This window comes from Bacillus sp. G1(2015b), from assembly GCF_001482475.1.
GTDB lineage: Bacteria > Bacillota > Bacilli > Bacillales > Bacillaceae > Bacillus > Bacillus safensis.
The window spans coordinates 1-115,343 of record NZ_LKIC01000005.1; the positions used below are offsets into that span (position 1 = coordinate 1).

Annotated in this window: 105 protein-coding genes, 3 pseudogenes, 2 riboswitches and 1 other annotated feature (1 of these 111 running past the window's edge); of the genes and pseudogenes, 34 read left to right on the plus strand and 74 right to left on the minus strand. The window is 42.0% G+C overall.

Annotated features, from left to right (window positions below):
• From AMR95_RS05685 to AMR95_RS05715, 7 genes and pseudogenes are all read right to left on the minus strand, one after another.
• Positions 1-2,348: pseudogene (locus AMR95_RS05685) on the minus strand (hypothetical protein); the annotation flags it as partial.
• Positions 2,349-2,459: 111 nt separating this feature from the next.
• Entirely contained in the window at positions 2,460-3,545 is a 1,086-nt protein-coding gene (gene ribD, locus AMR95_RS05690) for a bifunctional diaminohydroxyphosphoribosylaminopyrimidine deaminase/5-amino-6-(5-phosphoribosylamino)uracil reductase RibD (protein WP_058837804.1), read from the minus strand.
• Between the two features lie 283 nt (positions 3,546-3,828).
• Positions 3,829-5,586 (minus strand): WD40 repeat domain-containing protein, encoded by a 1,758-nt coding sequence (locus tag AMR95_RS05695; RefSeq protein ID WP_058837805.1) that lies wholly within the window; start codon positions 5,584-5,586, stop codon positions 3,829-3,831.
• A 4-nt stretch (positions 5,587-5,590) separates the two neighbouring features.
• Positions 5,591-6,394, minus strand: coding sequence for a formylglycine-generating enzyme family protein (locus AMR95_RS05700; protein WP_039177089.1), 804 nt, complete (start codon positions 6,392-6,394; stop codon positions 5,591-5,593).
• Positions 6,395-6,426: 32 nt separating this feature from the next.
• Complete coding sequence (locus tag AMR95_RS05705) at positions 6,427-7,152, minus strand: GTP cyclohydrolase II (protein ID WP_034282729.1); 726 nt, start codon at positions 7,150-7,152, stop codon at positions 6,427-6,429.
• Positions 7,153-7,418: 266 nt separating this feature from the next.
• Positions 7,419-8,075: a class I SAM-dependent methyltransferase gene (locus AMR95_RS05710; protein WP_058837806.1), complete on the minus strand. Its 657-nt coding sequence runs from the start codon at positions 8,073-8,075 to the stop codon at positions 7,419-7,421.
• Positions 8,076-9,037: 962 nt separating this feature from the next.
• Positions 9,038-9,385, minus strand: a complete 348-nt coding sequence (locus AMR95_RS05715; protein ID WP_039177084.1) for a general stress protein — start codon at positions 9,383-9,385, stop codon at positions 9,038-9,040.
• Positions 9,386-9,606: 221 nt separating this feature from the next.
• On the opposite strand from AMR95_RS05715, the gene AMR95_RS05720 reads away from it, so the two are divergent.
• Positions 9,607-9,984: a YfmB family protein gene (locus tag AMR95_RS05720; protein ID WP_041087183.1), complete on the plus strand. Its 378-nt coding sequence runs from the start codon at positions 9,607-9,609 to the stop codon at positions 9,982-9,984.
• 121 nt (positions 9,985-10,105) lie between these two features.
• A complete protein-coding gene (locus tag AMR95_RS05725; RefSeq protein ID WP_058837807.1) occupies positions 10,106-11,110 on the plus strand; it encodes an NADP-dependent oxidoreductase in 1,005 nt (334 codons plus the stop codon).
• 35 nt (positions 11,111-11,145) lie between these two features.
• Here the strand turns inward: AMR95_RS05725 and AMR95_RS05730 are convergent, their stop codons facing one another.
• On the minus strand, positions 11,146-12,288 hold the full coding sequence (locus AMR95_RS05730) for a DEAD/DEAH box helicase (protein WP_058837808.1): 1,143 nt from the start codon (positions 12,286-12,288) through the stop codon (positions 11,146-11,148).
• Positions 12,289-12,440: 152 nt separating this feature from the next.
• Here AMR95_RS05730 and AMR95_RS05735 point away from each other — a divergent pair, with 152 nt between their 5' ends.
• Positions 12,441-13,994, plus strand: a complete 1,554-nt coding sequence (locus tag AMR95_RS05735) for an ABC-F family ATP-binding cassette domain-containing protein (protein ID WP_024426645.1) — start codon at positions 12,441-12,443, stop codon at positions 13,992-13,994.
• Positions 13,995-14,040: 46 nt separating this feature from the next.
• Here AMR95_RS05735 and AMR95_RS05740 read toward each other — a convergent pair whose 3' ends face one another.
• Positions 14,041-15,231 carry an MFS transporter gene (locus AMR95_RS05740; RefSeq protein ID WP_039177075.1) on the minus strand — a complete coding sequence of 397 codons (1,191 nt, stop codon included), beginning with the start codon at positions 15,229-15,231 and terminating at the stop codon, positions 14,041-14,043.
• Between the two features lie 56 nt (positions 15,232-15,287).
• The gene (locus AMR95_RS05745; RefSeq protein WP_058837809.1) at positions 15,288-15,713 is read right to left on the minus strand and encodes a MerR family transcriptional regulator; all 426 of its coding nucleotides are present in this window, start codon (positions 15,711-15,713) and stop codon (positions 15,288-15,290) included.
• Positions 15,714-15,856: 143 nt separating this feature from the next.
• Between AMR95_RS05745 and folE2 the strand changes: the two genes are divergently transcribed.
• Positions 15,857-16,753 (plus strand): GTP cyclohydrolase FolE2, encoded by an 897-nt coding sequence (gene folE2 / locus AMR95_RS05750; RefSeq protein WP_058837810.1) that lies wholly within the window; start codon positions 15,857-15,859, stop codon positions 16,751-16,753.
• 30 nt (positions 16,754-16,783) lie between these two features.
• Here the strand turns inward: folE2 and AMR95_RS05755 are convergent, their stop codons facing one another.
• A complete protein-coding gene (locus AMR95_RS05755; RefSeq protein WP_058837811.1) occupies positions 16,784-18,667 on the minus strand; it encodes an ABC-F family ATP-binding cassette domain-containing protein in 1,884 nt (627 codons plus the stop codon).
• Positions 18,668-18,799: 132 nt separating this feature from the next.
• Here AMR95_RS05755 and AMR95_RS05760 point away from each other — a divergent pair, with 132 nt between their 5' ends.
• Both AMR95_RS05760 and AMR95_RS05765 read left to right on the plus strand, forming a co-directional pair.
• Entirely contained in the window at positions 18,800-19,873 is a 1,074-nt protein-coding gene (locus tag AMR95_RS05760; protein ID WP_058837812.1) for a tetratricopeptide repeat-containing glycosyltransferase family 2 protein, read from the plus strand.
• 180 nt (positions 19,874-20,053) lie between these two features.
• Positions 20,054-21,445: an amino acid permease gene (locus AMR95_RS05765; protein ID WP_039177068.1), complete on the plus strand. Its 1,392-nt coding sequence runs from the start codon at positions 20,054-20,056 to the stop codon at positions 21,443-21,445.
• Between the two features lie 36 nt (positions 21,446-21,481).
• On the opposite strand, the gene AMR95_RS05770 is transcribed toward AMR95_RS05765, so the two are convergent.
• Both AMR95_RS05770 and AMR95_RS05775 read right to left on the minus strand, forming a co-directional pair.
• Positions 21,482-21,715: a hypothetical protein gene (locus tag AMR95_RS05770; protein WP_024424583.1), complete on the minus strand. Its 234-nt coding sequence runs from the start codon at positions 21,713-21,715 to the stop codon at positions 21,482-21,484.
• Between the two features lie 6 nt (positions 21,716-21,721).
• Complete coding sequence (locus tag AMR95_RS05775) at positions 21,722-21,979, minus strand: hypothetical protein (protein ID WP_003213975.1); 258 nt, start codon at positions 21,977-21,979, stop codon at positions 21,722-21,724.
• A gap of 65 nt (positions 21,980-22,044) precedes the next feature.
• Between AMR95_RS05775 and AMR95_RS05780 the strand changes: the two genes are divergently transcribed.
• A complete protein-coding gene (locus AMR95_RS05780) occupies positions 22,045-22,524 on the plus strand; it encodes an Hsp20/alpha crystallin family protein (RefSeq protein ID WP_024424582.1) in 480 nt (159 codons plus the stop codon).
• On the opposite strand, the gene AMR95_RS05785 is transcribed toward AMR95_RS05780, so the two are convergent.
• Complete coding sequence (locus AMR95_RS05785) at positions 22,505-22,732, minus strand: hypothetical protein (RefSeq protein WP_058837813.1); 228 nt, start codon at positions 22,730-22,732, stop codon at positions 22,505-22,507. The genes AMR95_RS05780 and AMR95_RS05785 overlap by 20 nt on opposite strands.
• A gap of 83 nt (positions 22,733-22,815) precedes the next feature.
• Between AMR95_RS05785 and AMR95_RS05790 the strand changes: the two genes are divergently transcribed.
• Complete coding sequence (locus AMR95_RS05790) at positions 22,816-23,172, plus strand: hypothetical protein (protein ID WP_144490792.1); 357 nt, start codon at positions 22,816-22,818, stop codon at positions 23,170-23,172.
• A 5-nt stretch (positions 23,173-23,177) separates the two neighbouring features.
• Here the strand turns inward: AMR95_RS05790 and AMR95_RS05795 are convergent, their stop codons facing one another.
• Entirely contained in the window at positions 23,178-24,593 is a 1,416-nt protein-coding gene (locus AMR95_RS05795; RefSeq protein WP_058837814.1) for an SLC13 family permease, read from the minus strand.
• Between the two features lie 261 nt (positions 24,594-24,854).
• Between AMR95_RS05795 and pbp4 the strand changes: the two genes are divergently transcribed.
• On the plus strand, positions 24,855-26,894 hold the full coding sequence (gene pbp4 / locus AMR95_RS05800; protein WP_058837815.1) for a penicillin-binding protein PBP4(5): 2,040 nt from the start codon (positions 24,855-24,857) through the stop codon (positions 26,892-26,894).
• A gap of 147 nt (positions 26,895-27,041) precedes the next feature.
• Entirely contained in the window at positions 27,042-28,280 is a 1,239-nt protein-coding gene (locus AMR95_RS05805; protein WP_058837816.1) for an MFS transporter, read from the plus strand.
• A gap of 37 nt (positions 28,281-28,317) precedes the next feature.
• On the opposite strand, the gene AMR95_RS05810 is transcribed toward AMR95_RS05805, so the two are convergent.
• From AMR95_RS05810 to rfbF, 5 genes are read right to left on the minus strand one after another with little or no spacing between them, the layout of a single operon-like run.
• Entirely contained in the window at positions 28,318-29,247 is a 930-nt protein-coding gene (locus AMR95_RS05810; RefSeq protein WP_058837817.1) for a putative nucleotide-diphospho-sugar transferase, read from the minus strand.
• Complete coding sequence (locus AMR95_RS05815) at positions 29,248-30,438, minus strand: glycosyltransferase family 2 protein (RefSeq protein WP_039177049.1); 1,191 nt, start codon at positions 30,436-30,438, stop codon at positions 29,248-29,250. It lies immediately after the preceding gene.
• Entirely contained in the window at positions 30,435-31,346 is a 912-nt protein-coding gene (locus AMR95_RS05820; RefSeq protein WP_058837818.1) for a putative nucleotide-diphospho-sugar transferase, read from the minus strand. The genes AMR95_RS05815 and AMR95_RS05820 overlap by 4 nt, the downstream gene beginning before the upstream one ends.
• Before the next feature lie 12 nt (positions 31,347-31,358).
• Positions 31,359-32,330, minus strand: a complete 972-nt coding sequence (locus AMR95_RS05825) for a GDP-mannose 4,6-dehydratase (protein WP_039177044.1) — start codon at positions 32,328-32,330, stop codon at positions 31,359-31,361.
• Between the two features lie 4 nt (positions 32,331-32,334).
• The gene (gene rfbF, locus AMR95_RS05830) at positions 32,335-33,099 is read right to left on the minus strand and encodes a glucose-1-phosphate cytidylyltransferase (RefSeq protein ID WP_058837819.1); all 765 of its coding nucleotides are present in this window, start codon (positions 33,097-33,099) and stop codon (positions 32,335-32,337) included.
• Positions 33,100-33,454: 355 nt separating this feature from the next.
• On the opposite strand from rfbF, the gene AMR95_RS18750 reads away from it, so the two are divergent.
• Both AMR95_RS18750 and AMR95_RS05840 read left to right on the plus strand, forming a co-directional pair.
• The gene (locus AMR95_RS18750; protein ID WP_072367870.1) at positions 33,455-33,604 is read left to right on the plus strand and encodes a DUF1540 domain-containing protein; all 150 of its coding nucleotides are present in this window, start codon (positions 33,455-33,457) and stop codon (positions 33,602-33,604) included.
• A 200-nt stretch (positions 33,605-33,804) separates the two neighbouring features.
• Positions 33,805-34,884, plus strand: a complete 1,080-nt coding sequence (locus AMR95_RS05840) for a DUF3900 domain-containing protein (RefSeq protein ID WP_058837821.1) — start codon at positions 33,805-33,807, stop codon at positions 34,882-34,884.
• Positions 34,885-34,948: 64 nt separating this feature from the next.
• On the opposite strand, the gene AMR95_RS05845 is transcribed toward AMR95_RS05840, so the two are convergent.
• The gene (locus AMR95_RS05845) at positions 34,949-36,151 is read right to left on the minus strand and encodes an MFS transporter (RefSeq protein ID WP_058837822.1); all 1,203 of its coding nucleotides are present in this window, start codon (positions 36,149-36,151) and stop codon (positions 34,949-34,951) included.
• Between the two features lie 103 nt (positions 36,152-36,254).
• On the opposite strand from AMR95_RS05845, the gene AMR95_RS05850 reads away from it, so the two are divergent.
• The gene (locus tag AMR95_RS05850) at positions 36,255-37,163 is read left to right on the plus strand and encodes a LysR family transcriptional regulator (RefSeq protein ID WP_041087143.1); all 909 of its coding nucleotides are present in this window, start codon (positions 36,255-36,257) and stop codon (positions 37,161-37,163) included.
• A 32-nt stretch (positions 37,164-37,195) separates the two neighbouring features.
• Here the strand turns inward: AMR95_RS05850 and AMR95_RS05855 are convergent, their stop codons facing one another.
• Positions 37,196-37,675: an aminoacyl-tRNA deacylase gene (locus AMR95_RS05855; protein ID WP_039177033.1), complete on the minus strand. Its 480-nt coding sequence runs from the start codon at positions 37,673-37,675 to the stop codon at positions 37,196-37,198.
• A gap of 145 nt (positions 37,676-37,820) precedes the next feature.
• Here AMR95_RS05855 and AMR95_RS05860 point away from each other — a divergent pair, with 145 nt between their 5' ends.
• On the plus strand, positions 37,821-39,020 hold the full coding sequence (locus AMR95_RS05860) for an MFS transporter (RefSeq protein WP_058837823.1): 1,200 nt from the start codon (positions 37,821-37,823) through the stop codon (positions 39,018-39,020).
• Between the two features lie 17 nt (positions 39,021-39,037).
• On the opposite strand, the gene AMR95_RS05865 is transcribed toward AMR95_RS05860, so the two are convergent.
• Positions 39,038-39,769: a MurR/RpiR family transcriptional regulator gene (locus AMR95_RS05865; RefSeq protein WP_039177027.1), complete on the minus strand. Its 732-nt coding sequence runs from the start codon at positions 39,767-39,769 to the stop codon at positions 39,038-39,040.
• A gap of 197 nt (positions 39,770-39,966) precedes the next feature.
• Between AMR95_RS05865 and AMR95_RS05870 the strand changes: the two genes are divergently transcribed.
• The gene (locus tag AMR95_RS05870; RefSeq protein ID WP_039177025.1) at positions 39,967-41,295 is read left to right on the plus strand and encodes a 6-phospho-beta-glucosidase; all 1,329 of its coding nucleotides are present in this window, start codon (positions 39,967-39,969) and stop codon (positions 41,293-41,295) included.
• 33 nt (positions 41,296-41,328) lie between these two features.
• Here the strand turns inward: AMR95_RS05870 and AMR95_RS05875 are convergent, their stop codons facing one another.
• Positions 41,329-41,976 (minus strand): DUF3885 domain-containing protein, encoded by a 648-nt coding sequence (locus tag AMR95_RS05875; RefSeq protein ID WP_058837878.1) that lies wholly within the window; start codon positions 41,974-41,976, stop codon positions 41,329-41,331.
• A gap of 113 nt (positions 41,977-42,089) precedes the next feature.
• On the opposite strand from AMR95_RS05875, the gene AMR95_RS05880 reads away from it, so the two are divergent.
• Positions 42,090-42,290, plus strand: a complete 201-nt coding sequence (locus tag AMR95_RS05880) for a hypothetical protein (RefSeq protein ID WP_058837824.1) — start codon at positions 42,090-42,092, stop codon at positions 42,288-42,290.
• 10 nt (positions 42,291-42,300) lie between these two features.
• Here AMR95_RS05880 and AMR95_RS05885 read toward each other — a convergent pair whose 3' ends face one another.
• Together AMR95_RS05885 and AMR95_RS05890 are read right to left on the minus strand one after the other, a co-directional pair.
• The gene (locus AMR95_RS05885; RefSeq protein WP_058837825.1) at positions 42,301-43,212 is read right to left on the minus strand and encodes an NAD(P)/FAD-dependent oxidoreductase; all 912 of its coding nucleotides are present in this window, start codon (positions 43,210-43,212) and stop codon (positions 42,301-42,303) included.
• A gap of 64 nt (positions 43,213-43,276) precedes the next feature.
• Complete coding sequence (locus tag AMR95_RS05890) at positions 43,277-43,714, minus strand: Rrf2 family transcriptional regulator (protein WP_047204221.1); 438 nt, start codon at positions 43,712-43,714, stop codon at positions 43,277-43,279.
• A 184-nt stretch (positions 43,715-43,898) separates the two neighbouring features.
• Here AMR95_RS05890 and AMR95_RS05895 point away from each other — a divergent pair, with 184 nt between their 5' ends.
• Positions 43,899-44,270 (plus strand): hypothetical protein, encoded by a 372-nt coding sequence (locus AMR95_RS05895; protein WP_039177014.1) that lies wholly within the window; start codon positions 43,899-43,901, stop codon positions 44,268-44,270.
• A gap of 96 nt (positions 44,271-44,366) precedes the next feature.
• On the opposite strand, the gene AMR95_RS05900 is transcribed toward AMR95_RS05895, so the two are convergent.
• A complete protein-coding gene (locus AMR95_RS05900; RefSeq protein ID WP_058837826.1) occupies positions 44,367-45,692 on the minus strand; it encodes a 6-phospho-alpha-glucosidase in 1,326 nt (441 codons plus the stop codon).
• 17 nt (positions 45,693-45,709) lie between these two features.
• Positions 45,710-47,296: an alpha-glucoside-specific PTS transporter subunit IIBC gene (locus AMR95_RS05905; protein ID WP_058837827.1), complete on the minus strand. Its 1,587-nt coding sequence runs from the start codon at positions 47,294-47,296 to the stop codon at positions 45,710-45,712.
• A gap of 148 nt (positions 47,297-47,444) precedes the next feature.
• On the opposite strand from AMR95_RS05905, the gene AMR95_RS05910 reads away from it, so the two are divergent.
• Positions 47,445-48,209 carry a MurR/RpiR family transcriptional regulator gene (locus AMR95_RS05910; protein ID WP_058837828.1) on the plus strand — a complete coding sequence of 255 codons (765 nt, stop codon included), beginning with the start codon at positions 47,445-47,447 and terminating at the stop codon, positions 48,207-48,209.
• 139 nt (positions 48,210-48,348) lie between these two features.
• Here the strand turns inward: AMR95_RS05910 and AMR95_RS05915 are convergent.
• Together AMR95_RS05915 and AMR95_RS05920 are read right to left on the minus strand one after the other, a co-directional pair.
• Positions 48,349-48,798 (minus strand): annotated as a pseudogene (locus tag AMR95_RS05915) (SMI1/KNR4 family protein); the annotation flags it as partial.
• A 107-nt stretch (positions 48,799-48,905) separates the two neighbouring features.
• A complete protein-coding gene (locus AMR95_RS05920) occupies positions 48,906-49,880 on the minus strand; it encodes a tRNA dihydrouridine synthase (RefSeq protein WP_017366774.1) in 975 nt (324 codons plus the stop codon).
• A gap of 489 nt (positions 49,881-50,369) precedes the next feature.
• Between AMR95_RS05920 and AMR95_RS05925 the strand changes: the two genes are divergently transcribed.
• Positions 50,370-50,942, plus strand: a complete 573-nt coding sequence (locus AMR95_RS05925; RefSeq protein ID WP_058837829.1) for a hypothetical protein — start codon at positions 50,370-50,372, stop codon at positions 50,940-50,942.
• A 98-nt stretch (positions 50,943-51,040) separates the two neighbouring features.
• Here the strand turns inward: AMR95_RS05925 and AMR95_RS05930 are convergent, their stop codons facing one another.
• The 3 genes from AMR95_RS05930 to AMR95_RS05940 form a co-directional block, all read right to left on the minus strand.
• A complete protein-coding gene (locus AMR95_RS05930; protein WP_231746869.1) occupies positions 51,041-51,949 on the minus strand; it encodes a putative RNA methyltransferase in 909 nt (302 codons plus the stop codon).
• A 463-nt stretch (positions 51,950-52,412) separates the two neighbouring features.
• Complete coding sequence (rlmD, locus tag AMR95_RS05935) at positions 52,413-53,795, minus strand: 23S rRNA (uracil(1939)-C(5))-methyltransferase RlmD (RefSeq protein ID WP_058837880.1); 1,383 nt, start codon at positions 53,793-53,795, stop codon at positions 52,413-52,415.
• A 61-nt stretch (positions 53,796-53,856) separates the two neighbouring features.
• Entirely contained in the window at positions 53,857-54,765 is a 909-nt protein-coding gene (locus tag AMR95_RS05940) for a diacylglycerol kinase (protein ID WP_024424554.1), read from the minus strand.
• A gap of 181 nt (positions 54,766-54,946) precedes the next feature.
• Here AMR95_RS05940 and AMR95_RS05945 point away from each other — a divergent pair, with 181 nt between their 5' ends.
• Complete coding sequence (locus AMR95_RS05945) at positions 54,947-55,900, plus strand: nucleoside hydrolase (protein WP_058837830.1); 954 nt, start codon at positions 54,947-54,949, stop codon at positions 55,898-55,900.
• A 31-nt stretch (positions 55,901-55,931) separates the two neighbouring features.
• Here AMR95_RS05945 and AMR95_RS05950 read toward each other — a convergent pair whose 3' ends face one another.
• Positions 55,932-59,141, minus strand: a complete 3,210-nt coding sequence (locus tag AMR95_RS05950) for an efflux RND transporter permease subunit (protein WP_058837831.1) — start codon at positions 59,139-59,141, stop codon at positions 55,932-55,934.
• 131 nt (positions 59,142-59,272) lie between these two features.
• On the opposite strand from AMR95_RS05950, the gene AMR95_RS05955 reads away from it, so the two are divergent.
• Entirely contained in the window at positions 59,273-60,118 is an 846-nt protein-coding gene (locus AMR95_RS05955) for a TetR/AcrR family transcriptional regulator (RefSeq protein WP_039176996.1), read from the plus strand.
• Between the two features lie 180 nt (positions 60,119-60,298).
• Here AMR95_RS05955 and gatB read toward each other — a convergent pair whose 3' ends face one another.
• Genes gatB through gatC form a run of 3 tightly spaced genes read right to left on the minus strand, consistent with a single transcriptional unit; the run spans position 60,299 to position 63,505 of the window.
• Positions 60,299-61,729 carry an Asp-tRNA(Asn)/Glu-tRNA(Gln) amidotransferase subunit GatB gene (gene gatB / locus AMR95_RS05960; RefSeq protein ID WP_024424551.1) on the minus strand — a complete coding sequence of 477 codons (1,431 nt, stop codon included), beginning with the start codon at positions 61,727-61,729 and terminating at the stop codon, positions 60,299-60,301.
• 13 nt (positions 61,730-61,742) lie between these two features.
• Positions 61,743-63,200, minus strand: a complete 1,458-nt coding sequence (gatA, locus tag AMR95_RS05965; RefSeq protein ID WP_041116096.1) for an Asp-tRNA(Asn)/Glu-tRNA(Gln) amidotransferase subunit GatA — start codon at positions 63,198-63,200, stop codon at positions 61,743-61,745.
• A gap of 14 nt (positions 63,201-63,214) precedes the next feature.
• Complete coding sequence (gatC, locus tag AMR95_RS05970; RefSeq protein WP_024424549.1) at positions 63,215-63,505, minus strand: Asp-tRNA(Asn)/Glu-tRNA(Gln) amidotransferase subunit GatC; 291 nt, start codon at positions 63,503-63,505, stop codon at positions 63,215-63,217.
• 423 nt (positions 63,506-63,928) lie between these two features.
• Here gatC and putP point away from each other — a divergent pair, with 423 nt between their 5' ends.
• Both putP and AMR95_RS05980 read left to right on the plus strand, forming a co-directional pair.
• Positions 63,929-65,410: a sodium/proline symporter PutP gene (putP, locus tag AMR95_RS05975; protein WP_058837832.1), complete on the plus strand. Its 1,482-nt coding sequence runs from the start codon at positions 63,929-63,931 to the stop codon at positions 65,408-65,410.
• A gap of 167 nt (positions 65,411-65,577) precedes the next feature.
• On the plus strand, positions 65,578-66,270 hold the full coding sequence (locus tag AMR95_RS05980; RefSeq protein WP_024424547.1) for an MgtC/SapB family protein: 693 nt from the start codon (positions 65,578-65,580) through the stop codon (positions 66,268-66,270).
• A 43-nt stretch (positions 66,271-66,313) separates the two neighbouring features.
• Here the strand turns inward: AMR95_RS05980 and AMR95_RS05985 are convergent, their stop codons facing one another.
• The 6 genes from AMR95_RS05985 to AMR95_RS06010 form a co-directional block, all read right to left on the minus strand.
• On the minus strand, positions 66,314-67,321 hold the full coding sequence (locus AMR95_RS05985; RefSeq protein ID WP_058837833.1) for a phosphotransferase enzyme family protein: 1,008 nt from the start codon (positions 67,319-67,321) through the stop codon (positions 66,314-66,316).
• Positions 67,322-67,449: 128 nt separating this feature from the next.
• The gene (locus tag AMR95_RS05990; RefSeq protein ID WP_039176984.1) at positions 67,450-68,646 is read right to left on the minus strand and encodes a CamS family sex pheromone protein; all 1,197 of its coding nucleotides are present in this window, start codon (positions 68,644-68,646) and stop codon (positions 67,450-67,452) included.
• Between the two features lie 15 nt (positions 68,647-68,661).
• Positions 68,662-70,668, minus strand: coding sequence for an NAD-dependent DNA ligase LigA (gene ligA, locus AMR95_RS05995; RefSeq protein WP_058837834.1), 2,007 nt, complete (start codon positions 70,666-70,668; stop codon positions 68,662-68,664).
• A gap of 44 nt (positions 70,669-70,712) precedes the next feature.
• Positions 70,713-72,935 carry a DNA helicase PcrA gene (pcrA, locus tag AMR95_RS06000; RefSeq protein ID WP_058837835.1) on the minus strand — a complete coding sequence of 741 codons (2,223 nt, stop codon included), beginning with the start codon at positions 72,933-72,935 and terminating at the stop codon, positions 70,713-70,715.
• Positions 72,936-72,992: 57 nt separating this feature from the next.
• Positions 72,993-73,685 carry a heptaprenylglyceryl phosphate synthase gene (locus AMR95_RS06005; protein WP_039176977.1) on the minus strand — a complete coding sequence of 231 codons (693 nt, stop codon included), beginning with the start codon at positions 73,683-73,685 and terminating at the stop codon, positions 72,993-72,995.
• A gap of 187 nt (positions 73,686-73,872) precedes the next feature.
• Positions 73,873-74,391, minus strand: a complete 519-nt coding sequence (locus AMR95_RS06010) for a hypothetical protein (protein WP_058837836.1) — start codon at positions 74,389-74,391, stop codon at positions 73,873-73,875.
• Between the two features lie 556 nt (positions 74,392-74,947).
• On the opposite strand from AMR95_RS06010, the gene AMR95_RS06020 reads away from it, so the two are divergent.
• Positions 74,948-75,361 (plus strand): DUF2283 domain-containing protein, encoded by a 414-nt coding sequence (locus tag AMR95_RS06020; RefSeq protein WP_058837838.1) that lies wholly within the window; start codon positions 74,948-74,950, stop codon positions 75,359-75,361.
• Here the strand turns inward: AMR95_RS06020 and AMR95_RS06025 are convergent.
• Positions 75,337-75,567, minus strand: coding sequence for a hypothetical protein (locus AMR95_RS06025; RefSeq protein WP_058837839.1), 231 nt, complete (start codon positions 75,565-75,567; stop codon positions 75,337-75,339). The two genes, AMR95_RS06020 and AMR95_RS06025, sit on opposite strands and share 25 nt — an antisense overlap.
• Before the next feature lie 139 nt (positions 75,568-75,706).
• Here AMR95_RS06025 and AMR95_RS06030 point away from each other — a divergent pair, with 139 nt between their 5' ends.
• Positions 75,707-77,287, plus strand: coding sequence for an FMN-binding glutamate synthase family protein (locus AMR95_RS06030; protein ID WP_058837840.1), 1,581 nt, complete (start codon positions 75,707-75,709; stop codon positions 77,285-77,287).
• Positions 77,288-77,528: 241 nt separating this feature from the next.
• On the opposite strand, the gene AMR95_RS06035 is transcribed toward AMR95_RS06030, so the two are convergent.
• Both AMR95_RS06035 and AMR95_RS06040 read right to left on the minus strand, forming a co-directional pair.
• Entirely contained in the window at positions 77,529-77,843 is a 315-nt protein-coding gene (locus AMR95_RS06035) for a YerC/YecD family TrpR-related protein (protein ID WP_024424524.1), read from the minus strand.
• A gap of 561 nt (positions 77,844-78,404) precedes the next feature.
• Complete coding sequence (locus tag AMR95_RS06040) at positions 78,405-80,147, minus strand: adenine deaminase C-terminal domain-containing protein (protein WP_041087099.1); 1,743 nt, start codon at positions 80,145-80,147, stop codon at positions 78,405-78,407.
• A 125-nt stretch (positions 80,148-80,272) separates the two neighbouring features.
• On the opposite strand from AMR95_RS06040, the gene AMR95_RS06045 reads away from it, so the two are divergent.
• Positions 80,273-80,494 (plus strand): YgaP family membrane protein, encoded by a 222-nt coding sequence (locus AMR95_RS06045; protein WP_024426689.1) that lies wholly within the window; start codon positions 80,273-80,275, stop codon positions 80,492-80,494.
• Between the two features lie 30 nt (positions 80,495-80,524).
• Here AMR95_RS06045 and AMR95_RS06050 read toward each other — a convergent pair whose 3' ends face one another.
• From AMR95_RS06050 to AMR95_RS06065, 4 genes are read right to left on the minus strand one after another with little or no spacing between them, the layout of a single operon-like run.
• Positions 80,525-81,790 carry a peptidase gene (locus AMR95_RS06050; RefSeq protein WP_058837841.1) on the minus strand — a complete coding sequence of 422 codons (1,266 nt, stop codon included), beginning with the start codon at positions 81,788-81,790 and terminating at the stop codon, positions 80,525-80,527.
• A 14-nt stretch (positions 81,791-81,804) separates the two neighbouring features.
• Positions 81,805-82,470, minus strand: coding sequence for a 3-oxoacid CoA-transferase subunit B (locus AMR95_RS06055; RefSeq protein ID WP_058837842.1), 666 nt, complete (start codon positions 82,468-82,470; stop codon positions 81,805-81,807).
• Positions 82,446-83,132, minus strand: coding sequence for a CoA transferase subunit A (locus AMR95_RS06060; protein ID WP_058837843.1), 687 nt, complete (start codon positions 83,130-83,132; stop codon positions 82,446-82,448). Before AMR95_RS06060 ends, AMR95_RS06055 begins: the two co-directional genes overlap by 25 nt.
• 12 nt (positions 83,133-83,144) lie before the next feature.
• Positions 83,145-84,509: an aspartate aminotransferase family protein gene (locus AMR95_RS06065; protein ID WP_058837844.1), complete on the minus strand. Its 1,365-nt coding sequence runs from the start codon at positions 84,507-84,509 to the stop codon at positions 83,145-83,147.
• A gap of 191 nt (positions 84,510-84,700) precedes the next feature.
• On the opposite strand from AMR95_RS06065, the gene AMR95_RS06070 reads away from it, so the two are divergent.
• Positions 84,701-86,359: a PucR family transcriptional regulator gene (locus AMR95_RS06070; RefSeq protein ID WP_058837845.1), complete on the plus strand. Its 1,659-nt coding sequence runs from the start codon at positions 84,701-84,703 to the stop codon at positions 86,357-86,359.
• Here AMR95_RS06070 and ablB read toward each other — a convergent pair.
• The 21 genes from ablB to AMR95_RS06170 all read right to left on the minus strand — a co-directional run bounded on the left by ablB (position 86,354) and on the right by AMR95_RS06170 (position 105,792).
• Positions 86,354-87,199 carry a putative beta-lysine N-acetyltransferase gene (gene ablB, locus AMR95_RS06075; RefSeq protein WP_058837846.1) on the minus strand — a complete coding sequence of 282 codons (846 nt, stop codon included), beginning with the start codon at positions 87,197-87,199 and terminating at the stop codon, positions 86,354-86,356. The genes AMR95_RS06070 and ablB overlap by 6 nt on opposite strands.
• A gap of 21 nt (positions 87,200-87,220) precedes the next feature.
• A complete protein-coding gene (locus AMR95_RS06080) occupies positions 87,221-87,415 on the minus strand; it encodes a hypothetical protein (RefSeq protein WP_058837847.1) in 195 nt (64 codons plus the stop codon).
• A 111-nt stretch (positions 87,416-87,526) separates the two neighbouring features.
• Positions 87,527-88,801: a phosphoribosylamine--glycine ligase gene (gene purD / locus AMR95_RS06085; RefSeq protein WP_058837848.1), complete on the minus strand. Its 1,275-nt coding sequence runs from the start codon at positions 88,799-88,801 to the stop codon at positions 87,527-87,529.
• 12 nt (positions 88,802-88,813) lie between these two features.
• The gene (gene purH, locus AMR95_RS06090; protein WP_024426697.1) at positions 88,814-90,352 is read right to left on the minus strand and encodes a bifunctional phosphoribosylaminoimidazolecarboxamide formyltransferase/IMP cyclohydrolase; all 1,539 of its coding nucleotides are present in this window, start codon (positions 90,350-90,352) and stop codon (positions 88,814-88,816) included.
• Between the two features lie 15 nt (positions 90,353-90,367).
• Positions 90,368-90,937: a phosphoribosylglycinamide formyltransferase gene (gene purN, locus AMR95_RS06095; RefSeq protein WP_058837849.1), complete on the minus strand. Its 570-nt coding sequence runs from the start codon at positions 90,935-90,937 to the stop codon at positions 90,368-90,370.
• Positions 90,934-91,974: a phosphoribosylformylglycinamidine cyclo-ligase gene (gene purM, locus AMR95_RS06100; protein ID WP_039176942.1), complete on the minus strand. Its 1,041-nt coding sequence runs from the start codon at positions 91,972-91,974 to the stop codon at positions 90,934-90,936. Before purM ends, purN begins: the two co-directional genes overlap by 4 nt.
• A 96-nt stretch (positions 91,975-92,070) precedes the next feature.
• Positions 92,071-93,501 carry an amidophosphoribosyltransferase gene (gene purF / locus AMR95_RS06105; protein WP_039183010.1) on the minus strand — a complete coding sequence of 477 codons (1,431 nt, stop codon included), beginning with the start codon at positions 93,499-93,501 and terminating at the stop codon, positions 92,071-92,073.
• The gene (purL, locus tag AMR95_RS06110) at positions 93,477-95,708 is read right to left on the minus strand and encodes a phosphoribosylformylglycinamidine synthase subunit PurL (RefSeq protein ID WP_058837850.1); all 2,232 of its coding nucleotides are present in this window, start codon (positions 95,706-95,708) and stop codon (positions 93,477-93,479) included. Before purL ends, purF begins: the two co-directional genes overlap by 25 nt.
• Positions 95,692-96,375, minus strand: a complete 684-nt coding sequence (purQ, locus tag AMR95_RS06115) for a phosphoribosylformylglycinamidine synthase subunit PurQ (protein WP_024424510.1) — start codon at positions 96,373-96,375, stop codon at positions 95,692-95,694. Before purQ ends, purL begins: the two co-directional genes overlap by 17 nt.
• Positions 96,372-96,626, minus strand: a complete 255-nt coding sequence (purS, locus tag AMR95_RS06120; RefSeq protein ID WP_003214349.1) for a phosphoribosylformylglycinamidine synthase subunit PurS — start codon at positions 96,624-96,626, stop codon at positions 96,372-96,374. Before purS ends, purQ begins: the two co-directional genes overlap by 4 nt.
• Complete coding sequence (gene purC / locus AMR95_RS06125; RefSeq protein WP_039176936.1) at positions 96,619-97,341, minus strand: phosphoribosylaminoimidazolesuccinocarboxamide synthase; 723 nt, start codon at positions 97,339-97,341, stop codon at positions 96,619-96,621. The genes purS and purC overlap by 8 nt, the downstream gene beginning before the upstream one ends.
• A 72-nt stretch (positions 97,342-97,413) precedes the next feature.
• Positions 97,414-98,709, minus strand: a complete 1,296-nt coding sequence (purB, locus tag AMR95_RS06130; RefSeq protein WP_024426701.1) for an adenylosuccinate lyase — start codon at positions 98,707-98,709, stop codon at positions 97,414-97,416.
• Positions 98,706-99,848, minus strand: a complete 1,143-nt coding sequence (purK, locus tag AMR95_RS06135) for a 5-(carboxyamino)imidazole ribonucleotide synthase (RefSeq protein WP_058837851.1) — start codon at positions 99,846-99,848, stop codon at positions 98,706-98,708. The genes purB and purK overlap by 4 nt, the downstream gene beginning before the upstream one ends.
• Positions 99,841-100,329: a 5-(carboxyamino)imidazole ribonucleotide mutase gene (purE, locus tag AMR95_RS06140; RefSeq protein WP_039183007.1), complete on the minus strand. Its 489-nt coding sequence runs from the start codon at positions 100,327-100,329 to the stop codon at positions 99,841-99,843. Before purE ends, purK begins: the two co-directional genes overlap by 8 nt.
• A 169-nt stretch (positions 100,330-100,498) precedes the next feature.
• Positions 100,499-100,600: riboswitch (purine riboswitch) on the minus strand.
• A 79-nt stretch (positions 100,601-100,679) separates the two neighbouring features.
• Positions 100,680-100,880 (minus strand): NETI motif-containing protein, encoded by a 201-nt coding sequence (locus tag AMR95_RS06145; RefSeq protein ID WP_012009137.1) that lies wholly within the window; start codon positions 100,878-100,880, stop codon positions 100,680-100,682.
• Positions 100,877-101,431: a DUF2179 domain-containing protein gene (locus AMR95_RS06150; RefSeq protein ID WP_024424505.1), complete on the minus strand. Its 555-nt coding sequence runs from the start codon at positions 101,429-101,431 to the stop codon at positions 100,877-100,879. Before AMR95_RS06150 ends, AMR95_RS06145 begins: the two co-directional genes overlap by 4 nt.
• Positions 101,432-101,635: 204 nt before the next feature.
• Positions 101,636-102,427: a hypothetical protein gene (locus tag AMR95_RS06155; protein ID WP_058837852.1), complete on the minus strand. Its 792-nt coding sequence runs from the start codon at positions 102,425-102,427 to the stop codon at positions 101,636-101,638.
• Between the two features lie 220 nt (positions 102,428-102,647).
• Positions 102,648-102,827 carry a YezD family protein gene (locus AMR95_RS06160; RefSeq protein WP_047202807.1) on the minus strand — a complete coding sequence of 60 codons (180 nt, stop codon included), beginning with the start codon at positions 102,825-102,827 and terminating at the stop codon, positions 102,648-102,650.
• 11 nt (positions 102,828-102,838) lie between these two features.
• Complete coding sequence (locus tag AMR95_RS19215) at positions 102,839-103,000, minus strand: hypothetical protein (RefSeq protein WP_166644707.1); 162 nt, start codon at positions 102,998-103,000, stop codon at positions 102,839-102,841.
• A 207-nt stretch (positions 103,001-103,207) separates the two neighbouring features.
• On the minus strand, positions 103,208-104,533 hold the full coding sequence (locus tag AMR95_RS06165) for an NCS2 family permease (protein WP_034282847.1): 1,326 nt from the start codon (positions 104,531-104,533) through the stop codon (positions 103,208-103,210).
• Between the two features lie 144 nt (positions 104,534-104,677).
• Positions 104,678-104,779: riboswitch (purine riboswitch) on the minus strand.
• Positions 104,780-104,886: 107 nt separating this feature from the next.
• The gene (locus AMR95_RS06170) at positions 104,887-105,792 is read right to left on the minus strand and encodes a LysR family transcriptional regulator (RefSeq protein WP_058837853.1); all 906 of its coding nucleotides are present in this window, start codon (positions 105,790-105,792) and stop codon (positions 104,887-104,889) included.
• A gap of 100 nt (positions 105,793-105,892) precedes the next feature.
• Here AMR95_RS06170 and AMR95_RS06175 point away from each other — a divergent pair, with 100 nt between their 5' ends.
• Together AMR95_RS06175 and AMR95_RS19360 are read left to right on the plus strand one after the other, a co-directional pair.
• A complete protein-coding gene (locus tag AMR95_RS06175; protein WP_058837854.1) occupies positions 105,893-107,077 on the plus strand; it encodes an MFS transporter in 1,185 nt (394 codons plus the stop codon).
• A 57-nt stretch (positions 107,078-107,134) separates the two neighbouring features.
• Positions 107,135-107,308: a hypothetical protein gene (locus AMR95_RS19360; protein WP_058837855.1), complete on the plus strand. Its 174-nt coding sequence runs from the start codon at positions 107,135-107,137 to the stop codon at positions 107,306-107,308.
• 45 nt (positions 107,309-107,353) lie between these two features.
• Here the strand turns inward: AMR95_RS19360 and AMR95_RS06185 are convergent, their stop codons facing one another.
• A complete protein-coding gene (locus AMR95_RS06185; protein ID WP_058837856.1) occupies positions 107,354-107,923 on the minus strand; it encodes a hypothetical protein in 570 nt (189 codons plus the stop codon).
• A 131-nt stretch (positions 107,924-108,054) separates the two neighbouring features.
• Here AMR95_RS06185 and AMR95_RS06190 point away from each other — a divergent pair, with 131 nt between their 5' ends.
• Entirely contained in the window at positions 108,055-108,636 is a 582-nt protein-coding gene (locus AMR95_RS06190) for a GNAT family N-acetyltransferase (RefSeq protein ID WP_058837857.1), read from the plus strand.
• Positions 108,637-108,747: 111 nt separating this feature from the next.
• Here the strand turns inward: AMR95_RS06190 and AMR95_RS06195 are convergent, their stop codons facing one another.
• On the minus strand, positions 108,748-109,671 hold the full coding sequence (locus AMR95_RS06195; RefSeq protein ID WP_058837858.1) for a hypothetical protein: 924 nt from the start codon (positions 109,669-109,671) through the stop codon (positions 108,748-108,750).
• Between the two features lie 62 nt (positions 109,672-109,733).
• On the opposite strand from AMR95_RS06195, the gene AMR95_RS06200 reads away from it, so the two are divergent.
• Positions 109,734-110,207, plus strand: coding sequence for a hypothetical protein (locus AMR95_RS06200; RefSeq protein ID WP_058837859.1), 474 nt, complete (start codon positions 109,734-109,736; stop codon positions 110,205-110,207).
• Between the two features lie 673 nt (positions 110,208-110,880).
• On the opposite strand, the pseudogene AMR95_RS18755 reads toward AMR95_RS06200, so the two are convergent.
• Positions 110,881-111,109, minus strand: a pseudogene (locus tag AMR95_RS18755) (GMP synthase (glutamine-hydrolyzing)); the annotation flags it as partial.
• Between the two features lie 130 nt (positions 111,110-111,239).
• Between AMR95_RS18755 and AMR95_RS06210 the strand changes: the two are divergent.
• From AMR95_RS06210 to AMR95_RS06220, 3 genes are all read left to right on the plus strand, one after another.
• The gene (locus AMR95_RS06210; protein ID WP_058837861.1) at positions 111,240-112,127 is read left to right on the plus strand and encodes a helix-turn-helix domain-containing protein; all 888 of its coding nucleotides are present in this window, start codon (positions 111,240-111,242) and stop codon (positions 112,125-112,127) included.
• 225 nt (positions 112,128-112,352) lie between these two features.
• Positions 112,353-112,617, plus strand: a binding site (T-box leader).
• Positions 112,618-112,673: 56 nt separating this feature from the next.
• Complete coding sequence (locus tag AMR95_RS06215) at positions 112,674-114,335, plus strand: 2-isopropylmalate synthase (protein ID WP_058837862.1); 1,662 nt, start codon at positions 112,674-112,676, stop codon at positions 114,333-114,335.
• On the plus strand, positions 114,336-115,343 hold the 5' portion of the coding sequence (locus AMR95_RS06220) for an AraC family transcriptional regulator (RefSeq protein WP_058837863.1). 48 nt of this gene lie beyond the right edge of the window; the window shows 1,008 of its 1,056 coding nt (coding positions 1-1,008); it begins with the start codon at positions 114,336-114,338; its stop codon lies off the right edge, out of view.

Below are 115,343 nucleotides of genomic sequence, written 5' to 3' on the forward strand. Positions count from 1 at the left end.
GTTGCTCCTGTATCACCCGTTACCCCAGTTGCTCCGGTTACTCCTGTTGCTCCCGTTGCTCCTGTTGCTCCCGTTGCTCCTGTATCACCTGTTACCCCAGTTGCCCCGGTTACTCCTGTTGCTCCGGTAATACCTGCGGCGGCCAATAACGTATAGTCTGGGGACGTATCTGGTGTACCTGTTGGTGGTGTTGTATTCACAACATAGGTTCCACCTTCATATGTCACCACTTGACCTACTGGATAGGTTGGGGCTGTAGCTGGGTCAAACGCCAGGATGCCAGTTAATCCTACACCGGTTACTCCGGTCGCACCAGTATCGCCCGTTACCCCGGTGGCTCCTGTTGCTCCTGTATCACCCGTTACCCCAGTTGCTCCGGTGGCTCCTGTTGCTCCGGTGGCTCCCGTATCTCCTGTTGCTCCGGTTACTCCTGTGACTCCAGTCGCTCCTGTTGCTCCGGTCGCTCCTGTACCTGTGACTCCAGTTGCTCCTGTATCACCCGTCACCCCAGTTGCTCCGGTTGCTCCAGTTACTCCTGTGACTCCAGTATCACCGGTTACACCAGTTGCACCTGTTACTCCGGTGGCTCCGGTAACACCTGCGGCTGCTAATAACGTATAGTCTGGAGAAGTATCCGGTGTACCTGTTGGAGGCGCTGTATTGACCAGATATGTTCCGCCTTCATATGTCACCACTTGACCTACTGGATAGGTTGGCGCTACTGCTGGATCAAACGCTGCGACTCCGGATAAACCGACTCCAGTCGCTCCAGTCACTCCTGTTGCCCCGGTTTCACCAGTTACCCCTGTTGCACCTGTTGGTCCTGTGACGCCGGTGGCACCAGTTTCTCCTGTCGCTCCTGTGACCCCTGTTGCACCTGTTTCACCGGTGGCTCCCGTACCAGTAGCTCCCGTTGGACCAATTTCCCCCGTCGCTCCCGTAACACCAGTGGCACCGGTTGGACCAATTTCTCCTGTTGCTCCTGTGACGCCAGTGACTCCGGTTGGACCAACCTCTCCCGTTGGTCCTGTCACTCCTGTTGCGCCGGTGGAACCCGTGACTCCTGTACCGGTTGCTCCTGTAACGCCAGTCGCTCCTGCAGCGGCCAATAACGTATAATCTGGTGACGTATCTGGTGTGCCTGTTGGTGGCGCCGTGTTAACAAGGTAGGTTCCTCCTTCATATGTCACCACTTGACCTACTGGATAAGTTGGCGCTACTGCTGGATCAAACGCTGCGACTCCGGATAAACCGACTCCAGTCGCTCCGGTCACTCCTGTTGCCCCTGTTTCACCAGTTACCCCAGTTAAACCTGTTGGTCCTGTGACGCCGGTTGCTCCTGTTTCACCTGTTGCACCGGTTGCTCCTGTACCAGTGGCGCCGGTTGGACCAATTTCCCCCGTTGCTCCTGTGACGCCAGTCGCTCCCGTTTCACCTGTTGCACCGGTTGCTCCTGTGCCGGTGGCGCCGGTTGGACCAATTTCCCCCGTTGCTCCTGTGACGCCAGTCGCTCCCGTTTCACCTGTGGCTCCGGTTGCTCCTGTTCCAGTGGCGCCGGTTGGACCAATTTCCCCCGTTGCTCCTGTGACGCCGGTCGCTCCCGTTTCACCTGTTGCACCGGTTGCTCCTGTGCCGGTGGCGCCCGTAACTCCTGTCGCTCCTGCAGCAGCTAAAAGCGTATAATCTGGGGAAGTATCGGGTGTACCTGTTGGCGATGCTGTGTTTACAAGATACGTCTCGCCTTCATATGTCACCACTTGACCTACTGGATACCCTGGTGCCGCTGCCGCATCAAACGGAACAACTCCAGTTAGACCTACACCGGTAGCGCCGGTTGCCCCAGTCGGACCGGGATCTCCCGTAACACCTGTTGGTCCTGTACCTGTTGCTCCTGCAGCAGCTAAAAGCGTATAGTCCGGTGATGTATCAGGCGTCCCTAATGGCGGTGCTGAATTGACCACATACGTACTGCCATCGTATGTCACCACTTGCCCTACTGGGTAGGCTGGTGCTACTGCTGGATCAAATGCCAGAATGCCTGTTAAACCTACACCTGTTGGACCGATTGGACCTGCTGGACCTGCTGGGCCCGCTGGACCTGCTGCACCCGCCGGACCTGCTGGGCCTCTTCTTCCTCTCCCGCCTGGCGGACCTTGAATCACACAAACACAAGGATCTTTTCCGCAGCAAGGATTTTTCACTGATTTTCCTGGCTTCCCTGATCTTCCTTTCTTACAACTATCACATTCCCAGCCATCATCCTTATACGCATCATACCAGCTTCCTTTTTGGTAGTGGTCTGTCGAATGAGTTGGATATGTCTTTCCGCATTGTCTACATCTTCTCATAGAATCACCCCCATCCATCGTATTCATCACGACCAAGAAAGGTGTATGTACATTTTTATTTTTATTTAGAAAGATAAAAAGACCTTGCACGCTATGCACAAGGTCTTTCTTTCATTGAAGTCTCATCGTCATTTTTAAATCTTTTCCTACCATACGATAATCAATATCTACCGGACGGATAGCTTCTTTTAATGTTTTCATCCCTTCTCCTTCAAAGAAAGTAGGCGCATCTTTTCCTCCAATGAATAACGGCGCCATATAAATAATGGCTTCGTTCACAAGTGACGCTTCTAAAAAGGACGCGCTCACACTGCCCCCCGCCTCCACAAGTACCGACATGACAGAACGCTTCTTCAGCATGCGTAACACATCATGGATGTCTGTCCGATTTTCTCCGCTTGTGATAAAGACCTGATGTCCTTTTTGCACCAGTTGATGATATTTTTTTTGATCGTACTTGTTTGAGGTACAAATAATGGTTTCTGCCATATGATCGTTTAAACATTTCGCATGAAGCGGAATCCTTAATGTGGAATCTAAAATGACGCGAATGGGCTGTGTCACGATTGAATCTTTCACAATAAGACCTGCATCATCTTGAATAATGGTTTCGACGCCTGTTACCACAGCATCTGCTTCTTGACGTAATTGCTGCACTTCTTTTCTTGCTTCTGTTCCCGTAATCCATTTGCTTTCTTGATGAGCTGTTGCAATTTTCCCGTCTAACGAAATGGCTGTTTTTAATATGACATATGGAAGATCTGATTGTATGGAATGAAAAAAAGGAAGATTTAAGCTGTCCGCTTCCCGTTTACATATCCCTTCTTCTACTTCTATCCCTGCTTGTTTCAACATCGTGACCCCTTTACCTGCTACAAGCGGATTTGGGTCCCCAGTGGCAATGACCACACGTTTCACCCCGCTCTTTATTATCGCTTCTGAGCAAGGCCCTGTTTTTCCATGATGCGAACAAGGTTCGAGCGTCACATACATATGAGCTCCCTTCGCCTTATCTCCTGCCATTTGCAGCGCATGAATTTCAGCATGCGGTTCGCCCGCCTTCATGTGAGCACCAATTCCAACAATCTCACCTTTTTTGACTACCACTGCCCCGACAAGCGGATTTGGTGAGGTTTGTCCTTTCATGGCCTTTGCGTTGGCAATCGCTAGCTTCATATAAAAAACATCGTCTTTCATGTAAGTCTCCTTTCCTCTCTTTCAAGGGAAAGAACTCCTTCAGGGAATGAAGGAGTTCTATTCTCATGTGCTATATTTTTTCCATCCGTTTCTTTTCAGATCGATCATAGTAAGGCAAGGAATAAAAAAGTTTATAAGATGCTCGTTGTTTACAAAAACAGCATTTGCGACATTCATATTTATTAATGAGGAGCACATGCGGACAATTGAGTACAGACAGACCTTTTTTCATATGTTCCTTGCAAACACTTATCATGAGAATCCCCCGCTTACATTCTTTTTCTTAATGAGAGATTACTTCTTTCGGAAATTGTTCAAATAAGCGTAATACTTCGGTATGCGTCCCATCTTCTCGAACGTGATAAATCCCGCCGTCGTATGAGCTTGCGTATACATCATTGCCTAATTGTCTGATGGCACTAATCCCATTTTTGGCAATTCTAATTGGGCCGGTGTTGACATCCAGCTCTGGATTCCACACTACGATATAGCCCCAATAATCGCCGCTTACAATATAGCCAGAGTCTGTGACTGTGACCGATTTAATCGAATACTGGTGTTCGTTATGCTGGTCTAAAATTCTTCCAGTATGCAAATCAAACAATCTCACATTCTTGTCACGGCTGACAATGGCGATACGATCTCGTTTACTATCAATAAAGACATCATTTAACAGCTCTGTCGCACCGATGTATTCCGCTTTTAAGGATAAACTCTTTTTATCTAAAAGACAGATGGTTCCTTCAACCGCTGCTGTGATGATATGATCTCCTTCTACCTTTAATGCTTTGACCGCACAATCGTGTGCTTTGGAACGGCCGATTTCCTTTAAGTGTTCTGTTGAAATGACATGTACATAACCGCCGTAAGTTCCAATATAAAATTGACGATCCTCCTCGTGGAAATACACGCTGTTGACCGGACCTGTGTTGAGATCAAACGAAACCATTTGCTGTAATGATTCATGAACAATATGCACCTGACTTGCATGGTCTCCCCACGCATAATAGCTTCCATCCCGTGCAACAGCTACTCCATTCGTTAAAACGCCCGTTGATTTAGCAATTTCCATTCCATTTTTTCTGAATTTTCCATCATCTGATGCGGTAATAATATCACCTGCATCAGTCAGCGCAATGTCATTGATAGATGGTGTCGCCATTTCGATCTCATCTGATATGACTTTGCCCTTTTCAATCGACCATTCACAATATGTTTTTCCAAAGCTGGCTCCTAGTATTGACTTCTCATCCTCTGTCCAGACAAGCGAGCGCTCCCACTGATATTTATGAGGCAGCAGTGTATCGACTAAATCACCTGTTTCATAATTCCACAGCTTAATTAAATGGTCGTAGCCTGCTGTCAGCAAGTAATTACCGCTTGGAGAAAAATTCACGCGCTTGACGCCCTGTAAATGGGCTTTGATGATTTTCTTCTCCTGTAAAGTCGCCGCATCGTAAATAATAACGGTGCCATCATCTCTGCCAAGTGCGAATACTTCTTTTTGATTGCTGCCGCTGATCGTATCCAGTTCATAATCAAACGGGCCAATTTCCCCTACAATTTCTCCGGTCTCATACAGCCATACAAGGACGTATCCATCATCACCTGTTGTGTAAGCTTTATCACCATGTATCCATACAGCTAATACATCTTTGCTATGACCATGGAATTCTCTTAAAATAGCACCCGTTTCGATATCCCAGACTAAGCATCTTCTATCTCTGGATACGGATACAAGCAAAGTATCCTGCTTCGCAAAAGCGACGGCTTCTACATCATCCGCATGACCAAACAACGTGCGGATTCGTGTATTTGTGCCTGTATCATATAATTGAATGGTATAGTCTGACGATGCACTCGCTAAATACTTTCCGTTTTCAGAAAGAGATATTGAGTTAATGATATGCTCGTGACTGCCAATGAACGTTCCTTCTCCTGTCTCCCGGTTCCACTGATAAATACAGCGGTCATAGCCGCCAGTGTAAACGATTTGGTCGTGCTGAGTTGATAAAACAGATGTAATTGGTCCTCTATGCATAGTTTTACACTCCCACCTTTATATGTTGTTTTTGACGAGTCACTAAACGAAAACCAGTAAATCGAAAAACGGGATCTGGGTGCTTCCCGTGTCTTCTTGCGACTCTGCATAAATCTCCACCTCTTGCGAAGGAGCCGCCTTTTAAAATGTAGTAGTCACTTCCGAGTGTTTCCGTTAAATCATCGACGACCTCGATGCCGCCTTCATATACGTGATATTTGGTGTTGACCCATTCCTCGACGTTGCCCCCCATATCATAAAGACCAAATAAGGATCTGCCCTTTTCGTAATGACGGACAGGCGTCGTTTTTTCAATATTTGATTCGTGTGTATTGCAGTAAGAAGGATCAAACTCATCTCCCCACGGGTATTGATTTCTCGTGTTTCCCCGGGCAGCATACTCCCATTCTTCTTCCGTAGGAATCGACACATCCATCCCCAGTTTCCCGCTCAGCCACTGACAGAACGAGAAGGCTTCCTCAATGTCCATGCCCCAAGCTGGATGATCTTTTCCCCCGCCAAGCTCTTCGTTCGTTAAGCTCTCTGGGTATGTCTGTCCTGTTTCATCACAATAGCTTTGATACAGTTCATTGCTGACGACCGTATCTGAGATAAAAAATTCGTTGATATACGGCTGATAGGATGGAAATTCTTTGTACAGCCATTTTTGAAATTTTTTCTCACGGCCGTAGGTTGGATTGAGCAGCTTGTCCTTCCAGTATTCTGATGCCTTTTTCATATCTTCTTCATTACTTCCAATCGTTGCATAGCCGCTTGGAATTTGAATCCAATTGATATCAGGTTTCACGCTTTTCTCCCGCCTTCTTTCAATAAACTCGTCTATTGATTAATTAATTTCTTCTCATCGACCATATGCCCTGAGGCTGCTTTTGCCTTTAAATAGGCTTCATTGTAGAGAGAGGCTTCGACCGTATGATCAAACCGCAAAACAGGAAGACCGTAAGCTGCAATAGAATCGACTTTATCTGGATTGTTCGTTAGTAAATGCAATGGTTTCCCTTTGTTTAAATAGTGCAAAACTGCTGCTGCTTCCTCGTAATGCCGATCATCATCCCCGCAGCCGATCAGGCGGTTGGCTTCAAAAGTATCCAGCTGCATTTCCTGTAATTTATACGTCAATGCTTTTGCCATCAGCCCAATAGACCGCCCTTCTTGATTGGCCATATACACCAGCATACCTTTTCCGTAATCGGTGATTTTCTTCAGTGATAATGCAAGCTGTGGACCACAGTCACATTTCAGTGACCCAAACACATCACCTGTTTGGCAGACACTATGGATTCGCACAAGCGGCGGCCGTTCATTTTCAAAGTCGCCAAATAAGAGACAAGAGGAAAAGGTTTGCTGCGCGGTACTCATTTGGACAATCGATTCGATCGTTGGTTTTGTATCCCGTTCAACAGGTGCGAAGGCATACCACTTAAATGGCACTTCTTCATGTTGAATGGAAATTGGCAAATTCACAGGCCCCACGAGCAAATAGTGTTTTTCTTGAAAGGTAAAATGATGAATCATTGATTGTAATTCATCTACAAACTTGTTCATTTGTCTCCCCCCTATTCATCACTGCACCCATAGCGCAGTGATGGAGTGATGAATATGTGTACGCACTCCCTCTGCCTGTGTGCTCCCGCAGAAGGAAATGAATGTGCAGTGTCTCTCATCGCTTTAGACCTTGTCCATTTCCAGTACAAAGGAGCAGAAATCTTGGTTCATATGCTTTTTTTGTCAGAGCAGCAAACGCCCTTGATTGGCAGACGCTCTTTCTTAACTTGAACACCTCTGCTAGCTTTGAATCACTCACCTTTGTACTAGATTTTGACGGCAATGACATGATGCTGGCTTATTCCGGCCTTCGCTTGTAATGGTGATATGGATACAAGCTCAAGACCTGATGTACAAATTTTTTCGCCAAGCTGAGAATCTGAAAACGAAAAATGAAAACGGCCATCTTCTCCGATTAATCCTGTTTTCCACTCTTCTCCCCAGACAACAAGTGAAAAGACACCGCCTTCATGAAGTAAAGAAGAGACCTGTTTTAAATAACGTTCATGATCATCAGGATGTTGATGATGAAAGCAGCCATGATCTAAAATCAAATCAAACTGCATCCCGCGTCCCTGATCCATGGACCATGACATAAAATCTTGATGAACAAAATGGACAGGAACTGTTTCTCTTTTCTGTAACCCTTCCCACTCCTCATGCTCATACAGGTCGATACCGACATATGCGGAAAGCCCGCTTAAATGTTCAAGTGCACGGCCGTTGCCGCACCCGATATCCAGTACAGAAGCAAGTGCATTCTTTTCCCTTGAACGCCATGCCTTTAATGACATCACTGCTGCGTCTGTTAAGGATGGATCAGTGGACCACATATCTGTTCTTTGCTCATAATGCTCTTGGAATGCCATGCGCATCTTTTCTAAATACAATCCACTGTCTTCATGGTACAAAGCCTTTTTCATCATGAAACCTCCTTCAATTCACAATCGTCTTTTCGGGCAAAGGTGGTTTTCAAGCCAAAAACCTTATGTTAGAATGAGAGATGGATTTTTTAGGAAAATCTGTTTGTCTGAAAAAGGAGAGCAGCATCCCACATGTTCACTCTTCTTTTTCAGCATTCATCCTCCTCATATGCAGCCGTTTGAAGGCCGCCTCGCCTCAGCTTGTTCTCTCTTTTTTTCATATGAGTTCACCTCCTTCACCGTTCGATCAACTCACATCCTTTATTGAAACCGCTTTCTCTTTTGTATAAGGACTTAACGCCTTTTGACTATCTCTTGCAAAGTGTTCATAGTAGAAAAACCAATCTACTGTTTAGAATGACTATCATTTTTTTTCAAGTAAATGATTCTTTTTTTTTGTTTTAGTAGACACTTTTGTAACTTAAAGGCGCTTAGGCCTTGGTTTCTGCCACCCCCTTTCACTAAGTGATGCTCCGAATAAACTCATCAGAAATTTAACAACTAATTCCATAATGACTGGAATAAGCCAAATATATTGTTTTTAGTTTATTTTGTCAACAAATTATTTCCTAAACATTAAAATGAATTTCCTAATTGAAAATACAGGTATTTTTCGTGGTTTTTTGACCTTAAAACAATTATTTCTACATAAAAATACAATTTAAACCAATAGAACTAAGAAATTTATCTACTAAATTACACAAGTTTTTTATTTAATTTTAAATCAAAATAGAAAGATACAATAATTATTTCCCGAATGGTTTTTTGTGATATTTCGACTATTTTTTTCTGATTCCCCATGTTTTTCTTTGGTATAGCGGCATTTTCAATTAGAGCGTTTACTATTTATTCCATACTTATGTATTTATTTATTATCATAAAAAAGATATATGTCTCTCCTTCAGACATGGAAGCATGAAAAAAAGCCCCTTACAAAAGTAAGAGGCTTTTTCAGTTGGCGTTTACGCCCAGTTTTTCACTTTTTCATGATCTGTGACAAAGAGAAGCACTTTCCCTTCATCTAAATGTTCTTCAAATGTCTCAGCTTCTTCTTTGGTGAAACCAATTTCATGAATTTTATTGCGGAGTTCATCTCCCTTTTTACTAAAGATGTTCCCAACCGCATGTTTAAGTCCAACTTCTCTTGAGCCTATCGTATTGGCATCTGCATTATTTGCAATACGCTCTGTTCGATCATCGTCATGGGATAGAACATAAATGTCCTCTCTTGCAACACCGATCGATTTTAATTGCTCTACATCTCTTTGAAGTGTTTCATCATTTGAATACTCTCTTACAACAGGTTTCATTTTATATTCCTCCTTTAACGTCTTACGAATCTTTTACCCGTCACTTTTGACATTAAACCTTACAAGAGCACATCCAATTTGCTTAATGAACATACCATGCCTATCGACTTATTTTTGACAAAAAGCCTGTTGAAATGACTAAATTTTCTGAAATATCGTGTTCATTCCTGTTGATTTGTTGTACAATTCTTATACTGGAGGCTAGAAATGAGGGAGAGCTGATGTATTACTTTTCAGCGGAGCAGCAGTTTAATGCTTGGGTTGTCAGTGATTTGGTGAAACAGCTTTTTCAAAAGTGGAATCCTGAAGAAGCGAATACAAAGCCGCTTACATTGTTTGCCGAACAGCACTTTCGCATCTCCATTGATTATCTCTTTTCCATCATTATTAACATTGGAGATATCGAGTCAATTGATCAAGATCCACAAGACCTGTTGTCCTCATATTTGAATATCCTTTTTCCTTTTGTGACGCGCGATATGATGAAAGCCTCCATGCAAAATGCAAACGAATATTTGTTAAAAGAACGTGATGCGGATGTGTATCAGCTGTTTGGCTGTCTCCCGCCGCTCCTCTCTGTATCTTTTCAGAAAAAGTAGTCCCCTTCGATGAGATGGCGGCTGCTTTTTTGTGTGTGTTTTGAAAAGACCGTATGTTTTGAACGAAAAGAAGCATCATGTTAATGTAAATCTAGGCTGTAAGTGAAAGGGAGGATTTGACATGAGTCAACAAAAGCAAATTCAATTAGCTAAACGTCCAAAAGGATTACCTACAAAAGATGTTTTTCATTTTGAAACAGTAGATATACCTGTACCGCAAGATGGAGAGGTCTTGGTTCAAACGAAATATGTTTCTGTAGATCCTTATATGAGAGGACGAATGCAGGATACAAAATCCTATACACCTCCGTTCAAGCTAAATGAAGTGATTCAGGGCGGTGTCGTCGGAGAAGTCGTTGAGTCGAAATCGCCTCAATTTGAAAAGGGTGATTTTGTCCTTGGATTCCTTGGCTGGCAAGAATATTCCACTGCCAAAGCTGAATCTCTGACTAAAATTGATCCGTCCATTGCGCCATTGTCCTATTATTTAGGCATCTTGGGGATGCCAGGGCAAACCGCTTACTTTGGCCTGCTTGCGATTGGTCAGCCAAAAGAAGGCGAGACGGTTGTCATTTCTGGAGCCGCAGGTGCCGTTGGTTCCGTTGTGGGACAAATCGCTAAGATCAAAGGCGCACACGTCGTGGGAATTGCCGGATCTGATGATAAACTCGCTTATTTAAAAGAATTAGGCTTTGATGAAACGATTAATTATAAAACAACGAATGATTTAGATGATGCGATTGCAAAAGCCTGTCCTAACGGCGTTGATGTGTACTTTGACAACGTAGGCGGCGAAATTTCAGATGCGGTGATGAATCATTTGAACCGTTTTGCACGCATTCCAGTATGCGGTGCCATTTCTTCTTATAATATTAGCGCAAGCGAAGATATCGGTCCGCGTGTGCAAACAAAACTCATCAAAACAAGCGCATTGATGCAGGGATTCATCGTTGCCAACTATTCAGATCGTTTTGGAGAGGCAGCGAAGGATCTCGCACAATGGGTAAAAGAAGACAAACTCACATATAAAGAAACAATCATTGAAGGCTTTGATAACATTCCTGATGCATTCCTTGGATTATTCAAAGGGGAAAATGTCGGAAAACAGCTTGTCAAAATTTCATAACAAAAAAGGACCCTCCATGTGGAAGGGTCCTTTTCTTATGCCTGCTTGGGCGCAAGCTGCAGCTGGCCTTGCTTATACACAATTTCTTCAAGCGAAAGATTTAGCTTTTTCGCCATTTTTTTCAGCATTGATTGCTCTTGAGGTGTGACAAGACTGATGACTGCGCCTTCTTTTCCAGCACGTCCGGTTCTGCCTGAACGGTGGATGTAGCCCTCTTCATTTGGCATATCTGCATGAATGACATATGGCAGGTCATCAATATCGATTCCTCTTGCTGCAATATCTGTTGCAAGGAGGAGCGGGAATTCACGCTGTTCAAATGATTTTAATATTACAGCACGCTCAGCTTTTTTTGCTTCACTATGAAGGACACCAAGGTCGACATGGTGATACGCTAATTTCTCTGCATAAATGCTTAAGTTCGTAATGTCACGCACAAAAACGAGCGCCTGCATGTCCTCAAGCCGTGATAGCTTTTGCAGTAGTTTCACTTTGTCACGCTGATCACATAACAGATAATAGTGACCCACTTTCTGCGCTTCTTCCTCACTTCTAGCAATTTTCAATACTTCTGGTTCAGATGTCATTTCTTTGATCAGCTGAACGGTTTCTTCTTTCAACGTGGCAGAAAAACAAAGGATTTGTCTTTCTTTTAATGTGGACTTAATGATCGCTTGGATCGTTTTCATATGCTCTGGCACAAGAAGTTGATCTGCTTCGTCTAATACGATCGTTTTGACTTCATGCATTTTCAGTTTCTTGATTTTGATTAATTCTTGTACTCGGCCAGGTGTCGCCACAACGATGTTCGGGTGTTTCTTTAGCTTTTCTTGCTGCTTCTTGATGTTCGCTCCACCAATCAAGGAAACCGCTTTGATGTCTGATCCTTGTTTGAACTCTTGCACGACATCAAAGATTTGCATCACAAGCTCTCTTGAAGGTGCCAAGATTAAGACTTGCGGATGCTTGATATTGACATCAATTTTATTTAAAAGCGGCAGAACATACGCAAGTGTCTTCCCCGTTCCAGTTGGCGATTCTGCGATCACATCACGCTTCTCCGTAATCCACTCTGCTGTTTTTTCTTGTATAGCTGTTGGTTTTTCGAAGCCAGCCGCTTGAAAGTTCTCTTGAATAAATGGCTTTGCTTCTTTCAAAAATGCCCAATTTTCCGTCATGTCGATCTCCTTTATCCTCATTCAATCTATCCTTTAGTATCTCAAAATCAGCTTTGAAACGCAATTTTTCTTTTGATGCTTTTATCGAGCCGGACAGTTCGATATAATCATGAGAGGCACTAGCCGTTTTGAATCTATTTGAGGTGTAAAAAATGATATTATCTGTTAAAGATTTAAGTCATGGCTTTGGCGACAGAGCCATTTTCCACGAAGTGTCCTTCCGTTTATTAAAAGGCGAGCATGTCGGCTTAATCGGCGCCAACGGTGAAGGAAAGTCAACGTTTATGAATATTATTACTGGCAAGCTGGAGCCAGATGCAGGAAAAGTCGAATGGGCGAAAAATGTCCGTGTCGGCTATCTTGATCAGCATACCGTGCTAGAAAAGGGAAGAACGATCCGTGAAGTCCTTCAGGATGCATTCCATTATTTATTTTCAATGGAAGCCGCGATGAATGACATTTATGGCAAAATGGGTGAAGCCGATCCTGATGAGCTGGAAAAGCTGTTAGAGGAAGTGGGCGTCATTCAGGATGCACTGACAAACAATGATTTCTATATCATTGATTCTAAGGTCGAGGAGATTGCAAGAGGTCTTGGCTTAACGGATCTCGGGCTGGACCGTGATGTGACGGAGCTCAGCGGCGGTCAGCGTACGAAGGTGCTGCTAGCGAAATTGCTGTTAGAGAAGCCAGAAATTCTCCTTCTCGATGAGCCGACCAACTATTTGGATGAGCAGCATATTGAGTGGCTGAAGCGTTATTTACAAGAATATGAAAATGCGTTTATCCTCATTTCACATGATATTCCGTTTTTAAACAGTGTCATCAACTTGATTTATCATGTTGAAAATCAAGAACTCACGCGCTATGTTGGCGACTACGACCAATTTAAACAAGTGTACGAAGTCAAAAAGCAGCAGCTCGAAGCAGCCTATAAAAGACAGCAGCAGGAAGTGGCTGAACTAAAGGATTTTGTCGCAAGAAACAAAGCACGTGTCAGCACAAGAAATATGGCGATGTCCCGCCAAAAGAAACTGGATAAGATGGATATGATTGAACTCGCAGCAGAAAAGCCAAAACCTGAATTCCATTTTAAACCGGCACGTACTTCTGGGAAACTGATTTTTGAAACGAAAGATTTGGTCATCGGTTATGATGAACCGCTCTCCCGCCCATTGAATTTGAAAATGGAACGCGGGCAAAAAATTGCGTTGTACGGTGCTAACGGTATCGGTAAAACGACGCTGCTCCGAAGTCTTCTTGGGGAAATCACACCTATTTCTGGTGAGGTGGAACGTGGAGAATTCTTGCATATTGGCTACTTTGAGCAAGAAGTAAAAGAGCAGAACAGCAATACTTGTATTGAAGAAGTATGGAGCACCTTCCCTTCTTACACGCAATATGAAGTCAGAGCCGCTCTTGCAAAATGCGGATTAACGACAAAACATATTGAAAGCCGTGTATCTGTTTTAAGTGGAGGAGAAAAAGCAAAGGTCCGTCTTTGCAAGCTGATCAACGAAGAAACCAACTTACTTGTTCTCGATGAGCCGACAAACCACTTAGATGTCGATGCAAAAGAAGAACTAAAACGCGCGTTAAAAGAATATAAAGGCAGCGTCTTATTGATTTCTCACGAACCTGAATTTTATCAAGATGTGGCAACCGAAACTTGGAATTGCGAATCTTGGACAACAAAAGTATTATAACGACAAAAAAGCCTTATATCTTCTAAAGATATAAGGCTTTTTCTCATTAATGACCTGCTTGGATATTCACCAAATGCTTACGTCCAAGGAGGAGGATGATCATGCCTAAGAGAACCACAGCAGCCCCGACATAATAAGGTGTACTTGCTGTATAGGATTCAGCGAGAACTCCGGCAATCCAAGGAGCAATCGCGCCCCCAATAAATCGTACAGCACTGTAAGAGGATGAAGCAATTGAACGTTCAACCGGTGCTGACCCCATCACAGCTGTCGTGAGCACTGTATTGATCATACCGAGAATTCCCCCAGCAATGACAATTCCGCAGATCACGACCACAGCATGAGACGTCCATACCCCAATACCGAATAAAATCACAGCAAACGAAGCAAACAGAACGACAAGCGAGGTCAATGTCCCCAGTTTGCGATGAATGACTGGCGCTGAGAAGACAGAGGTCACAGCCAAGAATAGCCCCCATCCAAAAAAGACATATCCAAGTCCATGCTCATCAAGATGGAGCACAAATGGCGAATACGCTAAAAGCACAAAGAAACCGAAATTGTATAAGAAAGCGGCAGATGCCATCGTTAAAAGTCCTTTATATTTTAACGCCCCGACCGCCTCAAATAATTTCACTTTTTTCTGCGGCTTTTGCATAGGTGGAAGCATAAAGGTAATCGCTAAAAGAGCAATAAGCATTAACACGGCAACGCCAAAGAAAGGCCCGCGCCAAGAAATTGTGCCAAGCTCACCGCCAAGTAGCGGTCCAACCGATATCCCAAGACCTAGTGCTGCCTCGTATAAAATAATGGCCTTCGCACTTCCTCCAACCGATACACCAACAATGACAGAGAGTGCAGTTGAAATAAATAAAGCATTCCCAATGCCCCATCCGCCTCTAAAGCCAATTAATTCATTAATCGTAGAAGAAGTACCACCTAAAGCAGAAAAAACAATAATAAAAATGAGTCCAACTAATAACGTCCATTTCGCACCAATCCGACTAGAAATAAAGCCGGTAAAGAACATCACAAAGCCGGTCACAAGTAAGTAGCTTGTAAATAAAAGAGAGACCTGGCTTGGAGATGCGTGTAATTGCGATGCAATGGCTGGCAGGATCGGGTCGACGAGTCCTATTCCCATAAACGAAATCACACACGCAAAGGCAACAGCCCAAACGGCTTTTGGCTGCCTAAGCAGACTTGTACGCTGTTTCAACACTTCTTCTTCCTTCATTCCATCAGAACCTTTCCTTCAAATGTTGACAAAATAAAATAAACACGCAGAGGTGTTTATTTTTGTAATTGCTCAATTGCATGAGCCGCTCTTTCTTTCATCGCTTCAAGATCCTTTTTAAAGGCTTGAATCGTTTCAAGCTTTTTTGTAATCAATTGATGCTGCACAGTCAGCTGCGCATCAATATCTAAAAGCTTCTCTAATCGTTCCTTCGGATCAAGCGACAGCAAGTAGCCTTCTTTATTCAACTCTAGCTGCTTTCCGATTTCCATAAACGATTGAAGCTCCTGTAAAGAAAAACCGAGTACCTCTTTTGCCTGCATCACTTTCTCTAGCTCTTCCATATCGTCCTCTGAGTAAAGTCTGACACCGCCCTCAGTCCGCTTTGGTGCTGATAATAAACCAATCTCTTCATAGAAACGAATCGTCCGTTTTGTCAGTCCGCTTCTTTTCGCCACTTGATCAATTTTCATCCATTCCATCGCCAGTGCCTCCTGCTCATCAATTCATGTTTTATTATACACCTTTATAACCTTAACGTAAACGTCAAAGTTTTAACACTTGATTTATTCCATATGTTATCGCAAAATAAATAGTAATAATTACGATTTATAGGAGGTACCATATGCGCTCATTTCCACCTAAAGTAGAACGGCACCAGCTATTTGGATCAGTACCGCCAAGTCTTGGCACAAAGCCTTGGCAAAAAGAGGACATGTCTGACATTCAAAAAACAGAGCAGGACTTTTATTTTCATCTTGAACAAGTCGGGATCTGCCGCATGTCCTATCCCATACATATCGTATCTAAAACAGCACCACAGCGCCAAACAACCACTGCTGAATTCTCACTGAGTACATCCCTGCCAGCCCATCAAAAAGGCATTCATATGAGCCGTCTCACTGAACAGCTGCACTCGTTTTATGAAAGCAGCAAGCCGCTTGATGTGAATATCCTAAAAGAATTGACGGCAGCGCTCGCCCGGAAAATGAATCAATCCTCTGCTTCCGTTCAAGTTTCCTTTCCATGGTACATGGAAAAACAAAGTCCAGTCACCGGGCAGTCAGGCTTGATGCATGCAACTGTCAAATATGACGTCCATTTTCATGAAAAGGACGGATGGACCTGTCATGTGGGCTGCGGTGCACAGGTCACGACATTATGTCCCTGTTCCAAGGAAATCAGTGAATATGGTGCCCATAATCAGCGCGGGTCTGTTTCCATCCAAGTAGAGTTGTTTGAACAAGCAGCGCTCCCTGACGACATCAAGACCGTTCTTTTACATATCATTGAGTCCAATGCGAGCGCACCGCTTTATCCCGTGCTCAAAAGACCTGATGAAAAGAAAGTGACAGAAGAGGCTTATGAAAATCCGCGCTTTGTAGAAGATATCACAAGGTTAATTGCCATTGAATTATATGAGCAGCCATGGATCAAAGGCTTTCAAGTCGAGTGTCGTAATGAGGAATCCATCCACCAGCATGATGCGTATGCCAAATGCTCCTATCAAAAAAACCTGTAGATCGCTCTACAGGTTTTTGTTTCCACATCTTTATTCATTCATTTCCTCAATCATAAGAGATAGTTCTGTCCAGCGGTCCATTGCTTGTTCTAGTTCTTCCGCAACGGCTTTTTGTTCGTCCATCAGCTCTTGAATTTTCCCAAAATCACTGCCTGCCTCTGCAATGCTGGCTTCGAGCTGCTGATGTTTTTCTTCTAATGCTTGTATCCGGTCTTCAATCCCGTCCCATTCAAGCTGGTCTTTATAAGAAAGTTTTTTTCTCTTTTTAGGCGCAGCTTCTACTTGTTTTTCAGCAGGCTTTGTCTCTGTCCGCTTCTGCTCTTTTTCCTGTTCCATATAATCGCTGTAAGCACCTTGGAAGTGTGAGATTCGCCCATTTCCTTCAAAGACAAGCAGGCGGTGAACCACTCGGTCTAAGAAATAACGATCATGGGACACTGTGATGACGACGCCAGGGAACTGCTCTAAATAATCCTCTAAAATACTGAGGGTTTCTGTATCAAGGTCGTTCGTCGGCTCATCTAAAAAGAGAACATTCGGCTCTTCCATTAAGACCTTCAATAAATACAATCTGCGGCGTTCTCCCCCTGACAGCTTACGAATATACGTCCGCTGCATCGATCTTGGGAAAAGGAAGCGCTCCAGCATCTGCTCTGCTGTTACAATGGCGCCATCAGACGTCTTGACGATCTCAGCTGTTTCCTTGATGTACTCAATGATGGTCAGCTCATCATTCATTTCCTTGTGATCCTGCGTGTAGTAACCAATACGAACGGTTTGTCCAATGGTCAATTGTCCTGAAGTCGGTTCAATCTTACCTGCTAGACAGTTCAGTAAAGTGGTTTTGCCGACTCCATTCGGTCCGATAAATCCAATACGATCGCCTGGCACGACTAAATCTGTAAACCGCTCCACAAGGGTCTGGCCAGCAAATGAAATCGATAAGTCTTCTGCCTCTATCACTTGTTTTCCCAGACGGTGCGAACCGATGGCAAAATCAAGCTCTCCCTTCGCATCAGGTCCTTTTTGATCCTTCAGCTCTTCGACTCTGCCGATACGTGCTTTCTGCTTTGTCGTTCTTGCTTTTGCTCCTCGTCTGAGCCATGCAAGCTCTCGTCTAAGCAAGTTTTGACGCTTCGTTTCTTTCACCTGAGCTTCTGCTTCCCGCTCCGCTCTTTTTTCTAAAAAGACTTCATAATTTCCTTTATACGTATAAAGCTGTCCTTGATTTAACTCATAAATCCGATTGGCCACCCGATTTAAGAAATAACGATCGTGCGTCACGAGGATGACAGCACCGCTATATTGGCTTAAGTATCCTTCAAGCCATTCAATCGTTGCATTATCAAGATGGTTGGTTGGCTCATCTAAAATCAACAAACCAGCAGGCTGAATTAAATTTTTAGCAATGGCGACACGTTTTTTCTGTCCGCCTGATAATGCATGGACAGAGCGGCTTACATCCTTCACGCCAAGCTTTGTCAAAATCGTTTTGGCTGAAAGGTTCGCATCCCAAGCATCCTCCTGATCCATTCGATTTTGCATGCGCATCAGTGCCTCTTGTTTTGCCTCATTTTGCGGATCATGCTCTAAATCGGCGAGTGCCTTTTCATACGCCTTCATCGTTTGAATCATTGGTGCCGTTCCTGAAAAAATATAGTCAAGAATCGTTTCATTCCCGCTCATTTCAGGATCTTGCTCGAGAAATTCGATATCAAGTGTCCCTGCTTTCGTGATGTCACCCTCTTCAAACGATTCAAGTCCTGCAATGACCTTTAGAAGCGTTGACTTCCCTGTTCCATTTGGTCCAATCAATCCGATGCGTTCCTTTGGTTCTATATGAAAAGAAATATGATCAAACAGCGTTTTCTCGCCATAGGTTTTATATAATCCTTCAACATTCAATAAACTCATTTTATCAGCCCTTACATAGATTCTTTCTTTATTTTAAATCAGCCAGTAGCAGAAAACTAGTTTTAAAAAACCCGCTGCAGAAAAGAATGTTTCCTTTTGATGCTCGATACACTATGAAGAGGTGATCTAAAGATGATAACCATTAGCTTATGTATGATTGTGAAAAATGAAGAGGAGGTGCTGGCGGACTGCCTTTCGTCTGTTCAAGACATTGTCGATGAGATGATCATCGTTGATACGGGATCAACAGATCAAACGAAGGAAATTGCTCATTCCTTTTCAGCAAAAGTGCTGGATTTTGAATGGGTTCAGCATTTTGCAAAAGCACGCAACTTTGCTTTCTCACATGCAGGGAAAGAGTATATTTTATGGCTCGATGCTGACGATGTTCTCCTTGAAGAAGACCGCCAAAAACTGCTTCAGCTCAAGCAGACACTTGATCCCTCGGTGAATGCTGTTTCGATGTTTTATCATGTGGGATTCGATGAAAACGGTCAAGTCAATTTCAAATATAGAAGAAATCGCCTTGTGAAGCGTTCCTTGAACTTTCAGTGGTACGGGGCCGTTCATGAGTTTCTTCAAGTGTATGGAAACATCCTTCCTGCAGATATCGCCGTCACACATCAAAAACGCAAGAAAACAACTGCTGGTGAGCCTGGGCGCAACTTGCGAATTTATGAAGACATGCTGGCAAAAGGAGAGGATATGACGCCCCGTGATCTCTTTTACTTTGCCAATGAATTAAGAGACAACGGTCAGCGTGTCAAAGCGATTCGTTTTTATCATGAATTTTTAAACACAAAACAGTGCTGGATTGAGGATGAAATCCGCACATGCCAATATTTAGCGGACTGCTATTATGCGGAAGGCTATGAGGAAGCAGCCTTATCCTCATTATTACGTTCCTTCTTATATGATCAGCCCCGGCCAGAATTTTGCTGCCGGATCGGGGATCATTTAAAAATACAAAATAAACATCAAGCAGCCATCTTTTGGTATGAGCAGGCGCTGAAGGCTCCTGAAAACGAAACAGCTTTCACACTGACACAATATAAAACGTGGTATCCTCACCTCCAGCTTTGCTACTGTTATTATCAGCTCGGCAACCTGGAACAAGCCAAAATACATCACCGTGCCTCCTCGGCCCATCATCCAACTCATCCAAGTGTGCTGTACAATGAAAAAATATTTGCTGAACAGACATAGATTGTCTGACACCACATCCGCCTTCGATCTCTCGGCGGATGTTTCTTTTTATACACTTCTTCGGTTGTGACGTTTAATACTTTAGTGATTTAAAGCGTTTTTCAACCAATTGACTAAATTATCATTTGCGCATATACTAACATTCGTCTTACGAAAAGATTTATCCATTAGGAGGTCAACATGAGTTCTTTATTTCGAAAAAAATCTCTCGACCAGCTCATGCTTGAAAGTCAAACGAAGCGGCTCAGTCGTTCATTAAATACGTTTGATTTAATCTTGCTTGGCATTGGCTGTGTGGTCGGGACTGGGATCTTTGTCATTACGGGGGTTGCTGCGGCAAATGATGCAGGACCTGCGATTATTATATCTTTTATTTTGGCTGCGATCGCATGCGCCCTTGCTGCTTTTTGCTATGCTGAATTCTCCTCATCCATTCCTGTGTCAGGAAGCGTCTATACGTATTCCTACGCAACACTTGGAGAATTTCTCGCCTTCTTAATGGGCTGGGATCTCATGCTTGAATATGTCATTGCGCTCTCTGCTGTGGCAAGTGGATGGTCGTCCTATTTCCAATCACTGCTCAGCGGATTCGGTCTTCACATACCGAAGGCTTTATCAGCTGCACCTGGAGCCGCTGATGGGGCCGTCTTTAACCTTCCAGGCGCACTCATTATTTTGCTCATCACCTTTATCGTCTCAAGAGGCGTCAAAGAAAGTACAAAGCTGAATAACATCATTGTGCTGATCAAAATTGCCATCGTCCTACTCTTTATCATTTCAGGCTTTGCTTACGTCAAACCTGAAAACTGGACACCGTTTATGCCAATGGGCTTTAACGGCGTGATCGCAGGCGCGGCAACCGTCTTTTTTGCTTACCTCGGATTTGATGCGATCGCCAATGCATCTGAAGAGGTCAAAAATCCGCAAAAGGCGATGCCGGTTGGGATTATCGGAGCGCTCGGTGTTTGTACCATTTTATACATCGGGGTTTCCTTTGTCTTAACAGGCATGGTTCACTATACGAAGCTGAATGTCAGTGATCCTGTCGCATTTGCTCTTCAAGTGGTTGGCCTGAATAGTGTGGCGGGTATCATATCAGCCGGTGCTATTATTGGGATTACAACGGTTCTCATTGCCTTGGTATATGCACAGGTTCGCTTAACCTTTGCGATGAGCCGCGATGGGCTTATGCCAAATATTTTCTCAAAGGTTCATCCAAAATCGCAAACGCCCGTTGCCAACACTTGGCTGACAGGTGCAGTCGCAGCCTGTATCGTAGGTTTTGTAAATTTATCGACGCTCGCGAATTTAGTCAGCATCGGTACACTGGCAGCCTTCACGGTGATTTCCATTGCGGTCATCATTTTACGGAAAAAACATCCGAATCTTAAAGCAGCATTTAAAGTACCGTTCGTGCCTGTGCTTCCGATTATCAGTGCGATCATTTGTATGACATTGGCTGCCACACTGAAATGGGAGACATGGAGAGCCTTCCTCATCTGGATCGCCATCGGTGTTGTTGTCTATTTCACCTATGCAAGACGAAAAAGCCATCTGAATGAAACAAATTAGAAAAGAGACTCGGGGATTCCCGGTCTCTTTTTTTTCTTAAACCACGCTGTTTTTGACTGAATTTGAGTCCACCATATCTGGATCTAACACGCTTGAAATCGGAATAACAAGCGGTGAACAATCTCCATTGTCCTCACCAAAACCTTGATTCAATTTCATCGAGAGAAAATAATCAATCTGCTGATAAGGTCCTAGCGTCAGTGATGCACCCCGATCCATTGCATTGATTTTAAAAGCACCGACATTGACGACTGAAGGTGAGAATAACATCACACGTCACTTCCTTTGAATGGGTTTAGCTGCTGGTGAAAAAGAGGCAGGTGAGTCCACTTGATCTCGATCATCTACATGGCTTTTTGTACCGACAAAACCGCTGGCATCTCCAAAATTCTGTCCGTAACCCTGATTTTTTTTATCTGAGTTTTGCCACTCTGCTAACAAATTTTGTCCGACATTCACCGCCGACGCATTTTCAAAGGAATTAATTTTTAACATGAAAATATTAATATTGATATACGGAGTTGGTTGAACCACAGATAAACCTCCTTTTTATAGGTATATGCAAGCACCCATCAAGTATGTTAACGGGAGGTCTTCACATGGACTTCGAAAAAATGAAACAGTGGATGGATATTGCCCAGCAAATGCATGGAGATGATTTTTGGAAAATGATCTTCGACGATGAGCAAAGATCCCCCTTTATGGCAAACGGTCCATCTCCATTTACATTCACACAGCAGGATCAGCGGGGATCAGATGCGTCGTTTCCACCAATCGACATGGTGGAAACCCATGCAGAAATTCAATACTTAATTTACTTGCCTGGCTACCGAAAGGAAGATGTTCAGGTGTTATCATATGGTGAATATTTGGTTGTGAAAGGACAGCGTTTTTCCTTTTTTAACGAGCAGGACTTTCGTCAAAAGCAAGGGAAGTATGGTCCGTTTGAAAAGAAAATCCGCCTTCCAGAAATGATTCTTGGTCAAATGAATGCTGCCTTTAAAGACGGTGTACTTTACATCCGCCTGCAAAAGGATGAAGGAAAAGCGACTGCTATCATCATAGATGACGAATATTGATACTCACTGCGTCTATTTGATCACGATCATCAATTGTTTCAATTGGCAGGATCGTGATCACGCCATCAGCATTCTGTTCCCCAAAGCCATTGTTTCGTTTGATCGTACTGCAATGTTTGCGAACAAACGTCGAGCCAAACGTCATGGATGATCCTGTGCCAATCGAATTCGTTTTCATATGGGCAATGTGAATCTGAGTAGGCAGCATATACTTCTCCCCTTTCTTGTCATCTCTATAAGTATATATGCGATAGCTTTTCCATAGACTAGAGCAAGGCAGAAGAAAAGGTTGTGGTCTACTTGAAACATTTCATTCAATCACTCTTTAAAAAAACTGAATCCAGTCCATCCCCATCTGTCGTTGAGCTAGAAAAAAGACTCGCCGCTCTTGAGCAAAAAATGTCTGCACCAGCTCCTCCTGTCTCAGAGGATACACATATTCATATCGAATCCCTGCACGTGGACAAAATTGATTACCATTTAGAGTTTGGGGAGCTTTCTATTGACCAGCTTCAAGGCAGGCTCAATATTGGGGCAACCTATTACACGCCAAAGGAAACGCGCATCAAAAAATCCACACAAACACCAAAGCCAAAAGAAACAAAAACACCGGTCGTCTCAATTCGATCAAAGCCTTCTTCTTCTTAATGCACTCAGCTTTTCAGCACAATCGGCAGCCAGAAATAGACCGCAAGAACAATCACCACAATACTGATGATATTTAACCAAAAGCCTGCCCTGACCATATCTGATATTTTCAGCACATCCGCACTAAAGACAGCGGCGTTTGGCGGTGTGGATATCGGCAGCATAAACGCGCAAGAGGAAGCCAAAGCAGCAGCGGCCATTAACCCATACGGCTCGATTCCAATCGCAAGCCCAAGCCCTACCGTTATCGGAATAATCATATTGGCAACAGCCGTATTTGACATAATTTCAGTCATAAACAGAATCGCTCCCGTTAAAATAATCAACAGCATGATATACGAAAGCCCGTTTAAATGCTGTAGATTTTCTCCGATCCATCCTGTTAGATTGGTTTCTGCAAAGCCCGTAGCGAGCGAAAGCCCTCCTCCAAACAAAAGCAAAAGTCCCCAAGGCAGTTGTTTCATATCCTGCCATTCTAATATTCTCTCTCCATTTGTTGCTGGAATGAGAAATAACAGCATGGCACCGAAAATGGCGATAGACGTATCAGATACGGTCATCCCTCCAAACAAAAAGAGCTTAAAAATCCATAAGAACGCCGTCATGAGAAAAACAACAAATACCCATTTTTCTTCTCTTTTCATTTTTCCTAAATCCTCTAATCCCTTTTGAATGAACGATGCACTCATTTCACCTGTGTGTTCTACCTTGAACTGTACCCTCGTCAAATACAAAAATAAGAGAATGAGCAGAATCAGCGCAACAGGAAAACCAAACATAAACCATTCAAAAAACATAATCTCCCGATCTAGCAGTTTTTTTGACATCGCAGCAAACACCGCATTTGGCACAGAACCGACAAGTGTCGCCAATCCTCCTATTGACGCTGAATACGCAACCGACAATAAGATGCTTTTACTGAATCGATCAAGAGATGGACCAGATAAGATTTTATTTGTCTTAACCTCTTTAATCACTGCAAGTGCCACTGGCAGCATCATGAGGGCAGTCGCTGCATTCGAAATCCACATAGATAAAAAAGCAGTCGCGATCATGACACCTAATACAATGCGATCACTTCTTGTGCCAATCACCCTTAAAATGTGTAAGGCCATTCTTCTATGTAATTTCCATTTTTCAATGGCAATTGCGATCATAAATCCTCCCATGTACATAAAGACGATCGGATCTCCATAAGACCTTGATGCCTGTTCCATAGAAAGCCCGCCAAGTGTCGGCAGCAGGATGATGGGCAATAAAGATGTAGCAGGAATGGGAAGTGCTTCAGTCACCCACCATGTGGCCGTCCAAGCCGTAATGCCCAAGACTACCCTCGCAGCATAGGTCAATTCATCTTCAGGTATGAGAAAAAAAATGAGCAAAAAGAGTGTCGGTCCAAGAACAAGTCCAATCAAATTCACCTTTTTATAAACGATAACAATTCCCCCTAATGAAAGCGCTTGTCATATTTTTTCTAATTTTTCACATTCGATGATCTTTTAATAAATCCTTTAAATCATAAGAAAAAATGAAGATATATTTCATTAGAAATAGCTGTTTTTTAACCCCATTACCCAAACCTTGACATGATCCCTTGGTCTATTTTCATAGGAGAAACTATACAAATCACGACCAATCACTGTAAAATATAGAGGATCTAATCAAAAATTGAGGTGTTTTCATTGTATACGGATCAACGAAAATCATTTTGGAAACAGAAAAAAGTCATCATCCCTCTTCTTAGCATCATCGTAGTTGCTGCTGCTTTCTTTTTCTTAAAAGATACTCTTTTCTCAAAAGAAAAAGAGGCTTTAAAAGCCACTCAAAACTTTACGGAACATATGAAGAAGAAAGACTTTACGAAGCTGGCAGATGAGGTGACAAGTGCATCTTTGAAAGCCAATGACTTTTCAAAAAAACAACTAGCCGAAAAATACGACAATATTTTCAACGGTATTGGTGCTTATGACCTGAACATTTCAAAGCTCAACGTTGAAAAACAGGACAAAGGAAATGGATATCAATTTTCCTATGATGTCACGATGAAAACGTCTCTTGGCAAGCTGCATAAGCTGTCTTACAAGGGCGTTCTTTCCGAAGAGGACGACCAGTGGAAAGTGGACTGGAAGCCGAATCTCATCTTCCCGCAAATGGAAAAAGGAGATACCATCAAGGTCAAAGCTGACCCTGCTGTCCGCGGAAACATTGTCGACCGAAAAGGACGTACACTGGCAGAAACAACTGGTGGAAACGCACTTGGCGTCATCCCAGGAAAGCTCGGAACAGGAGAAGAAAAAGAACGTAATATCAAAAAGATCAGCAAAGCGTTTGATATAGAGGAAGAACTAATCAACAATCAGCTGAAACAAGCATGGGTCACAGACGACACGTTTGTCCCGCTCAAATCGATGTTAAAACAGGAGCCAATTCCAAAAGACGTAAATGGTGTCACCTATCAATCAAAGGAAATGCGCTACTATCCATATAACAAAGCCGCCGCTCATCTCACCGGGTATGTCGGAAAAGCAAATGCGGATGATATCAAAAGAAATCCAGCATTAAAGGCAGATCAAATCATCGGCAAAACCGGCCTTGAATTTACATTTGACAAAAACTTACGCGGACAAGATGGCGGAAGCATTCTCATCGTCCATGATGAAACAGGTATTGAAGAAACATTGCAAAAATCAGATCGAAAAGATGGAAAAACAGTGAAGCTGACGATTGATGCTTCTTTACAGAAAAAAGCCTATGATCAGTTGAAAGGCGAAAAAGGGGCCGTCACGATCATGAATCCATCATCAGGCGATCTATTAGCGCTTGTCAGCACCCCTTCCTACGATGTCAATCTCATGACAAACGGGATTACACCTAAGCAATATCAGGCATACAGTGAAAATCCAGACCTTCCATTCCAAGCTCGATATGCGAGCCGGTATGCGCCAGGGTCCACATTCAAAACCATTACAGCCGCCATTGGGCTGGAAACAGGTGTCACAAAGCCTGACAAAGTGCGTACCATTCACGGACTGAAATGGCAAAAGGATCAATCTTGGGGAAATTATCGCATCACACGGGTTCACGATAAAGAAAAAGTAAATATGGTCGATGCCCTTGTGTACTCAGACAATATTTATTTTGGACAGGAAGCACTCGAAATCGGCAAAGACACCTACGAGAAAAAAGTGAAAGCATTTGGGTTTGGCGAAGACTTACACATGCCATTTACAATGAAGCCTGCACAAATATCGAACGATGGCATTCAATCGGATATCTTACTCGCTGACTCGGCGTATGGCCAAGGCGAATTACTCATGTCACCAATTGAACAAGTACATGCCTATTCTCCATTTGCCACAGGAGGCAAGCTTGTCTACCCTCGAGTGATTCAAGATGAAAAAACAGCATCACCAAAACAAATCATCAAAGAAGGCACGGCAAACACAGTGAAAGACGCATTGACTAAGGTCGTGACCAGTCCAAACGGAACAGCCCACTCCTTACAAATCGAAGGAGCGGATATTGCCGCTAAAACAGGAACGGCAGAATTAAAGAGCAAACAAGGTGCAACAGACGGCACTGAAAATGGATTTTTACTTGCGTTTAATCCTAAAAAAGAAGATTACGTCCTCGTCGGCATGATCGAAGGTGTGAAAAACCGCGGCGGCAGTGGACTCGTCGTTCAAAAAATGAAGCCTGTGATTGCTTCTTTTTACAAATAACTCTTTAGAGACACAAGCTCAATCAAGCGCTTGTGTCTCTTTTTTTCTAAATCATGACAATTTGCTATTGTTTTATAGTTCACCTTATGAATAAAATGAGAAGAATGCAAAAATCAGAAAACAGATAAATGAAGGGAGGAAGTCTCATTGGCCATTGCTGCTCGTACAAAGGATAAACCTCAACATTCTGTTACCGGCTCAACGGTTTATCCCATCCTATTGATTATTGGTATTTGTCATATGCTGAACGACACACTTCAAGCCGTTATTCCTGCGATGTTCCCTATTTTGGAACGCTCAATGGGGCTGACCTTTACACAATTAGGGCTGATTGCCTTTACATTAAATATGGTCTCCTCCGTGATGCAGCCTGCTATTGGTTGGTACACAGATAAACGGCCGATGCCTTATGCACTTCCGATTGCTTTATTTTCAAGTGCTGTCGGTATATTCGGACTCGCGTTTGCTCCATCTTTTGCTACCATTTTGCTTTGCGTTGTCTTTATCGGACTTGGCTCTGCTATCTTCCATCCAGAGGGCTCCCGTGTTGCCAACATGGCAGCTGGTCCAAGACGAGGACTTGCACAGTCCATCTATCAAGTAGGCGGTAATACAGGTCAAGCCTTTGCTCCGCTTATCGCTGCATTAATGCTCGTACCGCTCGGTCAGACAGGCGTGGCTTGGTTTACAATTGTTGGAATGATAGCGGTCGGTTTCCTACTTTATATTTCAAGATGGTATGCCGGAAGACTTCAAACCATTAGGGCCCAAGCGAAAAAAACACCTGCAAAAGCTGCTAGATCTGATATTCATCGTAAATCAGCACTCATTGCACTTGGCATTATCGTCTTTCTCATCTTTGCCCGCTCTTGGTATGGAAATGCCATTTCGAATTTCTATGCGTTTTATGCGATTGAACAATACGGTTTGACGATTAAAGAATCACAGACTTATATTTTCTTATTTCTCATTCTAGGTGCAATTGGGACATTTTTAGGCGGGCCGCTTGCAGACCGCTTTGGCAAGAAAAACGTGATTTTAGTTTCCTTATTGGCATCCTTCCCGCTTGCCCTGCTGCTGCCATTTGCCGGACCCGTTTTTGCTTATGTTTTACTCGGGCTGATTGGGCTCATTTTGACATCAAGCTTCTCTGTCACCGTTGTTTATGCCCAAGAACTATTTCCCGGGAAAATTGGCACAATGTCTGGTTTAACTGTTGGGCTTGCGTTTGGTTTGGGTGCAATCGGATCGGTTGCCCTCGGTTCATTCATTGATGCCTTTGGCTTAACGCCTACCATGCTCGGTGTTGCCTTTTTACCGATATTAGGCATCCTAGCCTTCTTACTTCCCAGCGACCAAACCATCTCCAAATGGAATGAATCATAAAAGGAAAAACCGCTCAAATCAATATGAGCGGTTTTTTTCACATCTCATAGAAATGTGTATTAGGAACATGCTTCTTTGCAATAAACCCTTGCTTAAATTCTGGAAATACCTTTTGCACCTGTTTAATCTTTTGATGAACCAAGTCGGCATACGGAATATACAAATGATCCACAAGCTTCTGTTCTTTCATATAGTAATACCAATTAAGGTTAAAGGTATTCTCGTCAATGATCGTAAAAGCAGAAAAATGATAGAACAAAAGTGGACATTCGTCGAGATACATATCCCCTTTTACAATTGAAAGCTTGTAGTTTTCAATGTTCCAAATCGCCGCATTGGCTCCTTTAGATGCAACGATATGAACCCCTTCAAAATCATCAACCCATCTTTCCACATACCGCTGATCTCCGTACGTCTTTTTTTCTGTATCCATTTCTACTGTACAGTGTGCAAGACAGTTTTCCTTCCATTGTGTGACCGCCTGTTTGGCAACATCTGTGTTACGACAGCCTACAAACCCAGTATTAAAACGGCCAGACAACTCGTAATAACGATAGAACCGCTTGGAATTCATATGATCCGTTAAAAATAAATGAGCGCTTGGATTCTCTGCAAAAATTGCCTCTGGATCATGATAAAAATACAAATCCGTATCCAAATGAGCAAGATAATCCGCATCTGAGGACTCAAGAGTTTTGAGCAAAAAGGCAGGTTTTAATGTCCAGCAATACTCATGAAACGTACGATCCTCTTTTGCCTTGCGCAGGGAGTCATCCTCAATGTTTTCAAGCTGTTCATATTGAACATTCGGGTGAGGGAACTCCTTTAACACCTTGTAAGCCAAAGGGTCTGCACATAAAACCGATAGCTTGAATGCATGAGCGTTTTTCTCAAGCGAATGAATCAGCGCCAAAAGCTTAAAGACGTGGGTATTCGACACAATGGTTGTAAAGTGATAAGACGCCATTTACAACACATCCACTTGGAACAAATCAACGTGTAACAGCTCTTTCGTCAGCCCTTGAATGGCTTCTACAAGTACCGTGCAGCCATACTCCTGCCGTGCAAGCTGCGCCGCTTCTGCCAGCTTTTTCAAAGGAACATGCTTGGCTGTCAGCATATCTTTTTTATCGCGTTTGATGCCTACATTCCGCTCTGTGATCAAGTGAATCAGTTCTAAAAAATAAGATAACAGGTCATCAAATGCTGAATTCTCACGCAGCTGCCGAACTTCTTTCACAATATCATTTGTCACAGTATGAGAAAACGGACCGGAGAAAGCCAAATGGACATCAATAGAATCAATATTGTTGTACTTCTCACACATATACAAAATGTTGTATTTGATGTCATCAAACGACGTTAAATTACTTGGATGCTCTTGATGCACGCTCATGATATCCTCTCGCAATTCAAAGGAGAGACCAAGCTGATGCAGACGAATCCCTAAATCATAATCCTCAAATCCGTACCGAACGATATTTTCATCAAACATCCCTAGTGCCATGACATGCTTCCGTTTGACAGAGGAGTTATTTGTAATAAAAAATCGCCATGGCAGCTCATAAGAACCTAAATCATAGTGGTACGTATTTAAAATGTCTTTCAGGATATCTATAAACTCAGACTGCAAATCGAAACTTTTCTCAAGAAATGCACCATTTTCGACTTCTTCCAATGATAAAAGAGGCGTTTTGTCCTCCATTTTCCGTTTATACAGCCCTTGCTTTTTCAACCGCTTCATATGATCCTTATCAAAAGCTGTGTAAAAATAGCGATAAATCCGCTTCCAGCACACACCGCAAATAACGAGATCCTCCCTGTCAGCATGGGCCTCTGCATGCTTTTCAATAAATCTCGGTTCTGCCAGCATATCACTGTCATGGAAAATGAGCAGATCTCCCTCCGCCTCGCGAATGGCATGATTACGCCCCTTTGCAATCCCTTGATTGACAGGAATACGCACCTTTTTAAACGGAAAGTTCACTTCAATGTTCTCGAGCATTTCCATCGTGCCATCTGTTGAGCCATTATCGGCAACAATGACCTCAAATGGAATATCTGTTTCCTGAAGTGTTAAGGAAAAAAGGCTTCCTTCTAACCGCTCTTTGGCATTATAGCTTGGAATAATGACGCTCACCTTTGGCTTTTCGTTCATGCGTTATCCTCCTCCCGTTTGGCATATCCGTTAAACAGCGGATCGACCTGCTCCACAGATTCAATCACATGGCGAAGCACTTGCCGATAGGCTTCTTGGAAAAACGGCAGGTCATTTCGTCCTTTTTCATGAATTTGCTGCATCTCATCCTTGCTCACAATCCGAAAGCCGCTGAAATGATAGCAAATGAGCGGGTGCCCATCCTCCAGAAGAATACGTCCATTCTCCTCCCGATAAGAATGCTGCCCATAGTTCCAATGACCAATATTCACACCTTTTGTCTCAATATCTTCTACATTGTCAAACAGCCTCGGCATATGATCCAGATATCCTTGATCGCCAAACTTGCCTTCTCCCGGTGCATTTTTACATTCTTTTAAGCATTCTTCTTTCCACCAGCTGAGGCATTTTCGTCCGGCTTCATCTCCTTTAAAATGCAGAAAGCCTGAATTATAGCGGCCTAAAAGCTTCTGAAGCATCTTCACTTCCTCAGCATCAAAGCTTGGAATGACAATATCCCCTCTTGAAATTAAAACAGAGGCATTCGGCTGATGTTGAAAAATAACCTGAGGGCTCTCATAAAAGAATAAATCCGCATCAAGATAAGTCACGCTCTCTGCCTGCTCCTGTTCAAATAACCACTCAATCCAAATCGGCTTTAAGGTCCAGCAATATTCCGATGCATCCCGTTCCTCTTTTTTCTCTAGCAGCTCAGGTGTTTCGAGCTCCCGTACATGAACAAGATCCACATGCGGAAAATTCATTTGATGAAGCAAATCAAATGCAGCATCATCCATACATAACGTCTTGATGACAGCATCATCTTCTACTTGCTTCAACGATAAGAAAAACGCAATGGCTTGATAAAGTCTTCCACTTGAAAGAACCGTACAATATATGCTGTTCATCTTTTTACACCTCTATTTTTGAAAGAATTCGCGGTACCATTCAATCGTCTTCTCTAAACCTTCATCAATGGAGTAGTCAGGCTTCCAATCAAGCAGCTTTCTCGCTTTCTCTGCCGACAAATATTGATGCTTAATCTCATGTGTTCCTTGGTTCAAAATACGAGGCTTCAGCTCACTTCCCATTGCCTTTAAAATCTTATCCACAAGGTCAAGCACTGTCAGCTGAATTTCGTTACTAAAGTTAAAGGCTTCTCCCGCCAGCCCTTTTTCCTCCATCTTCTCAGCTAGCAGCAAATAAGCCTTCACTGCATCTTCAATGTAGAAGTAATCACGAATAAATGTCCCGTCACTTCTAATTTCCGGCGCCTTCCCTTCTAACACAAGCTGAATGGTTTGCGGAATGATTCTGTTGAAATTCAAATCTCCGCCTCCGTATAAATTACCGCAGCGTGTAATACAAACCGGAAGACCATATGTGTTGTAGTACGTATGAGAAATAAGATCTGCACAGCTCTTCGAGACATCATACGGATGTTTCCCGTTTAATGGCATGTCTTCATCATATGGAAGCTGCTCTTGATCACCGTATGCTTTGTCACTTGATGCCACGATCACTCGTTTGATCAGCGGCTGTCTTCTGCACGCCTCCAGCACATTCCATGTCCCTAAGATATTCGCTTCAAATGTAGAAACAGGATGTCTATTCGCGACCCCAACAATGGCTTGGGCAGCCAAATGGAAGACGGTGTCAATTTCATATTCTCCTAACGCACGTTCAATCGTTTGCATATCCTCTAATGCGCCTTGCACCACATTCATTTTTTCAAATTGACTGCCTTGATATAAATTCGATCGAGGCACCTGATCACGCACAAGGCCAGTCACGTTTGCCCCTTGATCAATTAATTCCTTGACGAGATAGCTCCCTAACAGCCCTGTACATCCAGTTACAAATACGTTCTTTCCATTCCAAAATCCGCTCATGCTGTCACCAAACCTTCCATGGTTGTTTTCCATCTGTCCACATGTCGTTGATTTCCTTCAGGTTTTTATACGTATCAATTGCTGTCCAAAATCCGTGATGCTCATAAACGGCAAGCTCTCCATCATCCGCTAGGTTTTGAAGAGGCTCCGCTTCAAACACGCATTGGTCATCGTCTGTCAAATAATCAAATACCTTTGGAGACAACACAAAAAATCCTCCATTGATCATCCCGATACTGTCTGTCTTCTCAGAGAAGGATTGTGCCATCCCGTTATACACCTTCAGTGTCCCGTACTGGGACTTCTTTTCAATGCCTGTGACAGTCGCAGCTGCACCAAGATCCTGATGACGTTTCAGCAAATGAAACATATTGATATTGGCCAGTCCATCACCATACGTCATCATAAAAGTCTCATCACCGATGTAATCCCGTGCCTGCTTTAAACGTCCGCCTGTCATCGTATCTTCACCTGTATCTAAAAAGGTGATTTTCCAGTTCTCCGATTTCCCTAATAGCTTCATTTCTCCTGTCGCCATATCGAGCTGCATGCTGTGGTGTTGCCAGTCGTAGTTTAGAAAGTACTCTTTGATCTTCTCTCCTTTATAACCAAGCAATAGGATAAATTCGTCTACACCGTAATACTGATAGATTTTCATAATATGCCATAGAATAGGCCGATCTCCGATCATAGCAAGTGGTTTAGGAAGCGCTTGTGTGACCTCACTCATTCTCGTTCCCTTTCCTCCGCAGAGAATGACTGCTTTCATCTTCTCCCCTCATCTCTCTATGAAGATTTTTGATTAAAACCCTATCTTTATGCGGAAAATCAGTACATGTACCCTCATACTTTGTCCGACATCAGGTTTTGAATCTACTCTATTCATATGTCGAAATGAGAGAGTGTGCCACCTAGCATTTAACTATTTTTACAAATAAAAAAAGAGCAAGATTCATATTCTCGCTCTTTCAAAGTTTAAATTGTATATTTTCAGGGTAGATGGTATGATAAACATGTGCATAATCAGCACAAACAGCCTCTTTCTATAAAGAGACTACTAGATTTGAATGAATTCAAGTGGCAGCTTGCTTCATTCTCAATATGAATCACGGAGGTGAATTCCCATGGCACAAAACGTTCTTTGTGAAGTGAACTCTTGCCGTTTCTGGGCTGAAAACAGCTGTACCGCTTCTACCATTAAAATTGGTAAAAACACGATGACTGAAGTGACTCGCAATACTGAAACTGATTGCGAAACATTTGAAACAAAATAATCTATTTTTCTCTGAGATGAAGGAACTGGCAGGTTCCTTCTTTTCTTTTATCATTCTATCAAGAATGATAATTATTATCAAGTGTTTTTCAATAAACATTTCTCGGGAAATAATGACACGATATTTCTCCATTCGTTGACGATTTTCACTCCTTTTTCTATACTCAACATATCCGAAGAAGAAAAAGTGGTGACCAATCAATGGATTTTACGATACGTTTTCTATCATTCTTTGTCGTAGAAATCGAAGGCAAAGATGAAGAAGCAAATAAACGATTTAAACATTATCAAACACTAGATCAAGAGGAATTTGAACAAAGTGAGCTGAAGGACTTTTTAGACGGTGAGCTGAAAAAAATCGTCAAACGAAAAGTGGACAGACACCCTAAATCTGAACAAGTACCGACCAAAATTGGCCGATTTATTGTAGAACCCGGTCATGAGCTCGATTCAAACCCAAACTACAACCTATTTCATCAAACGAGATTTGCAGATACAAAAGAATTGTTTAATGAATGCAGTGAACAGTTTGTTCGCACATATTTAGATACAAGTGCTGTCAGAGGCGGCGTTTTTTTAGTGGCTTCTGCCGTTCCTAAAAAGTATTTCGACGATTCCTTTGTCTTTATTATGAAATGCGATTTCGAGCAGAAAGTGGCTTCTATCGCTGATACATCTACCTTGATCAGAAAAGTCGAAATGGCCATTACGACAAAAAATATGAAATCAATTCAATACCCGTTTATGCCAGAAGAGGGCATGACTGAGGAAGCGGAAGTGAAAATTCACCAATCCTCACACGCTCGTTATTTTGAAGACTTTTTGAAGTTCGTCGAATACGGTGAATCCATGCCTGAAATCATGAAATCACAGGTCATGAATATGGTACAGGAACAGGTTTTTGAAACATTACAGGATGAAAGTGAAGAATTAAAGCAGTTTGAAGAGGATCTTGAAATATGGGAAGCGAGTGAAAAACGAGAAATTAGAGAAACACTCGATACAGAGCAGGTTACACAAGCAGCCTCTCATATTGTTGAACAAACTCCTGATATCACAATGAAAATGCGTCTAGGCGAGACGGAAATCAAAGGTCTTCTAGCAGACTTTGGCCACTCGATCCATATTGCAAAGCTCAACAATCGGTATGTCGTGCTCGTTGAAGCAGATCAAATCGTCTTCGAAAAAGGAAGCACACCTGTTGAGTTTCATAAACCAAATGGGTTAAAAGAGGTGGTCAGCCAGCTGACGCAAAAAGCCTATGATTCAGATGTAGAATAAGAAACCATGACTGCCTCTTGCATTCAGCGCAAGAGGCAGTTTTTTTGTATAAGACCTGAATTTATTATGCTGGATCAGAAGAAACATGCAGCTCCCTGCCTCTTGCCCACATGCTGACAAGCAATAAGCTTATGATGAGCATCAGCCAAAAGACGCTGTTTGATCCAAAAAACTGAATCATCGTATATCCGAACAAGGGTCCTAAAGCCGCTCCCATATCTTGAACAAAGGAATAGCTTGCGAGGAAGCGGTTTTTATCGGTTTGAGCAGAGGCTTTTTGAAAGGCAAGCGTATCTGTTAATGTCGTTAAGACTGTTGACAGCAGCTGGATCAAAAGCAGCATCACAAGAAACCAGCCGCTTACCTTCAGCATGACCGCCAGAAGACTGAGACCTCCAAATGAAAGAAACATCCAGCAAAGCGTTCGTTCCTTCATCACAAGGCCATCAAACCATCTGCCCGTTTTCGGTGCTACAAATGGTTCCCACCCCCATCTGAGCGCTTGAATGATGCCACTTAAAGCCGAAGCTCCGATGACAAAGCCGAACAGAGCAAATTCACCATCACCGATCCTTGCTTCAATGACATGACTGAGTGTTGATGCGAATAACCCTTGTATCACAAGTGCGATCAGCATACCTGTCATTAAAACTTTTACAACATCTCGTGCAAGCCACCGCTGTTTGATGACTTGATACACCTGCCCCTCTTCTCCCTTTTCAATCTCATCCAAAGAAACATAAAAAATGACCCCTAGTAATGTGAGTAAACCAAAAACAAGTGTCATGGACTGGAAGCCGATCAGGCTGGCAAATATTCCGCCAAATAACATGCCAAATAAACTGCCAAGCCGGTAAAGCCCATTATAAATGCCCGTATAATGCCCCTGTGAGCCTTCGTCCATCTCAGCAATTAACCTCATTCCACTCATACGCAATAACGTCCATGCCAGCCCCCAAGCGCAGCGGCAAATCAGTAGCAGCCAAAAACCGCTCACACCATATAGCATCGTGGTTACTGATGCAATCAATATAGCGATCAATACACCGGTTTTCATTGGGACAAACCGATAGAGCCACCAAACGACAGGCGTTAGCGGGATGCGGATGAATCGGTTGATGGACAGTAACAGCCCAACCTCCCAAATAGATGATAAACCAATCTCTTTCCAATAGATCGGAAGAACAATATAAAGCATTGAATCCCCAATCAGTGCAAATGCTGTGATAAGCGATATTGACACCACTTGCTTTTGACGATGATCCATTTTCCCTTCCCCCTTCGCTATCTTTACCATAAGGGATGCCTTATAATAAATCTAATGAATGTTTTTGATTGAACCATCAAAATAATTGATAGGTGGTGCAAAGTTGAATTTACATGCTCTTCGAATTTTTGCAAAAGTCGCAGAGACAAAAAGTGTTACACAAACAGCAGACGTGCTATCTTTGACACAGCCAGCTGTGACGGCTCAGCTTAGAAGCATTGAAAGTGAGATCGGGTTCCGTCTTTTTAAACGAAATGGCAGAGGTATTACACTTACGGAAATGGGGAAAATTCTATACCCTTATGCCAGGCAAGTGTTCGAGGCTGAAAAGGAAGTAGAATATCAGATTGCACTTTTACAAAACGGAAAAAAGGGGCGGCTCCGCATCGCTTCTACCTATGTACCACTCAACTTTTTACTGCCTGATTGGCTCGCTGCTTTTAAAACATCTTCATCTGAAACGGAAATTGAATTAAAAAGTGGAAACTCCGCTCAGGTTTTAGAAAGCCTGCTTCAATATGAATCAGATGTGGCCATCGCTGTGATCGAGGATTTGCACCATGAAGAGATTCTCACCTCTCATTTAACGAATTTAAGCTATGATTTTATTGTCCCAGCAGACCATCCATTGAACGGAAAAACCGTCCCGCTAGAGCGCCTGAGCCAGGAGCCTTTTTTGATGCGTGAAGAAGGCAGTTCCACAAGAGATAAACTTTTTTCTCTTTTTACCTCGAAAGGCATCAAAAAACCTACCGTAGACTTGCAGTTCAGCGGTGTTCATGAAGCGATACAAATGATCAAAGCTGGATATGGTATCACACTTGTTCCCCGTGATGCGGTTCAAGGTAGTCTCAAGCGGAAAGAAATTGGGCGCGTGTACATTGAAGGCATTGAGATCGTCAGACCAGTTGTTGTGTGCAAGCGGGCGAATGATCTTGAAGAAAATAGAACCGTGGATGCCTTCCTGCAAATGAAAGGTATCGGTCCATTCACTACGCCTGCTGCCAATTAAAAAAGTGCCTGCTCCAAAAACAGGCACTTTTTTTATTCGGCTGGCTGCACGATGTCAAACGGTACAGCCTTTGAGGCTTTCACTAATTGTTCTGGTGTGATGAGGATTTCATTTCCCCATTCTCCTGCTCCAACCCCTAATATCTCTTCCTCTAATAATGAAGCTTCAATGATCGTGCGGAATCCTTCTGGCTGCCAGCAAAACGGCGGAATCGAACCAATTCGATAGCCCGTCACTTCAAGAACCTTCTCCGGTGAAGCCATTTTAATATTACGAGAGCCGGCCGCTTTCTTTAGTTTCCCTGACTTAATATGCTGGTCAGCGCCAACCATCACAAGCAGCTGCTCCCCTTCTCCTGTTTCAAAGATCAATGTTTTGATCATTTGTCTTTCACGAAAACCAAGGGCTGCCGCTACATTTGCTGCTCCTTTTTCTGTTTCGGCAGAAAATGTTTTGATCTCATATGGGATGCCATGTTTGTCCAAAAAGTCATGTGCTGGTAATTTTCTCAAGTGATTGAACCCCTTTCCTTACAATGTCCTTCATTTAGCTTATCACAATCTTCTCATCCTTAAGATGTATTTTTCAATGGAAAGCCTCTGAACCCTTCATCACCATGCTATACTAAACATGTTTTTGAAAAGGAGCCGGTTTAATATGGGAAACAAGTTTTGGTGTTATACAAGCAGTAAAAGCCTTCTCATGTTGAGTGATATTTTATTTGTCATGACGATCACGTTTGTCATTTATCAAGATACACAATCTGTTGCCTATGCGGCTGTCTTTCCACTGATCAGAACGATATGCCAGCTATTGGCTGGGCTTTTCTCTCCTGTTTTAACTGATTACTTTCAAGCTGGCCGCCTATTGAAATGGGTCCCGCTTTTACGTCTTGGGATGCTCATCGTGTTTACAGCCCAATTTCATTTCTTTCAGCAGCATATGGTCTGGCTGTTTAGTGCACTCATTTTGATTTCCCTCACAGGCGGGTTCATCAGTCCTTTAATGCAGGCGATCATGCCGATGCTTGTGCCAGCAAATCAGCTTGTGAAAGCAAACAGTACAGCGTCCATATTTCATCAAATGGTTCAAATCGCCGGCTATTCGTTCACTGGAATGCTCGTCCTATGGATCGGGCCATTTTATTTAATGTGGATCACTTGTGTCATGATTGTGTTGTCTTACCTATTTTTCATCCCTGTCTTTCCTCTTCTCAAGCAAGAAGAGACGGTTCGAAAAGCAAATAAGACGAACAGCTTCAAAGATGGCTGGACGATCATTTGGACAAATAAAACGGTGCGCACCCTGACGTTTATGGATGTTTGTGAAAATATTGCGGGTGCTGTATGGATCGGGGCAATTACGCTTGCCTTTGTCACACAAGATTTAAAGCAAGGTGAGGAATGGTGGGGCTTTATCAATGCCGCTTATTATATCGGCACCATTCTAGGCGGTCTCTTAGCTGCATGGATGAGTCAATTTATTCAAAAACAGCTTCTTCTCTTTATGGCAGCTGGGTCATTCATTTATGCAGTGCTGACTATTGTCTATTCACTGAACAACCTGCCATGGCTTGCATTACTGCTTTGTATTTTGATGGGGCCTGCTTATCAAATTCGTGATGTTTCGCAGCAAACCATTCTTCAAACGGAAACACCTGTCCAAGATTTATCAAAGGTGTACTCAGCTCATTACGTCCTTTCTTCTGTATCTGTCGGTTTATCTATTTTCTTTGTTGGATTGATTGCGGATGCATATGGGGCGAGGTCTGTGTATTTGCTAGGCGGTCTGTTTGTGCTCGTCTGTTCTGGTATTGCCATCCTTTCTTTTATGAAGCAGAAAAAAGAGAGCAGCTGATTCATGCAGCGGCTCTTTTACTTTTCTTTTAACATCGCGAACATGTCACGGGCCATTGCTTCTAAAATATACACAACTGGCGTCTGTGTGGTGATATTGGCTCTGTGTACCCGCTCATCTGTGACGTAGTAGGCAATATTTAAATCTGAAATGCGCGAAATCGTGCAGTGCTGGTTATTCGTAATACTAATGATTGTGCTGCCTTCCCTTTTTAACTTTGAAATATGATCGATCGTAATACTGTTCTCCCCTGATACAGACAGCACAATGGTGACACTATTGTCTAAATACTGCATATTCATCGGGAAAAACGGATCATTGATGTAAAATGAAAATTTCTCAAGACTTGAAAAGTACCTCGCCCCATACTGCGCCAAAATGCCAGAACTGCCAGTCCCGATAAACAGCACATTTTTTGCCTCAGCAATGAGTTTCGCTGCCTCCTTAATTTTCCCCTCAAAGTCTCCCTTTAATGTTCGTTCAATAAATTCATATAGAAAGTGCTGTGTGCTTTTTAAAGAAGGTGTCTGCTCTGATTCTAAATACATTTTGAGCTTCACTTTAAACTCTGAAAAGCCTTCACAATTTACTTTTCGGCAAAAACGAAGGACAGACGAGGTGGAAATATGTGCAGCATCTGCAAGGTCTCGAATTCTCATGTATACGACCTTTTCACTGTTTTCCATGATATATCGGTATAAAGCGCTTTCTAGTTCATTAAAGCTGGAAATGACCTCACTTGAAAACATCTGACTTCCCCTTTCTCCAACAACATGTCACAAGGTGTTTCTTTTATGTAACAAATCTCTAAATAGGGCACCCTTGCCTAAAGACGCTGAAGTCATTTACGCATGAGATGCTCTCACGATAAGCTATAGATGTACAAAATAAAAAAGACTTTTCTCTATTATAACATTGCGCGTTACATTATTCGGAGGTGCAGAGCATGGCAAAAGGATTAAAGGTTGTCACAATTGGCGGAGGATCAAGCTATACACCAGAGCTTGTCGAAGGATTTATTAAACGATACGATGAATTTCCGATTAGCGAGCTTTGGCTCGTTGATATTGAAGCGGGAAAAGAAAAGCTTGAGATCGTAGGAAATCTTGCAAAACGCATGGTCAAAAAAGCAGGACTTCCAATCGAGGTTCATTTAACATTAGATCGTAGAAAAGCGCTTGTAGATGCTGATTTTGTTACAACACAATTCCGTGTCGGACTTCTTGAAGCACGTATGAAGGATGAACGCATTCCTTTAAAATATGATGTCATTGGTCAAGAAACAAATGGTCCAGGGGGTCTATTCAAAGGACTTCGCACCATTCCTGTCATTCTTGATATTGTCAAAGATATTGAAGAGCTTTGCCCGAATGCATGGCTTGTGAATTTCACAAATCCAGCTGGTATGGTCACTGAAGCCGTACTTCGTTATTCAAACCATCGAAAAGTCGTTGGCTTATGCAACGTGCCAATCGGCATTCGCATGGGAATCGCCAAAGGGCTTGATGTCGACGCAAGCAGAGTCGAAGTCAGCTTTGCTGGATTAAACCATATGGTCTTTGGACTCAATGTATTCTTAGACGGCAAAAGCATCATGGATCAAGTGATCGAAGACATGGCGGATCCAAACTCCAGCATGTCGATGAACAACATTCAAGCGATTCCGTGGGATGCTGATTTCTTAAAAGGGCTTGGCGTTATTCCTTGTCCATATCACCGCTACTACTACAAAACAAGTGATATGCTGGCTGAGGAAAAGAAAGCAGCAGCAAACGAAGGAACTCGTGCAGAAGTCGTTCGCGCATTAGAAAATGATCTGTTCGAGCTTTACAAAGACCCTGATCTAGACATCAAGCCGCCGCAGCTTGAAAAACGAGGCGGTGCCTACTACAGTGATGCAGCTTGTAACTTAATTGCATCCATTTATAACGATAAACATGACATTCAGCCTGTGAACACAATTAACAATGGCGCCATCAGTGACATTCCAAATGATTCTGCCGTTGAACTCAACTGCGTTATCACAAAAGACGGTCCTAAACCAATCGCTGTTGGTGAAATGCCAGTCGCTGTCAAAGGACTCATTTCTCAAATTAAATCCTTTGAACGTGTAGCCGCTGAAGCAGCTGTGACAGGCGATTACAACACAGCCCTTGTCGCAATGACCATCAACCCGCTTGTCCCATCAGATGCTGTTGCAAAAAGCATCCTAGATGAAATGCTAGAAGCACACAAAGAATATTTGCCACAGTTTTTTAATAAAGTAGAAGCATAAAAAAGAAGCCGCACTTTTCGAAAGTGCGGTTTTTTATTTGGCTGTAAACAGCCGGTCCATCTGTGGGCGATCATAATCTAATAGCCAGTGCTGTAAGCCTTCATAGACTGGTCTTAAACGCTCTGGCTCTGCTGCAATGAGATCACAGCCTCGATCATCATATAAATGAAAAATCATTTTTTTCGAGACATTCATTAGGTAAATTTCATATCTAAGCTTCCCCTTCAAAATTTGATTCGGTGCATAGAAGTCCTCCTGGCAGATCGCATGGAGAAGCGGACGCAATCGAATGTCTTGCAGCTGGCATTTGAGTGTAAATCTCTCTAATGTCAGTGAATCTTCTATTTCTGGACGTACATAAGTCAAAAGCTCGTGACGCAACCGATTCCTTACTTGCCGATGCACATATTTTTGATAAACCAGGAGCTTACGCTTCGTTAATTCATGTTCATGTTCTGTATACACATCCGTTACAAGCAGCATTTCGTCTTCTGAATCAAAAGCATATTTTACAATCTCAAAAGCACGATCTCCCGCTTTTTCTAATACAATCGATTCTTTTCCTAATGACCAATCTGCCACTTCAAAGCGAAGACCAAAAGGCCACCCATAAAAAAGAGGCGGGGTGAGGACAAGATCAGGAAAATGACTTTTTAAAAAGCTATTTGTTTGATCGCTCATGTCATGTCCTTCCATTGATTTTATTTCTTATTTTACCGTTGAAACATACAGGAAAACAATTGGAAATTAACTGTCATTTCTTATATGATAGAAAGAGATGGAGGTGTGACCAATTGAAAAAATGGTTTTTACAGGTGTTCCTCACCGCATTGATCACTATGTGGATACAGACTGGACTTGATCAGGCGAACGTCATTCAGATCACCAATGTATGGGTCGATGTCAGCAGCTGGATCCTGATCTTCTTTGTGATCTACGCACTTTTTGAATGGACAGCTCACGTCTTAGCAAAACGGAAAACCGCTCTCCGCTGAACATCTCTTTTCATAGAGATGTTTTTTCTTGAAACTTTTCTTGCACAAGTTCATGAATGACGCCCATTCCTGCCTGACTTCCAGCTGCTGCTGCGAGAACTAACTGAGCAGGACCGCCTAAATTATCACCACATGCAAAGACACCACTGACGGTTGTACGTCCAAGAATATCTGTTTCAATACCTGCATTCTTCGTCATTTGACAGCCAAGCTTTTCGGCAAATGGCGCTGACTGCTTGAATTCACTTGCGACAAAACCGCCTTCCCTTTTCACCGTCTCCCCATTTGCAAGCTGGAGAGAGCGCAGCTGACCATTGTCATGATCAATCGACACAATAGGCACATCAATGACTTGAATAGAATGCACCGTCAGAAGTGACTTGTCCTCTTCAGCCAACACGTGCCCATTCGTAAACACGATTAAATCCTTTGTCCAATTGGATAGAAGCTTAGCCATATGCAAGGCTCGCTGATTCTCCGCAATAAGGGCAAGCGCTTTGTCCTTTAATTCCCATCCATCACAGAAAGGGCAGCTAAACAACGTTTTTCCATACACATCATGAATTCCTTCGATCTCTGGCAATATATCCTGAAGTCCAGTTGCCAAGATGATTTTTTTCGCTTCGAATGTATCCCCTTTGTGTGTCAGTAACGTAAAGAATTCCTCCCTCTTTTGTATATCATTAATTCTACTTCGTTTGATTTGGATATTAGGGTATTTTTGAAGATCTGCCTCTCCGGCTTGTCTAATCTCAAACGGTGTCATTCCATCGTTTGTAATAAATCCATGTGATTCCTGAGTCACTCGATTTCTCGGCAGCTCGTCATCAAATACAATGACCTGCTTTCTGCCCCTACCCACAACAAGTGCTGCACTTAATCCGGCTGGCCCGCCTCCGATAATCGCACAATCTAATAACATATCAATCTCTCCTTTTTATTCAAGACTTTAAAGACTCTTAATATCTATAATTAGTTCAAAAAAATCACATCTTGAAAAATGGATTTTTTTCTGTCTGCTCAATTTGGTTCGCAATATCAATTAACCGTTTTTGACTTAACGTCTCCTGCATTTTCGTTTCCACATCCTGCATGACTTGTTCAATCAAACAGCCATCATGAGGCATGAAGGAGTCATGATCTAAAGAGCAGCGAAATAAATTCGTTTGTCCCTCTACAGCCTGAATGACATCTAAAAATGAAATGTCTTCCTTTCGTTTGATAAGGGTGTATCCTCCCTTTGCACCAGGTGTTGATTCAATCAATCCCGCTTTCACAAGCTTTGTTAAAATTTTGGATAAATAGGTTGGTGAAAGATCTTGCATCTTAGCAAGTGGCTCAACGCCAATCGCTTTACCCTTTGGCGCCAGAGTTAAAAACACCATCGTATGCAGCGCATAGTTGGTCGCTTTAGAATATTTCATGAGGAAACTCCTTTCTATCTATTATAGATCTTTTATATCTACAATTGATCATAGATGATTCAAGAGAAAAAAGCAAGTGCTGTGGATCTGCTCCTCTTTTCATTCCACATTTCACATTTCCTTCCGATAATAGAAGTAAGCACGGAATAAAGTTTTGCTTGAAAACGAGAAGGAGTGAAGAAAAATGTCAGATCAACAGCACAATGCAGCACACGAAGAAGAAGAGGAATTTAACGTATACGACATGCTTCCGCCCGCAGGTACAATCATCGGAGAAGCAACAGAAGAAGAAATGGAAGCCGCAGCAGCACTTGAAGTGAGACATGTCGCGTTCATGCGCCTTCAAGATATGTACATTCAATTTGACGGCTCGTCTTACAAAGACTTATTAAAAGACTTTCAAGAATTCGAATTGGATTCCACAAAATTCTGGAGAGCCATCGCTAGACGTCTTCAAATTCCATACGAATGGCCAATCAGAATCGACCACGCAAACGGCCCTATTTATATTGGTGAAACTGAGGATAGCCGTGAGGTTGAGGAGAGTGCGGAGTAAGGAATGACGGGCCCCTTTTGGTAAGGGGTCTTTTCGTCTCCATCACAATAAATAAGCAATATGAGCACTGTCACGCCCATATTGCTTATTCTCCTGTTATGTTAATTCTGGCCAAAATGCTTGATTTGCCACAATTAAGTCGTCTAAAATATCTTTTGCTACTTTTGCACTCGGCACCGTTTTCGATAATGTGATGGCCTGCCATAGTTTTTGATAGGACCCTTCTTCAAATGCTTCTACTACTAATTTTTCTACGCCAACTTGCTGCTCCATGAGACTTTTTTGAAATCTAGGAATTTCTCCAACTACTAATTTTTCTGGACCATTGCTGCCAACGATACAAGGAATTTCGACCATTGCTGTTGGGTCAAAGTTTCTAATGGCGCCATTGTTCTCTACAATCATCAGCATCCGTTCTTTTTTATTAAAAGCAATGGCTCTTGCCAAATCAACGATATAGGAAGCGTGCTCATCAATGGTCAGCTTTGTTTCCTTTGCAGTTCCTTTATCAATGATGGCCTGACACTCACTAAAAACAAAAGCTTCCCGTCCCTCCATGACTTCATTGGCACGTGTGAATTCTATATTGGAATGTGCTACTTCTTCATCTGGAAATAGATAGTATTTCAAATACGTATTAGGGACCGTTTTTGGATCAAGCGCTTGAATATCTTTGGCCTTTTTTAATGTGCTGTTCCAACTCTTCTGCTGTTCTAGTTCAGATGTTCCATCTGTTGCATAACCATGCTGGCTTACATGCTTAATCACCTCAGGCATTAAGCTATTTCCTGATTTATCTCGAATATCTGTCCACCAGCCAAAGTGATTCAAACCATAGTAATCTACTTCTAGTTCTTTCCGTGAAGATAAGCCTAAATTTTTTGCAATTAATTCTTCGATGCCAATTGGCATATCACATATGTTTAAAATCTTAGAATTCGGTCTTAGCTTACGTGTTGCCTCTGCTACTATCGCTGCAGGGTTCGAATAGTTTAACATCCAAGCTTCAGGTGAGTATTTTTCCATATAATCGACAAGTTCTAATACACCTGGAATAGAACGCATTCCGTAAGCTATCCCGCCTGGACCGCATGTTTCCTGTCCGACAACTCCATGCTTCAATGGAATTTTCTCATCTAATTCACGCATTGCATATTTTCCGACACGAATATGTGCCATCACAAAATCGACTTGAGTAAACGCTTCTTCTGGGTCCGTGCTTGCCAGTAATCGTACTTCTGGTGCTCGTTCTTTTAACATAATCTCACATGCATCTGCAATCGTCTTTTGTCTAGCTTCATCATTATCATAGAGTTTAATTGTATGAATTGGGAACTCCTCTAAATAGTCTAGCAGCATCAAAATGATTCCCGGTGTAAATGTGCTTCCGCCTCCAGCAATGGTAATATTAAATCTTTTCATGATATCCAGCTCCTTTTTCAATCTAATGAAAGTTTAGTCTCAAAGGATTCTCTTACTTGCGGTACACTTAAGCCAACAATGATTTGAATGCTTTGACCACTCTTAGCCATGCCGTGTGCCAGTTTATTTTCTGTAAAGTAGTCCCTATCTTTCACCAAGCTAGGGTCAATCACTGTAATACGCAGTCGTGTGGCACAGTTTGTCACATCTTTAATGTTTTCTCTACCACCAAGGCCTTCTAAGAAATAAACGGCTTTCTCTTCATACTCTGATGCATAAACGGGTGATTCCTTTTTGTCATGAGCTTTTTTATGACTCTCATAATCTTGTTTTGTATATAGTCTCGTCTCCTCCTCATCTTTTCGTCCTGGTAATGGAATATCAAATTTCACAATCATCCATCTAAATATGACAAAATACAATGCAGTAAAGAGAAGTCCAATCATCGCTTGGATTAGATAAACCCCTCCATGATTTGAAGAGAGCGGAATCCAGTTCAATGCAGCTATTTCAATCAGCCCGGAACCCATCATTCCGACAACACCAAACATATTCATGATTGTCACCATGGTCGCTCCAAGAAGTGCATGTATGACAAATAAATAAGGCGCGAGAAATAGAAACGTAAATTCAAGCGGTTCTGTAATTCCCGCAAATATGGCTGTCAATGTGGCGGGTAATACCAATGCCAAAACCTTTTTTCTATTTTCCTTCGGTGTAGAAAAATACATGGCTAGAGCTATCCCTAAACAGCCGAACATCTTAATGTTCCCATGTAATAAAAATCCGTATGGATAAAGATCCTTCAAATCGGAAGTTGAGGACGCAAATTCATTTAAGTGAGCGATCCAATATGGTTTTAACCCCCCATTTACAGCCGCTGGACCAAACTCAAAAGGTGTATATATAAAATGGTGAAGTCCTGTTGGAATTAACACCCTTTCCAAGAAATGAAACAGCCAGACACCAATATAACCAGACTGTGCCATGAACCCTTGGAGAGATTGAATCCCCTGCTGAACATAGGGCCAGACAAACGCAACGGCAAAAGCAATAGGAATCATCACAAAGAATCCGATGATGACAACAAATACAAGCCCCTGGAAAATTCCAAGCATTTCAGGCAGCTTTTGATCATAAAAACGATTATGGATCCAAATGACGATTCCAGATATCATCACCGCACCAATGATACTTGTATCCAGCGTAGGTATACCCGCAATTTCTTTTACCCCCGCTACATTCTCAACACCTTGCGATAAATCAACACCAAAAGCAGACGGCCAAAGTGTCAAAATAGCATGAATATAATTGTTAAATACGAGATAAATCATCAAAGCTGCGAGCGTCGCACGGGCTTGCGCTTTTTTTGCAAGTGAGATAGGCAATCCAATCACAAAGGCTAATTCCATATGATTGAAAATCGTCCATCCTCCGCTTTCAATCAGTGTCCAAACCTTATACCACATCGTACCTTCTGCAGCCATTTCCCCCATAATCGCTGGATTCTTACATAAAGTCGCGAGGCCGACAACAATACCAAAAAACGCGAATAAAAGTACAGGAACTACCATAGCACTGCCAAACCGCTTGATTGCATTCATAAGCATTACCCCTTTGCTTGATCCATAACACCACTGTAAAGGCAGCGCTTACAAAAACCAATAGGTTTGACGTATTTAGAAATCAAGTTGTAACATTAGATTATATTTTCACAGGAAGAAAATATTTTCATGTTGGAGGGCACATCGCATGATACTGGACAAGCTGGTTAATGAATACTTCGAATATTTAAATAAGAATGACCTGCACATTATTAAAACGATCCATGATCATCTTGAAGAAATGAAGACAATGAAAATTCAGGACCTTGCCCGTTATGCTCATACTTCCATCTCATCCATCCATCGGCTTGCCAAGAAAATAGGGTTCGACGGCTATAGTGACTTAAAGTCTTATGTGAAATTAAATGCTTTCACTGAAGAGACAACACAAGATTTAATGCAGCTGCTTGATCAAGATATCCGGCAGACAAGAAAATATATGGAGCAGCTGGACTTTCATCAATTAAATCAACTGATAGATCGCGCACCGTATATTTATATTTATGGTACAGGAACTGCACAACTCGATTTGGCCAATGATGTACAGCGGCAGCTATGGTCACTGCATAAAAAATCTCAAGTATTACGAAGCAAGCGGGACTTAACAGATGGAATCATTGAATTTGGTGAGGATGACCTTTTATTTATCATTTCTTTATCGGGTGAATCGAAGAATTTAGATGAAATCATTCAATTGGTGAAAACGAGACATATCAAATTTATCAGCATGACCACATTAAGGAATAACCTCCTTGCACAAAATGCCATGTTTAACATCTATGTAAGCAGCACCCCGTTTCACTTATATAACAAAGTGGACAACTCCAGCTTTCTGCCATTTTACATTGTGGCAGATATTATCGTCAGAAAATTTAGTGAGTGGAAAGTGAAGCAATTGAATAATAGGACTTAAACATAACAGTTTTAGAGTAAAATGGTGGAAAGAATCCATATTGCTTCACAAAAAAAGAGAGACTCTTTTGTCTCTCTCAAAAAACACTGTATAACAGCGGATTTAATGAAATATATCTACTTGCGGCTGCCTTTTCCTATTCAGCAGTATAATGCCCAGCAAGCAGTTCATCAAACGAATCCGCTAATTTGAAATCCGTCTCATATTCTAGATCAAAGTAATGAACCGGCGGATGTTCCTTTGTTTCTCTGTAATCCAATGCAATCCACGTATGACCATCTCCACAAATGAGCACAAGTCCCTCAGGCAATTCCCATTCTTCTATTAAATAATCACTATCCATAATGCCTTCATTCTTGGCAATTCCTCTTAAATGATCAAATGACACATGATCCTCTGCCCATCCATTCGGCTGATCCGTGGGAAAAGCGTTATGCAGGGTATACCCGCCATTTTGTTCGAGAATCAGTTTTTTATATGTATCCGGCAAGATGACGCCTAGCTTTTTTTCCGCTTTTGCAATGCCTTTCTCATTGATTTTCTTAAATGTTTCATCGCTTTCACTGTCTTTATCCCAAAATGGTTTCAAATGAAATACCTCCAATTGTTATTTCTATCTCATTTTACCATTTAAGAGAACTAGTTTAATAGTCCTATTTAATAAAAAAAGAGAAGGGTTCCCCCTCCTCTTTTTGGTCATGATTGTTCTTGATTTCTCGCTTCAAATTCATCCAGCATGGCACGCACTTCATCTGTTGATGATGTATTCATTAATTGATTTCTTAAGAAACTCGCTCCTCTGAATCCTTTTACATAAATCTTAAAGAAACGGTGCAGTGCCTTGAATGGACGCAGACCTAGTGATGAGTATTGATCATGAAGATCAAGATGTAATCTTAAGAGACCAAGCAGTTCATCACTTGTATGTTCCTTCGGCTCTTTTTCAAAAGCAAATGGGTTATGGAAAATCCCGCGCCCAATCATCACGCCGTCCACTCCATACTGTTCAGCAAGCTTTAAGCCTGTTTGACGATCAGGAATATCACCATTGATTGTCAAAAGAGTATCAGGTGCTACTTCATCACGAAGTTTTTTGATCTCAGGAATGAGCTCCCAATGCGCATCCACCTGGCTCATTTCCTTTCTTGTGCGAAGGTGGATCGATAAGTTCACAATGTCTTGCTCCAAAATGTGTCTAAGCCATCCGCGCCATTCATCGACCTCAGTAAAACCAAGTCTTGTTTTCACGCTGACAGGTAATCCCCCAGCTTTTGCCGCTTGAATCAGCTCTGCGGCAACGTCTGGGCGAAGAATCAAGCCGCTGCCCTTCCCATTTTGTGTGACATTTGGGACAGGACAGCCCATATTAATATCAAGTCCCTGAAATCCTAACTCCGCCATTCCAATGCTCATCTGTCTAAAGTTCTCAGGCTTGTCTCCCCAAATATGAGCAACAATCGGCTGCTCATCCTCTGTAAACGTTAAACGCCCCTTCACACTTTGAATACCATCAGGGTGGCAATAACTCTCACTGTTCGTAAACTCTGTAAAAAACACATCCGGTCTCGCCGCCTCACTCACAACATGACGAAACACAACATCTGTCACTTCTTCCATTGGTGCTAATATAAAAAATGGCCGCGGTAAATCACGCCAGAAATTTTTACTCATCTTTCATCCAATTCCTCTCATGACATTGCGCCTAAAGGGCATGTCCTTCTATTATCATTATATACTTTAGTTAGGATTCAACGCAAAAGGAGCATAAAATGAACAATAACAAAATGCTATCAGCACTTTATAAAATATCAAAAATTTGAGGAGACGTAAACGCCTTTCAAAAGTGCTGCTGAGAAACGTGTCATTCAATGGGAGAAGGTAAGGCATTCGCCAAACTAATGAAAAAAACCTCAATTATTTCAAATTTGAAATCGACAAATATCACATTATACAAATAGCAAAAATACCAATCAACCTTAATATGGATATTATTATGATATTTGTTTATTTTATAGAAAGGAGTAATTATCTTATAGTAATAATACATAAAACAGTTCACTATGCTTTTATTAAAAGTTACTAAAACTATGGCAAATTCATTATTAATCTTCTCTAAATAAACAATAAGTACTAAATAGCACTTTTTTATGGAGGGTGATCATGTCTTTATCTTACGTTATTCTAATGACTTTTTTAGTACTCCTTTTAGTATCTATCATGCTCTATACATTTTTCAGAAAGAAAAACATTGTAGATGAAGCACCTGGCGCTTTTGCTGCCGTTCTTCTTATTTTACTAATATGTTTTTCCCTTAGTATTGTTATTGCGCTTCCAACTGTTATGCTTTTTCTAGTCTCATTGGGAGTGAATTTTCTATTCGGTGAATACATCACTTATGATTCATTATTTTATTTGATTACCTTTTCATTGTTAGTCAGCATCATCGTAGTTTTTTGGTCGTTTATAGTTTTATTTATAGGGAAAGGAATCACTTTTTTGTTGAAGATCCCAAAATGGATAACTTATATTTTAGAATTTTTTGCTTCGTGGGCGCTTATTTACTTCACGATTAAATATGTATTAAATTTAAAGTTAGTTGAAGTTTCAATATGGGGAAATGGTGCATTGATTTTATCTTTCTTTGTTAGTTTTTTATACATTGGACTTGATATCATATCCTCTGCGCTTGATCAAAAGAATCAGAACATAGAAGTAGAACCCCCTATCCATTAATGGAGAAGGGGGTTCTTTAATATTAGATATTTCAAACACCAAGCTGTTTTTAGTCTTTGAACCATATATGCCTTATAAGCTTCTTTAATCATAAGATTTTAATTAATTGATCTATAAGCCTTCATTTTCTTCCCAAGCAAGACTGAAAAGTCAAAAGTGATTTCAAATTTATTTTTGCTCAGAACTTGTTGGATAAGCTCTTCCGATGCTCCCCAAGACAAGGGGGTCATATGGATCAACTGTTTAATGTACTTACTTTCCATTGTTACACCGTACTGAACACGCTGGATGTCAACAAGATCAAAATTACGATTGAAAAGCTCTAATGTATTTTCATTTGAATATACAGTTCTATCTGTTTGATTGTAAAATATCTCTCTTAATTCTTGAAGGTACTTACTTTCAGGTATAACTTTTATAACCATTCCATCATCTGCAAGCATTCTATGGAACTCAGAATAGTTGGATGGAGATAATATATTCAATAAGAAATTGAATTGTTTATCAATTAATGGACACTTTGCGAGATCGGCTACGCACCAGATTGTTTTAGAAGGACTCCTTGAAGCAATATCGATTCCCTCTTTTGAGATATCAACACCTATTCCCAACAAGTTACATTGCGATTGTTCAATTATCCTTTGCTGTATCTTGGACAAATGTGAACCTTCACCGCATCCAGCATCTAATATTTTTATGGTATCACTCGTTGGTTTCAACTCTTCTAACATATTCTCACAAACCTGAGCAATCAACGGATCAAAAAAGCCGCTTTGGCTAAACATCTTTCTAGACTTAAACAGTTTTTTATCGTATTTTGTTTTAGGAGGATGAGACAATAAGTTAACATATCCTTGCTTAGATATATCAAAACAATGATGATTGTAACAAATTAAACTCCTTAAATTTACTACCTCAATTGGATTTGAACATATTGGACATCTAAAAATGTCTTCATACTCAGAGAGAAGACATGCGTTTGTCATTTTCCGATTGTTTTTAGACAAAATAAAAACACCTCATTCATTCGTATTTAGTAAATGAAAAAGGCACAGTTAAATAAACCCAGGTCATAGTTTTTTAAAAATGACGTGAGTATACATAGACTGTACCTTCCATTAACGTAAACGAATGAATTTGATGATCAAGAAAAACATCTCCTAATAAAAATGATTAAAGAAGAACGAACCCGCTCCATCTATTAGTATAAATCATGATGAACAGGTTTGTATACATCGCAATGCTTTTCAACTACCGAACTTCCAAGGCAAAAAACGACCACCGTCAACGACACGGCAAGGAAAGGTTAGTTCCTAAGTTAAACTTTTAGGCGATCATACCTTCAACACCGATGCTGTTTATTTTCACAGGAAATCTCTAAAACGGATTCCTTCACAGACTAATTGATCGCATTGATATTAAATCAGTTGGGAGTCCTAGAATCTTTTACAGACTCTCGGACTCTCCTGCTTATTCTTTACTTCTAACTAACAATGCACAGCACTCCACATGACTCGTATGCGGAAACATATCCACCGGCTGCACTTCCTCCGTCACATACCCGCCATCTTCAAGAATGCGCAAATCACGAGCAAGCGTCCCTGGGTTACAGGAGACGTAAACAACACGGTTTGGTTTCATCTTTAAAATGGTGTCAAGCAGTGCTTCGTCACAGCCTTTTCTTGGCGGATCGACGACGAGGGTGTCTGCTTTGATGCCTTCTTTGTACCAGTTTGGGATGACGGTTTCTGCTTCGCCGACTGCAAATTCAACATTATTGATTGCGTTTAAGGCAGCGTTTCGTTTTGCGTCTTCAATCGCTTCTGGCACAATTTCTACGCCATATACTCTTCCTGCTTTTTGTGCGAGAAATAAGGAAATCGTACCGATTCCGCAGTAGGCATCGATGACGGTTTCTTCGCCTTGCAGCTCTGCATATTCAAGCGCCTTGTCGTAAAGTACCTTTGTTTGAGCTGGATTCACTTGATAAAACGAGCGGGCTGAAATGGCAAATTTGATGTCGCCAATCGTGTCATAAATGTATTCTTCACCCCATAAAACGGTTGTTTCGTCTCCGAAAATGACATTTGTTTTCTTTGAATTCACGTTTTGTACAATTGACCGAACGTGTGGGAAGCGTGCTATAATCTGCTCAATCACCTGCTGCTTTTGCGGAAAATCAGCCGTTCTAGTAACAAACACAACCATCATTTCACCTGTTGCAATACCGTAGCGAACCATCACATGACGCAGCCAGCCTTTGTGCCGCTCTTCGTTATATGCTTTGATGCCAAACGCATTGCATATGTCTTTTACGGCCTGTACCACTTCGTCGTTTTCTGACTGCTGAATCAAACATTTTTCCATATCAATGATTTCATGGGTACGCTGTTGATAAAATCCTGCAACAAGTCCGCCTTCGCGTTCGCCAACTGGCACTTGCGCTTTGTTTCGGTAATTCCAAGGGTCTTCCATGCCGAGTACAGGATGAACTTTTACACGGCTCATATCAAGCTTGCCGATCCGCTCTAAAACGTCCTTTACTTGTTTTTGTTTAAATAGCAGCTGGCCTTCATAGCTCATATGCTGAATTTGACAGCCGCCGCACTGCTTGTAAATGGGACATGGCGCATCTTGCCTGTGCTGACTTTCCTTTGTCAGCTCCATGAGTCGTCCAAAAGCAAATCCTTTTTTGACTCGTGTGACTTTGATTTGCCCTTGTTCGTCAGGAAGGGCATTTGGTACAAAGACAGGGAATCCTTCAATTTTTGCTACACCTGCACCTTCATGCGTTAAGTCTTCGAAGGTTACATTGTAGTATTCATTCTTTTGAACAGGCGGTTTCATTTTCACCAATTTTATCACCTCATTTGCAAAGAAAAACTTGGCCGCCATAAGGAACCAAGTTCAGTCTTCACCCTATTTTTTCAGCTGTTGCTTTTGGCACAATAAATTCAATATGGCGATACAGGTTTTCAAATTCACCTGGCAGCATGCCGCCGTATTCACCATCTAAATTCAATTGCATTTTATCTTTTACATCTACCTTTACGCGATTCGCTTTTGCGTAGATGACATTGTTATCATGAATATGCTCGCCTCTGAGAGCAAGGCTGACTACTCGAATGGCTTCTGCTAGATTGACCTTCTTTAGAATAATCAGGTCAAACATCCCATCATCTAAAATGGAATCTGGCGCTAGTTTTTCAAAGCCGCCTACTGAGTTTGTGAGTGAAACAAGGAACAGCATGATTTCTCCATGAAACAATTTGCCGTCATATTCAATTTCGACTTCTGTCGGGCGGATAGATGGAAGCATCTCCATGCCTTTTAAATAATAAGCAAGCTGTCCAAGCATGGTCTTCAGCTTACTAGGCACCTCATAGGTGAGCTCTGTTAACCGGCCGCCGCCAGCAATATTAATAAAATAATGGCCATTGACTTTACCGATATCAAGCGGCTTCGCTACACCCTCAATAATGGCATCTGTCGCTTTCAAAACACCTTCTCGTGGGATTCCAAGTGCTCTTGCGAAATCATTTGTCGTTCCAACTGGAATAATTCCTAGTTTTGGTCTTTTTTCAAGCGGTGCTAGTCCGTTGACGACTTCATTGATCGTGCCGTCTCCACCTGCTGCTACAATTAAATCAAAATCTCTCTGTGCGGCTTTTTCTGCTGCTTGCGTGGCATCTCCTGCACATGTCGTCGCATGACAAGAAGTTTCATAGCCAGCTTGTTCAAATTTTTGCAAAACCTGCGGTAAATTCTTCTTGAAGAGTTCACGCCCAGATGTCGGATTGTATATAATTCGAGCACGTTTCATTCATCATCATCCTATATTCATTATGCAATCTATTTTCACCACTAACAACCTTTAATTATACTATGAGATTTGAAAATGGCAACAAAACAACCACCTAATATGTAAAATCTCCAAGCTCATTTCCCTCAGTAAGAAAGCATTCTGATAAGATAAAAGAAAACGCTGTAAAGGATGATATGCGATGAAAAAGCCTGTCTATTTTAATCATGACGGCGGTGTTGATGACCTCGTCTCTTTATTTCTTCTCCTTCAAATGGAACATTTGAAAGTCATCGGAATGTCTGTGATTCCTGCTGATTGTTATTTAGAGCCTGCTCTCAGTGCATCTCAAAAAATCATTGATCGATTCAGCCCTTATAAAATTGAAGTCGCTGCTTCAACTTCTAGAGGCGTCAATCCATTTCCGAAGGAGTGGCGTATGCATGCTTTCTATGTAGATGCTTTGCCAATTTTAAATGAAAAAGGCAATGTTGATACAAAGGTGTCCAAGCTGCCAGCACACCTTCATCTGATTGAAACAGTTAAGAAGGCAAAAGAACCTGTCACCCTGCTCTTTACTGGTCCGCTCACAGATCTTGCACGAGCTTTAGAAGAAGATCCTTCAATCTCTAACAAAATTGAGAAATTGGTGTGGATGGGCGGCACGTTCCTTGAAAAAGGCAATGTTGAAGAACCCGAGCATGACGGGACAGCAGAATGGAATGCATTTTGGGATCCTTATGCTGTGAGCACTGTCTTTCAGGAACCGTTTCCTATTGAAATGGTCGCACTTGAAAGTACAAATCAAGTCCCGCTTACACTTGATGTACGTCAGCGCTGGGCTTCTCTTCGTTCTCATATTGGAATAGATTTTATCGGACAGTGCTACGCCTTTTGTCCGCCGCTCATTCATCATGAAACCAATTCGACGTATTACTTATGGGACGTGCTGACGACCATTACTCTTGCTTCTACATCATTTACCCGTTCAAAAGAAGTGAATGCGGTCGTTTATACCGAGACGCCAAAGCAAGGACGGACAGAAGAACATCCAGATGGAAAATCAATTCAAGTGATTGACCATGTCGATCGTGGTGCCTTTTTCCACGCATTTGAAGAACTTATGAGAAAAGCTGTTTGCCAGATTTCAAAATAAAAAAAGCCCCGCCGATGAGCGGGGCTTCCTCTTATTCTTCTTCTGCGTATTTATTCTTACGTTTAAACTTGCTTAACATTTCATACACGATTGGAACGATGACCAATGTGAGAAGTGTAGAACTTGTTAAACCGCCAATTACGGTAACACCAAGTCCTTTTGATACGATCTGGCTTCCGCCTTCAAAACCTAATGCGAGTGGCAGCAGTGCACCAATTGTCGCAAGTGCCGTCATTAAGATTGGACGTAATCTTGTTGCACCTGCTTCAAGTAACGCTTCTCTTGTTGAGAGACCTTCTTGTTCTTTATGAATCACGCGGTCAATCAAGACAATGGCATTTGTTACAACGATACCGATCAGCATAAGCAATCCAATCATGGCATTTAAGCTGATGGTTTCTTTTGCTATAAACAATCCAGCGAGAGCGCCAATAACTGTAAATGGAAGTGAGAAGAGAATTGCAAATGGTGCAAGACCTCCGCCAAATGTGATGACGAGAACGAGATACACAATGGCAATCGCTGCAAGCATTGCAAGGCCAAGCTGTGTAAAGGATTCTTGGATATCCGCACTTACGCCGCCTGTGTCAATCGTTACGCCGGATTTCAGATCAAGCTTGTCAACTTTCTTCTGAACATCTTGTGTCACACTTGAGACGTCGTCTGTTGTCATGTCACCAGACACTTCTGCGTAGATTTTTCCATCACGTTTTGTCACCGTATTTGCTGTCGTCCCATCTTTTACTTTGACGACATCACCAATTCGGACTTCTTGCCCTGTTGGTGTGGTGATCTTTTTATTTTCTAAATCTTTTTTGTTCTTATATTCATCTTTTTCCGTTTGAAGCTTCACATCAAGTTCTTTGCCGTCCTCTGTGACTTTCGTCAGTGTTGTTTCACTATTTTGAGGTGCAATCGCTTGAGCGATTTGTGAAGCAGTTAGACCTAGTTTTGCCAGTTTTTCTTGATCTGCATTAAACGTATATTCGTCGTATTTCTCAGATAAGCTTGTGCTGACATTTTTCAGGTTTTTCTCATCTTTTAAGATGTTCTCAACATCTTTTACTGTGCCTTCAATATCGCTTGCTTTGTCACCGTACACATAGTACGTCACAGTATTGCTGGCGCCAGCAGATGAGAAGTCTTGTGATTTCCATTCCCCTTTAGACGCTTTGTCTTGCAGGGCTTTGACTACACGATCTTTTTCTTTATCAAAATTCGGTGTGTCCTCGTCATATTGTACGAAGAATAATGCACCGTTAGAGTTACCGCCAACACTTGCTGTCATGGCATTTGAAGAGCCAAGAGAATACTGAACTGTATTGACATGGTCACGTTTCATCAAATATTCTTCAGCTTTTTTCGTTTCATCAATTGCTTGCTCTCTCGTTTGTCCAGGTTCAGGTGTATATGTCACCATCGCCGTTTTCTCTGCTTCCTGTGGTAAGAAGCTGACACCGACAAGTGGTGCTAAGAATAAGCTTCCGACAAGCATAAGAATAGCAATTCCTGATGTGATCCATTTATGGTTGAGTGTCCAATTAAGTACACGTCTATAACCGCCAGCAAGCTTGCTTGGTTTATGTTCTTTTACCTTTTTCGCTGTGCCGTACAGATTCTTTTTAAATAGAGTGTGCGCCATCATTGGAACAATTGTAATGGCGACAAGCAGTGAAGCAAGTAACGCAAACACAATCGTTAAGGCAAATGGGATGAATAGTTCACCAATCATTCCACCTACTAATGCTAACGGTAAGAATACCGCAATTGTCACAATCGTTGAAGACATGATTGGGATAAACATTTCTTTGGTGGCTTCTCTGACGAGTGCCTTGCCTTTTAACGGTTCATCCTTTAACGCCATTCGTCGATAGATATTTTCTATGACCACTATCGAGTCATCGACAACACGCCCGATGGCAACGGTCATAGCACCAAGTGTCATGATATTTAACGTGATATCTAGCTGATTTAATAGTAAGACAGCAATCAACAGAGATAACGGAATGGAGATGACCGAGATTAATGTTGATTTGATATCTCGCAGGAACAAGAGAATAATAATGATCGCAAAGATTGCTCCGATGATCGCCTTGTTCAGCATTGTGCTGACAGACTCTTTAATCGGCTCTGCTTGATCATATGTGGTGCTTACTTTGATTCCTTTGTTATCTTTTTTGAATTTCTCAAGCTCTTTTGTCACTTCTTCTGCAACACTCACTGTGTTGGCATCAGAGCCTTTGACAATTTGCAGACCGATACTGTCTTTCCCATTCGTTCTAGAGATCGATTCTGCCTCTTTGACGACTTTAATATCTGCAATCTCAGACAGCTTGATCGTTGGCAGCTCTACAGATTGACTGCTTGCTGCACCTGTTTGCTGCTGTGCTGCTGCTTGCTGCTGACTTGCACTTCCCGCCTGCTGCTCGGCACCTTGCGCACCTGCGCTGCTAGATGGTGCTCCCGCTCCAGCGCTTCCCGCACCGCCGCCTGCACTTGGTGTAACAGGGATTCGCATGTTTTTCAAATCTTTGACGCTTAAAATATTGCCGTCCACGACAACTGATTTTTGTTTGTTGCCAAATGTGTATAGACCTAATGGTACATTCACATCAGAGCCTTTGATCATGTTTTGGACGGTTTCTTCATCTAAACCGTATTCCTTTAGTTTCTTTTCTTTAAACGAAAATTCTACTTCTTTGATTTGCTGTCCTGAAGCTTCCACAGAAGAGACGCCGTCTAACCCTTGAAGTGAAGGAACGAGGTCATTTTCTACTTTTTGTGTAAGGTCTTGTAATGATTCTTTATCACCTGAGACACTAAGGGCTAGGATTGGAATCGCATTAATACTAAAGCGTGCGATTTTAGGTTTTTCTGCATTTTCAGGGAAATCGATATTGCTAATCGCATCTTCAATTTCCTTTTTTGCTTCATCCATGTCTTTGCTGTAATCGTACTCGATTTGAATAGATGATGCATTTTCAAAAGAATTAGAAGTGACTACGCTGACCCCATTGAGGTTTTGAATTGACTTTTCAATTGGATCTGTCACCTTATCTGATACTTCGTCCGGCGTTGCGCCAGGGTACGTTGTAGAAACCGTAATGACTGGAGTGTTGATATTCGGGATTGATTCTTGTTTCATATTCAATCCGGCATATAGACCAGCAACTGTTACGATAATCGTCATGAGCCATACAGCGAACTTATTCTTTAATACAAAATTGATGATCGAATTCATTATATCCTCCATTTTCCTTTATGTATTGACTGACTGGTCATTCTATATCATAATAAACGGTGATATACAATGCCGTCAACCATTTCACTTGCGTTTGACGTAACATTCTAAAGCTGAAGGGGCCTTATTTCATGAACGAAAAAAAAGAAAAAATCATTAAAGCAAGCATCCAATTGTTTGCGAAAAAGGGTTTTTCTTCTACGACCATTCAGGAAATTGCAGATGAATGCGGAATATCAAAAGGCGCATTTTATTTACATTTCAAATCAAAAGAACAGCTTTTCAACCGAGCGTTTGAATATTATATCGACACTTCGATGCAAACTATCGAAACGATTCGAAAAGAGAATCAGCATCTCGCGCCGAGAGAGATCTTTCAGAAACAAATTGCTGAACAGTTTCAGCACTTTGCTGAGAACAAAGATTTTATCATTCTGATCCTCAGCGAGAACATTATTCCGGAAAACCAACAAATTAAAAAGTATTCAAAAACCGTGAAAAAGCAAATGAATGATGAAATTCAAATTTCCATCTTGACCACTTATGGACAGGAGATCGAACCATATATAACTGACCTGTCAGTCATGATTCAAGGAATTATCCAATCGTATGTGCAGGTTCTGCTTTTACAGGATCAAATGCAATTATCATTTGATGAGCTCTCATCCTTTATACTCGAACGGTTTGATGATTTGGTTCAAGGATTGCTTCGTTCTCAGACGAAGCCGATTTTGAAGCAAACCATTTGGGACGATGAAGCGCCGAGTGCTGCTTCCCTTCAAGAGGAGCTTCGTTTGTTAAAGCTGGAGCATCTGCTTTCTGATGATACCGTTGTATCCATTGAAGTGATTGAAGAAGAGCTGGCAAAAGCTGAACCTCGTAAGCCAGTCATCCAAGGAATGCTGACGAATTTAGAAAAGTGCGAGGACCCTGCTGTTCTAAGAGCAGTGGAACAATTGAGGCTGTTTCTTCAGTAACATAACGTGCTGTTTTTTGATTTAGCTCACCTTTCCCCCTTCGAATGTGCACTTTCGCTTATGCTTCATTATAAGAAAAGTATCTCTAAATTGATATACGGCTGTGGTCCGAATCTATAGTAAGACCCTGTCATTTCAATCAAAAAAAACCGCCTTTTTCATCAGGCGGTTTTTTGCTATTTAGCGTTTTTTGATTTCTTCAAGGAGAATCTTGTTCACCATCGGCGGGTTCGCTTGGCCCTTCGATGCTTTCATGATTTGTCCGACTAAGAAACCAATCGCGCGGTCTTTACCATTTTTAAAGTCTTCAATGGATTGCGGGTTGTTATCAAGTGCTTCTGTGACAAGTTTGAGCAGTGCACCTTCGTCAGAAATTTGGACAAGTCCTTTTTCTTTGACGATTGTTTCTGCATCTCCCCCATTTTCGATGAGCTCTTTGAATACCTTTTTCGCAATCTTAGAGGAAATCGTTCCTTTTTCAATAAGCTTGATCATACCAGCCAGCCCTTGCGGCGTTAGCTTTGTATCGTCCAGCTCTTTTTGAGCAGAGTTTAAGTATGCAGATACTTCACCCATGAGCCAGTTCGATGCTTGCTTCGCCTCTGCACCTTCTGAAATGGTCGCTTCAAAGAAATCAGACATTTCTTTCGTCAGCGTGAGTACCATTGCATCGTATGCAGGAAGGCCAAGCTCATCGATGTAGCGTTTGCGGCGCTCGTCTGGAAGCTCTGGGATGGATGCTCTTACGCGTTCTTTCCACTCATCATCAATGTACAGCTCCACCAAATCCGGTTCTGGGAAGTAACGGTAATCATCAGAGCCTTCTTTAACGCGCATAAGAATTGTCTTTTTAGACGCTTCGTCATAACGGCGTGTTTCCTGCTCGATCAAGCCGCCAGAAAGCAATACTTGCTCTTGACGCTTCTCTTCGAATTCAAGGCCTTTTTGTACGAAAGCAAATGAGTTCAAGTTTTTGAGCTCTGTCTTTGTACCAAACTCTTCACGGCCGATTGGGCGAAGAGAAATGTTGGCATCACAGCGAAGTGAGCCTTCTTCCATCTTACAGTCAGAAACGCCTGTATATTGAATAATGGATTTTAATTTTTCTAAGTAAGCATACGCTTCTTCAGGAGTGCGAATGTCTGGCTCAGATACGATTTCAACAAGTGGTGTTCCTTGACGGTTGAAATCGACGAGTGAGTAACCGTCGCCTGTGTGCGTTAGTTTCCCTGCATCCTCTTCCAAATGGAGACGCGTAATACCGATTCGTTTTGTTTTGCCTTCTACTTCAATTTCAATCCAGCCGTTTTCACCGATCGGTTTATCAAATTGAGAAATTTGATACGCCTTTGGGTTATCAGGATAGAAGTAGTTTTTACGGTCAAATTTAGTATCCGTTGCGATTTCACAGTTCAGCGCCATAGCCGCTTTCATCGCAAAGTTCACCGCTTCTTTGTTCAGTACAGGCAGTACGCCAGGATATCCAAGGTCGATGACACTTGTTTGCGTGTTGGCAGCTGCACCAAAAGGTGTCGGCGAGCTTGAGAAAATTTTCGATTGTGTTTTTAGCTCTACGTGGACTTCAAGTCCAATTACCGTTTCAAAGTTCATTCTGATTCACCCCTTACAGTTCAGGTTTTGCTTTATGATGATCTGTTGCTTGCTCAAAAGCGTGAGCCACGCGGTACACTGTTCCTTCGTCAAAGTGCTTGCCGATGATTTGCAGTCCTAACGGAAGGCCATTTGCAAATCCACAAGGCACACTGATTCCTGGAACGCCTGCAAGGTTAACAGGGATCGTTAAAATATCGTTTGCGTACATAGTCAATGGATCGCTTGTCTTTTCACCAATGTTAAATGCAGGAGTTGGCGTTGTCGGTCCTACAATGACATCATACTTTTCGAAAACATCTTCAAAGTCTTTTTTGATCAATGTACGGACTTTTTGCGCTTTTTTATAGTACGCATCGTAATATCCTGAGCTTAGCGCGAATGTACCAAGCATGATGCGGCGCTTCACTTCGTCTCCGAAGCCTTCAGAACGAGTATTTTTGTATAAATCAATCAGGTTGTCTGCATTATCTGTACGGTAGCCATAGCGGATGCCGTCAAAACGTGCAAGGTTTGCAGATGCTTCTGAAGAAGACAGTAAGTAGTAAGTCGCAAGAGCATATTTAGAATGCGGTAGAGACACTTCTTCCCACGAAGCTCCAAGTCCTTCTAATACTTTTAACGCTTGAAGAACAGACTCTTTTGCTTCCTCGCCAACGCCTTCGCCAAGATATTCTTTCGGCACAGCGATTTTCAGACCTTTGATGTCGCCAGTTAATGAAGAAAGAAAATCTGGGACATCGACATTTGCACTAGTTGCGTCCATTTGATCGACACCAGCAATCGCTTGAAGAACATAAGCGTTGTCCTCTACATTGCGTGTAATCGGACCAATTTGGTCTAATGATGAAGCAAATGCAATTAATCCGTATCTGGATACACGGCCATATGTCGGTTTAAGACCTACAACTCCGCAGAAAGATGCCGGCTGACGAATAGAACCGCCTGTATCTGATCCAAGTGAGAACGGTACTTCACCTGCTGCAACAGAAGCTGCTGATCCACCACTTGATCCGCCTGGAACGGTGTTTAAATTCCACGGGTTTTTCGTCGCTTTGAAGCCTGAGTTCTCCGTAGAAGATCCCATTGCGAATTCGTCCATATTTAATTTACCGATTGTGACTGCTTCTGCGTCTCTTAAGCGGTTCACAACGGTTGCATCATAAATTGGATCAAAGTTTTGTAGGATTTTACTTGAAGCTGTTGTACGCAGATCCTTTGTAACAATGTTATCTTTCACACCGATCGGCATACCGAACAATAGGCCAAGCTCGTCCTTTTCACCAACTGCCTCGTCCAATTCCTTTGCATACGCACGAGCTTTTTCTTCGTCCAGTGCAAGGAATGCTTGTACTTTCCCGTCTACTTCATTGATTCGTTTATAAGACTCGTCCACTAAATCAGAAACAGACAGTTCCTTTTTATGTAAAAGCTCTTTTAATTCAGAAATTTTGTGATCAAACAGTGACATGTCTCGGGCCTCCTTTAGTCCAAAATTGATGGCACACGAATATAGCCGTCTTTATGATCAGGCGCGTTTTTGACGACTGCCTCAATGGAAAGACCTTTATTCGGAACATCTTCTCTCATGACGTTTTTCATTTTTAATACGTGTGTAGTAGGTTCAACGTTTTCCGTATCTACCTCGTTTAACTGCTCTGCAAATGAAATGATGCTATCAAGCTGTTCTGTAAACATCTCAGCTTCTTCTTCTGTAATCGCAAGCCTTGCTAAATGCGCAACGTGCTTGACTTCTTCTATTGAAATTCTTGACATGCAGGTTCACCTCCAAAAATGATGCGTGATCGTGGTCATGATCATAAGTCATATACACTTTATCATATCAAATTTTACTGTTCTAAAGCAACTTTACGCAGGTGCGGTAAAAGGTCCGTTCTTTTGAAACGTCTTTATGATCAAATCGATAAAAGAAATATTCATCAGGTGACTTTTTATTTTTCAGAAAATTTTTACTTTTGATTATTTTTGTAATCGCTTACATATTGATTCTTATCATCGATCGGTACATTTTTTCTTCAAAATGAAGAGGTTTAGGCAGGTTGATCACTTGGGAATACTCTGTTAGGTTAAGTAACCATAGCAGTGAGCGGGACAGTCAAACAAAAAAGCTGCCATCGCACTTCTGTATATTTTGATTGAGGTGATGTCAAATTAATACGAAAAAGGTGAGAACACAAAATGAGTATTGAAGTTACAATTTCCTTATCTATTTATTTTATCGGGATGCTTGCCATTGGCTGGTATGCATTCAGGAAAACACATGATTTAAATGATTATATGCTTGGCGGACGCGGGCTTGGTCCATTCGTTACAGCCCTTTCAGCAGGTGCTGCGGATATGAGCGGATGGATGCTGATGGGTGTGCCAGGTGAAATGTATAAAACAGGTTTATCGACAGCCTGGCTTGCGATTGGTTTAATCGTTGGTGCTTACTTGAACTACCTCATTCTTGCACCTCGTTTACGTTCTTATACAGAAATTGCGGATGATGCGATTACGATTCCTGATTTCTTTGATAAACGATTCAAAGGATCATCTGCTTTATTAAAAGCTGTGTCAGCCGTCATCATTTTAATTTTCTTTACGCTGTATACATCGTCTGGGATGGTATCAGGCGGACGTTTATTTGAGTCAGCATTCGGTGCTCACTACATGTTTGGACTGATCTTAACATCAAGTATTGTCATTTTGTATACATTGTTCGGCGGATTTTTGGCAGTGAGCTTAACGGACTTTGTCCAAGGAGCTATCATGTTTTTAGCATTAGTGCTCGTGCCGATCGTTGCCTTTACACAATTAGGCGGACCTGTTGCTACATTCCAAGATATTCAACAGATTGATCCTAAATTGCTAGATATTTTTAGAGGAACGAGCGTCATTGGCATTATTTCCTTCCTCGCTTGGGGACTAGGTTACTTTGGACAGCCGCATATTATCGTGCGCTTTATGGCCATTACGTCTGTAAAAGATTTAAAACCAGCACGCCGAATCGGAATGAGCTGGATGATTATTTCAGTGATTGGATCACTGTCTGTCGGTTTAGTGGGTGTTGCCTATGTTCATGAAACGGGCATGAACCTTGCTGACCCTGAAACCATCTTTATCGTCTTTTCTAAAGTATTGTTCCATCCATATATCACTGGATTTTTACTTTCTGCGATTTTAGCTGCGATTATGAGTTCAATTTCGTCTCAGCTGCTTGTCACAGCAAGTGCAATGACAGAGGATTTATACAGAACGTTCTTTAGAAAAACAGCTTCAGACAAAGAGCTTGTCATGATTGGCCGGATGTCTGTACTCGTTGTCGCTGTGATTGCCTTATGCCTTTCACTTAACCCAAGTGACACCATTCTTGATCTTGTCGGTTATGCATGGGCAGGATTTGGTTCTTCATTCGGTCCAGTCATCTTGCTTTGCCTATACTGGAAACGAATGAATCATCATGGTGCCCTAGTTGGGATGATCGTTGGTGCAGTTGTGGTTCTGACATGGATTACGACAGGTCTCAACCATGTCACAGGTATTTATGAAATGATTCCAGGCTTTACGCTAAGTGGTTTAGCTGCCATTATTGTGAGCTTATTGACAAGTAAGCCGTCAAAAGCATCAAAACAGCTATTTAACAAAATGGAAGATCATCTTGAGGAAGAAACAAAATAAAGAATTGAAGAGTCATCTGCCCTATGCGGATGACTCTCTTTTTAAATAAAATAAAAAGCTTTTCTTTCTTCAGAAACTGAATAAAATAAGAGTTGTGCAGCCATATGGGCTGTGAGAAGATCATATACATGTTGTGAAACGTACATGAAGTGAAAGGAGCGATACGCATGTTTTGGACAATTGAATGGGATACAGTCTTAAAATTAGCCGTGGCCACCTTAATCGGGCTGATTATCGGGCTTGAACGAGAGCTGAAGAAAAAGCCCCTCGGCTTAAAAACGTGTATTGTCATTGCTGTCAGCTCCTGCGTCTTAACCATCATCAGCATTGATGCAGCCTACAATTTCCCTCGAGTCTCTAAGCTTCAAATGGACCCACTCAGGTTACCGGCGCAAATTATATCTGGTGTTGGTTTTATTGGAGCAGGTGTGATTCTTCGAAAAAGCAATGATGTCATCTCAGGTCTCACGACTTCTGCGATGATCTGGGGAGCAGCAGGACTTGGGGTTGCAACCGGTGCAGGATTTTATAAAGAGGCCTTCCTCAGTCTTTTCTTTATTCTAATTAGTGTCGAATTCCTGCCATGGCTCTTCCAGCGGATCGGACCGATTCGCCTGCAGGAAAAAGAAATCCGCATCAGAATGTCTCTTTCTGACCGAAACCGCATGACCGATATTTTAAAAGAAATGAAAGCCCTCAATATTCGCATTCATTCTGTACGAATTGATGATTTAAAAGAAAAAGACTATCCAATCATGGAAGTACGCGTACGTGTGCATAAAGACCGCTATACAACCGATGTGTACTTTGATATTAAAGATCTAGAAGGCGTCGTTGGCGTGAAGTGTGATACGGTGTAGTCATAAAAAACCCCTTGCTATTTAACACAGCAAGGGGTTTCTTTTATCGTGCCAGCTGTTGAAAGTCAAAAGGAGTAATGGGTGTTTTTTGCTCAATTTCCTTTCGAAAACATGACAGCATGGCTTTTTCGTCAGAAGTCAATGTTTGGAGATCAAATGCTTGATGTAAAAGCCCATAAATAAGCATATGACGCAGCATGAGAAAATCAGGGATTGTTGCCAGCCACGCGTCATCAAGCTCATTCTCCTGTCGATAGCCTTTTAGAAAATGACTCATAAATTCTGCCGTAAATTCAGCTTTATCATCATATGGAATCACTGGATACCAAAGAACATTATATAGCAAAATACTAATATCATTGATAAACCAGTGATATCCAATATCATCAAAATCGAATGCGATAATCTCTCCTTGATGATAATGAAAGTTCCCGTGATGCAAATCGGCATGCACCAGCCCATACACATCCTTCGAAATTCGGAGTTGGTGAAGCTTTTGCATCAATTCATCTTTTCTTCGAAGCACAACCGTTTGATCAGACGGAATATATTGATCAAGCTTTAATTGCTCCTCTTCATACCACTCTTGACGCTTATAGAGAGGATCTTCTACTTGATATTGTTTTGTTATTTGATGCATTCGTCCTGTATAGGACCCTAACGCTTCAAACAGCTTCCCATTCCAATCTCCTTCATTCACTTTTCTCCCCGGTGCTTTTTCATACACACGGAGTAAAAATGCGCCTCCGGCTTGATCAGGAATGGTTTCAACGTCTTTTCCTCTTGCTGATGAAATCGGCTTTGCTACGGAAATACCATGATGAGACAGGAATCGAAGCCAGTCCATTTCTCCTAAAATATATGTGGGTGAGCGACGAATGGTATGGGTGATTTTTAATATATAATTCTCCCCATTCATTGCCTTATATTCATACACATAATTTTCTGCATCGGCTAGAAATGTCACTTGGTCAAGCTGAAAGTCATACAAGTGAGCCGCTTTCTTTAAGACTTTCTGTTCATCGTATCGTGCTTTTACTTCTTTATGCATGCTGATTCTCCTTTTATCGTCTTTTTAAATGTTCTTGACGGTAATCAGCATTATACGAGCATCAACATACCTGCCTTTCTTCTTGGTTTCTACTAATATTTTGACAAGAGTTTGGAAATCCCTCTTATTTAGTCATATATATGAACAGTCGGTTCTTTGTCCTCAGCATTTTTCGTGATCAGGGCTTCTTGTTGATCAGAAGATGTGATGTTGATTTCAATATTGGTACTCTTGTAGTAATCCATGACTTCTCCGGTTAAATATTGTGTGAAGGCTACGACTTCCGTTTTTCCATAGAACTGCATTGGAATTTCGATTTTCATTTTTTGCAGGTTGCCGTTTTTGTAAAAGCCTTTTCCTACAACACCAGTGTAATTCGGGAAGTAATCTTCTACCTTTGTCTTGAAGCGGTCAAATCGCTCTGAATCATCTTTGTAGCTGCTTTTCGCACTATCTGAAGGGAAGAATACATTCTCCTCTTTGATCGTATCCCAATTTCCGATATCAGCGGAGCCTGCTTTCACATCTGTTTTGGCGATAAAGTTACCTGGAACGATAGATGATTTTGGTGCTTGCTTATAAAGGGCAATCATGACAGGCACTTTTTGCAGTCCGTCCATTTGACGAATTCGCTTGATCACTTGTTCAGCGATTTTTTCACCCTCTGCCAAAAGTTTCTTTGAATTTTTCGATGAATCGATGGTCACCTCTTGTTGCGGGTCACCGATCTTTTCACGGTAATAATAAACAGAATTCAGCGCAAGACCAATGACAACTCCGCCAAGCTGTAAGCTGTTTTTGTCTTTTCGAATTAAGTAATTATGCTCTAGCATTGAAGCTAAGTAAATTGGACTATTTTCATTTTTAGACTTTGTTGAACCTGAGTTTGGAAGAGCAGGATTTAAGCCTAGATTCTTAAAGTCTTTATCTTCTTTTTCTGCCTTTTTCAGATCACTGCCTGTTTTTTTGCGCGCCAGCCAGCTGAGAACGGTGTCCTCATCTAAATGCTGTCCTTCTTGGAATAGATAGTCGTTTGTATTAAATGACTCTGTTGCAAGGCGCATAAGTCCTGTTTCAAATTCATCAATGTCCAAGCGTGTATTGAGACGCTCCGCTGTTAGACCTCTAGCAGCTCCTTGTTTAAACGGCAGCACCATTTTGTAATAGGAGTCTGAGATATTGTACATCGGGATGATGGCTGTTTCCTTTGTTTCCTTCGTTTCATCCGTTTTTTGTGTGACCTCTTCCTCTTCCTTTCCCCCAAAAGGTGCACACGCTGACAATACCAGTGTGAGCATTGTCAGCAGCAATAACAACTTTTTCAATAGAAAACACTCCTCTTATTTCTTTAGCTCCTCGAGCATTTTAGCTTCGTCCCAAATTTCAATATTGAGTTCTTCTGCCTTTGTCAGCTTACTTCCCGCTGCTTCTCCGGCAATGACTAGATCTGTTTTTTTACTCACACTGCCTGCCAGCTTTCCGCCTAATGCTTCGATTGCTGCTTTTGCATCGTTTCGAGCCATTTCTTCTAATTTTCCTGTCAGCACAATGGTTTTTCCTGCAAAGTAGGAATCACTTTCTTCTGCTTTTACCGGCTTTGGCCCTGTGTAGGTCATATTGACTCCGAGCTCTTTTAGTTCGTTCAGCAGATCGAGTATTTCTTCTTTCTCAAAGTACGTGACGACGGCATCAGCCATTTTTTCACCGATTTCGTCGACTTCAAGTAATTGTTCTTTCGTCGCTTGCTTTAATTGATCGATGTTTTCGAAATGCATCGCCAAGGTCTTTGCCGCTTTTGAACCAATAAATCGAATACCGAGTCCAAATAGTAACCGCTCAAGAGAGTTTTCTTTCGATTGTTCAATTGAACGCAGTAAATTGTCGACAGATTTTTCGCCCATTCGTTCAAGCTGAATGAGCTCTTCTTTCGTTAATCGATAAAGGTCAGACACACGAGAAACGAGCTGTTCCTTGAAGAGCTGTGTAATGACCCGCTCGCCAAGTCCATCAATATTCATTGCATTACGAGAAACGAAGTGAATGAGCCCCTCACGTATTTGGGCAGGACATTCTGGGTTGATGCATCGCAAGGCCACTTCGCCTTCGATTCGCACCAGCTCACTATGACACTCTGGACATTCAGTTGGCATGTGAAACGGCTTTTCTTCGCCTGTACGCTGATCAACAAGGACACCTGCGACTTCAGGAATAATATCCCCGGCTTTTTTCACAATCACTTGATCAAAATAGCGAATATCCTTTTCTTTGATCAAATCTTCATTATGAAGAGATGCACGCTGCACTGTCGTCCCTGCTACTTTGACAGGCTCAAGAATCGCTGTTGGTGTAATCACGCCTGTACGTCCGACACTTAGTTCAATATCAAGCAGCTTCGTTACGACCTCTTCAGCCGGAAACTTATACGCAACCGCCCAGCGCGGGCTTTTTGCCGTGAAGCCGAGTTCTTCCTGCTGAGCGAGTGAATCGACTTTAATAACGATTCCATCGATTTCATATGAAAAATCGGCACGCTTTATTTTTAATGTTTCAATGAGGTCGATGACTTCTTCGATCGTTTGACACATCCGTCTTTCTTTGTTTGTTTTAAAGCCAAGTTCGTCGAGAAAATCAAGTCCTGCGCTTTGCGTTTCAACACCAATTTCATCAAGCTCCGCTATACTGTAGACGAATATATCAAGGTTTCGTTTCGCTGCAATTTTCGTATCAAGCTGACGAAGTGAACCTGCAGCCGCATTACGCGGGTTTGCAAACGGCTCTTCTTCGTTTTGTATTCTTTTTTCATTTAATGCTTCAAAAGAAGGTTTTGGCATAAATGCCTCGCCTCTCACTTCAATCGACAGAGGGCGTTTGATTTTAAGAGGGATGGAACGAATCGTTTTGAGATTTTCAGTAATATCCTCACCCGTTGTTCCATCGCCGCGCGTCGCTCCTCGGACAAACACGCCATTTTCATAACGGAGAGAAACAGCGAGTCCATCAATTTTCAGCTCGACATTGTATGCGATATCGTCACCGACTGCTTGACGAACCCGGCGGTCAAAATCAAGAAGGTCCTGTTCATTAAACGCATTCCCAAGGCTGAGCATTGGTGTGCCGTGACGCACTTTTTGAAAGGCGTCTAAAACAGCGCCGCCTACTCTTTGTGAAGGAGAATCCGCTGCTTTTAAATCAGGGTGCTCTTCCTCCAAAGAGATCAGCTCACGCATCCGCGCATCATATTCAGCGTCAGGAACACTTGGACGATCAAGTGTATGATATTCGTAGTTGTATTGATTCAAAATCTGGTGCAGTTCCTCGATCCGGCGTTTCGCTGCTTCTTTATCCATCTGCTTCTTCCTTTCAATTCATCCGTTTTGTCAGTCCTATCAGTTTATTGCTTCTCGATTGGTGCAAATGCTGCGAGAAGACGCTTAATGCCTGTAGGGCTTGGGAACGCAATATCAAGCTCTGTGCTGTCTCCGCTGCCTTTCACACTCACAACCGTACCAACGCCCCATTTTTTATGGACCGCTTTATCGCCCACAGCCCAGCCAATACTGCCGCCGCCTGTGTTTTGAATGGTTTGTGTTTGCGGACGTGAGACAGGTCCCCGTCTTTGCGGTCTTTCTCTTGTTTGGCCAAACGGTGTTTTTGTTTCTTTTTTCTCATTTAGGTTGTCCAATAAATCGGCTGGTATTTCTCGAATGAATCTTGATTCAAGGTTCATGTTCGTCCGGCCGAAAAGTGTTCTCATTTTCGCACTTGATAAATAAAGCTCTTCTTCAGCCCGTGTGATGCCTACATAAGCGAGGCGGCGTTCTTCTTCCATCTCTGCATCTTCCATTAATGAACGGCTGTGCGGGAAGACACCTTCCTCCATTCCCATTAAGAAAACAACAGGGAATTCCAAACCTTTTGCAGCGTGAAGTGTCATTAAGATGACGGCATCCTGATCTTCTTCTTCATTTTCATCCAGCTTATCAATGTCTGCGACGAGGGCGAGATCTGTCAGGAAGGTCACAAGTGACTTGTCCTCATTCTGTTCTTCAAAGTTCTTCGTGACGGATAGAAACTCGTCAATATTTTCTAAGCGGCTTTGTGCTTCAATCGTTTTTTCGAGCTTCAGCGCTTCACGATAGCCTGTTTTCTCTAGGATTTCTTCTGTTAATTCTGTGACAGATAAATAATCCTGCATGTTCGTCATTTGATCAATGAGCTGTTTGAACTCATCAAGCGCATTGGCTGCTCGTGCACTCAGTCCAATGAAATCCACCTGACCAAGTGCTTCAAACATAGACAGGTCATTCATCTCCGCATATGCTGCAATTTTATCAACAGATGTCGCACCGATTCCGCGCTTTGGTACGTTGACAATTCGTGCAAAACTAATATCGTCATCTGGGTTTGCCACTAGGCGTAAGTATGCCAAGATGTCCTTGATCTCTTTTCTGTCATAGAACTTCGTGCCGCCGACAATGTTGTATTGAATGTTGGCTTTCATTAACGTTTCCTCTATGACACGAGACTGGGCATTTGTGCGGTAAAGGATCGCAAAATCGGATAATTTACGCTTTCCGCTTTGATGAAGCTGACGAATCTTTCCTGCGACAAATTGTCCCTCACCGAATTCATTATCTGCACGGTAATAGGCTATCTTCACGCCTTCATCATTTTCTGTCCAAAGATTTTTTGGCTTTCGGTTTGCATTGTTTTGAATCACCGTATTTGCAGCATGCAAAATGCGTTTCGTCGATCTGTAATTTTGCTCAAGCAGAATCACTTCACTGGATGGATAATCTTTTTCAAAGGAGAGAATGTTTGTAATATCCGCTCCGCGCCAGCGATAAATAGACTGATCCGAGTCACCGACAACACATATATTTTGAAAACGCTGCGCGAGCAGTTTCACAAGCATGTACTGCGCTCTGTTCGTATCTTGATACTCATCCACATGAATGTATTGGAATTTCCGCTGATAGTGCTCTAACACTTCAGGGATGCGCTCAAATAGACGAATTGTCATCATAATTAAATCATCAAAGTCGAGTGATTGGTTTTTGAGCAAACGCTTTTGATAATCTGTATAGACATCGCTGACCACTTGATCATAGAAATCACCGGCTGTTTTGGCGTATTCCTCTGCATCAATGAGTTCGTTTTTTGCACTGCTGATCGACCCTAAAATGCTGCGTGGATCGAACTTTTTAGGATCGATGTTCCGTTCTTTTAAAATGTTTTTAATGACTGAAAGCTGGTCAGATGTGTCTAAAATAGAGAAGTTGCGATTCACACCAATGCGGTCAATATCGCGTCTTAAAATACGGACACACATGCTGTGGAACGTAGAGATCCAGATGTCATCTGCGCCAGGCCCTAAAATAGCCTGGACACGTTCACGCATTTCACGTGCTGCTTTATTTGTAAATGTAATCGCTAAAATGTTCCACGGCGCCACATGCTTTTCTGCCATTAAGTAGGCAATTCGATGTGTGAGCACCCGTGTCTTCCCGCTTCCTGCTCCTGCCATCAACAATAAAGGACCGTCTGTTGCTTTGACTGCTTCTTTCTGTGCGTCATTCAGCCCTTCTAATAGATGATTCGATATTTCATTCATTCCATTCACCGCCAATTCGAACTTACGTTCTATTTTAACCCGTTTCGTCTTATTTGACTATGATGACTTTTTGACTGCATCCACGGTCTTTAATGCTTCTTTGAAATTGTCATAAATGACGTTTCCTACAACCACGACGTCTGCATGCTGGGAGAAGTCTTTTGCCTGCTTAGCGTTCTCGATGCCGCCGCCATAAAAAAGAACTGTTTCATCAAGCACTGCTTTTGTTTCTTTGACAAGCTCTATGTCTCCAAGCGTTCCGCTGTATTCCAGATAAAAAATGGGCAGCTTCATCAAATGCTCTGCCACTCTTGCATACGCCCTGACGTCATCGATATCCAGCGCTGTATTTGCCTCTGTGAGCTTGGCCGCTTTACAATCTTCATTTAAGATGACATAACCTTCAGGCACAATCTCTTCCATTGACATCAAATCACCGAATTCCTTCATCGCGTCCTTATGAAGCCCGACAATCCAGTCAGGGTGAGTACTGTTTAAAACGGTCGGGATGAAATACAGATCAAAGCCCGGCACAATCATCTCATGTGTGGAGATTTCGAGCACACATGGCACTAGAAAGCGGCGGACCTTTGACATCAATTGAAGCACGTTGTCCTCTGTCACATGATCACTTCCGCCAATCAATATGGCATCCGTCCCAGATTCGCAAATCGCTTCTAGCTGTTCATCGGAAATTTCTTTATTTGGATCGAGTTTAAAGACATGCTTCCACTCGGTAACATCATACATGAAAAACGTTCCTCCATTCGTTTCATTCCATTTAAATATTATAACAAAATCAGTGACCGCAAAAAATGGGTAACCTCCTTCAGTTAAAAGTTTCATTCTTTTGAAAATGGGTGGCGTGATTTAAAGATTTAGAAACAAAAAAGCAGATGCTAAGCATCTGCTTTTTTATTAAATGAACATAGTTTTTTTATTTTTCAAGTGGAGCAACTTGTGCTGTTGGTGCACCACATAGCAAGAAAAAGCCAAATAATACTGGAGGTGATACCGCAATTCCAGTTAAAGTTAGAAACCCTAGAACACTTAACCATTCACCTTTTTCAATAGCCTTTTGAACCTGATTTAAAGCACCCTTAGTAATACCAAGAGCATCTTCAAGACAACGTTGAACAGTGTTTTTTTGTGTAGTAGCAATACCTTTTTGTTGATTCATATAGTTCGCAAAAGCGATCATGCCTTCTTTTTGATAAACTGGGTATGAAGCTTTTTCTAATTCCTTTTCGTTAACAACATAACCTGCTTCATCATCAAATACTAGAATTTTAGTAAAGATATACTCTATTTCAGCTACAGATTTTTCAATTTGTTCTTTTGTTAATCCTTTCAATCCAGCCTCAGGATTTACTGAATTTTCAGCTGATGCTACTGGCACTATTGTTGCAATAGAAAGTAATAAAGCCAGTGTGAATACAAATAATTTTTTGATCAATGTACAAACTCCCCTTTTCTTTAAAATAACCATAAATTTGATTTTATGGTTATTTTTGATAATAACATATAGTTTTAGTTTAGTTTTCGTTTTAAGGTAGAAATAATTTGTTTTTACATAAATAGTGTTAATTCGACTTTTTTCGCAAGAATTATGAGACTGTTAAAATCACAAATGAGATTCCCCAAGTTAATACTCCAAATAAAATAAAATATTTTAGAAAAAGTTCAAAATTAGTGAGCTTCCTCTCATTTCTAGTTTTCTTAAGTCTCCAATAAAAAGCATATGCGCACAACACAAGTACTATATGGCTCAGTTCAGACATTTTTTCAAAAAAATACAAATCCGCCATTTATCATTCATCTCCAATATAGTTAATTTATCCCTTTAAAGTATATACAAAGATACATTCGTTGCACATCCTGCTATGTTCTTAATTTTAGTTTATTATAATAATTGATATTCTTTAATTTACCTTCGATACCCATTCATAATTTCAAATCTCGTTAATTAGCTAACGTATTCGTTTAACAGTAAAATGAAGCAGGTGACCCCATTGAAAAGAACAATTACATATGAACAAAGTATAGATATCGGATACATCTATATCACCCCGCAATCGGAGCGTTTGAAAATCAAAGAAACCATTGAATTAGATGTCAATGAATGTATCAATGTAGATATCGATAAAGAGGACCGAGTGGCTGGATTGGAGTTATTTGCAGAAGAATCCGAAGTGCTGCGGAACGCTCCGGTTTATGAGGATCATCTTTCTTTACGTTTGACGGATCAGGAAGTTCTCTCAACCTATCATCTGTCAGGCGTTGAATTCCAATTCTCGACACCTGATCACAAAAGGCTGATCGGTTTTACCATTGTCGATCCTCTTCGCTATAACACCACAAGAAAAAACCGTTTTGATCTTTCAAAACGGTTTTTTTCAAACTATTGTCTCGCTTCATTAAAATAATGGACGGATGTCATGGCCCCTTCGTCGACCATCTTGTTGTCTTGGATATCTAATGGATTTGGGTGGCCGGCTTTTTCAGGAACCTTTTCATCTGACCGGAACATGCTTGCCCATTTTTTCAGATGCTGTTTATTTTTTACCGCTAATAACACAGCTCCTCCAACCCCTAATCCTGCAAGTACATACGCATTTGGACGCTTATTCATGTATGTTCCCTCCCCTTATGATCTTATTTGTAAGTTACCCCGCCTTTTCATTTCTAAACGTCACAATATGTTGATGTGGTTTCTCTTTTTATGAAAAGTGGAATAACAACAGCAATGAAAGAGAAAAGAGGGGATCTTCATGACCACAACCTTAATGATCATCGGCACATTGCTAATCATTTTTTTGATCATCCCAATCATTCTATTGATCTGGATTTGGATGAGGGATGAAAAACAAGAAGAACATTCAGTTCTGCGAAATTATCCGGTCATTGGCAAGCTGCGGTTTATCTTTGAAAAAATAGGACCTGAGCTTCGCCAATATCTGTTTTTGAATGACCGAGAGGAGCTGCCCTTCTCAAGAAGAGAATACGAGCAGGCGGTCATGTCAGGAAAGTACAAAAGCCGGACGATGGGCTTTGGATCAAAACGTGATTTTGACAAGCCAGGCTATTACATTCGAAACGTCCTGTTTCCAAAGCAGCGAGATGAACTACGAATCGATCAATCTGAAAAAATCAAAACGAAAGTGTATCAAATTGATCAAGACAATTTACTGCGAAGAAGTGAACATTTCAAAGAAGTCGAAGCAAATCCTTATTTTCTCCATCAAGAGGATGTACAAGTCATTGGCGAACACACATGTCAAAAGCCTTTCCATGTGAAAGGACTGATCGGTCAATCCGCTATGAGCTACGGCTCCTTAGGCGACAGGGCCATTACCGCTCTATCCTCAGGATTAAAAATGGCCGGCGGTACGTGGATGAACACAGGTGAAGGCGGGCTTTCTCCTTATCACCTCAAAGGCGGCGCAGATATCATTTGTCAGATTGGGCCCGGTTTATTTGGCGTTAGAACAGAGGATGGCGCATTTTCCTTTGAAGAATTCAAGAAAAAAAGCGAGCACGAGGAAGTCAAAGCCTTTGAACTCAAGCTGGCACAAGGAGCAAAAACACGCGGCGGTCATATTGACGGCGAAAAAGTAACGGAAGAAATTGCGAATATCCGTAAATTACCGCCTCACCAATCCATTGACAGCCCAAACCGCTTTGAGATGTTCCACTCCATTCCTGACATGTTTGATTTCATTGAGGAGCTGCGGAGTATAGGCGGAAAGCCAGTTGGAATCAAACTTGTTGTCGGACATAAAGAAAATATTGAAGAGCTTGCCAGCTATATGAAAACAAGCGGGAAACACCCTGATTTCATTACAGTTGATGGCGGAGAAGGCGGTACAGGGGCATCCTTTCATGAATTGGCGGATTCCGCAGGGCTGCCAATTTTCACGGCACTCCCTATGGTTCATCAAATTTTGAAAGAATACGGTGTCAGAGATCAGGTGAAGCTCTTTGCTTCTGGCAAGCTTCTCTCGCCTGATAAAATTGCGATTGCCCTTTCAATGGGAGCTGACTTTGTGAATATTGCTAGAGGTCTCATGTTTTCAGTCGGATGCATTCGCGCCCAAGTCTGCCACACGAATAAATGCCCAGTCGGGGTCGCCACAACTGATCCAAAGCTGCAAAAGGGTTTATCGATTGAAGAAAAAAAATACCGAGTGTGCAATTATATCCTGTCTCTTAGAGAAGGTTTATTTAACTTATCCGCAGCTGCGGGAATAGAATCGCCTATTCATTTTAATGAAAAACATATTATTTTTAGACAAGAGAATGGCGAGACAAGCGAAGTGCCGATGTTCTCAGGCACACAGCCATCTGTCTAGCTTGAAAAGGTGCGGAAACGCACCTTTTTTTATTAACATTTTCGTATAAAGTTAGCAAACAGTAGAGTTTAAGAAAATCATCTCAAACGAAGATAGCATCTCCTATGAGGGAGAAAGATGATTTATGGGCGAGCTAAATTAAAAAAACAGGGACCATTTATCAGTCCCTGCCCGCTTTTCATAAAAAAACTGCAAACAAGTCCATTTTTCGTGAAAAGGATTGTTTACAGTGAAAGTTGCTTTATTTTGTTTCGTTATTTTCCTGCTGTTCGGCTACGCGGTCAAGTGCCATCGTATAGGCATCGTTGCCGTAGTTTAAGCAGCGTTTGACACGTGAGATAGTTGCAGTGCTTGCACCTGTTTCCGTCTCAATTTTATGATACGTGTTTCCCTCGCGAAGCATACGTGCTACTTCAAGACGCTGTGATAAAGATTGGATTTCATTGATGGTACACAAATCATCAAAGAATCGATAACATTCTTCCAGGTCTTTAAGGGATAAGATGGAGTTGAATAACTGATCTAAACTTTTGCCCCTTAATTTATCAATTTGCATCTTAATACATCTTCTCCTTTACTATTGCCACACCGCTTTGCACGATCTTCTTCTAAGAAAGCGGTATCTTTCCTGACTAATTTTTTTAAAACCTCAGCAATGAGCTTTGAACAGATCATGACAGGTTTGGTTCTACGCTGAAAATGCCGTCAGGTTCTTTCGTAAGCCGAAGCTTCTTTATCGTAAACAAATTCGACAAGTTCTGTCATTTTCCTTGTATGACAATCTGACAAACTTGTTTGCTTCCTGTATAAAGATGACTTCTGCTTGGTTAGGTCTTCTGCCCTAATATATAGACTTTGCGAAAAGCTCAGCGAGACCCACAAATATGCGCCCCGCCTTGCTCGATCATTCAAAATATGCTGGCCGGTCAGCGTAACCGACAGAATCATTTTACAATTAGAGTACTTCATTCGTCATGTCAAAGCCCTCTGCTTTGTCAACAGCTCCACATAAGATCATGATCACTTACATGGCAGTGAAGAGAACCATAGCTCACTTCTGCCCTATAACAGCATTCAGAAATGCGGCAAAGATGATACAGCTCCACTCTGTTATATTTTAACGCATTATAGACGGAAAGAGTACAGTTTTTTTCATGACATCAAATATTCCTCTTGGTGTCACTCGAATATACGGCAAATGTGTACTTTGGAAAAAGACAAGTGTATCAATTGGGCAGTCAAATGGATAGCCGCGCTCAATGAGCAGCTCGCGTAATGTTTGTTCCTGCTGAAGAACAGTCTCAAATGGTTCAGCCGATGCACAGCCTGATAATTGCAGCGGGATTTCATGCAAAATTTTCCCGTTCTCTGTGAGGACGATTCCCCCGCCAATTTCTTTCATCCGCTTATGTGCCAGCATCATATCGTCTTTATTTTTCCCGATTACTAAAATGTCACCCGTGAGCGAAAATGAGCTGACAAAGCCTTGCACTTTGTTTGCGAATCCTTTTAGCATCGTATTCACACGCCACTCGCCTTTTCGGTCAATCAGGCTAAAGAAGCTTTGATCATGATCACATGACAGCTGGTTGATTGAGTTATCAATTTCCACTGTATAAGGCTCCATGATGACGGCATTTCTCATCTTCACACCTAGCGGCATAGAGAATTGCAAATCACTCATCGTCAGATCATACCCCAAATCTAATGGAAGAAGCCCGCCATTTTCCCATTTTGTTTCTTGGAATTGATGCTGGTTCTCGCCATCTAATTTGAGGATAACCCCTTTAGATATGACCGTTTCAGGATTTGGGTTCATTGGATCATCTAAAATATTCAAAGAAGCCAGCCGTCCAGGACCGACAACGCCTAATAAGTCATCAATTTGATGGTATTTTGCAATGTTAAATGTCGCCATATTATACGCATCGATGATCGGCACGCCTTCTTCAAGGGCGATCGAAATCAAGCGGTTAATCATGCCTTCCTCATAAAAGTGAGGAGCAGCACCATCTGTTGTATAGAAAAAGTGGTCATAGTGTCTAAAATCACGCTCATGCAATTCTCTTAAAATATTCACTAAATCTGGGCGGATGGAAGAATGCCGCAATGAAACATGATAGCCAAGGGACAATCTTTTTAACACATCGTCCGCATTCATCGCTTCATGATCACTGTCCGCGCCAAACAGCTTCATTTTTGTTAGCGTTTTCTCAGAAGCTCCAGGGAAATGCCCTTCAATTCGTTTTCTCTGCTTCTTCGTTTCTTGCATGCAATATAAAATGAGATCATCACCGTCCATCAATCTTGGCCAGCTTGTTAATTCACCGCCTTGAAGGACGTCAGGATGATCAATCCATTCCTTCCGGTAGTTAACTGGCAGCATCTCATCTTCATATCTGACTTCCGTTTGAAGATCGTATCTGGACCACCAGAAATATTGAAATGGCTGCTTTTTTAATTCACACAAAGTGGAAAGCGCTTTCTTTTCATTGCTTTGCAAAAGAAGAAATAAGTTATCGCTGACCATTGTTGTTGTGCCAAATTGAGACACATATTCTGCAAGTGATTGGGGATTATAAATATGGAATGGGTGCGCGTGAGGCTCTATATACCCAGGCACAATGTATTTCCCTTCACAATCAATCACACGTTTAGCTGATTTATTTTGAGGAAGCTCTGCTCCGACATAAACAATTCGATCATCATGTATCCAAATATTTGCCTTCACCCATTGCTTCAAAAACGGGTTAAGCACGAGTCCATTCGTTAAAAGGAGTGTTGGAACTATTTTTGAGTCGACTACATCGATTTGTGTGCGGATGTCATTATTTCTCCAATTAAAAGTACGTTCGGACATTCACATACTCTCCTTCATTTGTATTAGCCCTATCGTAACATAACGAACCACGTTACGCATTAATGAAACGTTACAATTTCTTGAAATCACACTTAAAATAATTTAAAAAAGGAGATTCACCTTCAATGAAACCTAATCTCGGCTTAATGGAAGCGCTCATTAGAATTGCCTGCGGAATGACAATATGTACTGTAGCTGGATCCTTATATGCTAGAAAACCATGGAGTAAAATGCTTCTTTTTAGCATCATGTTTGGCGGTATGAAACTAGGATCTGGCATTCTTCGTTTTTGTCCAGTGACATATATGTGTGAGCAGCAGGACACACATAAAGAGAAGGCTGAGTAAGGCAGCCTTCTTTTTTATGTTCATTTCATCTCATTCCGCTGCTTCACACCATTCGACCATTGTCCCTGCGATAATTTCTGCTGCTTCTATCACATGCTCAATGTCGATAGATTCATTCGGAAAATGGGCAAGCTCTGTTGTTCCAGGTCCAAACACGATAATGGGAATACCTGCTGCCTGTGACAGTAATCCGCCGTCAGTTCCCCAAGGGGCGGCTTCGACCTTCGGCGGCTGCTTCATGACCGCTTCATATTGTTCCTTCAATAAACCTAAAAGCGGATGATCCGTATCGATTGAACCCGGAAGCCATCTTGCACCAAACCATTCGACCTCAACAGGATGCTCTTGGAACCATTCATCTTTTTCTCCGAGTCCTGCCATCCAATTTTCTAGTTCCTTTTCTGCCTGTTCTACTGTCTCACCCGGCATCACCCCGAGCCTGCCTTCCATTGTGACAATGTCTGCTACAGAGGATGGCCAATCACCGCCTTGAATTTTCCCGACATTGATCGGAATCGGAATTGGGATATGCTGAAACAGCGGCTCCGTGATTCGCTGATTTCTTTCTTCTTCTAATGCCGCTATATGTGAAAGGACAATCGTGCTCTTTTCTATAGCAGAAACGCCGTGATATCTTGTTCCGCCATGAGCAGCCCTTCCTTTAATATGCAGTCTGAACCATTTAGATCCTTGCTGAATCGGAAAGATTTTCATATGACTTGGCTCTGGGATGATGGCTGCATCTGCTGTATATCCTCTCAGTATGGCTGCAAGGGTGCCTGCACCGCCGCTCTCTTCTTCAACAACACTATGAAACACGACATCTCCCTTCAGCGGAATCTGAAGTGCATGCAGTGCCTCAAGTGCAAAGAGTAAAGAAACGTTTCCACCTTTCATATCTGTTGCCCCGCGTCCATAAAGTCTCCCGTTTATGATATGCCCGCTGTAAGGCGCATATGTCCATTGTTTGTGATCTCCTGCTGGGACAACATCCACATGCCCATTTAATAAAATAGATTTGCCGCCGCCTTTCCCTTTCAATCGTCCGGCGACATTAGGACTTCCTTTAAAAGAACGCCTCGGGGAATAAAAATACGGATGGTTCAGCAAGTCATCTCCGCCAATGTCCCATACGTCAACATCAAAGCCAATGGCAGAAAGTTTATTTGCTACGATTTGCTGTACCTCTTGCTCATTTCCTTGTGTGCTGTCACATTGCACCATTTGCTGAAGAAGCGTCACGGCTTCCTCCTTATGCTCTTTCATCCAGTTACTGATACGTGTGGTTGGCTGCAAGTCGGTCATCCTTTCTACACAACAGATTTGACATCAGGCGCTAAAATGAGCGGCGCCTCTGTCGCCCTCATGACATCTTCCGGCTGAAACGGCGGCATGACTTCACGCAAAATGAGCAGCTGTGATTTGACCTCAATGACTGCCATATCTGTAATAATCAGATCCACACAAGACTTAGCTGTTAAAGGCAGCGTGCAGGTGGCTTTTATCTTAGATTGTCCGTGTTTATCAAGGTGGCTCATCACGACTACTACCTTTTTCGCTTTTTGCGCGAGTTCAATCGCTCCGCCCATACCCGGTACTCGTTTACCTGGTACAATCCAATTCGCAAGATCCCCCTGACTGCTGACTTCAAGTGCACCTAAAATCGTCATATCCAGCATCCCTTTGCGAATGATGCCAAAAGCGGTTGTGCTGTCCATATATGAGCCGCCTTTTGTTAACGTAATAGGGAAACCTCCGGCATTGCACAAATTCGGATCTTCTTCCCCTCGTGCTGGTGAAGCGCCTGCTCCCATAATGCCGTTTTCTGCATGCAGCCACACCTCGTAATGTGCTGGGATGTATTCAGCCGCAAGGGTCGGGATGCCGATCCCAAGATTCACAATCATGCCATCTTCAATTTCCTGTGCCGCGCGTTTGGCTATGCGGTGTCTTAAATCGATGTCTCCCATGCCCATGTCCAGTTCACTCCTTTTGATTGCACGATCTGGTTCACAAATACGCCTGGTGTCACAATTTCCTCTGGATGAAGCCTGCCCACAGGCACAATCTCTTCTACTTCTGCAATGGTCCAGTCTCCTGCCATCGCCACAATCGGGTTTGTATTCCGAGCACTTTTATCAAAAATCAGGTTCCCTGCTTCATCTGCTTTGAGGGCATTCACAATCGCAATATCCGCAGTCAGCGCAGGCTCAAGAATATACTGCTTTCCACCTAGCGGAACCAATTGTTTCTCATCAAGATTGAGGCTATCCATGCCGACATCTGTCACAATGCCCGCTAAACCCATTCCGCCTGCCCGAATCTTTTCCGCTAGAATGCCCTGCGGGTAAAAAAGAACGTCTAGTGTACCCGCCTGCATTTTCTGCCCGGCAATTGGATTAGAGCCAATATGTGAAGCAATGATTTTCTTCACCCTTCCTTCTGTGATCAGCCTGCCAACACCGATTTGCGGGAAGCCTGCATCGTTTCCGATCAATGTCAGGTCTTTGATATTGGCTTCTAGGATGGCATCGATCAATGATGGCGGTGACCCCACACCGCCAAACCCGCCAAACATGATGGTCATCCCGTCCTTAAAATGTGTGATCACTTCATCAAGACTCGCTGTTTTGTTCATCCTCTTTCCTCCCTACATCGCAGATGGGAAAAACCCTCGATTGATGACTTCTTGTTCAACTTGCGTCATTGTCTGCCCGAATAAATGAATGAGTTCATCCATCTCCTGCTGCGCGATGGAAAGCGGCGGTGCGATCATGATTGCTGCACCTCCTACGCCATCCTCTCCAGCGCTTGCTGGGTAAACAAGCAAACCATTCTGTTTGGCCGTCTCCACAACTAAATGTGTCATTTGAGCATGGGCAGGAAATGGTGTTTTCGATAATCGGTCTGCGACAAACTCAATGCCAATGAGCAGTCCCTTTCCTCTCACATCTCCTATAATGGAATGGTTTGATTGCAAATCCTTTAAAGCATTCATTAAATATCGGCCAGACAAATCAGCCCGTTCTGAAAGCTGGTGTTTTTTCATATATCGAATGACAGCCAGTGAGACGGCTGCTGAAAGCGGATTGCCGCTATATGTGTGGCCTGCCATCACAGAGCCCGAACCGCTGAGAATCGGTGCAATCACATGATCCGCTGAGACAGCTGCCGCAATCGGTGAATAGCCGGCGCTCATGCCTTTTCCGAGTACCATAATATCTGGTACGACGCCCCAATGTTCCATGGCAAACATTTTCCCAGTTCGTCCAAAGCCTGTCATGACTTCATCTGCAATCATTAAAATATCGTTTTCCTCACAGACACGCTTCATTGCCTCAAAATATCCGTCTGGCGGTACAAGTGCCGCGCCCGCTGCTCCAACAATCGGCTCTGCAATAAAAGCCGCAATCCTCTCTTTTCCTATACGCTGAATGACCGTTTTAAATTCCTGGACATACCATTCGACCTGCTTACTATCTTCCTTTGGTAGCCATGAACGGTAGCTGTATGGCGGAGACAGCACCGGGTGTTTTTCGAGCAGTGGTTCAAAGCGCTCTCTCCTTGCAATATGTCCTGACATCGACAGCGCACCAAGTGTGATGCCGTGATAACTCATCCATCTTGAGATGATGTGATTCTTCTCTGCCTTCCCCTGCTCCTGCCAATGCTGAATGGCAATTTTCATGGCGGTCTCTGTTGCCTCTGATCCGCTCCCGACAAAAAAAGACCAGTTCAGGTTCCCTGGGCAGAGTGTACTCAATTCATAGGCAAGTTCTTCTGCTGGTTCATTTGTGAATTGTGATCTGTACGTAAAGCTCACCTTTTTCGCTTGCTCTGTCATGGCATCAATGATGTCTCTTATGCCATGTCCAATACTTGCCGTGACAGCACCAGATGAGCCGTCTAAATATTTTTTCCCGTCCCGATCATATAAATAAATCCCCTCTCCTTTCACAGCCACAGGATAATGCTGATTCAACATTGGTTTGATTAAGTAATCCCGGGTCTCCACTTTGTCATTCCTCCCTCTCTCGTCAGCAGCTGCATCTTTCTTTTTTCATGAATCGCAAGAAAATTTTGTATACTTGTTATAAGATTAGCTTAATCAAGAGGGCAGTCATCCTCCATTCGCCATATGCCCGAATTTCACACGTATTTTTTATACATCGTGTATAAAAGTGTTCAAAAGGAGGTCATGAGTCTATGGCGATTCTCGTCAAAGATGCACTCTCGCTCGATATCATGAAGGAAACAAAGCTGCTTGCTGGAGAAAATGGACTGGACCGCCTCATTCAGTGGGTGACCATCGTGGAAATTATCGAAGATACTTCAAGGCTTTCAGAAGGAGAGCTGCTTGTCACAACCGGCTTTGGGCTTGCAGACAATAGGGAAAGGCGCGCCCGGCTTGAAGAACTGATTCAATCTGATCGTCTATCCGCCATTGCCATTTATAAAGGCGTGTACTTAACGGAAATTCCTGCATCACTGATTGAAGCTGCCAAAAACAGCGGCATTCCACTCATCGAGATTCCTTCACATGTCAACTTCTCAGACATTACAAAAGCCGTTCTAGAGCAAATCGTCAGCAGCCAGCTCCACCAGCTTAAATATTCTTCAGCCATTCACCAAAGACTGACTCATTTAAATGTCAGCAATAAAAATGTCACACAAATTACAGATGAGCTGGCACATCTCACTTCGGCAAACATTGTTGTGCTTGATGTTTTTTTACATCAAACAGCAGCTCATCTCATCAAAGATGAAGTGACGTACTCTCCTGCTTTTGGCTTTCTGACAGATCGTGAACCAATTGAAACGACGCCTCTTCTCAAGCAGGCTGAGGAGAAGGGCCGGCTCGTTTATGACATGTGCGGTGCGTTTGTCCTTGCTGCATGTCCGGTGATTGCGATGGGTGATATTTTCGGGTTTATTGTGTCTTTGAAGAGAAAGGATGCGTGGCATCATCTCGATGCGATTGCTATCGAGCATGCCGGAGCCGTGTATGCGATTGAATGGCTGAAGCAAAAAGCCATTCAAGATACAGAAAACCAAATGCAAGGTCATTTGTTAGATGATATTTTGCAGCAGCAATACACAGAAGAAAGCTATGTCATCGAGCAAGCAACAAAGCTGCAATATGATATGAGCGATGAGCAGGTGGTCATCTACTTTCAATTTCAGCATCAGCACACACAGCTCGATCACCAAATGATGCAGCGCCTATCTCAATTGCTCACGTCGATATTTGAACGCAGGCATATTCCTTTTTTACTTAAGACAAGGCTCGATTCCATTTTTGTTCTTACCCCCGCAGGAAAAAAAACGTTTCAAGAAGCGGAGTGGTATCGCGCAGCAGAAGAGTGCCGGAGCACTTGGTCTTATTTTTTTCCCGTCCATCCGATCGTGATTGGCATTGGGAGAGCCTATGACCAGATCAGTCTTTTTGCAAAAAGCGCAAAGGAAGCGCAGTATGCAGCAAGACTTCTGCCGCTTTTAAAGACCGACGAAAGCATCATTCATTATCAGAAGCTCGGCTTATACGGGATGCTTCTTGAAATGAATGAAGCGGGTATGAATTTGCATGACTTTTACGTGGAGCTGTTAAGTCCTTTGCTTTATACGAAAAAACAGGGAGCAGACCTGATCCATACACTCGAAGTGTATTTGGCCCACAATGAAAATATTCAAAAATCTGCGGGAGAATTGTTTATACACAGACATACATTAAGCTACCGCTTAAAACAAATTGAAACGAGAACAGGCTGCAGCCTCAAATCCACGGATGATCGGATGAAGCTGCAGCTCAGTATCATGGCGTACCGCCTATCTGGTCTGCTTGATCAGATGAGAACCATTTCATGATTCATTCGGCGTTTTCACCCATAGATTCATATCTTCAATTTTGTCAAAAATATAGCAGTTGTTTTGGAATCGGCCGGTATACGTATAGCCGAGCTGATAAAACACCTGATTCATTCCATAGGACAGTGCACGTGCAAGAGAATAAAAGACATAAATGTGCATGGATTGAAGTTCTTTTTCGAGTGCTAGAATTAAATGATGCATGAATCCTAGTTTTCTGTATGCCGGAAGGGTCGCACAATCTGTTAATTCCGCATGACCATAAGGCGCATTGATTTCAGCGGATGCCGCACTCACAATGTGCCCGTCATGTTCAACGGCATAAAAAACCGTCCCTTCCTCCATCACCTTTTGAATGTAATCTGGCTCGTTCATTGGCGTGGGATATGTTTCAAAGACGGTATCATAGAGCTTTGCCAGCTTGTGAATATCCTGCGTACCCGCTTTCCTCATCACATACTCATCCTGCCACGTGCCTTGATCTTTTTTGAGAGGCTTTTCTTGAATAGACGCAACAATTTCATCTTCCTTCAGCCAATACGGGCTGTTCATTCGACTCTCCGTCAGAAAGAGCGACATGCCGTACGCATCACTTCCAAGAAAATAATGAGAAAACACACCTTCAAGCCGAAAGCCTTTTTCTAAAAAAAGAGGCATATGCTCACGCCTGACTTTCACAATGACCTTAGAAGCCTTACAGTCCGCCGCTTCCTGAAGAACCGACTGAATCACATCCCGCACCCTGCCGCTATAGTCATCCAAACGGATTCGCTCATTAAATGAATCCATACAGATCGAGGCAGAAAAACGCTCGTTCGCAAGTTCCTTCAATTGCACCATATACTCATCCTCTCTTATAAATCAGCTAATAAAAAAAATCCAAATGGAACATGAAACAATGACGATACCAGAAAAAATCGACATGATCATATACCTAAAGGCTGAGCCTTTTTTGGCTTTGTTTTGCTTTCTCGCTTCATACATGATGAGATTTGAGAACAGTATAAATAAAATAAGTAGAACGATGGCAAATAGAATGATTCCTTGAATGACCATGCTGCCTCCTCATAAATTCGTCATCCCATATTACTTCTTCATATTCGAGCATCATCCCTTCTCATGAACAAAAAACACCTTTCCATCTCGTCAGATAGAAAGGTGTTTTGATTAAACGTTTTTCCCCGCAGCCTTCAGCGCACGGGCACCGATGTCACAGCGATAAAATAGACCTGGCTGTATGATTTCTTCAACCGCCTCATACACTCTTGATCTTGCCGCTTCAAATGTGTCGTCAAATGCGGTCACATTCGCTACACGTCCGCCATTTGTGACGAATTGATTGTTTTCTATTTTTGTTCCTGCGTGGAAGGTCACGACATCAGAGACAGTCGTTTGCAAGGTACCGATTGGTGTGCCTTTTGCATAGTCTTCTGGGTATCCTTCTGATGCAAGAACCACACTGACAGCCGCAGTGTCTTTCCACTGTAAGTCCACATCTTTTCCATCAAGAATATCGAGAAATACTTGAACTAGATCTGATTGTAGACGAGGGAGAACCACTTGCGTTTCAGGGTCGCCAAAGCGTGCATTGAATTCAATCACCTTTGAGCCTTCTGGTGTCAGCATTAAGCCAGCATATAAAATGCCTGTAAATGGACGCCCTTCCTGCACCATTGCGCGAGCTGCCGGTTTGACGACGTCCTCCACCGCTTTCTGAACCACTTCATCTGAAATTTGCGGAACTGGTGAATAAGCGCCCATTCCGCCTGTATTCGGCCCTTTGTCATCTTCAAAGGCCCGTTTGTGATCCTGCGCAATCACCATCGGGTACACCTTTTCTCCGTTGACAAAGGCCATGAGTGAAAATTCTTCGCCTGTTAAAAATTCTTCGATGACGACAGATGCACTTGCATCGCCAAACTTTTCATCCTCTAAGAAATCATGCAGACAATCGATCGCCTCTTCGAGTGTCATCGCGACTGTCACACCTTTTCCTGCGGCGAGACCGTCTGCTTTAATGACAATCGGCGCACCCTTTTCTTCCACATACGCTTTTGCTTCTTCAAACGATGTGAAGGTAGCATAAGCGGCTGTTGGGATATCATAATTTTTCATTAAGTCTTTTGCAAATTCCTTTGAGCCTTCAATGACCGCAGCTTTTGCATTCGGTCCAAATACTTTTAGACCTGCTTCTTCAAATGCATCAACGACACCTGCGATTAAAGGAACCTCTGGACCGACAATGGTTAAGCCGATTTCGTTTTCTTTTGCAAAACGAATTAATGCCTCATGATCGCCTTCGTCAATTGGTACAAGCTTCGCAGCATCTGTCATTCCATCATTGCCGGGTGCGACAAATACTTGGCTGACAAGTTCACTTTGATTCACTTTCCATGCGATGGTATGCTCTCTTCCGCCTCTGCCGATAATTAGTACGTTCACTCTGTCATCCCCTTAATGTTTGAAATGTCTAACGCCAGTGAAGACCATGGCGATGCCGTATTCATCTGCCTTTTGAATCGATTCTTCATCACGAATAGATCCGCCTGGCTGAATGATCGCTGTGACGCCTGCCTTTGCAGCAGCTTCCACTGTATCGCCCATTGGGAAGAACGCATCAGAGCCTAGTGCGCTTCCTTTTGCCTTTTCACCTGCTTGCTCAATCGCAATGTTCGCTGAGCCAACACGGTTCATTTGACCAGCACCGATCCCTGCTGTCATTTGATCTTTCGCAAGAACAATGGCATTTGATTTCACATGCTTGACCACTTTCCAAGCAAGTTTTAAGTCTTTCCATTCGTCTTCTGTTGGTTCTCTTTTCGTTGGAATAGAGATCGTTGCTTCCTCTAAGCCATACGTATCAATATCCTGAACAAGCAATCCGCCATGGACACTTGTCAGCTGTTTTTCTTTTTTTCCGAGATCCGCTTCTACATCTAATGTTAATAGACGAAGGTTCTTTTTCGCCGTTAACACGTCAAGTGCTTCTTGGCTGAACGAAGGAGCGATGACAATTTCTAAGAAAATCGTATGCAGTACGTCAGCCGTTTGTTTGTCTACTTCACGGTTAAGTGCCACAATGCCGCCAAAAATAGAAGTTTCGTCTGCCTTGAACGCTCGGTCAAATGCTTCTGCAATCGTTTCTCCTGTACCAACGCCGCACGGGTTCATATGCTTCACAGCAACAGCGGCCGGCTCCGTGAATTCTCGTACAATTTGGAGTGCTGCATCTGCATCTTTAATATTGTTATAGGAAAGCTCTTTTCCATGTAATTGCTTTGCAGTAGCCAACGAACCTTTCGCTGGAAGAGCATTTTCATAGAAAGTCGCCGCTTGGTGCGGGTTTTCTCCGTAACGAAGGGATTGTTTTTTCTCAAACGTGACAGTGAATTGTTCTGGCTCTGTTTCGCCGACAAAGTTTGTTAAGTAATCCGCAATCAGAGCATCGTATGCAGCCGTATGACGGAATACCTTTGCAGCGAGCTCACGCTTTTTCTCTAGTGACACGCCGCCTTCTTTGATTTGCTGAATGACTGTATCATAATCACGAGGATCGACAATCACTGTGACGTCTTGGTGGTTTTTTGATGCTGCACGAAGCATTCCCGGTCCGCCAATATCAATGTTTTCAATCGCTTCTTCATATGTCACATCGTCTTTTGAGATCGTCTCTTTGAATGGATAGAGATTCACGACAACTAGATCAATCGGCTGAATACCATGCTTTTCAATCTGTGCCATATGCTCATCGTTTTCTCTCACTGCTAAAAGTCCGCCATGAATGTTCGGGTGAAGTGTTTTGAGTCGTCCGTCCATGATTTCAGGGAATCCAGTGACTTCTGAAATCCCAATGACATCAATACCGTTCTCTTGTAGAAGCTTGTGTGTACCTCCAGTTGAAATCACTTCAACACCAAGTTCTGTTAATTCTTTCACAAAAGGTACAAGATTCGTTTTATCGGAAACACTGATTAATGCGCGTTTGATCGTCATGCCTTCGTCACCTCATTAAGATAATTCTAAAAGTGATTTGATCACTTTTGGATATAGTGTGTGTTCTAGTTCATGCATTCTTTTTTCAATCGATTCAAGCTCTTCCCCTTGTTCGATGTAAATCGACGCTTGGTCAATGATCGGACCCGTATCCATGCCTTCATCGACAAAATGGACAGTGATGCCTGCCACTTTGACGCCTGCTTGATAGGCTTGACCAATAGCATCAAGCCCTGGGAAGGCTGGCAGCAAGGACGGATGGATATTAACAATTTTCCCTCTGAATGCTTCAAGTAATGTCGGACCAATCAGTCTCATATACCCAGCAAGGAAAACCCATTCCACTTCATGCAGCCTAAGCTGTTCAATGATCGTTTGTTCAAAAGCGGCTTTATTCGGAAAAGCCTTCGGGGTAAATGCAAAGGAGGGAATGCCCTCTTTCTCAGCACGGTCCAGCACCTTTGCCCCCGGTTTATCACAAATCACAATGGCGGCCTCTGCCTGCCACTGTTCCTTTTTTAATGTATCAATAATGGCTTGAAAATTCGTCCCGCTTCCAGAGGCGAAGATCGCAAACTTCTTCATGAGAGGCTTCCACCGCCGAATGTGACACCTTCTCCTTTTTGAACACGGCCGATGAGAAAAGCTTTCTCTCCGTCTTCTTCAAGTCCTCTGATCACTTCGACAAGGTCATCTTCTTTTACGGCTAAGACAAAACCAATGCCCATATTAAACACATTGAACATTTCTTCAGCCTTTAACTGTCCTTTTTCTTGAATAAAGGAGAAAATTGGCGGTACTGGCCATGAGCCGTTATCAATCTCAACGCCAAGCCCTTCAGGTAGCATACGTGGTAAATTTTCAATAAAACCGCCGCCTGTCACATGTGCCATACCGTCAACCTTACCGGCTTTCACTTGTTTAAGAACAGGCTTTACATAAATTTTAGTCGGTTCAAGAAGCTCTTCTCCAAGCGGCCTTGTAAAAGGTTCATACGTCTGATGAAGGTCAAGACCAGCGTCTTCAAGCAATACTTTACGAACGAGAGAGTACCCATTGCTATGAATTCCACTTGAGCTGAGTCCAATCAGCAAGTGCCCCTCTTTGATGCTCTCTCCTGTCACGATTTCATCCTTTTCAACGACGCCTACTGAAAAACCAGCAATATCATATTCATCTTCTGTATAAAGACCCGGCATTTCTGCTGTTTCGCCGCCGACAAGCGCTGAACCAGACTGCTCACAGCCGTCAGCCACACCTTTAACAATGGATTCAATTTTCAAAGGATCTGCTTTCCCGACTGCTAAGTAATCTAAGAAAAAGAGCGGTTCTGCCCCTTGTGCAAGCACATCGTTGACACACATTGCCACGGCATCGACGCCGATCGTATCGTGTTGATCCATTAAAAAGGCAAGCTTTAATTTTGTTCCGACACCATCTGTTCCTGAAACAAGAACGGGCTTTTTATATGGCAGCTCAGATAAATCAAACATACCGCCAAATCCACCTAGAGCACCCATGACGCCTGCTCTTTTTGTACGTTCTACGTGTGTTTTCATTCGTTTGACGGCTTCGTATCCTGCTTCGATGTCGACACCGGCGTTTTTATATGCTTCTGACATCCCATTCACTCCTTTTAGCTGCTTCTCTTCCATTTATTTTCAGCAGAATGAAAGAGCAGCATATCAAATCATCTTGACTGCTGCTCCTTTATTCGATTATTTCGTCAGTGCTGTTTCCTTCACATGCGGAAGAACAGTATCTTCATAAATTTCAGTCGGGTATTTCCCAGTAAAGCATGCTAAGCATTGACCGCGCTGCGGATCATCATACTTTCTGCCAATCCCGTCCATTAAACCGTCTACAGATAAAAATGCAATGGAGTCTGCACCGATTTCCTGTCTAATTTCTTCCACTGAATGAGAAGAAGCAATCAGCTCTTCATGTGTGGACGTATCAATTCCATAAAAACACGGATGTGCAATTGGCGGTGAACTAATGCGGACATGGACTTCCGTCGCACCCGCTTCTCTTAGCATCGTCACAATGCGGCGGCTTGTTGTTCCGCGTACGATGGAATCATCCACCATCACGACACGCTTTCCTTCGACGACCCCGCGCACAGCAGACAACTTCATGCGCACGCCCTGCTCACGCAGTGCTTGAGACGGCTGGATAAAGGTTCTGCCGACATAACGGTTTTTAATTAAACCGAGCTCATATGGAATACCTGTTGCTTCGGCATATCCAATCGCTGCAGAAATACTCGAATCTGGTACACCTGTCACAACATCTGCTTCGACATGCGCTTCCTCAGCAAGCTTTTTGCCAAGGTTCTTTCTCGCACTATGCACGTTGATGCCATTGATATTGCTGTCAGGTCTTGAGAAATAAATGTATTCCATGCTGCACATGCTGCGGTTAATATTCATGGAGAAGCGCTCAGATTTGAGGCCTTCATCATTAATGATCAGCATTTCGCCAGGCTCCACATCTCGTAAATACGTGGCGCCGACAACGTCAAATGCACATGTTTCAGAAGCAACGACATAAGCGTCCCCCAGCATACCAAGTGAAAGCGGACGTAAGCCGTTCGGATCAAGTGCCACAATCATTTCAGTTTCCGTCATAATTAAGAAAGCATATGCTCCTTTAAGCATGGACAGGGCATTTTTGATCTGCTCTTTCAATTCAATATAGCCGCTGCGCTTAATTAAATGAGCGAGCACTTCAGTGTCAGAAGATGTCTGAAATATACTCCCCTGGTTCTCTAGCTGCTGCTTTAATTGCGTTGCATTCACTAAGTTCCCATTATGAGCAAGAGCAAGACTGCCGTTGTTTTGCGAGCGGAAGAAGAGGGGCTGCACATTTTCAAAGCCGCCTCCGCCTGCTGTCGCATACCGAACGTGTCCGATTGCACCTTTTCCTTTCAAATCCTTTAGCTCACCGTTTTGAAAGACTTCCGTAATCAGTCCAAGGCCTTTATGTGCCGTCAGGTTTTCACCATCTGTTGCAATGATTCCCGCACCTTCTTGTCCTCGGTGCTGAAGACTATGCAATCCGTAATATGTGATTTGCGGGGCTTCTTCGTGTCCCCAAACCCCAAAGACGCCACACTCTTCGTTTAAGCCTCTGATTTCAGCAAGCATGGGATCGCTCCTTTCCATGCAAGTTCAAGTTCGTTGACCGCTGCATGAATCCATTGTTGTCCTTCTTGATTTTTGACGGTGAATACACCATCATTTGTGACCGTTCCAACTTCTTTCGCATCTTTGACAGCCGCAGCAAATGCTTCGCGGTGCTCTGGCTTCACTGTGACAACAAAGCGTGACTGTGTTTCACTAAATAATGAAGCTTCGCTGTTTAAATCCATTTGGATTTGAGCGCCAAGACCGTCTGTTCCAAATGTACTTTCAGCAAGTGCGACACCAAGACCGCCTTCAGACACATCGTGTGCTGATTGAACAAGTCCGTTTTGAATCGCAGCAAGAAGGGCTTCCTGACGCGTGAGCTCTACATCCAAATCAATTTCCGGTGCTTTTCCGTAAATACGGCCTTCTGTCATCTTTTGTAGCTCACTGCCTGCGAATTCTTCCTTCGTCTCACCAATCACGAAAATTACATCGCCAGCCTGCTGGAACGACTGCGTCGTAATATGAGCTGTATCTTCAACCAAACCAACCATCCCAATGACTGGTGTTGGGTAAATGGCTGTTCCATTTGATTCGTTATATAAAGAGACGTTACCACCGATAACTGGTGTGCTTAGCTTGCGGCACGCTTCGCTAATACCGTCAGCAGATTTTTCAATTTGCCAGAAAATTTCTGGTTTTTCTGGGTTACCGAAGTTTAAGTTATCTGTTACTGCAAGTGGACGAGCGCCTGAGCACACAATGTTACGTGCTGCTTCTGCGACTGCGATTTTCCCGCCGACCTCTGGATCAAGGTACAGATAACGTGCGTTACAATCGGTTGTCATCGCAAGGGCTTTTTTCGTTCCACGGATTCTTAAAACGCCCGCATCAGAGCCTGGTGCAACGACTGTATTTGTCCGAACCATGTAGTCATATTGATCATAGACCCATTCTTTACTTGCAATTGTTGGCTGCTGAAGGAGCTGCTTTAACGTGTCAGCTGCATCTGTGATAGCAGGTGCTTCAACTTTTGTTTCTAAAAACTCACGGTAGTAGGCAGGCTCACTTGACGGTTTGTGATAAACCGGCGCTTCTTCTGCAAGAGCGTCAACAGGAAGCTCACATACCACTTCACCTTGATGGAGTAAACGAAGCATTTTATCGTCTGTCACATGACCGACTGATACTGCTTCAAGATCGTATTTTTCAAAAATATCAATGATTTCTTGTTCACGGCCTTTTTCAATGACCAGAAGCATTCTCTCTTGAGATTCAGACAGCATCATTTCGTATGCTGACATGCCTGTTTCACGCTGCGGGATGAGATCTAGATTCATCTCGATACCAGAACCTGCTTTACTCGCCATTTCCGCACTTGAGCTTGTTAAGCCAGCCGCTCCCATATCCTGAATCCCAACGAGTGCATCGTTTTTGATGACTTCAAGGCACGCTTCAAGCAGCAGTTTTTCCATGAACGGATCACCGACTTGAACAGCTGAGCGTTTTTCTTCTGATTCATCAGAAAATTCCTCAGATGCAAATGTTGCACCGTGAATTCCGTCACGTCCCGTTTTGGCACCAACATACATGACCGTGTTGCCAACACCTTTGGCCTGCCCTTTTTTAATGTCCTCATGGTTGATTAGTCCAACACACATTGCATTCACGAGCGGGTTGCCTTCATAGCTTTGATCGAAATGAACCTCTCCGCCGACTGTTGGAATTCCGATACAGTTTCCATAGCCTGCGATCCCTGCCACTACTTCTTCAAACAAGTACTTCACGCGCGGTGAAGTCAGTTCACCAAAACGAAGAGAGTTTAATACAGCAATTGGACGCGCCCCCATGGAGAATACATCACGGATAATTCCGCCGACACCTGTCGCCGCTCCTTGATACGGTTCAATCGCAGATGGATGGTTATGTGATTCGATTTTAAATACAACCGCTTGGTTGTCTCCAATATCAACGATTCCAGCGCCTTCCCCAGGACCTTGAAGAACGTGCTCTCCTTTTGTCGGGAATTTGCTTAAAACAGGCTTTGAGTTTTTATAACTGCAATGCTCTGACCACATGACAGAAAAAATGCCCGTTTCTGTGTAGTTTGGCAGCCTGCCAATAATGGATTCTATTAAAGCGAATTCTTCATCACTCAATCCCATTTGCTGATACAATTTCTCTTCTTTAATTTGCTTGTGACTTGGTTCAAGCAGTAGTGACATGAGTGTCCCTCCAATTTTTCACGATAGATTGAAACAATTTAAGTCCGTCTGCGCTGCCTAGTAATGAATCAACCGCGCGCTCAGGGTGCGGCATCATGCCGAGTACATTGCCCTCTTCATTCGTTACACCTGCAATTCGATTCACACTGCCGTTAATATCGTCTCCGTAAGTGAAAGCGATTTGGCCGCGTTCAATGAGCTTCGCTAAAGTATCTTCATCACAGTAGAAGTTGCCTTCACCGTGCGCTACAGGAATCGTAATGGATTCGCCTTTTTGATAACCGCTTGTAAATTGCGTTTCGTTGTTTTCTACAATGAGTTCAACTGGTCGACAGATAAATTTCAAGTCTTTATTTCGTCTCATCGCACCCGGAAGAATGCCAAGCTCCTGAAGAATTTGGAACCCGTTGCAAACACCAAGAACAGGTTTTCCTTCCTCAGCTGCTTTCTTCACCGCCGGCATGATGTTTGAGAAGCGAGCGATCGCACCACATCTTAAGTAATCCCCATAGGAGAAACCGCCTGGTACGAGTACACCGTCAAAACCGTCAAGACTCGTTTCGTCGTGCCATACATATTCAACTTGTTCACCCAGCTCATCTTGAATCGCATGGTACATATCGATATCACAGTTAGAGCCAGGCAAGACGATCACTGCAAACTTCACTGTGCGACAACCTCCTCCACCTCATAGCGGTAATCTTCAATCACCGTGTTGGCAAGTAATTTTTCGCACATTTCTTTGACGACTGTGTCTAAATCACGATCTGATTTTTCAATGACAAGCTCCATGTATTTCCCGATACGGACATCCTTTACTTCCTGATAAGACATGCTGTGCAAAGCATGCTGCACGGCACTGCCTTGTGGATCAAGAACGCTCTCTTTTAAGCTGACAAAAATTTTCACTTTATACATGTTTATGGCCTCCAAGTCTTTTGAAAATTTCTTCGTATGCATTCGTTAAGCCGCCCAGGTTTCGTCTGAACACGTCTTTATCAAGCTTTTCGTTTGTATCTTTGTCCCAAAGCCTGCACGTATCAGGTGAAATCTCATCAGCTAGCAAAATACGATTCTCGTGATCTATTCCGAATTCAAGCTTGAAATCAATTAAATTCACATGACAGTCTGAGAAGATTTGCTTTAATTCTTCATTCACTTGTCTTGTGATCTGTTTCATTTCCTCTACCTGTTCAGGTGTGGCTGCATGTAAAATGCGAATATGATCTTCTGTAATGAGCGGATCGCCGAGTGCATCATCTTTGTAGTAAAACTCAATCAAAGGTGTGTCCAGTTTCGTTCCCTCTGGAATGCCGAGGCGTTTTGACATACTGCCTGCCACTACATTTCGTACAACCACTTCAAGCGGAACAATCTGCACCTTTTGAATGAGCTGCTCTGTTTCAGAAAGGCGTTTCACAAAGTGATTGTTGACTCCTTTCTCATGCAGCATTTGAAAGATTAAGCTTGAAATCTCGTTGTTCAGTCTGCCTTTGCCTTCGATTTCAGCTTTCTTTTCGCCGTTAAATGCTGTAGCTGAGTCTTTATATTCAACATATAAAATATGCTCGTCATCGGTCTGATAAATTCTTTTCGCTTTGCCTTCGTAGAGAAGTTCTTGTTTCACAGTCATTCAGGTTGGCCTCCTAATTTGAATGTTGGCAATTTTCAGGATTGGGCGCCTGGCGAGCAGGCGGCCCATTTCTTACGCAAGACCTAGACGTTCGAAAATCATATCGACATTTTTCAAATGATAGTTGTAATCGAAGCAGTCAGCGATTTGTTCAGGTGTTAAACGTGACGTGATTTTTTCTTCTGCTTCTACTAATGAACGGAACGGCACTTGCTTCTCCCACGCTTCCATTGCCTTTGGCTGAACCGTGTCATATGCCTCTTCACGTGCCATGCCTGTATCGATTAAGGCAAGAAGAACGCGCTGTGAGTAAATTAAGCCAAGTGTGCGGTCCATGTTGCGTTTCATGTTCTCTGGGAAGACCGTCAAGTTTTTCACGATGTTTGAGAAACGGTTGAGCATATAGTTCAGTGCAATCGTAGCATCTGGTAAAATGATACGCTCAGCAGATGAATGAGAAATATCACGCTCGTGCCAAAGCGGTACATTTTCATAAGCTGTCAGCATATATCCTCGGATCACGCGGGCAATTCCCGTCATATTCTCAGAACCGATTGGGTTACGCTTATGCGGCATCGCTGATGATCCTTTTTGTCCTTTCGCAAAGAACTCTTCTACTTCACGTGTTTCACTCTTTTGAAGACCACGGATTTCAACAGCAAATTTCTCAATGCTCGTTGCCACTAAAGCAAGAGTAGCCATGTAATCTGCATGGCGGTCACGCTGCAAGGTTTGGGTTGAAATTGGTGCAGCTTTGATGCCAAGTTTCTCACATACATATTGCTCAACAAACGGGTCGATGTTCGCATATGTGCCAACAGCTCCAGAGATTTTGCCGTATTCAATGCCAGCTTTTGCTTGTTTAAAACGTTCTAGGTTACGCTTCATTTCTTCGTACCAAAGTCCAAGCTTCAGGCCAAATGTTGTCGGTTCAGCGTGTACACCGTGTGTACGGCCCATCATGACGGTATATTTGTGCTCTTTTGCTTTTTCTTTTAGTATGTCAACAAATCTCTCAATGTCCTTGAGCAAGATATCATTCGCCTGTTTTAATAGATATGAAAGCGCCGTATCCACTACGTCTGTCGATGTTAATCCGTAATGAACCCACTTTCTTTCCTCTCCTAGAGATTCAGATACAGCACGCGTAAAGGCAACCACGTCGTGGCGCGTGTCTTGTTCAATCTCCAGAATACGTCCAATATCAAAGCTTGCATTTTTGCGCATTGTCACAACGTCTTCTTTCGGAATGACGCCAAGCTCTGCCCAAGCTTCACAAGCGAGAATTTCTACTTCAAGCCATGCATTAAATTTGTTTTCCTCTGTCCAGATTGCTGACATTTCTGGTCGTGCGTAACGTTCGATCATTTCCCGTTTCCTCCATCTCTTTCAGTCCATATCTTTGTGATGTTTGTCATCCATTCATCATCGAGCTGTTTCATAAACGTCATATGCCCCATTTTGCGGCCGGCTTTTACTTCATGCTTTCCATATAGATAAAGCTTCGCTTCTTTGAGAAGCTCAGGATGCTCTTTTGGAATGTCCACTTCATCGCCTAATAAATTCACCATCATTCCCTCTGATAAAAGGGCTGTACCGCCAAGCGGTAGACCACATATAGCGCGGACGTGCTGTTCAAACTGACTTGTCTCACATAAATCGAGCGTATAATGACCAGAATTATGCGGGCGTGGTGCCAGTTCATTGACGAGCAGCTTTCCGTCATTTGTCAGGAACAGTTCTACAGCAAGGGTACCAACCAGCCCTAGCTTTTCAGCCAGTGTTGTTGCCAGTTCTTTCGCCTTCTCCTGAATGCGGTTCTCTACCCTTGCAGGTAAAATGCTTTGGAACAAAATATTATGCTTATGAATGTTCTCAGCGACTGGGAATACTGCGATCTCTCCATGAACAGAACGAGTGACGATCACCGAAAGCTCCATTTGGAATGGAACCCAGCTTTCTAAAATACAAGTTCCATGTGTGAGAAGTGCAGCTGCTTCCTGAAGCTGTCCTTTTTCTTTGATGACGTACTGTCCTTTTCCGTCGTAGCCGCCTCTGCATGTTTTCAGCACGGCTGGCAAACCGAGCGCGTTCACGGCATCTTCCAGCTCTTTTTCATCATGAATGATGCGGTAAGGTGCTACTTCACAGCCTGCGTCTACAATCCCTTTTTTCTCGGTCTCACGATTTTGAGTTAAAAGAAGAAGGTCGCTTCCTTGTGGTAAATAGGCTTCTTCCTTCAGCTGATTCAGTGCATCATAATCGATATTTTCAAACTCATAAGTCACCACATCGCTGATTTCTGCCAGCTTTCGAATCGCTTCAAGATCACTATATGCGGCTGTGATTTCTGTATCGGCAACCTGTCCGCAAGGAGATTGTGTGACCGGGTCTAGAACTGCTGCCCGGTACCCCATTTGCTTTGCGCTGACAGCCATATATCTGCCAAGCTGTCCGCCGCCAATGATACCGATGGTTGCGTTTGGAAAAATGGTCTGCTTAGCCAAGCTGATCACTGCTTTCTAGTACAGTCTGTTTTGTCTGCTCTCTTCTTTCTTCAAGGCGAGCTGCGATTGTTTCATCAAATGCTGAAATCATTTGTGCGGCAAGAAGGCCTGCATTTGTTGCACCTGCTTTGCCAATTGCTACTGTAGCAACTGGTACACCGCCTGGCATTTGAACGATGGATAATAAGGAATCCAGCCCGTTTAGTGCTTTTGATTGTACAGGCACACCAATGACCGGCAGTGTCGTTTTTGCTGCGACCATTCCCGGTAAATGTGCTGCGCCTCCAGCACCGGCAATGATGACCTTTAGTCCTTTACCTCTTGCTTCAGTCGCATATTCAAACATCAAGTCAGGTGTCCGGTGTGCGGATACTACCTGTTTTTCATACGGAATGTTTAATTCCTCTAAGATGTCGCACGCATTTTTCATTGTTTCCCAATCAGATGTACTTCCCATGATGACACCTACAAGCGGCTTCATTTTGTCCCCACCTTTAAGCTGATATTCGATTTTGTATCGTTTGACACGCTTCCCAAACCTAAGCAGCTTGTCAAACGCCGAACAAAAAGGCCCGATTTGCATTGCATTGTTAGGAAGCAACACAAACCGGGCCATGGTAAGCGCTGTTCGCTTTTGAATTGCCATGTCAGTTTTGTTCACTATCCTGCATAGTCCAGTCATTTACGGTAACTGGGTAGAAACTTATGGGCCATATTCCCAAGATTATATGAGGCTCGTGTTTTGATTTCATGTTTATCTTAACAACGGATGTTCATGATGTCAACGGATTTATCGAACAATCTATGAAGTCGTCGTTTTAATGTTCGGATTTAGACTATTTTTCCTTCAAATACGATTTTTTTCCCAATCGGAATGATCTGAATCGACCCATTTTCCTTCTTTTCTTGAAAAATTGGCTCCTCCATTCGTCTGACAGGCGAGTAGCCTTCCGCCGCCATCTGGGACAACACTTGATCAATCGTCATGTTGTCTTCCACATAGAATTTTTTCTTCTTTGGTTTTGCGGTCATTCTTTAATTCTCCTTTTCTTCACAGCCTTCACCCAGAAGCCGCCGTGAATCGATTTGGGCTCATATGAAATGATAAACGCTTTTGAATCCAGCGTCTTAATCGTTTCATATAATTGCAGTTCATATTTTCTCGGTGTTAAAATTTGCAATGCTGTCCGGTCTCCTTCAAGACCGCCTGCTACCCAGCTGGTGACACCATATCCTTTTTCTCTCAATTGTCTTGGGAGATCGACATCCAATTCTTTTGTGATCACGTTAACAGTTGTGTAGCCAAGTGCCAGCTTCTCTTCAATTTTCATCCCGACAATGATCCCCATTCCATAACCTAGGGCATACGCAATGACATTTTGTATTTGATCTAAGTTATCTAGAACGATACTTAACCCAATGACATAAATGAGCATTTCGATCGTACCCGCAAAAGCAGCTGCGTACCGTCTGCCTTTCATTGTTAAAATCAAACGCATGGTGGAAAAAGAAACATAGACAATATTAATCACTAAAATGATTAAAACCATGGTGAACGCATTGGATAAAAGTTGTTGAAGCACGATTCGAACCCCCTGCACTAAAAAATCAAATAAAGCACCCCATATTCTACTAGAGAACATACCTTGATACAATCAAATTTACGCGATCAAAACACATATATCTTTCGACAACAAGGGTGGTGTTTGTTACCAAGAGTTTACCCGTTTTTTTCTCTTCTCAACATGAAAACCCCCTTTTTCAAAAAAGGAGGTTTTCAGTGTGTTTTATCCGAATCGAACAGGAACCAGTGATGGAATCAAATACTCCCCGACTATGCCCCAGAGCAGCGCAATGATGACAAGCTCAACCAATAAAAAGACCCAGCCCGCATACATCAAATCTCCACGTTCGGCATCATGCTCCGATTGAATCGAGCGAAAGAGCACGACCGCAATCAACTGAAGGCCGACAAACATCATCACGGATAATATGACGGTCACATATGGAATATTCAGCATGGCAAATACAAGCCAAAGGATGGATAAAACCAACACCGGCACAAGCGCAGCACCAAACTTCATGATCACTTCTTTCAGTGATATGTTTCCTTTTAGCATGTATTTTCCGAGCAGCCAGACAGTGAGCATCATCAATGTCAACACAATGAGTGTAAAGACTGCAACCCTCAAAAAGGCGTCACCAAAAGAATAATGAATGCCAAAGCCTAATAAACGGGTTTTTGACGCCTTTAATTGAACATAGTTGCCTAAAGCAAAAAACACACTGAATAACACAATCGAGATCCAGGCGTACTTCATACGCAATGTTTCCGCTTGATTGATGGCCTGGCTCGGTGATTTTAACATCGCCAGTCCATATGAACCATAGCGCTTAAACGCGCCTCCTACACCTTGCAGCATACGCTGGATGGTTGAAAGCTCATCATCTGCTGATTTTGAGGTTCTTCCACGTTTTGCAGCGCTGCGGCTGAGGCGGGATTGCCTTGTTTCTTGATCTATTGATGACTCTTCATTTTTCTTTTCAGATGTCCCCTGATCTTGATCTTTCTCTAACATCTCATATCAACTCCTATCCAATCCTTACAGGTTCAAGTGAATGAACCGTTCGGATGACTCCTCTTAAAGTAGCGGAGTCTCTCTATTCAGTCAAGATTCCTTGACGTTCATACGAATAGACGGATAAAAGCCAGCAGAGGTTTTAAAATGGAGAGAAAATAAGACAAAACAAAAAAGCTGACGGCCTCCATCAGCTTTTTATCAATGTTGAAATTCATGGTCAACGATAGTGACTCCGCTTTCCTTGCTGAACCCGGAGATTCTCCTGATGAGCGGGGAACCGAGTCTTTTTGGTCGTATCGACCTGTGTAATATGTCCATTATGAATGGTGATGACCACTGATCCATAGTCGATCCCTTTTAAGGCAGATAAAATATAATTCAGCTTTTGTTCATCCATCGCTCATCCCCCTATTTTTGTTTTCGCTCTTTTAAATAGAGAACCTCATTTTCCAGCTCATGAATCGTGTAATGCATGAGCGCCTCCTGCTTTTCTTCATGCCCCCATAAAAGGAGCTTTTGAATCAGCACCTGCTTTTTTCGTTCAATCACCTGTCTAAGCCAGCGTGACAAAAGACATCTCCTCCCCTTTTGAATGTCTGCAAGAAAAAAAGGCACCCTGAAACCTTCTATTAAAAAAGGAAATCAAAGCGCCTTTGGTGATCCAATCAGCGAATTATGTCTTTTTATCATAAACACATAATTCCTATAAGTCAACTATGTTTTGATTTTTTTAACAAAAAAACAGCAGCCCCTTGAGCTACTGTTTCAGATGTTCAATTAATGATTTAAGAAAGCAAAATATAGAATAAAGATGACAAACAATCCGTACATAATTGGGTGCACTTCTTTCGCTTTCCCTTTAAAGATCATCGTAATCGGGTAGAAAATAAAGCCAACCGCAATCCCTGTTGCAATACTGTATGTCAGTGGCATCATAATCATCGTTAAGAACGCTGGTACCGCAATTTCAAAGCGATCCCATGCAATCTTTGCAAGCGGAGCGACCATCAGTGCACCGACAATGATTAAAGCAGGTGCTGTTACATTCGATGTAACGATGGATAAAAGTGGTGAGAAGAACATCGCAAGCAAGAAGAAAATGCCTGTGACGACCGCTGCAAAACCAGAACGTGCACCAGCAGCAACACCTGAGCTAGATTCAACATAAGATGTCGTTGTAGATGTCCCAAGAACAGAACCTACAACAATAGAAGAAGAATCCGCTAGCAGTGCTCTTCCTGCACGAGGCAGCTCATTATTTTTCATTAAACCAGCCTGTGTTGCCACAGCCACAAGTGTACCAGCTGTATCAAAGAACCCAACGAATAGGAACGTCAAAATCACGACAAGCATTTGGATGGAGAAAATTTCTGGCAAGTGAATCAAGGCTTGACCAAAGGTTGGAGACAAGCTTGGAATACTTCCCACAATTTGAGATGGTACTGGCACAAGACCAAAGATCATCCCAGCAATAGCTGTCACAAGCATCCCAATGAAGACACCTGCATTCACTCGAAGAACCATTAAAATGACCGTCACAACGATACCAAACACCGTTAACAAGACAGGACCACTATGAATGTTCCCAATCGAAACGAGCGTATTATCATTATTGGCGATAATGCCAGAGCCTTGAAGACCAACAAACGTAATGAACAAACCAATACCTGCACCAACCGCCAGCTTCAGCTCAGCCGGAATGGCATTGATGATTTTTTCACGGAAACCTGTTAAAGAAAGGGCTACGAAAATCAATCCTGAAACAAACACACCCGAAAGTGCTGCTTCCCATTTAATGCCCATGCCAAGCACAACCGAAAAGGCGAAGAACGCATTCAGACCCATACCTGGTGCAATCGCAATTGGATACCTGGCGATCAATCCCATCAGGATACACCCTGCAGCAGAAGCTAATGCCGTTGCTGTAAAGACAGCGCCCTGATCAATACGTAATTTATCTGGAAAATCCGGTACCGACACTAATGCAAGTGTGATCGGATTAACAAACAGAATGTAAGCCATCGACAAAAATGTGGTTAAACCACCGATGATTTCTCTGCGGTAATTCGTTCCTAACTCATCAAACTGAAAAAACTGTTTCAAGCCAACTGACTCCCTTCATGTCCTTTTGCTTTAGCCTGCCCCATTCACTAGTCAAATAAAAAACGCCCCAACAATTTTGGGACGCTTGACTACATATGTGAATTCAGACTGTGACATAAAACAAGAACAATGCATGATTTATATCAAACGAGTGTGAATTGACGTAGTCAAGCCATTTACGGTAGCTTGGTAGAAACTTGCGGGCCATATCCCCGCGATTATACGACTTCTATCTATTTGATTTCTGTGTCTATTGTACCAACTTCATTTTTAAAACACAATACGAAAAGCGAACATTTTTCAAAGAAATGTCCGCTTCATTCGTCTTATTACACGAATTTGGAAATTCACATCTAGTTCTTTATACACCCTTCTCCTAATCCTTCTCTTTTGGCAAATACTGTTTCGGCTACACGGAAAAACTCTTTCACTGCCGGAGAAGCTTGGGTGAGTGAAGGACAGGCGAGCGCAACTTCACGATGATGAGAGACATTCAGCTGACGAATATGCACAAGCTGCTGCGTTTTTAAAAACAACTCCGGACCAATCGTGACGCCGAGTCCTTCCCCTACCATACGAGCAATGGTCGTACAATCATGAACTTCAAATAAAACAGCCGGCTTCATTTGCGCCTCCGAAAAAATATCCTCTACATGTGATTGATACATGCCAGTCGGCATAATAAATGGTTCACCCGCCAAATCCGTTATATCTACAATGGGCTGCTGTTCATATCGATGATTTGGGTGATAAGCGACGACCATTTCATCTTTGATAAGCGGCAGTAAATCAAAGGCTTCATCCGCATGGCCTTTCACAACAAATCCAACATCAATGATGCCAGAATCCAGCCACTCCAATATTTCTTCATACGTTCCCTCATAGAATTTAAATTCGATTTTTGGATGCTTTTTCTGATAGCTCACAAGCAGTTTAGGCAATAAACAAGCAGAGGCACTGGCAAATGTGCCGATACGAATCAAGCCTGTTTCAATATTTTTCGTTAACGCAATTTCTTGCTGAATTTTCTCCACTCTATTTAACACTTCTCTAATATGCGGGAGAAGCGTTTGACCAATGTCCGTCAGCATAATGCCCTTTTTTCGGTCGCGAATGAATAAAGACACACCCCACTCTGACTCTAAATTCGCCACTGCATGACTAACAGCTGACTGCGTCATATTTAATGCTTCAGCTGCTGCTGTAAAACTGCCAAGTTCCACCACTTTTGCGATAATATCAAAACGAACAAAGCTCATGAGTATTTACTCATCTCCTTCATGAAAAACATCAATTTTACTTATGTTAGCATGGAATTTAAACTAAAGACAACGTATCAACATGAAGGAAGGGTTCAAAATGAAAAACACATCTCATCAGCTATTGATTGTTCTTTTAGCTGTCGGTTCATTTGTCACAGGTACGTCAGAATTCGTCGTGTCAGGCATTCTAGATATCATTGCTGTCGATTTACACATCTCCATTCCTGCTGCCGGACAGCTCATCACCGTCTATTCTCTTTTTTATGCAGTAGGCGCTCTCTTTTTAGTCATGGCAACGTCGAAACTGAACCGAAAAAAGGTTTTGTTAGCGGCTATTTTTGTGTTTATTTTAGGCAATTTGCTCGCCTTTTTCAGCCATCATTTTGTGCTGCTCCTGCTATCTCGTGTCATCATGGCCATGAGCGGCGGCTTATATATTGTCGTTGCCACGAATTATGCAGCGCAGATCGCCCCGCCAGAAAAAAAGGGAAGTGCAATGGCGACGGTCATCACTGGATTCACCGTTTCACTCGTACTTGGTGTGCCGATTGGAACATTTCTATCAGGTCAAGTGGATTGGCACTATATTTTTCTCATCATTGCACTAGCTACGGCTTGTCTCTTCTTGCTTCTTTATCAATTGTTGCCACGCATAGAGGGACATTCTCATCTGCCATTAAAGCAGCAATTACACATTCTTCAGGACCGCAGGGTAATCAGCGGCCTAGCAACAACCGTCTTTTGGATCTTAGGCTACACGATGGTCTTTGCTTATATCTCCCCATTATTACGACAGACCGCCGGCTTTTCTCTTGAAATGACAAGCATGGCCTTGCTCGTTTTAGGAATTTCTGCTTTTATTGGCTCACGCTTTGGCGGCTTCGCCGTCGATCAATGGGGACCAAACCGAACGATCTCGATCAGCATCACGATTCAGATGTTCGCTCTCTTTACCTTATTCTTTACGCAATTCTCTACAATTAGCGTCTTGATCACGCTTGCCATTTGGGGCATCGCTACATGGACAACAACACCAGCGAAGCAGTTTTATCTAATCTCCCTTAAACCACAAGCATCAGAAACCGTGCTGAGCTTTAATACAGCGATTATGAACATCGGCATGATGCTCGGATCGTCTATGGGCGGCGTGATTATTCAGTATACAAATGTAACGAATTTAAGTTGGATTGGTGGGATAGCTAGTTTTGTGGCGTTGATGTTGATTCGGTATTCTTTTTATTTACACGAACGTGCCCAACTAAAGACACAGGAAAACCAATAGAAAACATTTCAATTTTTGGTATGATGGAAGAAACTGAGTTAAAAAGGGGTTTTTTACTTGTTTCTATTCGAAGAACCCGCGTGTGCTAGCTGTCAGAAGAAGATAGAAGGTAACGAAGAAGTGTACGTCAAGCTCATCTATCCAAAGAGACGTGGAATGACAGAGGTAAAGGCTTGGCTGAGGAATGAAGGGGTTTTTTATTGTAAGGCATGTTATGGAAAAGCAACATAAAAACAAGCATTTCAATTAAAATGCTTGTTTTTACTTTCTACTTTTTTATTTCCGCTTACTACGAAGTTCAATGAGTGCTAGTTTATTGTCATTGAAAAAGAACTCTAGAATGATACCGTTTGATTGATCTTGATATTGTATACCTTTGCTATACCCTTCGACAAACCAGAGCTTTTTGAATTGCTCTCCATATGTTTGTATCACAGATGAATAATCTTCTCCTATTCTAACTCCCTTAGATGTTTGAAGATTTTTCTGTTTTGACTGATTGTAAATAGATGTAACTCGATGATGTTGATCAACTGATACTACAAAATCTTGATTTTCTTTTTCCATATAGACCCTCTGTTTAGAATGAGAGAATTGAGTATTCTCCGCAAAAGTATGATCTCCCTCAAATTTTTCACCGATCTTAAAATGACCTAGCGATTCATTTATTAAAGATACAGAGTGAAAATTAAAAAACATAGCCACCCAAACAAATAGTGCGGTTCCTCCTAAAACAGAACCTACAATCACTAACACTTTAGAATGGATGATTCCCTTTTTAAACAAATAGATCGCTAAAGATACGATGATCATCACGATGACGATCATAATTAGAAAAATGCCCATTTCAATTATCCTCTTTTATCGAATTCGTTTGTGAATTATTCCCACAATCATATTCTCATATTACACCAAAGCATTACACAAAATCGACCAGTACAGGTATAATTTAAATAAAATTGCACAAGGAGAAAAATATGACTAGACGTGAACTGATATTCCCGCAATCATTTCCAACCATACATACCGAAAGACTAATCTTAAAACAAGCGACGATCGAAGACGCTGAGGATATGCACATCTATTTATCCAATGAAACCGTGTGCCGCTACATGGGAATTGATGCTCATAAAATGATTGAAGACACAAGAGGAGAAATCAATTGGTATCACAACATCTTCAAAGAACAAACAGGCATCCGCTGGGGTATTTCTTTAAAAGAAGATCCTGCGATCATCGGCAGTTGTGGATTTCTTAACTTGGAAAAACAGCACTGCCGCACGGAAATTGGCTATGAATTGCATCAGGATCATTGGAGAAAAGGCATTATGAAGGAAGCGATTGCTGCGGTGTTACGATATGGGTTTCAGGAAATGAACCTGAATCGGATTGAAGCGATTATTGATCCAGCAAATACGTCCTCTGTTCAATTATTGGAGAATTTTAATTTTGTTCGAGAGGGTTTATTAAGGGATTATGATCTTGGTCAGAATGGGTTTGATGATGTGTTTATGTATGCGATTTTGAAGAAGGATTACAACAGGAAATCGAATTCTTAAGTCAATACAATATAAAATTATAATATACTTAAAAGACTAGTTAATCCTTTCTTTAAGGATTAACTAGCCCCTTGTTTATAGAATTTCCATCCGAATAATGTTATCTTAATTTTATTTCAAATCCTCAGGAAAATCAGCATTTGCTCTTTTCATTCCATCTTTAATCTCTTGTATTTTTTCCTTTCTAACCCTAGTTGATTCATCAGATATTAAATCATCAATATCTTCATAAAGAGCAGCATTAGAAACAACTGCAAACTTAGTAATCAGTTTTTTAGAACCGCTAAATAAAGACCATCCTCGAGATTGAACATTAACTTTAATATCCAAATCTTCCAATTGGTGATAATCATTTTCATAGCCATTAAATTTAATATCATTAGTAAGTTCTATAGCTTTTAAAACAGATTCTAAGTACCTTGATAAATCATAGGCTGGAAGATTTCCTCTTCTACCAATCTTAATATTTAAGTAACATTTCTCACCTTTATTAAACAAAGAATACATAGACCTATCAATATAATGAGCATATTTGTAAGCATTAGCACTATTAATAGTTTGGTGAGCATGCATCATCTTATATAGATATGGGTCTAAGTTTTTTCTAGCTATAGACTTAATCCACTCGACATCTCTAGATTTTATAAACTCATCCTTACTAGCGTTTTCTTTGCAATAATAGTCAGATTTAATTACTCCAAAACTTATGGTTTTGGAGTTTTCATCTGGAATCATAACTACATCACCAATTTTTAATTCAAAAATAAATTTTCTTATTTGATTATAAATTCTTGAAGGCTGCTTTACATTTGGGTATGCTTTTGCAATTAGGTCTTTTTGAATGTCACTAGCTTTTTTATCCAAAAAGAAAGATTTATTAGAAAATTCATTCCACCCTACTGATATTTTACCTTGTTTAATAAAATCATCATAATAAAAACCACTCTCTGTTCGTACCAACCAATATTTCCTATTAACAGGTACTTCTACAACATTCTTCTCCATTTTCTCTAATATTGTATTTATAATTGTCATAAGCCTTTCCCTTCTTAATGTGTATAATATAACTATACTACTATTTACAGGAAGTGAACAGATTGAAAGATTCTAATTCTCAGATATTCGTAATTTTACTAGCTATTTCATTAATAATAGGATGTTTTATACCAGGATTCTTAGAGAATTCCAATTTAGTTTTAGCTGTCACTGTTTCAGCACTAGCATTTATATTAGTGGATTTATCTAATTTTTTAAAACTTAACAGAGTGCACTCCATTTTACCTTTATTTGTAGCTGTTTTCTCAATATCTGTCTTGCCTCATACTGACTATTTAAATAAACTATTGCAACCATTAAATAATTTTTTTACTGTTTATGGACTAGCAATTGTAATTGGTATTCTTGGAGCTAAACAATATCTCGAAGAACATGCCTTTCTTAAAAAAAATAAAAAAAACCTCGAAGATAGAGAGAATGAATATAACGAATTAATAGATATATTAGAAGATTATAAAAAAGAAATAAAAGACCTGAAAGAAATAATAAAAGAAGAGAGAAATAAGAACAACTAAATATCTAATATATTCTCTTAGCTCTTAAAACATAATAAATATCTTAAAACAAACATCTCTAATTAATAAATTTTAAGAAGTTAAAGTAAACAGAAATAACACTTTCCTTTCTGTTCAATCGAAATAATACATGCTCTCAACCAATCACAATATCGCCAAAGAAGCTACGGAAGTTATTATTGAGCACCATACTATTGGAGGGATTACTTACAAATTAGGTATTGCCCTCCTTTGTTTCTTAAATATAGTTTCTCTTCTTCATTGTCATTTATTTCAATCCCGTTCACACCATATGCCTCCCTATACTTTTTCAAATGCTGAAAGGTTGTAAGACTTACTTCAGCTATTTCAAAGGTATAGATAGGTTGCGATATAGTTCCTTTCTTAACTTCATCAATCCAATGCCTAACTGTATTAGTGGGTTTAGATTTTCTTCGTCTGAGCACTCCCCCCTTCTTCTAAGCTGTCGCTCTGTCTTTGTTGGTTCTTTCAAGTATTCTTTTCCTCTTAAATCCGGCAAAAACAGAAATTTTTACATAAGTTTCAAGCCGCAAGATTGATAACCATGCCAACACAACTAGGATATTTCTCCAACAAATAGCCAAAACTATCAAAGCCTCATCTTTGTTCATGGCTAGTCTATCAAGCTATGAAACGTATGATATTCTCCAATCAAAATACGAGTTGAGATCTTCTCAAGCAGGTGCCAATGGATTCTTATCCAGTCACTTGTCATATCATCAATATAGGTAACAGCATGGATGCAGTAGTCGTATATTCTTGAGTATCCCATAACGACTACGCTGCGGACGTATGTAAGAACAGTGAAGTATTATTAAATTTCGCGCTCAAGTCTTAAGATAATGAATCGCATCCGATTGCCGGACGATTTCTAGTTTTTCTTAAGAAATTTCACCTAGTCCCGAAGCTAGAGCAAAAGATTTGTTTTAAAATTACAACACAGCACAAAAAGTCAAGTTTCCTAAAAAGCATTTCCGCTATACTAAACTCGTAAGGCAAGGAGGTGCTCGGTTGTCCTATCAAGAACATGAGAAAACGATTCAAGAAACATTGAATTATATTGAACAGCATCTGAAAGATGATTTACCGCTTCAAACTCTAGCGAAACACGCTGGTTATTCTAGGTTTCACTTTCACCGTATGTTCAAAAGAGTGATTAAGAAATCAGTTGTGGATTATATAAGGGAACGACGGATGACCCAAGCGGCGAAGGATTTAATCCATACGGACCAAAGGGCGATTGATATCGCATTGCAGTATCGTTTTGGTTCACAGGAATCCTTCACTAGAGCCTTTAAGAAGATCTATGATATGTCACCCGCACGTTATCGGAGATTACTAAGGAATGTCATTGATAAGGAGGAAACGAATATGGCTGCAAATAAGAACACCCCTACTGGCTGGATTATGACGGGAGAAACACCATCTGATTATGAAACAGGTTTGGATAACAGAGTTGTACACAGTGGTACTATCTCTGCTTACCTGAAATCAAAGGATGAAAAAGCACGAGGATTCGCGACATTGATGCAGCAAATTAAGTCTGATCGTTACCGAGGAGAACGCCTTCAATTTTCTGCTTTTGTCAAAAGCGAAGATGTGAAAGGTTCAGCTGGTTTATGGATGAGAATTGATCATTCTTCAGGTGAAGTTCTTGCGTTTGACAATATGATGAACCGTCCCATTACAGGAACAAACGGCTGGAATCATTTTAGTGTAGTTCTAGATGTTCCAGTAAAAAGTGAAGTGATTGCGTTTGGCATATTACTACATGGTCAAGGTCACATTTGGATGGACGAACTTAGTTTTAAAACGGTAGATGAAAGTGTGCCAGTGACAGAACAAAACGCTGTGGATGATTTAGAGGATGAACCAGTGAATTTAAATTTTGAAGGCTAGCAGACTGAATTTAAGAGGAGGCTCATTGCCATGAAAAAAATTGGTGCGATTTTATTGTTCGCTATGAATTCACTCACCTTTATTTGTGGCCTTGGATTTTTATTTGGTGAAGAGGATTAAAAATGAAGATAAGCAATCAGAGGACAAAAAAAATCAATTAAAAAAGATATCTCTATCCCTATCTCTTTTTTGTAAACTTGGTATAATAGAAAAAATCAGAAAAATTAGAATGCGATGATAAGGAATAGTACTTGCCGAAATGTTTTCAGAAAGTTGCTGGCTGATGAGAAGCAATAACAAAAAGGCAGGGAACTCACCTTAGAGTAGCCTTAGTGAAATGAAAAGGATTGATGTAGTTAAGGTCGGCACCCCACCGTTATATGGGAAGGATATAAGATCAAACAGTCTGTATCCGAATAAGGGCATGATAATGTTTGTTTATCATGAAACAGGGGTGGTACCGCGTAAGAAGAAGTCTTTCGTCTCCAAGTTAAATCTTGGGGATGAAAGGCTTTTTTTATATTCCAATTACAGGAGGAATCGATGATGTTTAATCACAAAAAATACGAAAAGAAATACTTTTTGCCACCGAAGCTTACTTATGATTGGGTGAAGAAAGAAACACTAGAAAGTGCTCCGATATGGTGCAGTGTGGACTTGCGGGATGGTAATCAAGCATTACCTATTCCTATGAACTTAGAAGAAAAATTAGAAATGTTTCAGTTACTAGTAGAGATAGGTTTTAAAGAAATTGAAATCGCATTTCCAGCTGCTTCTGATACGGAGTTTAGGCTGTTACGGACACTGATTGATCATCATATGATTCCAGACGATGTCACGATTATGGTGATCACGCAAGCGAGAGAGCATATTATCCGCCGAACGTTCGAAGCCATTAAGGGGGTACCGAAAGCGATTGTTCATTTATATAATTCGACTTCAGAAGCGCAGCGCAGACAAGTATTTAAGAAAACAAAAGATGAAATTAAACAAATTGCCATTGATGGAGCTATTTTAGTAAAAGAACTTGCCGAAAAAACAACAAGTGATATTTATTTTCAATATAGTCCAGAAAGCTTTCCAGGAACAGAAGTTGATTATGCGTTAGATATTTGTAATAGTGTTTTAGATATTTGGAAACCGACACCAACTCATAAAGCAATCATCAATATTCCGACAACAGTTGAATATTCAATGCCTCATATCTTTGCAAGTCAGATTGAGTATATACACAAAAATCTGTCTTACCGAGACAGTGTGACATTATCTGTTCATCCTCATAATGACCGTGGCTCTGGGGTGAGTGATGCAGAATTTGGTGTTCTGGCTGGCGCAGAAAGAGTCGAAGGTACATTATTTGGTATCGGTGAACGTACAGGGAACGTTGACTTGATTACCTTGGCGATGAATATGTATTCACAAGGTTATGATCCAAAATTGAATTTCAATAACCTAGAAGCTATTCGTAAAAAATATGAAAAACTAACAAAAATCACTGTTCCTGAGAGGCAGCCCTATTCTGGGGAGATGGTTTTCACCGCATTCTCTGGGTCACATCAAGATGCGATATCTAAAGGGATGAAATATAGAAAAGAAAATAATGTTGATAAATGGGACGTTCCGTATATCCCAGTAGATCCAGTTGACTTGGGGAGGAATTATCAAACGGATGTGATTCGAATCAATAGCCAGTCTGGAAAAGGCGGCATAGGCTATATACTAGAAACAAATTATGGCATTAAACTTCCTTATCAAATGAATGAAGCCATGGGATATGCAGCGAAAAAAGTATCTGATCAGACAAATAGGGAATTGTCTGTCGAAGAAATATATCATGTTTTTGAAAAGCAGTATGTTGATTTTCACCCTCATTTCCAGCTGCTTGATTATCAATTTAATAAGGGAAATAAGCAGGAAGTCACCTTAACTTTGCTGAGAGATCAGCAACAAATTGACATACAAGGAACTGGCACTGGAAGTTTAGATGCCATCAGTAACGCGTTAAAAGCATATTTTCATCTCGAGTATGTTTTGGAAGTCTATGAACAGAATTCTTTGGGCAAGGATTCCGAAGCAAAAGCCTGTGCACAGATTGGAATTTCATCTCAAGGAAAAATGCATTGGGGTGCGGGAATTGATAAAGATATTATAGAAGCAACAGTAAAGGCCCTGGTGGTGGCAGTAAATAAACTAGAGGTTTGGATGTAGATGGAAAAAGATAAACTTGAAAAACATGAAGTGATGCAATATTTAAGAGAATATAACGAACAAGAAATCTTTTATCAACAATACCAACTGAAAAAGCATGACAACACATCATTGCAATTATTTTTGAAGGATTATGATAAACACAGTCTAATGCATAAACATATATATATAGAAGAATTTTTGCTAAATGGGCAGAATGAATTTGAAAAAGAAGATACTATGTGGTTAGATCAGGAGAAAGATATCGAAGTGAGAAAGTATAGCCGCTTTATGCCCCAATTGTCGGCTATCCATGATTTCTTTGAGATGATCTATGTTCTGGAAAATGAGATGTATGTAGAAGTGGAAGGCAAAAAAATGGCTTTAAAATCAGGAGATATTGCCTTTATTCCACCTAACACAATTCACAAGCCAATTGTAATGGAGAATACAATCGCCATGCAAATCATGATCCGTAAGAGTACTTTTCAAAAAGTGTTTTTTAAAATGTTAAAAGGAAATCATGTCATTTCAGAGTTCTTTTTGAATGCATTGTATATAAAAGAAAATAAAAATATTCTTATTTTCCATAGTCACTTGGATAAACATTTGCTAGACTGCTCTCTTCAACTATTTGCAGAAAATTATAATCGGTTCCCTAGTTACCAGTTGATTATGAATAATGTGTTTGAGATATTATTATGTCTCTTATTAAGATTCAAATCAAGCCATATGAACGTCAATCAGGTCAAACAATCTAGTGATATACGTATGATTCAAATGCTACAATATATTCAGCAATGTTGTGAGCATATCACCATCCAGAAGATGGCAGAGGAATTTAACCTTTCACAATCTTATCTGTCAAAATATATAGCTCGTAAGCTTGGCAAATCATTTCGTGAAATTCGACAAGAAATAAGATTGGAAAAAGCCTGCGAAATGCTCACTGGTAGCCATTTACAAGTAGATCATATTGCGGCAGCCGTTGGTTATCAAAATGCAGAGCATTTCATTCGTTTATTTAAG

Coding starts and splice junctions, on each gene's coding strand:
- ribD (WP_058837804.1), bottom strand. CDS start 3,545: ATGAAAGACGATGTTTTTTATATGAAGCTAGCGATTGCCAACGCAAAG.
- AMR95_RS05695 (WP_058837805.1), bottom strand. CDS start 5,586: ATGCATAGAGGACCAATTACATCTGTTTTATCAACTCAGCACGACCAA.
- AMR95_RS05705 (WP_034282729.1), bottom strand. CDS start 7,152: ATGAACAAGTTTGTAGATGAATTACAATCAATGATTCATCATTTTACC.
- AMR95_RS05710 (WP_058837806.1), bottom strand. CDS start 8,075: ATGAAAAAGGCTTTGTACCATGAAGACAGTGGATTGTATTTAGAAAAG.
- AMR95_RS05715 (WP_039177084.1), bottom strand. CDS start 9,385: ATGAAACCTGTTGTAAGAGAGTATTCAAATGATGAAACACTTCAAAGA.
- AMR95_RS05720 (WP_041087183.1), top strand. CDS start 9,607: ATGTATTACTTTTCAGCGGAGCAGCAGTTTAATGCTTGGGTTGTCAGT.
- AMR95_RS05725 (WP_058837807.1), top strand. CDS start 10,106: ATGAGTCAACAAAAGCAAATTCAATTAGCTAAACGTCCAAAAGGATTA.
- AMR95_RS05730 (WP_058837808.1), bottom strand. CDS start 12,288: ATGACGGAAAATTGGGCATTTTTGAAAGAAGCAAAGCCATTTATTCAA.
- AMR95_RS05735 (WP_024426645.1), top strand. CDS start 12,441: ATGATATTATCTGTTAAAGATTTAAGTCATGGCTTTGGCGACAGAGCC.
- AMR95_RS05740 (WP_039177075.1), bottom strand. CDS start 15,231: ATGAAGGAAGAAGAAGTGTTGAAACAGCGTACAAGTCTGCTTAGGCAG.
- AMR95_RS05745 (WP_058837809.1), bottom strand. CDS start 15,713: ATGGAATGGATGAAAATTGATCAAGTGGCGAAAAGAAGCGGACTGACA.
- folE2 (WP_058837810.1), top strand. CDS start 15,857: ATGCGCTCATTTCCACCTAAAGTAGAACGGCACCAGCTATTTGGATCA.
- AMR95_RS05755 (WP_058837811.1), bottom strand. CDS start 18,667: ATGAGTTTATTGAATGTTGAAGGATTATATAAAACCTATGGCGAGAAA.
- AMR95_RS05760 (WP_058837812.1), top strand. CDS start 18,800: ATGATAACCATTAGCTTATGTATGATTGTGAAAAATGAAGAGGAGGTG.
- AMR95_RS05765 (WP_039177068.1), top strand. CDS start 20,054: ATGAGTTCTTTATTTCGAAAAAAATCTCTCGACCAGCTCATGCTTGAA.
- AMR95_RS05770 (WP_024424583.1), bottom strand. CDS start 21,715: ATGTTATTCTCACCTTCAGTCGTCAATGTCGGTGCTTTTAAAATCAAT.
- AMR95_RS05780 (WP_024424582.1), top strand. CDS start 22,045: ATGGACTTCGAAAAAATGAAACAGTGGATGGATATTGCCCAGCAAATG.
- AMR95_RS05785 (WP_058837813.1), bottom strand. CDS start 22,732: ATGCTGCCTACTCAGATTCACATTGCCCATATGAAAACGAATTCGATT.
- AMR95_RS05810 (WP_058837817.1), bottom strand. CDS start 29,247: ATGGCGTCTTATCACTTTACAACCATTGTGTCGAATACCCACGTCTTT.
- AMR95_RS05815 (WP_039177049.1), bottom strand. CDS start 30,438: ATGAACGAAAAGCCAAAGGTGAGCGTCATTATTCCAAGCTATAATGCC.
- AMR95_RS05820 (WP_058837818.1), bottom strand. CDS start 31,346: ATGAACAGCATATATTGTACGGTTCTTTCAAGTGGAAGACTTTATCAA.
- AMR95_RS05825 (WP_039177044.1), bottom strand. CDS start 32,330: ATGAGCGGATTTTGGAATGGAAAGAACGTATTTGTAACTGGATGTACA.
- rfbF (WP_058837819.1), bottom strand. CDS start 33,099: ATGAAAGCAGTCATTCTCTGCGGAGGAAAGGGAACGAGAATGAGTGAG.
- AMR95_RS18750 (WP_072367870.1), top strand. CDS start 33,455: ATGGCACAAAACGTTCTTTGTGAAGTGAACTCTTGCCGTTTCTGGGCT.
- AMR95_RS05840 (WP_058837821.1), top strand. CDS start 33,805: ATGGATTTTACGATACGTTTTCTATCATTCTTTGTCGTAGAAATCGAA.
- AMR95_RS05845 (WP_058837822.1), bottom strand. CDS start 36,151: ATGGATCATCGTCAAAAGCAAGTGGTGTCAATATCGCTTATCACAGCA.
- AMR95_RS05860 (WP_058837823.1), top strand. CDS start 37,821: ATGGGAAACAAGTTTTGGTGTTATACAAGCAGTAAAAGCCTTCTCATG.
- AMR95_RS05865 (WP_039177027.1), bottom strand. CDS start 39,769: ATGTTTTCAAGTGAGGTCATTTCCAGCTTTAATGAACTAGAAAGCGCT.
- AMR95_RS05870 (WP_039177025.1), top strand. CDS start 39,967: ATGGCAAAAGGATTAAAGGTTGTCACAATTGGCGGAGGATCAAGCTAT.
- AMR95_RS05875 (WP_058837878.1), bottom strand. CDS start 41,976: ATGAGCGATCAAACAAATAGCTTTTTAAAAAGTCATTTTCCTGATCTT.
- AMR95_RS05885 (WP_058837825.1), bottom strand. CDS start 43,212: ATGTTATTAGATTGTGCGATTATCGGAGGCGGGCCAGCCGGATTAAGT.
- AMR95_RS05890 (WP_047204221.1), bottom strand. CDS start 43,714: ATGAAATATTCTAAAGCGACCAACTATGCGCTGCATACGATGGTGTTT.
- AMR95_RS05895 (WP_039177014.1), top strand. CDS start 43,899: ATGTCAGATCAACAGCACAATGCAGCACACGAAGAAGAAGAGGAATTT.
- AMR95_RS05900 (WP_058837826.1), bottom strand. CDS start 45,692: ATGAAAAGATTTAATATTACCATTGCTGGAGGCGGAAGCACATTTACA.
- AMR95_RS05905 (WP_058837827.1), bottom strand. CDS start 47,296: ATGAATGCAATCAAGCGGTTTGGCAGTGCTATGGTAGTTCCTGTACTT.
- AMR95_RS05910 (WP_058837828.1), top strand. CDS start 47,445: ATGATACTGGACAAGCTGGTTAATGAATACTTCGAATATTTAAATAAG.
- AMR95_RS05920 (WP_017366774.1), bottom strand. CDS start 49,880: ATGAGTAAAAATTTCTGGCGTGATTTACCGCGGCCATTTTTTATATTA.
- AMR95_RS05925 (WP_058837829.1), top strand. CDS start 50,370: ATGTCTTTATCTTACGTTATTCTAATGACTTTTTTAGTACTCCTTTTA.
- AMR95_RS05940 (WP_024424554.1), bottom strand. CDS start 54,765: ATGAAACGTGCTCGAATTATATACAATCCGACATCTGGGCGTGAACTC.
- AMR95_RS05945 (WP_058837830.1), top strand. CDS start 54,947: ATGAAAAAGCCTGTCTATTTTAATCATGACGGCGGTGTTGATGACCTC.
- AMR95_RS05950 (WP_058837831.1), bottom strand. CDS start 59,141: ATGAATTCGATCATCAATTTTGTATTAAAGAATAAGTTCGCTGTATGG.
- AMR95_RS05955 (WP_039176996.1), top strand. CDS start 59,273: ATGAACGAAAAAAAAGAAAAAATCATTAAAGCAAGCATCCAATTGTTT.
- gatB (WP_024424551.1), bottom strand. CDS start 61,729: ATGAACTTTGAAACGGTAATTGGACTTGAAGTCCACGTAGAGCTAAAA.
- gatA (WP_041116096.1), bottom strand. CDS start 63,200: ATGTCACTGTTTGATCACAAAATTTCTGAATTAAAAGAGCTTTTACAT.
- gatC (WP_024424549.1), bottom strand. CDS start 63,505: ATGTCAAGAATTTCAATAGAAGAAGTCAAGCACGTTGCGCATTTAGCA.
- putP (WP_058837832.1), top strand. CDS start 63,929: ATGAGTATTGAAGTTACAATTTCCTTATCTATTTATTTTATCGGGATG.
- AMR95_RS05980 (WP_024424547.1), top strand. CDS start 65,578: ATGTTTTGGACAATTGAATGGGATACAGTCTTAAAATTAGCCGTGGCC.
- AMR95_RS05985 (WP_058837833.1), bottom strand. CDS start 67,321: ATGCATAAAGAAGTAAAAGCACGATACGATGAACAGAAAGTCTTAAAG.
- ligA (WP_058837834.1), bottom strand. CDS start 70,668: ATGGATAAAGAAGCAGCGAAACGCCGGATCGAGGAACTGCACCAGATT.
- pcrA (WP_058837835.1), bottom strand. CDS start 72,935: ATGAATGAAATATCGAATCATCTATTAGAAGGGCTGAATGACGCACAG.
- AMR95_RS06005 (WP_039176977.1), bottom strand. CDS start 73,685: ATGTATGATGTTACCGAGTGGAAGCATGTCTTTAAACTCGATCCAAAT.
- AMR95_RS06025 (WP_058837839.1), bottom strand. CDS start 75,567: ATGAATAAGCGTCCAAATGCGTATGTACTTGCAGGATTAGGGGTTGGA.
- AMR95_RS06030 (WP_058837840.1), top strand. CDS start 75,707: ATGACCACAACCTTAATGATCATCGGCACATTGCTAATCATTTTTTTG.
- AMR95_RS06035 (WP_024424524.1), bottom strand. CDS start 77,843: ATGCAAATTGATAAATTAAGGGGCAAAAGTTTAGATCAGTTATTCAAC.
- AMR95_RS06040 (WP_041087099.1), bottom strand. CDS start 80,147: ATGTCCGAACGTACTTTTAATTGGAGAAATAATGACATCCGCACACAA.
- AMR95_RS06045 (WP_024426689.1), top strand. CDS start 80,273: ATGAAACCTAATCTCGGCTTAATGGAAGCGCTCATTAGAATTGCCTGC.
- AMR95_RS06055 (WP_058837842.1), bottom strand. CDS start 82,470: ATGGGCATGGGAGACATCGATTTAAGACACCGCATAGCCAAACGCGCG.
- AMR95_RS06060 (WP_058837843.1), bottom strand. CDS start 83,132: ATGAACAAAACAGCGAGTCTTGATGAAGTGATCACACATTTTAAGGAC.
- AMR95_RS06070 (WP_058837845.1), top strand. CDS start 84,701: ATGGCGATTCTCGTCAAAGATGCACTCTCGCTCGATATCATGAAGGAA.
- ablB (WP_058837846.1), bottom strand. CDS start 87,199: ATGGTGCAATTGAAGGAACTTGCGAACGAGCGTTTTTCTGCCTCGATC.
- AMR95_RS06080 (WP_058837847.1), bottom strand. CDS start 87,415: ATGGTCATTCAAGGAATCATTCTATTTGCCATCGTTCTACTTATTTTA.
- purH (WP_024426697.1), bottom strand. CDS start 90,352: ATGACGATCAAACGCGCATTAATCAGTGTTTCCGATAAAACGAATCTT.
- purN (WP_058837849.1), bottom strand. CDS start 90,937: ATGAAGAAGTTTGCGATCTTCGCCTCTGGAAGCGGGACGAATTTTCAA.
- purM (WP_039176942.1), bottom strand. CDS start 91,974: ATGTCAGAAGCATATAAAAACGCCGGTGTCGACATCGAAGCAGGATAC.
- purF (WP_039183010.1), bottom strand. CDS start 93,501: ATGCTTGCTGAAATCAGAGGCTTAAACGAAGAGTGTGGCGTCTTTGGG.
- purL (WP_058837850.1), bottom strand. CDS start 95,708: ATGTCACTACTGCTTGAACCAAGTCACAAGCAAATTAAAGAAGAGAAA.
- purS (WP_003214349.1), bottom strand. CDS start 96,626: ATGTATAAAGTGAAAATTTTTGTCAGCTTAAAAGAGAGCGTTCTTGAT.
- purC (WP_039176936.1), bottom strand. CDS start 97,341: ATGACTGTGAAACAAGAACTTCTCTACGAAGGCAAAGCGAAAAGAATT.
- purB (WP_024426701.1), bottom strand. CDS start 98,709: ATGATCGAACGTTACGCACGACCAGAAATGTCAGCAATCTGGACAGAG.
- purE (WP_039183007.1), bottom strand. CDS start 100,329: ATGAAGCCGCTTGTAGGTGTCATCATGGGAAGTACATCTGATTGGGAA.
- AMR95_RS06145 (WP_012009137.1), bottom strand. CDS start 100,880: ATGACCGCAAAACCAAAGAAGAAAAAATTCTATGTGGAAGACAACATG.
- AMR95_RS06155 (WP_058837852.1), bottom strand. CDS start 102,427: ATGTTAGAGAAAGATCAAGATCAGGGGACATCTGAAAAGAAAAATGAA.
- AMR95_RS06160 (WP_047202807.1), bottom strand. CDS start 102,827: ATGGATGAACAAAAGCTGAATTATATTTTATCTGCCTTAAAAGGGATC.
- AMR95_RS06170 (WP_058837853.1), bottom strand. CDS start 105,792: ATGAGCTTTGTTCGTTTTGATATTATCGCAAAAGTGGTGGAACTTGGC.
- AMR95_RS06175 (WP_058837854.1), top strand. CDS start 105,893: ATGAAAAACACATCTCATCAGCTATTGATTGTTCTTTTAGCTGTCGGT.
- AMR95_RS06185 (WP_058837856.1), bottom strand. CDS start 107,923: ATGGGCATTTTTCTAATTATGATCGTCATCGTGATGATCATCGTATCT.
- AMR95_RS06190 (WP_058837857.1), top strand. CDS start 108,055: ATGACTAGACGTGAACTGATATTCCCGCAATCATTTCCAACCATACAT.
- AMR95_RS06195 (WP_058837858.1), bottom strand. CDS start 109,671: ATGACAATTATAAATACAATATTAGAGAAAATGGAGAAGAATGTTGTA.
- AMR95_RS06215 (WP_058837862.1), top strand. CDS start 112,674: ATGTTTAATCACAAAAAATACGAAAAGAAATACTTTTTGCCACCGAAG.